This window comes from Lysinibacillus sp. FSL M8-0337 (genome assembly GCF_038593855.1).
Classification (GTDB): Bacteria; Bacillota; Bacilli; order Bacillales_A; family Planococcaceae; genus Lysinibacillus; species Lysinibacillus sphaericus_D.
Window position 1 is genome coordinate 3343709 of record NZ_CP151996.1, and the last position, 115343, is coordinate 3459051.

Genomic DNA, 115343 nt, shown 5'->3' on the forward strand with positions numbered 1-115343 from the left:
AATTAACGTTGCGCTTTTTGACTAAAGTACGCCCCAATGCGTCAGAATTTTCTTTAACTGCTCTTCTGTTTGTTGTAAATTTTCATTGTTGTAAATCACCGCATGTGCACTTTTTTCTTTCACAGACATGGGTAACTGTGAATGCATACGAGCTAGCGCATCTTCCTTTGATAATTGATTGCGCTCCATTAATCGTCGAAGCTGCACCTCTTCACTAACTGAAACAACAAGTATTCGCTCTACAAAATGCTCCAATTTACTTTCAAACAGTAATGGAATATCCATCACAACATGCTTTTGTCCAGCATCTATATATGCATCGCGTTGGCGTAACATTTCCTGACGAATAGCAGGGTGCATAATATCATTTAAAATTTTGCGTTTCGCTGGCTCGTGAAAAATAATATCACCAAGCTTTGGACGATTTAAATTGCCATCTTCAAGTAAAATGTCTGCACCGAAATTTTGGACAATAAGTGCCAACGTCTCCGTTCCTGGTTCCACAACATCACGCGCTACAACATCTGCATCGACAATCGGTAAACCAAGCGCTGTCATCATTTTGGCGACTGTACTTTTACCACTTGCAATACTTCCTGTTAGTCCGATAATCATAGTAAATTCCCCTTTAATGTTGACAATTAGGACAATACACGGATGTACGTCCACCAATTGTCATTTGACTCGTCCCTGTTCCACACACTGGGCATAGCTTCTTACCGTACATTTGTAATCGGTTTTGCATGCTCCCTGCCTCGCCATTAATATTACGATAATCCGAAATCGTTGAACCTCCCGCATCAATGCTCTGGCGCAGGACGTCAACAATTGCCTCAAAAAGTGCACGTTTTCGTTTTTCACTTATGCGGTTCATTTTGCGGGCAGGATGAATTTTTTGTGCAAATAATGCTTCTGTCGCATATATATTGCCACAGCCCGAAATCACTTGTCCGTCCATAATCACTTCTTTAACAGCTTTTTTCTCGTATTTCGGTAACATGGATTTGGCTATAAAATAATCACATGCTGTCTCATCAAACGGTTCAGGTGCCATTTTTGTCAGTGGCGCATGATCTTCAATTTTCGTTAAAAATCGCAACTCACCAAAACGGCGAATATCTGAATAAATTAAATAGCCACCATCTGCCATTTGAAACGTTGCATGAATATGTTTTTTAAATTTTTCCTCATTGATTTCATCGGGCGTGTTAACGATAAACCATGCACCTGTCATGCCTAAATGACTGACCAATACATAGGACACGTCTTCTTTCATCAAATGAAAAAATATATATTTTGCACGGCGCTCAATCTTCGTAATCGTCATCTGAGATAATGCCATCTCAAATGCATCAGGCTCAGCTTGCTTGACAATACATTGCTTTCCTTCATCATAAGAAAAACGGATAATTTCTGACAGTTGAACCTGTTTAATTGTGCGACCTTCAACTTCCGGCTTTAATGCCTGCACGACACCTTCTACCTCTGGTAATTCAGGCATTTTACCCCTCCTTACTTTGCTTCGTACCAAGTTGCCCCATAGTTGAAGTCCACTTTCAATGGAACAATCAACTCAATGGCATTTTCCATAACCTCTGGTACAATTTTTTCGAGCATGGCAATTTCTTCTCTAGGAGCTTCAAAAATTAATTCATCGTGCACCTGTAAAAGAAGTTTTGCTTGCATGTTTTCCTTTTTCAAGCGAGCATCCATATCAATCATTGCTTTTTTAATAATATCTGCCGCACTTCCTTGAATCGGCGTATTCATCGCTGTGCGCTCTGCAAAGCTTCGTAGATTGAAATTCGAACTCGTGATATCTGGTAAATAGCGACGACGATTCAATAACGTTGTGACAAAACCATTAAATTTTGCGTCTTGGACAATCTCCTCCATATAGTTTTTTACACCAGGGAAGCTGGCAAAATATTTCTCAATAAAAATGGCTGCTTCCTTACGTGTGATATCTAAATTTTGTGATAAACCATAATCACTAATGCCATAAACGATACCAAAGTTAACTGCCTTGGCAGCTCTACGCATGTTGCTATCAACTTCTTCTGCGGTTACATGGAAAACATCCATCGCGGTACGTGTATGAACATCCATGCCTTCACGGAAAGCTTCCACTAAGTTTTTATCCTCTGACATATGAGCAAGTACACGCAACTCAATTTGAGAGTAATCTGCAGAGAAAAGAATCCAATCTTCTTGTGATGGCACAAATGCCTGACGAATTTTTCGCCCTTCCTCTAAACGAATTGGAATATTCTGTAGGTTAGGATCCGTTGAGCTTAGGCGACCTGTTGACGTTAATGCCTGTTGGAAGCGTGTGTGTACTTTTCCGTCCTCTTTATGAATTTCTTTTAGCAAGCCTTCAATATACGTTGATTGTAACTTGCCAAGCTGACGGTACAGTAAAATATGCTCGATAATGGCATGCTCTGGCTTTAATTTTTCCAACACATCTGCTGCTGTGGAATAACCTGTTTTCGTTTTTTTAATCACTGGTAAACCAAGCTTGTCAAAAAGGATAACACCTAATTGCTTCGGTGAATTTATATTGAATGCTTCGCCCGCTTCCGCATAAATTTCCTGCTCAATCACTACTAATTTATTACTTAGCTCCTGCCCCATCGTTTCAAGTGTGGCACGATTTACTGTAATCCCTTCACTTTCCATTTCACTTAAAATCGACGCAAGTGGTAGTTCTAAGTTTTTATACAGTTCAAACTGTTCATTTTCCTTTAACAATGCCTCTAGTTTAGGTTGTAATGTCCACACAGCAAACGCTTTACGACTAACATGTTCAGCTAGTACATCACTTGCCGGTATAGCACGTTTTGCTCCTTTTCCATAGACCGCCTCATTTGCTTGCACTTCTCGATAGCCTAAATCTTTTGCAAGTGTTGCCACATCATCACCGCTAAGTGCAGGGTTATTAATATAGGATGCAAGCAATAGGTCAAACTCCACCCCTGCTAAACGAATACCCACACGCTTTAAAGCCGCCTGTGCTGCCTTCGTATCTGTTATATATTTAATCTTCGTAGCGTCTTCTAACCACCGACGTAGCAAATCTGATGTAGAAGCCACTTCAAATGGCACATAAATCGTCGCTGTGCCATCCGTTAAAGCAATACCTAGTTGCTGACAAGTATGATAATGCTCATCTTCTAACTCTACATGTATCGCCATAACGTCCTTTAAGTGCTCTGGCTTCACTTCTTGTACAATGTCAAAAGCAAATGGTGCCTGTTGGTGTTCTTCCACAGTAAAATTACTTTTATCTAATAGTGATTTGAAGCCGAGCTCCTGCCACACACTTATTAGTTCTTCTTCATTTGGTCCACCATAAGCAAGGTCATTTAACGTTAAATCAATCGGTGCTTCAGTAAAAATTGTAGCAAGCTTTTTACTCATTAATGCCTGCTCTTCATTGGCAACAAGCTTTTCTTTCATCTTGGAAGCCTTTAACGTATCCATCGCTCCATACAGTGCCTCAACTGAGCCATGCTCTTTTAACAATTTAACAGCCGTTTTTTCGCCAACACCGGGTACTCCAGGAATATTATCAGAGGCATCCCCCATTAGACCTTTCATATCTATAATTTGAAGAGGTGTTAAGCCATACTTTTCTTCGATAAATGCAGGTGTGTTTTTTTCGATTTCTGTAATGCCTTTTTTCGTAATGTACACTGTTACCTTGTCCGTTGCGAGCTGGGTAAGGTCACGGTCTCCTGACACGATAATTACTTCCATATCTTGTCCTGCTGCTTCTTTTGCCAATGTGCCAATAATATCGTCCGCTTCGTACATATCAAGTTCATAGCGTTTAATTCCATAAGCATCAATCAGTTTGCGAATATAAGGAAACTGCTCTGAAAGTTCTGGTGGCGTTTTTTGACGGCCACCTTTATATTCCGTAAATGTATCGTGACGAAATGTCGTTTTACCTGCATCGAAAGCAACGAGCATCTTCGTCGGTTGTTCTTCCTCCAAAATTCGTTGCAACATCGTTGTAAAGCCGTACACTGCGTTGGTATGAATACCGCTATCATTTGTTAGCAGTGGCAATGCAAAAAAAGCGCGGTAAGCTAAACTATTACCGTCTAGTAATAGCAATTTTTCCTTAGTCATCTTATTTCCTCCTGAAGTTGTCGTTCTTTTCATTGTAAAACGAAAACGTATGTTTGAAAATGCCTCTTTCCTCTACTTTATCGGGAAAACAGACTTTTTACCAATCATAGGGACGCAGATCAGTTGAAAAATTAAAATCACGGAACATTCCATGATATTTTCAGTTAAATCCATAAAAAAAGTCAATTGCACATGCAATCGACTCTACTCCTATTGACTAACATTTTTAGCTCTTTCTTTACGGAAGAAAATTTCTTCATAAATAACTGTCATCATGAAAGCATTCATAAAAGCAATAACAAAAAATAGCGGCATACCGCCTAGCTTTAACTGTGTTAGTCCTGCACTAAACACCATGACCACGCCGATTTGCGCGAGGAAGAAAATAAAACCAATGCCCACCTGCCAAATTGGGCGTTTCTCTTGCCGTTTCTCGTACCAAAATATTTTTTTAAAAGCTTTGCGTACATCCTCTGCAATGACTAATCCTAATAAAAATAAAATAACAAAAAATACCGGTATATGATAAACACTGTTCGTCATCCAAGCAAAATCAGATATACGAAAGAAAAGTGTAAAAAACGATGCGATGCTACAAGCAATCCCTAGGTTTTGGAGCCACGTGCTAATGGTTAGTTTCACAGCTATTACCCCCATCTATCATTTCTAAACAACATCATTTTATCAGAAAATAGCAGTCTATAACACAACCAATTATTTGTTAGAATTATTTTCATAGATTGGACACTAGCATTACTACAAGGTCAAAAGTGAAAAAGTGTTAGATTGATTGTCGTCAATCTAACACTTTTTTGCTGTGCCGTTGTTGTCCACTTCGGCGGTGCTTTCTGCACAGCACACGTAAGCCACAACCCTCGCTAACGCGCGGAATGCTCGCGTCTTACGCTGTGTGCGTTCAGAGCAGAAGTCACCGCTTAGCTCCTAACAACTAGTACTATCTATTATATTTAGTATATTCTTTATTAACCCCTGCAAGGATTCCAGTATTACTCTATATAGCCTGATAACACTTTTGCATACGGTGAAGTAGACGGCAAGATAATCACCGTATCCTCACCAACGGTTTTCTTGTACGATTCTAACGTACGGTAGAGCGAATAAAATTCGGGGTCTTTAGAGAAGGAGCTATTGTAAATTTTCGCTGCCTCCGCTTCTCCTTCTGCTTGTATCAATGCTGCTTCTTTATTGGCTGTTGCTAGCATTTCTTGCACTTCTCTATCTGTTTGTGCTTCGATACGGCGTTTATCCGCATCACCTTCTGATAAATATAGTTGTGCAGTTGATTGTCGTTCTGAAACCATACGCGTAAATACAGATTGCTCATTTTCTGCTGGCAAATCCGTTCGACGGATACGTACATCTACTACTTCAATTCCGTATTTATCGTTTAGCAATAATTCATTCACACGTGCTGTTACACGATCATTTAAACTACCTCGTGAGGAATTTTCATCATTAATGATTTCATCGTATTTAAGTTGACCAAGCTCTGTTCGAATGACAGAATAAATAAACTCCTCCATTCTAGATTCCGCCTTTGTCAGCGTACCCGCATTGGAGATTAATGCTTTTGGGTCTGTAATGCGCCATACTGCATAATTATCAATAATGATACGTTTTTTGTCCTTTGTATTAATCTCTTCCTCTGAAATATTATAGGTCATTTGATTTTTCGGTAGCGTTGTTACACTTTGAATAAATGGTACTTTCATTTTAAGCCCTGGATTCCGTTCAAATTTTACTACTTCCCCAAATTGTCGAACAACAGCATATTCAGATTCTTTTACGATATATACATTAGCAAAAAGAATAATGGCAATAGCAAATACAACAGTTAATGTGACAACAAGAGAAATGTATTTTTTAGGATTCAACGGGCCCTTTTTTGACATCTTGATAACATTGTCTCCATCACTTGGAGCAGTATTTTTTGATTTCCCTGATAAAAAATTTAGAAATTTTTCAAGATCTTTATTTTTCTGGTCCATTAATTACCGCTCCCTTCTTTTTTGTCTGTTGGTGTCTGTTGCTCTTTTGGCTCCTGTTGTGCTGTTGGTTGTAATGCTTGTAATGGCAAATACTTCATCGTACTACCATCATCATTCATAATATAAATTTGTGCCTTTGGAAGAACATTTTCGAGCGTTTCTAAAATTAAACGTTCTCGTGTTATTTGTTGATTGCCCTTATATTGTTCATACATTTTATTGAACACTGCTACATCACCATAAGCTTGTTCAATACGTGCTGTTTTTGCACCATTTGCTTTTGAAATGATGGCATCTTTTTCACCATTCGCTTCACTAATGCGTTGGTTTTTATATTTTTGCGCTTCATTGGTTTTTGTATTTTTTGTCTCACGTGCATCTGTTACCGCTGTAAATGCTGCACGTACCTCTGCATTTGGTAGTTCAACATCCTGCAATTTGACACCTAGAACACCGATACCAATATCATATTTTTCTATCAGTGAAACAAGCAATTCTCTCGTTTTTGCTTCAATATCCGCTTTTCCATCTGTTAACGCAGCATCAATTGTTGAACTACCAATAATTGACCGAATGGCGCTTGATGTAGCGCTATGTAATATTTCTTCTGGATTTTGTGCATTAAATAAGTACTTGCTAGGATCTGTAATTTTCCATTGCACTACAAGATCTGTTAGAACAATATATTCATCACCTGTAATCATTTTCGTTTCAACATCATATGCTTCCAATTCGCCTTCTTTATTTTGCTTATAGCCAAACTGTAAACTAAATGTTTCTCTCGACAAAATCTCAACGGATTGTACAGGCCAAGGCAATTTAAAATGTAAACCTGGATTTGTTACCGTTTCATCAGCACGGCCAAACGTGATGACAACTGCTTGCTCCGATTCATCGACTGTGTACCATGAAGTAAATACAGCAATTAGTGCTACAATGCCGAAAATCCCAAGCCCTACCATCATTAGTGTCCTTTTCACACTCATGTCTGTTCCTCCCTTATGCTTAGTACTATTGTATACGGGATATTTCTTAAAAAGATTCAAAATAATTTCATAAAGTAAAATTAGATAAATTGTTTGAGTGACTGGCACACATACAATTACAAAAAAATATCCCGTCACCATGAAGGTAACAGGATATTCATAACGAAATGTTCTAACACTGGGAAAAATGTAGCTGACAACACAATGCTTATTAGGGCAGCTACAATCATCGCTAAACTAGCAAAAGTACCTTCTAGTTCCCCTAATTCAAATGCTTTTGACGTACCCGTTCCATGCGCGCCCATGCCAAGCATCAACCCTCTTGCAGATGGCTTTTGGAAACGACATATCCGCATCACGATTGGTGCAAGCAGACTAGCTAAAATACCCGTTGTCATAACAAAAACAGCAGTAAGCGTAGGTGAACCACCTATCATATTGGAAATATCCATCGCAATAGGCGTTGTGACAGAACGTGGCACTAAACTATGAACAAGCTCATCATTTAGCCCAACTACTAACGCTATAATAAAGGAAGAAGCGATTGCAACGGCTGACCCGATTGCAATGCTAAGGACAATTTCAAATGCATGTTTTTTTAATAGATCAAAATTTTTATAAATCGGTACAGCAAATGCAACGGTTGCAGGCCCTAATAAATTCGATAAAATATCAGCCCCTGCATTATAAGATTCATAGGATGTACCAGTTACTAGCAACAATAAAATAATAACTAACGGGCTAATCAAAATTGGCGTAAGCCATTCTTTACTATACTTTTGATAGAGCGCTTTGCAAGCATAAAAAATCGCTATGGTCCCTAATAAACTGATGACAGCAATCACTATGTTCATGCAGGATCACCTTTCTTTCTCTCTAACCACTGCGCAGTATAACCCGTCACTAACATTACTACAAATGCACTGACTGAAATAACAAGTATTACTTTCACACCTTGTATACCAAATAATGCATCATAATCAATGATACCTATCGCGGAAGGTATGAAAAACAATAACAATTCACTAAGTAATAACCCTGCGCCTAACTCAATCCATTCTAACTTAATAAGACGAAACTGTAACATTAAAAATAATAAAACAAGTCCAATTATACTACCGGGAATCGGCAAGTGAAGTAAACGAGCAATGCTATTTCCAATAAATAATATTATATAAAGATAGCCAATTTGCACGAAACTTTTGACGATTTTCATGGTCAACCTTCTCTCAATTTTTTATGCTACTATACTTTACACCTAAATCTACTACGTGTAAAACAGAAAAAATCCATTCCCAAAATAAATTTGGAAATAGATTCTTCTGTGGCGAAAGCTAAAGTAGCAACCATAAAAATCTTCATACAAGTTATCAAGATTTTTTTAAAATTATTTTCGTCTTCACAAAATAGGGGGTTTCTATAAAACAGTATAGCCCTCTATTTTGAACCTTACATATAATTATTGTAAAGAATTTGTTAATTTTTTAGGAATCATTACAATCATTTTTGTGCCAACCCCTACTTTACTTTCTACCTGAATTCGCCCATGATGTGCCTCCACTAAATGCTTAACAATGGCTAGCCCTAAACCAGTTCCACCCGAATTTCTACTACGTGCACGATCGACACGATAAAAACGTTCAAAGACACGTGCAATTTCATGCTTTTCAATCCCTATACCTTCATCTTCAATTTCAATAATTCCATACATATCATTTTCCTTCAAGCGGATTGTGACGGTTGTATCTTCAGGTGAATAGGTGATTGCGTTTGTAATTAAATTCGTTACAATTTGAATAACGCGATTCGCATCCCCCATTACTTCCACATCACGAGCAATATCCACATGAAAACTCATATTTTTTTCATCGAGTCGTGGTCCTGTTAGTTCTGCACCACGTATCAGTACATCCTGCAAGCCCATAGGCATAATATTTACCGTGAAACCATGTTGCTCGATTTTAGATAACTCCAATAAATCTTGGATGAGCATTTGAAGACGATTGCTCTCTTTATGCATAATTTCTAAAAAAGACAGCAGCATCTTTTCATCCTTGTATGCACCATCAAGCAGTGTTTCAGAAAAGCCTTTAATGGATGTAATCGGCGTACGCAGTTCGTGTGATACATTGGCTACAAAGTCTTTCCGTATTTGCTCTAAGCGAACAAGCTCTGTTATATCATGCATAACAATGACAACGCCTAGCCAACGTCCGTGGTCGCCAATAACAGGTGCACCGTACACTTCTTTATTATATAATTCCTGCTGTACTTCCATTTTTATTTGTTGGCGATAGGGCATTTCTGTTAAAAATACGTGGTCTATAAATTGCTCAAGCGTTTTCGGTAAACCAATCGTACGAAAAACTTTTCCTTGTACATCCTCTAGTTGCATGCCAAAGCGCTCTAAAAACACGCGGTTGACGATTGAAATATTTCCTTCACGTCCAATCATCATAAGTGAGCTTCCCATGTTTTCAATTAACGTTTTTAGTCTTTCTTCTTCTACTTCACGAATCGTTGTAATATCCTGTAAATTACGCGCTAAAATATTGATGGAATGACTGAGAGGCATCATGCGTTCCTGCTCATTTTCGTGTGCACGAGCACGGTAATTTCCCTTTGCTAATTCCAGTGCCGTTTCGGTTACATTATCAATCGGCGCGGTGAAATTGACAATCATATAACGACTTACAACGGCTATTAATAACAGCGTAATCGTAAATAATATCGCCAAAACACCATACAGACGAGCACGCACGTATGACAAGAGCGAGTCCTGTATTTCGATTGTTTGAGATGCAACTAATGCTTTTTTATCTTCCTCAGATAAAGTAATATGGCGTTCCTCTAGTACTTTTTCGATTGCTTCTTGACTTGATGAGCTCGCCTGCTCTTTGTATTGTTCTACATAAACAGGAAAAAGCTGACCTATAACAATCATTAGGACAGCTAGAATCGTTCCGAGTGAGAGCATGAATGTCAAGAATAAGCGGTTACTCATTGATTTCATGAAGTTTTCGGCTCCTCAAATTTATAGCCAAGACCACGAATTGTTTTAATAAACATCGGTTTACGACTATTTTCTTCAATTTTATCGCGGAGGTGACTAATGTGCACATCTACAATACGAGTATCGCCTGCAAAATCATACTTCCAAACAGCGCTTAAAAGCTGATCGCGCGTTAAGACACGGTTTTTGTTTTCGAGTAAATAAATAAGCAACTCAAATTCTTTCGGTGTAAATTCCAATGCTTCCTCTTGTAAAAATACTTCAAAACGCTCAGGAAATACTCGTAATTGTCCAAATTCGTACATTTTTTCTTGAGATGCATCCTTATCCTCAATCACAACATTTTGTGTAAAGCGTCTTAAAACCGCTTTAACACGTGCTAATACTTCACGTGGACTAAAAGGCTTTGTCATATAATCGTCAGCGCCTAATTCCAAACCAAGTACTTTATCGAATTCATCATCTTTTGCTGTTAACATAATAATCGGTGTATTCATTCGTTGTTGACGAATTTGCTTACAAACTTCCATACCATCTAACTTTGGAAGCATTAAGTCCAAAAGGATTAAATCGGGCTGGATTTCCATGGCTCTATTTAGCCCTTCTAGACCATCGGCTGCCGTCTCAACTAAATAGCCCGCCTGTTCTAAATTATATTTTAATAAGGTCGCAATAGAAAACTCATCTTCTACAACTAAAATTGTCTTTGTCATGTATATTGCCTCCGTTAGTGATTTGAAACCCCCATTTCAAATCTTAAGACGCTCGCTATAATGCCAGTGGTGGTGTCACCAGCAATGTACCTTCAATTACAAGCTGCTTTTGTTCATTATAGGAGAGCACAGATACAGTAATAGTATTCTGTACTTTATTGACTGCTGTTACCTCTAAAAACGTATCAAATAATTCATAATGATAGAGTGGTCCTAAATACGTTAAATGTTGTTCGATAATACGCGCTCCTGGTCCAGGTATATACTTTGAGACAGCTGACGTAATTATGCCATTTAACATAATAGTTGGTACAATTGGCTTTTTAAAAGGCGTCATCGCTGCATATTCATGTTGAATATATAATGGATTACTATCATTTGTAAGTCCTAAATAAAGCAATAAATCCTTATCTTCTATTTTTTCAGTAATATGAATTTTCTCGCCAACTGTAATTTCATCAATAGTGAGACCAAGCTTACTGTTCTTTTGAAGCAAAGATACGCCAACCCCTTTTCTATCATACTACCTTCATAGTATCAATTTTATTCTAAAAGTACAACGAAAAGCAGAATAACCATTTTATAACTAGGCATAGTATAAAGTACAAAAGTGGTTTTTTTTAATATTTTTCTGCATAAAAAAATCGAGTAAGAATGAATCTTACTCGATTTCATAAACTTTGATTAAGCTAAAACTTTCATAACTGCTTTGACAGCGTCAGCAGAATTATCTAATGCAGCTTTTTCTTCATCCGTTAATGCCAGTTCAAAGATTTTTTCAATACCGTTTGCACCAAGTAATGTTGGTACTCCTAAATAAATATCATTGTAACCATATTCACCTTCTAGGTAGGCGATAGATGGAAGTATACGCTTTTGATCTTTAATGATTGCTTCAGCCATTTCAACAAGTGCTGCTGCTGGAGCATAGTATGCGGAACCGTTACCAAGTAAGTTGACGATTTCTGCACCACCATTGCGCGTGCGATCTACAATTGCTGCTAAACGCTCTGGAGCGATTAAAGTTTCTAAAGGAATACCACCCGCAAAAGAATAACGAGTAAGTGGTACCATTGTATCACCATGACCACCTAATACAAAACCAGTAATGTCTTTTACAGAGATGTTTAGCTCTTCAGCTACAAAAGCACAGAATCGAGCGGTATCAAGTACACCTGATTGTCCGATTACGCGGTTTTTTGGAAAGCCAGTTTCTTTAAATACTGTGTAAGTCATCGCATCAACGGGATTTGTCAATACGAGAATGGTTGCGTTTGGTGAATGAGCAGCGATTTCTTTTGAAACAGTTTTCATAACGCCTTGGTTGATTTGAACTAAGTCGTCACGGCTCATGCCAGGTTTACGTGCGACACCTGCAGTAATGATGACTACATCAGAATCAGCAGTATCTGCATAGTTAGAAGTACCTTTTACAAAAGAATCAAAACCTTGTATTGGCGCAGCTTCCCACATATCTAAAGCTTTACCCTTTGTTGGATTTTCAGCTTGTGGGATATCAACTAATACAACATCGCCAAGTTCTTTTTGTGCTGCTAAAAAAGCTGCCGTTGCGCCGGTGAATCCGCCACCGATTACTGAGATTTTTTTACGTTTCAAAGTCATTTGAATACGCTCCTTTTAATTTAGGATATATGCTAAAAAAGGGAGGAGAATAAATTCTCTCTCCCTCGATTAAACCAGGTACTAATATTACTGTAGCAAACCAATTTTACATGAAACAAACGTCTGTTGACACATTCCGGATTGTTACAGTGATCATTTTTACGCTATTTCGTAAAAATTATAGGTTTTTAATTAGTTCGTTAGCGAATTCTGAACATTTCACTTCTGTAGCGCCGTCCATTAAACGAGCGAAGTCATAAGTTACAACTTTTGAAGAGATTGTTTGTTCTACAGATTTAGTGATCATGTCAGCCGCTTCTTGCCATCCTAAGTGTTCAAGCATTAATACACCTGAAAGTAATACTGAAGATGGGTTAACTTTATCTAAGCCAGCATATTTTGGAGCTGTACCGTGAGTAGCTTCGAAGATCGCGTGACCAGTTACGTAGTTAATGTTCGCGCCTGGAGCGATACCGATACCACCAACTTGAGCAGCTAATGCATCAGAAATATAGTCACCATTTAAGTTCATTGTAGCTACTACATCAAACTCAGTTGGACGAGTTAAAATTTGTTGTAAGAAGATATCAGCGATTGAATCTTTTACTAAGATTTTACCAGCTGCTAAAGCTTCTGCTTGTGCTTTGTTTGCTGCTTCTTCACCTTGGTCAGCTTTGATTGCATCATATTGGTTCCAAGTGAATGTTTGATCAGCAAATTCAGTTTCAGCTAATTCATAACCCCATTTTTTGAATCCACCTTCAGTGAATTTCATGATGTTTCCTTTGTGAACTAAAGTCACAGAAGGACGGTTATGTTTAATTGCATATTCGATAGCAGAACGTACTAAACGCTCAGTACCTTCTTTAGATACAGGTTTTACACCGATACCTGAAGTTTCTGGGAAACGGATTTGGTTAACACCAAATTCAGTTTGTAGGAAGTTGATGATTTTTTGAGCTTGTTCAGAGCCTGATTCGAATTCGATACCTGCGTAGATGTCTTCTGTGTTTTCGCGGAAGATAACCATATCAACGTCTTCTGGACGTTTAACTGGAGAAGGTACTCCGTCAAAGTGACGTACTGGACGTAAGCAAACATATAAATCAAGTTGTTGACGTAATGCTACGTTTAGAGAGCGGATACCACCACCGATTGGTGTAGTAAGAGGACCTTTGATTGCAATTAGGTATTCGTTAATTTTGTCTAAAGTATCTTGTGGTAACCATTCACCCGTTTGGTTGAATGCTTTTTCACCAGCTAAAACTTCTAACCATTCGATTTTCTTTTCGCCGTTATAAGCTTTTTCTACAGCTGCGTCAATTACGCGAGATGCTGCTGCCCAAATATCTGGACCGATTCCATCACCTTCGATGAATGGGATTACTGGGTTGTTTGGTACATTAAGTACGCCGTTTTCAACTACAATTTTGTTTGACATGGATGTTGCCTCCTAAATTCATAATCATAGGACTGTGTTATAGGTAACACAGTCCCAAATATTCTAGCATAAATTCCAAATTAGCGCTCGCTGATTGGAACATATTTTTGCATGCCTGGTCCAACATACTCTGCACGTGGACGGATTAGGCGGTTGTTAGCATATTGTTCAAGAATATGTGCTACCCAACCAGAAGTACGTGAAACTGCAAAAATTGGTGTGAATAAGTCATGATCGATACCTAAAGAATCGTACACTGATGCAGAGAAGAAGTCTACGTTAGCAGGTAATTTCTTTTGTTCAACGATCATGTCATGGATTTTAACTGACATTTGATAAAGTTCTGGTTTACCAGTTAGTTCAGTTAACTTTTGTGACATTACACGTAAGTGTGGTGCACGTGGGTCGCCTTTGCGGTATACGCGGTGACCGAAGCCCATGATTTTTTCTTTGTTGTCTAATTTATTTTGAATGTAAGATTCAACGTTTTCAAGAGAACCAATTTCAGTTAACATCTTCATAACTTGCTCATTTGCACCGCCATGAAGTGGTCCTTTTAATGCACCGATAGCTGCAGTTACGCCAGAATAAACATCTGATAATGTAGCTACACATACACGTGCTGTAAATGTAGAGGCATTTAATTCGTGGTCAGCATGTAATACTAATGCTTTATCGAACGCTTCTACTTCGATTGCTGCTGGCTCTTCGCCTTTTAACATATATAGGAAGTTTGCTGCATAGCTAAGCTCTGCTTTTGGTTGGATTGGCTCTAAGCCTTTGCGTACACGTGCAAATGCAGTCACAACTGTTGCAATTTTAGCTTGTAGACGGATAGCTTTACGGTAGTTAGCTTCTGGATCCATCACATCCGCTTCTTCATCGAATACACCAAGTAAAGATACTGCCGTACGAAGTGCAGCCATTGGATGTACAGTTGAAAGTGGGTACGTTTTGAATTGGTCTACAATTGCTTGTGGAATAGACATGTTGTCTGCTAATTGTTGTTTTAACTCAGCAAGCTCGTCCGCTTTAGGTAAACGAGTGTGCCATAGTAGGTAAATTACCTCTTCAAATGATGCGTTGTCTGCTAAATCATCAATGTTGTAACCAACATATGTAAGTGTGTCATCGATAATTGAACTGATTTTAGATTCCGCTGCTACGATACCTTCTAAACCTTTTGTTGCTGACATAAATTATCGCTCCCTCATACTAATAATTTTTATTGTAAACGCTTTTTCAAACATAGCATTTACGTTTTTTGCTCACATGAACCATTAAGTAAATCGCTTACATTGCTATTATAATCATTTTTGACAGCTTTGTGAATGAAAATCCTTTAAATAAAGAAAAAGTCGGACGAGCGACTATATATACGTACTAAAGAGGGTGTTTTGTATATTTTGACAATATTTTTTCATTTGAATCGGGGTGATTTTGTAAAAATGAGGAATATTAAATATTTTTCATACGAAAGAACTATTAATGTTTTCTGGTTTATTTTCTATTTAGTAATTCTTTGGTTCGTATTACCTGTATCTCTTGCTATATTTTTATCATTTACCACATATCCTATAATAAATTTTCTTCATAAGTACTGTAAAATCGCTTATTGGATTGCCGCTATTATCGTTGAAATATTGATACTTTCTTGCATTGTTCTCCTCATTATTATATCAATAAACAGCATAATACTCATCTTTCCAGAAATACGAGACACACTCCAAAACTTCCCATTATTTACTGAATATGAATCCATTTTCATGCAGTTTTTACAGGAGAAATCATTGTCTATTTTTGATTCAATCGTCGTTTATACAGCAAATTTATTTCAAATATTTATGAAGCACGTCATTGAAGTTTTTATATTTCTTGTTGCATATTATTTTGCCTTATTAGAAACAAGGAAATCTCGTTATTGGTTTTTCCAATATGCCCCTAAAAAATATCGAAATGAATGGCAATCTCATTTTTCTAAAGTTATGCAACTGTTTCATTACTTTGTATTTGTGGAATTTCAGTTATTTACGATTACACTGCTCATTCTTTGCGCTGGCTTTATGATATTCCAATTTGAACAAGCTATTACGAAAGCATTTATTGTTGCTTTTGCGGACGTACTACCCTTTTTCGGCATTGGCGTTTTTCTTGTTCCAATGAGCATTTACTTTTATTTTAATGGTAATACCTTTTTATGTGTCGCCATTTTACTATTGTATTTGTTTGTCCAACTTACAAGGCAGCTCGCTGAATCTATGCTTTGGTCGAACACACTGCAATTGCGAACATTTCACACGTTTTTCATCAGCGCTGCCTCCATTTTATTATTCGGCTTTTATGGTATTTTACTTAGCCCACTATTTTTATTTTTAGCTGTTAAGTTGAAAGAAAAATCTATTTTTGAACAATGATAAATTGTCCTTTTTTCATTTTTTTACGCATCCAGTAAAATACGAGCGGTTGGAATAATTTCCGTGTTATTGGTAACAGCAATAACAACCCGATAACATCTGTTATAAAACCTGGTAGTGCTAAAAGTACACCGCCACTAAAATTCAACATTGCATCGACTAATGCAGGTCCCGGAGCTTCTCCTCGTGCTACCATATGTTTTACGTTTTTCACGGAATTAATACCTTTATTTTTCGCTATATAAATACCAATAATTGTCGTTGCGACAACAAGTAATAATGTATTGAAAACGCCAATATTTTGACCAATAACTATTAATAACGCCAGTTCGGCTAATGCATATACAACAAAACTAAGAAAAAATTTTTTCATATTTTTCTCCTTTCTATTGAAAAAGCTATACCTTCTATACGTTATTATAGCCCAATAAGTTTCATCTAAAAAACAAATACATGTAAATACTATTTTTCACTTGTTATGTAAAAGGCTCTAGTACGGTTCCCCCTACTAGAGCCTTGTCATTATTTATTAAAGTACACTTGCATGTCCTTTATAAATAACACCTGTTTCAGCATCCATTGTTATTTCCTGACCGTGGCGAATTAATGTTGTCGCTTCTTTTACGCCGACAATTACAGGGATACCAAGGCTTAGCCCTACAACAGCAGCATGACTAGTCAGTCCGCCTTCCTCTGTAATAAGGCCGATGCAATTTTCAATCGCTGGCATCATATCGCGATCTGAACCTAACGTTACTAAAATGCAGCCATCTGTGTCATATGCTAATGCTTCTGCCGCATTTTTTGCTACGACTGTCTTACCGATTACAGACGCTTTGCCGATTCCTTGACCGCGCGCCAGTAGATCACCAATAATGTGAACTTTCATTAAGTTTGTAGTACCTGCTTCACCAACAGGAACACCAGCCGTAATCACAACTGCATCACCATGTGTGACATAGCCATGTTTTAAGCTTTCGTCTACTGCCAGTTCTAAAATTTCGTCTGTCGTTGTAACACGTTGACATACTACAGGATAGACACCCCACACAAGCGTTAGTGTATTGGCTGTATTAGCAGAGCCCGTAACAGCAACAATTGGTACACCAGGACGATATTTTGCAATCATTCTCGCTGTATTTCCGCTTTCTGTCGGTGCCAATACCGCTTTTACGCCTAAGTTTATCGAAGTGTAAGCTACTGCCTGAGAAATAGCCTCTGTCATATTCGCTTCTTTTTCACGACTACGTGTTGAAACGATTGCTTTATAATCCAATGAATTTTCAGTACGCTGTGCAATTTTATTCATCGTTTGTACAGATTCCACTGGGTAAATTCCTGCTGCTGTTTCACCAGATAGCATGATCGCATCCGTTCCATCAATAATGGCGTTCGCAACGTCACTTGCTTCTGCTCGTGTTGGACGAGGATTACGTTGCATTGAGTCTAACATTTGAGTAGCTGTAATAACTGGTTTACCAACTTGATTACATTTTAGAATTAATTTCTTTTGAACTAAAGGTACCTCTTCGGCTGGAATTTCTACGCCAAGGTCACCACGTGCAACCATTAATCCATCTGATACTAAAATGATTTCGTCAATATTATCGACACCTTCTTGGTTCTCGATTTTTGGGATAATTTGAATATGACTACCACCATTTTGCTCAAGTAATTCACGAATTTCTAATACATCTTTCGCTCGACGAACGAATGAAGCGGCAATAAAATCGACACCTTGCTTAATACCAAATAATATATCTTGTGCATCTTTTTCAGTAATACCTGGTAATTGCACTGAAACGCCAGGGACGTTAACACCTTTTTTATTTTTTAAGACCCCAGCATTTTCTACGATTGTGTGGATAAGCCCTTTTTCCGTATCTGTTGCTAGCACACGTAATTGAATTAAACCATCATCCAATAAAATAATGGAGTTTTGTTCTACGTCTTCGATTAGTCGATCATACGTAACAGAGAAGCTAGCCTCTGTTCCTTCTACTTCTGTCATCGAAATATCGATTACCTGACCTGCTGTTAAATGCAGTTCTCCATTTTGCATATTATGCGTACGGATTTCAGGTCCTTTTGTGTCGAGCAAAATACCTACTGGTTTTCCTAACTTATCTGCAACTTCACGTATTAAATTAATGCGCACTTCATGTTCTTCATGTGAACCATGTGAAAAATTTAAGCGGGCTACATTCATACCTGCCTCAATTAGTTTTTCTAAAACTTCCGGTGACTCACTTGCTGGACCAATTGTACATACGATTTTTGTTTTTCTCATTTTCTGCCCACTCCGTTTTACGCCAAATTATATTGATAGTTCTTTCATTAAAGTATACAAGCTTACATCTGACTCATGATGCTTTTCAAAAGCTTCTGGCATATCATAGTCAATCACTGTATGGTTGCGTATGCCTACAGCTCGACCAGATTTACCTTCCATTAATAATTCTACAGCATGTGCACCAAATTGACTTGCGAGGACACGATCACGTGCTGTTGGAGAACCACCGCGTTGAATATGACCAAGAACTGAAACACGCGTCTCTTTTCCCGTCTTTTCCTTTAGTAGTTTTGCCAAATCGCTTCCTGACATTACACCCTCTGCTACAATAATGATACTATGCTTTTTCCCTCGTGCTTCACCACGCTCTAGACGCGATACGATGTCGTCTAAATCATAATCTTCCTCGGGAATTAAGACGGTTTCAGCACCTGCTGCAAGGCCTGCCCATAATGCGATATCACCAGCATCGCGCCCCATAACTTCAACAATAAAAGAGTTTTCATGGGAAGTCGCCGTATCACGAATTTTATCGATTGAATCAACGACTGTATTCAGCGCAGTATCAAAGCCAATTGTGTATTCTGTTCCAGGAACATCGTTATCAATCGTTCCAGGCACACCAACAACTGGGAAACCTTTTTTTACAAGGTCCATTGCACCTCGATAGGAACCATCACCCCCGATAACAACTAGACCTTCAATACCTGCTTCTCGCATTTTAGCAATACCTTGTTGTTGGACAGCATCCTCTTTAAATTCAGGGCAACGAGCTGAAAATAAATTCGTACCCCCTCTTTGAATGATGCCACCTACAGAGCCTAAATCAAGTAGCTCAAAAGATCCTTTAATTAAACCTTCATAGCCATGCTTAATTCCAACAACATCTAGTCCATGATAAGCTGCCTTACGAACGACTGCTCGAATGGCTGCGTTCATGCCAGGTGCATCTCCACCACTTGTTAATACGGCAATTTTCTTCATTGTCGAACAACCTCCTGCAGTGTTATCTAATATTATTCACATTAACATGAAAAAACAAACTATGTAAGGGTTCTGACGTTAGAAAAACATAACTTTTACATAAAAAATGAAAAGAATGCGCTTTCACACATTCTTCCCATCACAAAGCATCTAAAATTTAACATTTCTTAAAAATTCTTCGTTATAAATTAACGTTTAGACAGTCAGCGCTTTGTTATGTGTTTGGTCTACACTTCTGTATATTGTCCGATTTTTTTAAATTTTTCATAGCGGTCTTCAATTAGTTGCTCACCATTTAAAGAATTCAACGCTTTTAGTGTGTCACTAATACATTCCTTTATATACATAGCTTGTTTTGCTACATTGCGATGAGCACCGCCAGTGATTTCAGGAATAATCCCATCAATGACACCAAGCTCTTTTAAATCAGGTGCAGTAATGCGCATTGCCTCAGCCGCCTGCTTTGCAAGACTACCATCACGCCATAGAATTGAAGCCGCACCTTCTGGAGAAATAACTGAATAAGTAGAGTTCTCTAACATGAACACACGGTTTGCTACACCTAAAGCTAAAGCACCGCCACTACCACCTTCTCCTATAACAATGCTAATAACCGGTACGGATAACCCTGCCATTTCTACTAGATTACGAGCAATCGCTTCACTTTGACCACGTTCTTCTGCTGCCTTCCCTGGGTAAGCACCTTTTGTATCAATAAAACAAATGATTGGACGATTAAACTTTTCAGCTTGTTTCATTAAGCGTAACGCCTTACGATAGCCTTCTGGATGTGGCATACCGAAATTACGACGAATATTTTCTTTTGTAGACTTGCCACGTTGATGACCGATGATAGTGACAGGTTGTCCTTCAAAAAGAGCAATCCCACCAAGTATCGCCGCATCATCTCCAAACGTACGATCACCATGTAGTTCAATAAAGTTTTCGCACATCGCTTCAATATATTGTAACGTTGTTGGTCGTTCTGGATGACGTGCCACTTGCACTCGATCCCACGGCTTCATATTGGCATAGATTGATTGCTCCAATTGCGTTAAACGTGTTTCCAGCTTTTCAATCTCACCGGTCATATCTACATCCGCATCAGCAGCAATCGTTTTTAATTCATCAATTTTTTCACGTAATTGTACTACTGGTTCTTCAAAGGCTAAATTTTTAGACATGTTGTACGCCACCCTTCGTATGCATTTTTACAAGCACAGCTACTTGTTTACGTAAATCTTTGCGATGGAAGATGGCATCTAGTTGACCATGTTCTAATAAAAATTCTGCTGTTTGGAAATCATTCGGTAGTTTTTCTCTTACCGTCTCTTCAATTACACGTCTACCTGCAAAGCCGATAAGTGCTTGAGGTTCCGCAATATTAATATCCCCCACTGAGGCAAAACTTGCAGAAACACCGCCTGTCGTTGGGTGCGTTAAAATAGAAATAAATAATAGCCCTTGATCGCTATGACGTTTTAACGCCACACTCGTTTTTGCCATTTGCATTAACGATAAAACACCTTCTTGCATTCGTGCGCCACCACTTGCAGTGAAAATAATAAATGGTACACGTAATGCTGTTGCTTTTTCAACAGCGCGTGTTATCTTTTCTCCAACAACAGAGCCCATTGACCCCATACGGAAATGAGAATCCATAATGGCAACGACAATCTCTTCCCCATCCAGTGTGCCTAACCCTGTCAATACCGCTTCATTTAAACCTGTTTTTTGTTGATCCGCATTAATTTTCTCTACATAGGCAGGGAAATTTAGTGGATTGCTTGTTTGTAAATGATCGTCCATAGAAACGAACGAACCTTCATCTAAGAAGTCTGCTACACGCTCCTGTGCCGTCATTTTAAAATGGTGACCACATTTCGTGCATACTTTGTGATGCTTCTCTAATTCTTTTGTTAACTGGATATGGCGGCATTCTGGACATTTTGTCATGAGTCCTTCTGGAAATGCCTTTTCTTGACCATCCTGTTTCTTTTTTCGATTTGCGCTAAATATGTCGCGTATTGCCATGTTTGACTCCCCCTTTGTTGTTTAAAAAGTTTGACCAGTACCCATCCACTGCTCGTAAGCTCGTAAAGCTTCTTTTTCATAACCAAGCTGCATCGACTTCAACATTGTTTGAAGGATAAGTTTTTCATCTTCCGTTGAGTTTCGATTTAAACGGTCACCGTCATAAGCTGCAAGTTGAAACCAGATTTTCAGCGAAAGCCGATTGCCTGATGTAATAATTATTTCTCGTAACACATCGCGACAATTGACTGTTCCTTCAATCTCCAGCTTCACAAAAAAACTGTCCCACACAGGTAGTGTACGAAGAATCTCTGTACAACTTATTACGCGAATTGCTTCCTTTTCATGAATTTGTCGCGTTAATTCGACATCTTTTTTTGATTTTTCATCTTCTAATATAAACATCGACAGTACTTCAACAAGCTGATGCTTATGTGTTGAGGCAAGGAATGTACCCCCACCGTGGCGTGTTTCTATGAGTCCAAGTAACTCTAAACTGCGCAGTGCCTCCCTTACAGAGGATCGCCCAACACCTAACCTTTCTGATAATACACGTTCAGAAGGAAGCTTTTCTCCCGCTTGAATTTTTTCCATTCGAATCAGTTGACGCAATTGCTGAACGATTTCTAAAAACACTTTTTTTTGTTCGGTTTGTTTATCCATATGATTAACTCCCGTTGTCAAAAGTGGTCTGACCACTTTTTAGCATTGACTATATCTTACAAAATAACTGATGAAAAGTAAAGAAAAAACTGCATAGAATTCTATGCAGTTTCTAAATTCTTGTTTAATTTCATAATTTTTCAGTCGATTGTGCATGTTTTACTTTCACTTGTGGTTTCCCAAAACGTTTTTCCAGCGTGCCCTCAATATATAGGAACCCATCTTCCAACAATATTTCCTGTACGAGTTGAAATACTTGCGGGAATAATGTCACAGATACTGTACCAAACTCATCTTGGAGTTGGACAAAAGCCATCTGCTCTCCTTTTTTCGTTCTGATTTTTTTTACTTCGTCAATCAGACCAATCATTTTGACATACATTCCCTCACGTGCATGCTTCAGTTCTGCACATGTAATATTCACATCTGCCCAGTAATTTCTTACTTCTGAAACAGGATGAGCTGATATATAAAAGCCTAGACTTTCTTTTTCATGCTGGAGTTTTTCCTTCTGGGACATCGCTTCTGCTTGCATATACTTCGGTTTCCCAAAAGTAAAGGCAGTTGCCGTTTCAATATCTACATCTTCTGTTGGGCGCAACAGTTCTGCATGCATTAGCGCTGCCTCTAAAGTAGCTATGAGCACCGCACGATCTTTTCCTAGATAATCAAGCACACCTGCATAAACTAAAATTTCCATTACTTTTGGTTTGAAATGTTGTGCACTTAAAGCGACTGCCAAATCAAATAAATTATGAAAAGCTTCTGGATTTGTTTTGCGCACTGCCACTATCTTCTCTATAAACGTATGTGGCACACCTTTAACGCCGGATAAACTAAAGCGAATTCCATCCTTTTCAACTAAAAAGAATTTTGTACTGTGCAACAGCGAAGGTGGATAAAATGGAATTCCTTTATCTTTCGCTTCCGCTACTAGTTGCTGAATTTTTTCCGCATTTCCCGTTGCATTCGTTAATAATGCAGCATAAAAACTTTGCGGATAATGCGCCTTTAAATACGCCATTTGATATGAGATGACACTATAGGCAACAGCATGACTTTTTGGGAAGCCGTAGTCTGCAAAGCGGACAATTAGCGCATAGACATCTTCTGCAATATGTCGATCAAACCCTTGGTTCAATGCCCCATTGACAAAGGCAGCTCGTTGCTCGTCTAAAATATCACGATTTTTCTTACTCACCGCCCGACGCAATAAATCCGCCTGCCCCATTGTAAAACCTGCCATCGTTGCTGCAATGTGCATAATTTGCTCCTGATAAACAATAACACCAAATGTTTCGCGTAAAATAGGTTCCAGTAACGGATGGGGCATCGACACTTGCTCCTTGCCTGCTTTTCTTCTAGCGTACACAGGGATAAAGTCCATTGGTCCCGGACGGTAAAGTGCATTGACAGCTACAATATCTGAAAAATGGCTTGGATGAATATCACGTAATGCTTGTTTCATCCCTTCTGATTCTAGCTGAAAAATACCAACTGTATCACCCTTTTGAAGCAATTGGAACGTCAGCTCGTCATGCATTGGAATAAGGTCAAATTCTATCCATGGTCCCCCAGCTTTATAAATAGACCAACGTACTTGCTCTAAAATTGTTAAATTGCGCAAACCTAAAAAGTCCATCTTTACAAGCCCACGCGCCTCCACATCACCCATTGGCCACTGCGTAATATACACACCATCATGTCCATCTTCAATTGGAATTGTATTCACTAAAGGTGTCGGTGCTAACACAACACCCGCCGCATGGGTAGAGGAATTTCGCGGCAAGCCTTCTAGTTTTAATGCCACTTCATACCAACGTTGATGATATTCATTTTCCGCTAACCAAGTTTGAAAATTTGGTGATTCTGCAACTGCTCTTTGTAAAGTCATCCCTGGTTTATTGGGTATCATTTTCGATATTTTTTCCATCACTTCAGCCTCAAACCCAAACACACGCGCCACATCTCTCGCCACTGCTTTTGCAGACAAAGTACCAAAAGTAATAATTTGTGCGACATTAGCCTTGCCATATTTTTGTACGACGTATTGAATGACTTGATGTCGTTTACTGTCCACAAAGTCAATATCAATATCAGGCAATGTAACACGCTCAGGATTTAAAAAGCGTTCAAATAATAAACCATAGGCGAGTGGGTCGACCTGTGTTATAGCGAGACTAAAAGCAACGAGAGAACTTGCGGAAGATCCACGACCTGGTCCAGTTAAAATACGCTGTTCTTTGGCAAAATGCATAAAATCTGCAACAATTAAAAAATAATCAGCATAGCCCATTGAACAGATGATTTCAAGCTCATATTGTAGTCGCTCTCGATAAACTATAGGTAGCTCAGACACTTTCAAACGTGCAGCTAACCCTAAAAATGCCTCTTTGACAAGCAAGTTTTCGGCTGTTTCCCCCTCTTGTACAGGAAATGTAGGCATTTGAACATGTGTTTCTGGAATTTTTGCTACACAGCTAGCCAGCATGCTGGCACTTGCTTCAAGCCATTCTGAACGATCGTTAAACCAACCTTTCCACTGTTCCTCTGTTGGTACAAAATAGTTTTCTAAATGCGCTGTAAGCATCGTGTTTTGAAGCTTTTCCCCTGTATCGATTGCTCTGGCCACTTCATAAGCAAAATGGTCTTCTGGTCGTAAAAAATAGCAGCGCTGCGTAGCTACAATGGCAATATTTTCGGCTTCACACCACTGCGAAATCATCGCTTCATTGTCTGTTATTATTCCTCCTGGTCTTGCAATCCCTGCATATAGACGTTTTCCAAACACTTGCTGTAGCGCACTTGTCATTGCTTGCCACTCTGCACTATCGGCTATATCAATCGTTGACAGTAATGCTATACATCCTGCCGCATAGCCTTCAAGCCATTTCCAAGGCAATACCTCGTCTTGTCGAATAGAAACAGCACTACTAATCTTTAGTAGATGCTGATAACCTTCCTGTGTTTGCGCATACAGCACAAGCGGGATTGTTTTTTCATCCCACTGCACCTTTATTGTAAGCCCTATTACCGCATGGATATTTGCTTGCTGCATCGCTTGACAAAAAGGCAAAAGCCCGTACAATTTCGAATTGACAATTGCACAGGCCTGCGTATTTTGCTCTTGTAAAAAAGGGATCAATTGTTCAAGCCGAATCGTGCTTTGCAATAAATCCGCGCTCGTATGCATTTGTGTATATACATGTGTCAAAAGAATCCCCGCCTTTCAATTACGAATGATATGATTGACAAATTTCTTGTAAACGTGCCGCGACAAGCTCTGCTTCTTGCCATGAATAGGCAGTTGCCCCTGAAGCAAGAGGATGTCCCCCACCATTAAATTCCTTTGCCAATGTGTTAATAATCGGACCTTTAGAACGGAGACGAACTCGAATTTGGTCTTCCTCTTCTATGAATATAACCCAAGCACAAATTCCCTTTACACTGCCTAAACAACCGACTAATAGAGATGCCTCTGACGGCACAACGTTAAAGTCAGCAAGTAATTCCTTTGTCAGTTTAACATACGCCGCTCCATGTTCATCCATTATGAAGTTTTGATAAATATAACCTTGTAAAGTTAATAATTTTTGTTCCATTTCATACATCCCATCGAAAATTTGATTTCGATCAAAATGATATGTAATGAGTTCTGCTGCCACTTTAAATGTTTTTACGGTCGTACTTGGGAACTGGAAACGCCCAGTATCTCCTACAATTCCAGCAAATAATAATCTAGCAGAGGCATCCGATAGTCGCCAATCTAATGTTTCTTTACCTGTTTCAAAAAGCTCATAAATCATTTCACTGCACGAACTTGCTGTTGTATCTACCCACAATAAATCGCCGTATTGGTCGTCATTCGGATGATGATCAATTTTTACAACCATCTTACCTTTTGTATAGCGTTGATCGTCAATACGCTCCGTATTCGCTGTATCTGTCACAATAACTAAAGCATTTTCGTAAACAGCATCCGCAATTTGATCGGGCTCTGCTAAAAACGATAAAGACGTATCATGCTGGCCTACAGCGTACACTTTTTTATCGGGATAATTGGCTAAAATCAACTCTTTTAACCCTAATTGTGATCCGTACGCATCCGGATCAGGACGCACATGGCGATGTATAACGATTGTCTCATATGCAGCAATTGTGTCGATGATTTGTCTTTTCAAAATGATTTCCCCCAAAATGATAGTAATAACCGTTAGCATTTTTCTTCAATAATCGTTACAATAATGTCTAGTTATGCTAGGAGGTTTACTATGCTCAATTTAATTTTTGTCTTCGCAATTATCATATCATTTGTCTTTTATTTTTATTTTAAAACAAAACAGTTCCGTTCTCCATTACCTATTGCTAAAAATTGGTACAAAAGTAAGGCGAATATAGGCTTTGGTTCCTTTATACTTGCATTTTCTTTGAACCAAGCTTACTTATTCCCTGGAATGTTTACATTTATCATTGTAGCAATTCTTGTGATATTAGGCATCTTTGTTATTGTAGAAAATATTAAAAAAGCTCGCCACTATGGTCAATTTGTGGATGAAGAATATCGTATCAACCGTTAATTCCTAAATGTCTGGCACATATTATTGAACATAACGATTAAAGGGATGACCTAGTATTTGCACTAGGCCATCCCTTTTTGTGTAATCAGCGCTCCAATAGCTGGAACATCATCATCGCCTTACCGACAAGCATCTGCTCATTAAATACTTCGAAGTCCATCTTAACAAACTTCCGACTCATATCTAATATGCGAGGTTTAACAGTAAGTGTGCTCTCCATTTGAACAGGCTTAATGAAATAAATCGTCATGTTTTCTGCCACTGCATCGCCACGTTTTCGACGCTTTAATGCAAATGATCCAACTTCGGCTAGTAAAGTTGTAAATGCTCCGTAAGAAATAGCCCCATATTGGTTTGTCATTTGCGGTGTCACTTTAAACTCAACGATTAAATCTTCATCACCTAGTACTTTCATCTCATTTTTTACTAAATCATCAATTGTTTCACCATGTTGAGGCTGTCTTTGTGCCAGTTGCAATGCCTTAAGCACATCTTGACGACTAATAACCCCTTGTAGAACATTATCGTCATTGACAATCGGCAGTAAATCGATTCCTTCCCAAATCATGCGGTGTCCTGCAGACGCGACGCTCATTTTCATTGAACCAGCAATTGGATTTTTCGTCATAACCTTTTCAATCAGCTCGTCCTCTTCCCTACCAATAACGTCTTTAACAGTAATCATTCCGACCAATTTATTGTTTGCAGTTACTACTGGGAATGCACCATGTGTTGTACGCTCATTCAACTTGTGGAAATGATGGATCGTTTCATCATTGCGTAACACCGATGTCTCAACCATTGGTACATAGATATCCTCAATAAATAAAATATCTTTTTTAATTAACTGGTCATAAATAGCACGGTTAATCATCGTGGCAACGGTAAAAGTATCATAGCTAGTAGAAATAATCGGTAAATCCAATGCATCGGCAAGTTGCTTATTGTCATCTGTTGTGTCAAAGCCGCCGGTAATTAATACAGCAGCACCTGCACGTAGCGCATTTTCGTGCGCTTTTATACGGTTTCCGACGATAAGTAAGCTACCAGCATCTGTATAACGCATCATATCTTCTAATTGCATCGCACCGATTACAAATTTTGTTAATGTTTTATGTAGACCTGTTTTACCACCTAACACTTGGCCATCTACAATATTAACAATTTCTGCAAATGTTAACCGTTCGATGTTTTCTTTCTTTTTCTTCTCAATACGAATTGTTCCGACACGCTCAATAGAACTTACTAACCGACGATTTTCCGCTTCTTTGATGGCGCGGTAAGCCGTTCCCTCACTAACTTGCATCTCTTTTGCAATTTGTCGTACTGAAATTTTATCGCCCACGGGTAGTGACTCGATGTATTGTAAAATCTTCTCATGTTTTGTTGACAAAATATCACCTATTTCTCAAGCAATGAATTCTGTTCTTAGTGTACCATATTTTTTGAGAAAATATTGAGTATAAAGGTGTAAAATGTTTAACGTTTCCTATTATTTCAACTACGCACGTGGTGTCAATTATTATAGTACAGCACCGTAAATGATTAGGAACAGTTTACTTTTTCACCAGCTTTTAAAATTTGAACCTCTGCATTTTGCACTAAATTTGCAAAAATTTGCGGATCCTGCTCAATTGGAGGGAATGTATTATAATGTATCGGTACAACAATTTTTGGTTTTAAAAATTCTACAGCACATGCAGCATCTTCAGGGCCCATCGTAAAGTTATCTCCAATTGGAATAAAGGCTATATCAATCGGATGACGTTCACCAATTAATTTCATATCACTAAATAGCGCTGTATCCCCCGCATGATAAATCGTTAATCCCTCGATAAATAATAGCACGCCGGCAGGCATTCCCATGTAAATGATTTCATTGTCTTCTGTTATATAAGAGGAGCCGTGGAAAGCCTGTGTAAACTTCACCTTCCCAAAATCGAACTGTTTTGCTCCACCAATATGCATTGGATGCGCTTTCACACCTTGCCATGAAATCCAGTTTGCTAATTCATTTGGTGCAATAACAAGCGCATCCTTTTTCTTAGCAAGTTCCACCGTATCACCTACATGATCATTATGCCCATGTGTAAGTAAAATAATATCTGGTGCCTCATCTGTAACCTTCAAATCGGTTTGGCTATTTCCATTAATGAAAGGGTCAATTAAAATTGTTTGATCATTTGTCTGAATTTTAACGACAGAATGACCATGATAACTAATTTGCATAAAAACGTTCCTCCCAACACGCATAATATTTGCTCCATCTTTTAATTCGCTATCCATGCGCTTTTTCCCTTTTTTTGATATGCTTGTACAGGATATGAAAAGTGCTATAGTGCTAGCTTTTCCTTTGACATGTACATGCCGAGAAAAGAAACGTCGTGCTAAATCATTTTTTGTTATAACCGCGCTGCGGGTGCTCCAAATAAACGTAAGCATTGCATTGCTACCTAATGAAGCCACTTGAAAAATGATGTTTTAAACTAACATCAGCAAAAAACTAGATGCAATTATGAGGAGGAAATGGATGATGTCAAAAGTACAAGAAATCCAAAACTATTTACAAAAAAATCAAATTGATGCCGCATTCGTAACGACTCCCGATAATGTCTATTACGTATCAGGTTTTAAAAGTAATCCCCACGAACGATTACTAGGTGTGATGATTTTTAAAGAAGCACAACCTTTTTTAATTTGTCCACAAATGGAAATCCCAGATGCACAAGCTGCCGGCTGGTCATATGAAATAATCGGTCATCAAGATACAGATAATGCTATGGATGTTCTTGCACAAGCGATTAAGAAGCGCAACGTAAATCCATCAACATTCGCGATTGAAAAAGCACAGCTTATCGTAGAACGTTTAGAAGCTTTACAACAATCATTTCCACAAGCTCAATTCGTACGCCTTGATGAAAAAATTAATGCCATGCGTGTGATTAAAGATGAAAATGAGTTAAATAAGCTACGCAAAGCGGCTCAACTTGCCGATTATGCGATTGAAGTAGGTTGTAAAGAAATTGCCGAAGGTAAAACTGAAATGGAGATTTTAACTGCTATTGAAAGTGCTATTCAAGAAAAAGGCTGTAAAATGTCCTTTGAAACAATGGTATTAAGTGGACCAAAATCGGCTTCACCACATGGTAAACCTGGTTCACGTAAAATCGAAAAAGGCGATATGGTGTTATTTGATCTAGGGGTAATTTACGATGGTTATTGCTCTGATATTACACGTACAGTAGCTTTTGGTGAACCATCTGCTCCACAAAAGGCAATCTATCATGCTGTATTAGCGGCTAATACCAATGCCATTGCAGCTGTAAAGCCTGGAGTACGTGCAATGGATTTAGATAAAATTGCGCGCGATACTATTACAGACGCAGGATTTGGTGAATATTTCACACATCGACTTGGTCATGGGCTTGGCATTTCCGTTCATGAATTCCCATCTATTACAGGAACAAATGACATGATGATGGAAGAAGGCATGGTATTTACAATCGAACCTGGTGTTTACAAATCTGATGTGACAGGTGTTCGTATTGAAGATGATGTCGTGGTTACAAAAGATGGTGTGGAAGTATTAACAAAATTCCCTAAAGACTTAATCGTACTGTAAGACAAGGTATTTTACGATGTAGAGGATAACTCAGTTTCTATGGATTCTTTTCCACAGTGACAAAAGAGAAAAAGTGTTAGATTGACTAAAGTCAATCTAACACTTTTTCTCTATCGTTGTTGTCCGCTATGGCGGGACATTCCGCGGGGACACTGTAAGCCACATCGCGGAATGCCCACGTCTGATATAGCAGAGCAGGAGTCACCGCCTACACTACCAACAACTAGTGCTATCTTCTAATTTTTTATTTATTGTAAAAGGAAAATGCTAATCCACTTATTTAAAATGGACACTGCTATCCTTCTTTTGACATTTTACGGTTCAGATGTATCCATACGTAACGAATAGCTACCGCAAGATATATTTATTTTAGTCATGCATTATTATTGTATTAATTCATCCACATTCACATATGGCAAGCCTTGTGCTTCTGCTACCGCTTTATAAGTAATATGCCCCTCTAATGCATTCACACCTTTTTTCAATGCAGGATTATCAATACATGCTTGCTTATAGCCTTTATTGGCAATTTGCAATGCATACGGGATTGTATTATTTGTTAAAGCAATCGTTGAAGTACGTGGCACTGCACCTGGCATATTGGCAACAGCATAGTGGACGACCCCATGCTTAACATACGTTGGATCATCATGTGTTGTAACACGATCAGATGTCGCAAAAATTCCACCTTGGTCAATGGCAATATCCACAACAACAGAACCTGGTTGCATTGATTGAATCATTTCTTCCGAAACTAACTTTGGTGCCTTTGCTCCAGGAATTAGAACAGCACCGACAACTAAATCAGAGTGTTTCACAGATTCTGCAATATTATATGGGTTAGACATTAATGTTTGAACATCGCGGCCAAACATATCTTCTAATTGACGTAGACGTTCTGGACTTAAATCAATAACTGTTACATCTGCTCCCATACCAACTGCAATTTTCGCAGCGTTTGTTCCGGCGATTCCGCCACCAATTACTGTTACTTTACCGCGTTGTACACCTGATACCCCACCTAGTAAAATCCCTTTACCACCGTGATTTTTCTCTAAATATTGCGCACCAATTTGAGTTGCCATTTTACCAGCTACTTCACTCATTGGTGTTAATAAAGGTAATGAACCATTGCCAAGTTGAACCGTTTCATAGGCAATACCTACAACTTTTTTCTCTATTAATGCCTGCGTTAATTCACGCTCTGGCGCTAAGTGCAAGTAGGTAAATAAGATTTGTCCCTCATAAAAGTAATCGTATTCCGATGCTACGGGTTCTTTTACTTTTAAGATCATTTCTTGAGCCCATGCTTCTTTTGCCGACGCAACGATATGTGCACCTGCTGCTACGTAATCTGCATCTGTAAAACTTGAACCGATACCAGCTCCTGTTTCAATATACACTTCGTGCCCAACATGCGTTAAGGAGACAACCCCTGCTGGTGTCATTGCTACGCGATTTTCGTTGTTTTTAATTTCCTTTGGAATACCAATCTTCATATTTCCAATCCCCTTTCATAACCTATGAACTAAGCAATATTCATCAAAATACGATTCATCGTAAATGATGCACCCCTTGCATTTCCATCTTACCAAACATGTGCAAAAAATGCTTTAATTAAAGCAAATACTAATTAAATTTACAATATTTATAAAATATCAAATAGTTAGATTATTAAAGAGATAAGAGGCATTGTACAGTAAATGCCTTCACTTTTTCACAAATTTTCTTCGGAAAGTATTTCCTTTAGAAAATCATTTGATATAATATCATTATACAAATAGGGAGGTAATACAAATGGCTAATCATTATAAAAGCATTGTAGTTGCAGTAGACGGTTCTAAAGAGGCAGAGTACGCTTTTCGTAAATCAATCGACGTTGCTAAACGTAACGAAGGTGCGGTTTTAAACCTAGTAAATGTTATTGATACGCGTTCATTCGCTGCTATTGAAGCATATGACCGTTCAATTGCAGAGCGTGCACAAGCTTTCTCTGAAGAATTATTAAATGGTTACAAAAAACAAGCTGAAGAAGAAGGCTTAACAAACGTAAACCTTGTAATCGAGTATGGATCTCCTAAAAATATTATTACAAAAGAGCTTTCTAAAATCGTTGATGCAGATTTAATTATCTGTGGCGCTACTGGTTTAAATGCAGTAGAACGCTTCCTAATCGGTTCAGTATCTGAAGCAATCGTACGTTCTGCAAATTGCGACGTACTTGTTATCCGTACACCAGAAGCTTAATCGCAATACATAAAAAGGTATCCAAAATTGGATACCTTTTTTATTATTTTATTTTCCTTCTTGCCACATCTTCACTTTCTCAAAAAACATTGCAAGCGCTTGTTTATTTTGCATATTTGGTACTTTCGCCAATAATACTTCTTTCGGGGCTTTAAAAGCTTCCCCTTGCTTTTGTAAAATCACAATACTTTTTTCAAGTGCTTTATTGGCAAACATTGTTTCTGGCAATTGAATAATCGCTTGAATCCAAGCATGCTTTTGGATGTACTTATGCAGTTGCTTCGACTGTTCCGATTCAAAAAGATGTGTTGGCGCTAAGAAAAATAAATAGCCTCCGTCTTTCGTATAATTGATAGATTGCTCAATAAATAAATGATGAGCATAGCTCATGCCTTCAGAAGCACAAAGCTCATAATCTAGTGCTACTTCCTCATTCGGATAGTATCCGACTGGTAAATCACAAACAATCGCATCTACAGGATCCACCAATAAGTCTTGCAACGCATCTTGGCGATATAAAGAAACTGGTTGCTCTGTTAAATCTGCTGTTGCTGCAGCTAATTGGATAAGTAACTCATCTACCTCCACACCTGATGCTTCTAATTTTCCATCAAGTAAATTCATAACTGTTAACAATAAATTACCTGTTCCCACTGCTGGATCCATGATTGTCAGCTTTTCTTTCTCTAATCGATCCGCAAAAATTTGTTCAACAAAATAACCAACTAATAGACCAAGCGTATCTGGTGTCATTTGATGATTTGGCTGGGAACCTTTACGCATCCCTTTTAAAATCGCAATTTGAATAGATTTACGCACATCTTCTTTCGTTGCTCCTTGTTGGGAGAAATCTACTTCTCCATCAAGCCATGCCTCTAGTCCATCAAGCACACCTTCAAGCAATGTCGCATCTTGCTCTTTTTCTATTTTTTCTGCATGCTCATTCAGCATCCCAAATAGTTTTTCAATTTTTTCCATACATAACTTCCTTTCACGCAGAAAAGAGCCGTGACAAAACCTGTCACAGCCCTTTTGTCTAGTATTATCTTAGCCTAAAAGAAGCAAATTATGCTAGTGCTTTCACTGCTGCAATTGCTGCTTCATAGTTTGGATGATCTGTAGCCTCAGGTACATACTCGACATAAGTCACTTTGCCAGTTGCATCTACCACAAAAACGGCGCGTGCTAGAAGGCGTAATTCTTTAATATATACGCCATATGCTTCACCAAATGACAGGTCACGATGATCTGAAACTGTTTGAACAGCATCAATTCCTGCAGCTCCGCACCAACGTTTTTGAGCAAATGGCAGGTCAACTGATACTGTATAAATTACTACATCATCGCCTAAATTTGCAGCTTCCTCATTAAAACGGCGCGTTTGTGCATCACATACACCTGTATCTAATGATGGGACTACGCTAAACAAGCGAATTTTACCTTCTGAATCTTTTAAAGAAACAGGTGATAAATCATTTGCTAATACTGTGAAATCCGGTGCTTGGTCTCCAACCTTTACTTCGTTACCTATTAGTGTTACTGGACCCTTTTTAAATGTAATTTGTGCCATGTTAACGCCTCCTAATCATCATATGTACATAATCTTACTAAATGTAGGGAAATAATTGCAACTAGGACAGCTTATCTTCATGCAATTAATGTGATGGCTTGTCAGCTACCACTCCTATTTACACTGTTCACACACATTTTTGAAGATAATTACTAAAAAATGTTAGATGACTGTAATCATCTAACACTTTACAAATTAAAAATTTAAAAGTCACTTAAAGTTGTGTTTTACCTGCTGATCATTCCTCAGGTTTTTCCTCCAACTTTTCAGGTTCTTTAGCGGCTTCCTGAATAGTTGCTGGCGTTTGTACCGTTGCTTGCACAGTCTCTTTTGCTATATACACTTTTTCATGAACAACCGTAGTCTCAGCAAAGTAATCATGTATACCTTGATTGTCCGGTAAAATAGCAACTAAAATATACAGCGGCGTAAAGATATTACTGATTAAGCGACCAATCCATTCTCTGAACAGCACATCTGACCATTGTAGTTTATCCTGTTTCAGCGATACAACGCGTAACCCCAATGCCATTTTCCCTAAAGTTTGCCCGAAAAATTTCGTCATCAAGACAAAGTAACAATAATAAAGAACAGCTGAAATAATTGAGATAGGTGCATACCATACCGATTCTGATAATGACCAGTCCATTAAGTAAAATATTGGATTAACAGCAATTCCTATAATAGCAGAAATAACTAATCCATCTAGGACAAATGCCCAAAAACGTACCCAAAATCCTGCGGTCTTCAATTGATAGTTTGTCATCACTGTAGGCGTCACTGTTTTATCTAGTAATTCTTGGCTTATCGAGGGTGCCCCTTGCAAAACGAAATCATTGTTTGTCATGGTATGCCCTCCTTAGTATTCACCATATAAATACATCATTTTTGGTGCCTTATATTCCGTCATAATTTTCATCAACATTTTTTCTTCAGCCGAAGGACCAAATAGTGAACCAACTTTCATGCCAATTAATGACGGTAAGCCTCCTTGATTATACGAGTATTCGAAAAGAACAGCATCCTCTAATCCAAAATCTTGTCGTAAAGCTGCAATTGCCGCTTGCTCATCGCCTATTTCGTCAATTAAGCCTGCTTCAAGTGCCTTTGTACCACCAAGAATTCGACCATCAGCTACCTTTTTGACATCCGCTTCAGACATATTGCGCCCTTTTTCAACTATATCAACGAACTCTTCATATGATTCATTAATCATATCTTGCATCATAGCACGTTCTTCTGCAGTAATTTCACGTGTAGGGCTTAGCATATCTTTATGTTGCCCTGATTTAAACGTTTCAAATTTCACGCCCACTTTTTCGGCTAATTCCTGATAATTAATAGATTGCATAATGACACCAATAGAACCTGTTATTGTATCACGATGTGCATAAATTTTATCTGCTGGTGCTGAAATGTAGTAACCACCCGACGCTGCCATAGAATCCATTGACACATAGATAGGAATTTGACGCTCTTCTTTAATTTCTAACAATTTCTTATAAATTTCTGCCGATTCCTTTACTCCACCACCTGGAGTATTCACACTTAGTACAATTCCCTGTACTGTATCATCAGCTAAAATATTATCCAATTGATTTAAGAAAAACTGGTGATCGTAAGCAACGGATTGCCATAATGTATTCGACCCAACATCTTGAATCGTCCCATCCACTTTCAAATATGCGATACGTTTTGTATAATCTTCACCTTCAATAACCGTTTCGTATACATCTAAATTTTTGCCAGCCATTACGCTATCAAAATTACTAAAGAAATCTGATTTAAAAATCGCCATAATCGTGTTAAGTCCTAATGAAAACACTAATAATACAGCTGCAACTGCTAAGGCTATCCACCTTTTTGTATTCATATAATCGCCTCCTCTTCACGTTATACGTCTAAATGTCCAAAACGTTTCACTTTTAAGTAATTTTTATGTAAAAGTTTTTCTCATGTTTATGAATTTGCCATAAACAAAATAGGGAGAGTACAAAAAAATCAAAAGTTCATCATAAAGCATGAACTTTGATTTTTCGACATTATTTCCTAGGAAATAATTATTGGTGTGTGTAATGGGCTTTTTCTTGTTGTCGTAATTCGACACGTCGGATTTTTCCAGATGCAGTCTTTGGTAATGCTTCAACAAATTCAATTGCCCGTGGATATTTATAGGGTGCTGTCATCAGCTTCACATGGTTTTGTAGCTTTTGAATAAGCGTATCATCACCTGTCACTCCTTCACGCAAGACGATAAAGGCTTTCACTATATTTCCTCTTACTTCATCAGGGCTTGCCACAACAGCAGCTTCTTTGACAGTAGGGTGCTTCATTAAGGCATCTTCCACTTCAAATGGCCCAATTGTATAGCCTGACGAAATAATGACATCATCACCACGTCCCTCAAACCAAAAATAGCCATCTGCATCTTTATATGCTCGGTCACCGGTAATATACCAATCTCCACGGAATTGCATGCTAGTGCGTTCTGGGTCTTTGAAATACTTTTTAAACAGTGCAGGTGTTTGACGATGGACAGCAATATCTCCAACAACGCCATCCGCAACAGGATTTCCAAAATCATCAATAATTTCGACTGTATTGCCTGGTGTCGGTTTACCCATAGAGCCAACGCGAGCATCCATGCCAACCAGTGTCCCAACAAGCAATGTATTTTCTGTTTGGCCATAGCCATCACGCACTTGAATATTAAAAGTTTTTGAAAACACTTTAACGACTTCACTATTTAACGGTTCACCCGCTGATACAGCTTGACGGATGGCACTTAAATTATAGTCCTGTAAATTGTTAAGTGTGGCCATAAAGCGATATTCTGTTGGGGTACAACATAACACATTCACTTTAAATTTTTCTAGCAATGACAAGTAAGTAGAAGCATCAAATTTTCCTTTATAGACAAATGCTGTTGCTCCGCTACCTAACGTTGCTAGGAACGGACTCCAAATCCACTTTTGCCAACCAGGTGCAGCAGTAGCCCAAACTATATCATTTTCTTGTACGCCTAACCAATTCGGTGCTGTCGTACGTAAATGCGCATAACCCCAGCTATGTGTATGAACAGCTGCCTTAGGATTCCCTGTTGTTCCACTTGTATAAGCTAAAAAGGCATTATCTGTACTTTTTGTCGGTGTAGGGTTTAGATAATTTGTAGGATGCTCCTTCATTTTTTCAAGCAATGGTTGCCATGGTGCATGTGCGTGACCAATAACGAATTGCATAATCCCTTTTAAATTTGTTACGTCGTCAAATTGCTCAATATATGGCTCATAGGCGATAATACCTTTGGCATTGGCATGTGTAATACGATATTCAATATCCTTTGTACGTAACATTTCAGAGCTAGGGATAATAGTTAAACCCGCTTTCAGTGCCGCAATGTAAACAATATAAGCTTCGACAGATCTTGGAACCATCACTAATAGCACATCGCCCTTCGTTAATCCCTGCGAAGTAAATACATGGGCAGCCTGATTCGCCTTTTCCAGTAAATTTGCGTATGTAATATATTGAATTTCTTCGTTGTCATTATAAACAATTAATGCATTTTTAGATGGATCTTGAGCGTACTTTTCAATTTCCTCCACAATGTTATACCATTCTGGTGCAATTAAATCCTGTCTTTTCATCATAACTTCCTCCTTAATACTAGGTTCATTATAAAACTCATTTTTTACGATTTTCAATGGAAGGACCCTATTTTAAAAAAGTCATGACAATTATCATGGTTTAGTATATGGCATCAGTCACTGCTTTCCAAATAATGATAAAATGCTATTGAATACTACGAAAAGGTATGTTACATTTTGGTCAACTAAAATTTTCATGATTGCAGGGGGACTCTAGTGAGTTGAGAAGGTAAAACCTGACCCTTTGAACCTGTTAGTTAATACTGACGTAGGGAGCAATACACATCTTATTATTGATGAAAAGCTCTTTTTACGTGTGCCTTGTGCCCGAACGAAAAGAGCTTTTTTTGCATGCTTACGTCCACCAAAAGAGGAGGACTACAATGATTTTTCAAACGATTCGTAAAAAACAACCGTTGATTCACTGCATAACCAATTATGTAGTGGCAAATTTTCAAGCAAATGGCTTACTAGCCATTGGTGCATCACCGGTAATGGCGGATGATCCGCAGGAAGTCGAAGAAATGGTATCCATCGCATCAGCGTTATTGGTAAATATAGGAACGCTTACTACACGCACAAAAGAGTCGATGTTACTTGCAGGAAAAAAAGCGAATGCCCTTGGTGTACCAGTAATTTTGGACCCAGTAGCCGCTGGCGCTACAGCATACCGCAAACAAACGGTACTACAGTTATTAGACACAATTCATTTTGCTGTTATCCGCTGTAATGTTGGCGAACTTGCCGCGATTGCTAATGTACAATGGCAACAAAAAGGCGTTGATAGTGGTACTGGTTCCATTTCTGTTGAGGATAAAGCAAAAGAAATAGCAAAAAAATATAATTGCATCGTGATTGTAACGGGTGAAAAAGATTTCATAACCGATGGGAACCTTGCGCAATGGATTGTTGGTGGTCATACTCGAATGACAGAAGTGACAGGTACTGGCTGTTTATTAAGTGCCATTTGTTGTGCTGCTTATATTGCGGGTAATGAGCCTTTTTCCCAATTATGTGATACATTAACGAGCTATAAAAAAATTGCTGAAAATGCTCATTCAGCTGCTCCTTATAATGGAGATTTCGCAGTAGCTGTCTTAAATGAATTGCATCGTTTATCTCAGGATGGTGATAGTTAATGCACATTGTTACAACAATAGCGGGCTCTGATAGCGGTGGCGGTGCAGGTATCCAAGCGGATTTAAAAACATTTCAAGAATTAGATGTATTCGGAACGTCCGTAATTACAGCTTTAACTGCCCAAAACACACAAGGTGTCATGGATGTGCTACCAATTGAACAAGCCTTTATAAATAAACAATTTCATGCTCTCTTAGAGGATTTTCCAATTAGTGCCATTAAGACTGGCATGCTTTTTTCCTCTGATATTATTCGTACAATTGCGCTAGCTATGACGAATTTAACCATCCCTCTTATTGTTGATCCTGTCATGATTGCAAAGGGCGGTGAAACTTTATTACAACAAGAGGCTGTTGAGGCATTAAGAAACAATTTATTACCACTTGCCACGATTGTAACGCCGAATATACCAGAAGCTGAAACATTAACTGCAAGAAAAATCGAAACCGTGTCTGACATTCGACTTGCGGCGCAATCGTTATTACAGCTAGGTGTTCAATGCGTGATTATCAAAGGTGGTCATCTAGCGAACGAAGATTTTGCTGTAGATTATGTGTTTTTTAAAGATGGCAAATCATTCTCAATGCAGACTAGTCGAATTGCGACGAAAAATACACACGGGACAGGGTGTACATTTTCTGCCGCATTAACAGCTTTTATCGGCCGTCAAATGCCGATAGAGCAAGCCATTATTGAGGCTAAGAAATTCATTCAATTAGCCATTACTCATAACTTATCAATTGGTCATGGCAATGGACCAACCAATCATTTTGCTTACCAAAAATTCAAAGAAAGTTGCGAGGTGATCATAGGTGAAACGCAGTGATTTGCAGCTTTATTTTATAATGGGCACAGCGAATGCCAAAATCAAACAACCATTAGCAATACTAGAGGAAGCATTGCAAGCTGGCATTACGATGTTCCAATTCCGAGAAAAAGGAATAGATGCACTGACAAATGAAGATTATGAACATTTTGCCCGTCAATGCCAAAAACGATGTCGTCACTACAATGTTCCATTTATCGTAAATGATGATATTGAGCTTGCTTTAAAACTCAAGGCAGACGGTATTCATATTGGACAAGATGATTTTCCCATCTCATTAGTACGAGAAAAAATTGGTGCGGAAATAATACTTGGTGTTTCGGTTCATACAGCGGATGAATTACACATCGCTATAGAAAATGGAGCAGATTATGTAGGTATTGGTCCCATTTTTGCTACCACTTCTAAAAATGATGCCAAAGCGCCAAGTGGTACTGAATTTTTACAACAAGCACGTCGTCATTATCCCGAGTTGCCGATTGTAGCAATTGGTGGCATTAACTGTCAGAATGCAGAAACAGTATTCAAAGCTGGTGCAGACGGTGTAGCAGTTATTTCCGCTATTTGTGATAGTCATAATATTCACCAAACCGTAGAGACCTTTAAATCGTATTGATTGAATTATTCGAGTTACGCAGTCATAAAAAAAGTAAAAATAAACAAACTAAAACCAGTGCCTTTTACGGTCACTGGTTTTAAGTTCAATAAATGCGTTTTCTGCAATTATTGTTTTGGCATACCTTTTAATTGAGATTCTGCCATTTGTACAAGACGTTTAGTGATTTCACCACCAACGGAACCGTTAGCACGAGCTGATGCGTCAGCTCCTAATTGAACACCAAATTCTTGTGCAATTTCGTATTTCATTTGATCAAGTGCTTGTTGTACACCAGGTACTGCAAGCTTGTTTGAACTGTTGTTGTTTGTCATGTCTCTCACCTCCTTGTGAATATAGAATGTGCGATATTCGATTTTTAATACGAAAATTTTATAGGTAAAATGTAACTCTAAAGGAAAAAGACTAGAAAACATAAAAAAACCGTCCCAAATTACAAATTTGAGACGGTTTCCTTCTTATTATAATGTCGTTATTGGTCTTTATAAGAAAAGAACATTTTTTTAGTTTAAATCCATAAATTTTTTATAAAAGATCTGCAAATTTATCTGTAGGCTGTTCTTTTTTCGGGAAAATGTACACTTCACGGTTTTTCACAGCACGTTCGATTAGTTCATCAAAATCAGAAAAGCTTTCATAATGCTCTACTTTTTCAAGCTTTGGCTTTGTTTTCGGACTAGCTGGGGTAAAAATTGTACAGCAATCCTCAAATGGCTGAATTGACGTTTCATATGTGCCGATTTTTTCAGCAATATCAATAATTTCTAATTTATCATTAGAAATAAGCGGACGTAAAATTGGTGTATTCGTTACAGCATTAATCGCAGTTAAACTTTCTAGCGTCTGGCTTGCTACTTGTCCAAGACTTTCACCTGTAACAATGGCAAGTGCATTAATTTCCTCACGCACTTTATCTGCAACCTTTAACATCATGCGACGTGTCGTTGTCATTGACACATTGGACGGCACTTTGTCTTTAATAAGGACTTGGATTTCTGTAAACGGAATAACATGCAGGCGAATACTTGCACCAAATTTTGTTAGTTCATTTGCAAGCACTTTTACTTTTTCCAATGAATTTTGACTTGTATATGGTGGGCTAAAGAAATGAATTGCTTCTAAACGTACACCACGTTTCATCATTAAATACCCAGCAACAGGACTATCAATACCGCCTGACAGCATTAATAATGATTTGCCGTTTGAGCCAACTGGCATACCACCTGCGCCTGGAATCACTTGCGCCATCATATAGGTAGAATCGTGGCGCACCTCTACTCGTAATTCTACATCTGGATGTTTCACTTTTACTGATAAGTTTTGATATTGCGGTAAAACATACCCACCAATTTCACGCTGAATGCTGTGAGAATCTAATGGGAATGTTTTATCTGTACGTTTCACTTCAACTTTAAATGTTAGCTGTTGATCTTTAAATGTATCCATAATCGTAATCGCAAGTTGTTTCATGGCATCCATATCTTTTTCACAGGCAGCAACTGGGCTAAATGATTGAATCCCAAAAATTTTCGGTAAGCCTGCTAATAAAACATTCATTTGTGCCTCATCTTCAATGGCAATAAACATTCGGTCGCGTTCTGTGCGAATGTGTAAATGGCCTAAATCTGCAAATGCATAGCGAATATTTTCACGTAAACGACGGATAAAATCCATTTTATTACGTCCTTTTGTCGATAGTTCGCCATAACGAATTAAAATTTCTTTCCAAATCATCATAATCGTTCTCCTTTAAGTTCCTTCAATACTGTATTGATAACTTGTATTAATTGTGCTATATCGTCTGATGTTACATGTGCACCAAAACTAATACGAATAACACCTTTTTTAAAATGTTCATCAATATTTAAGGCTTCGACAACATGGCTTGTCTTTGTTTGTTTGGAAGAACAAGCACTGGAAGTCGAAACAATCACGCCATGTTTTTGCAAAGCATTGATAAGTACCTCACCTTTTATATCACGTACACTAAACGATAAAATATGAGCTGCACACGCTGGAGTAGAGATGATATGCACCATATCACCAAAATGTGCTAACGCTGTACGTAGTTGCTGTTGCCAATTACGGTAGTTGTTAGAACGGTCTTTCATTGTTTCGACTGCCATACGAGCCGCTTTTGCCAATGCTACCGCTTGAGGTACAGCTACTGTGCCACTACGTAAGCCGAATTCCTGTCCACCACCTAAAGCATAAGGTTGCCATTGCATTTGCTTACGAAAAGCTAAAACACCCGAACCTTTAAATCCGTGTATTTTATGTCCAGAAATCGTAATACAATCTGGCCCATCTTCCCCTTTAAACGTTAATGGCAGTTTTCCAAAGCTTTGAACTGCATCCACATGAAATGCCGCTCTACTTTCTGAATGGACGATAGCAGCCGCTTCAAAAATAGGTTGAATTGCGCCCATTTCATTATTGACATGCATCATGCTAACCAATATCGTATCTTTACGTATTTTAGCTCTTAACTCATCTAATGAAATAACGCCTTGTTTATTGACACGTAAATAGTCTATTTCAAAGCCTTCCTTTTCAAGCTGTTTGACTGACTCTAACACAGAAAGATGCTCAATTTCCGTTGTTAAAACATGTTTCCCTTTATGCGTATTAGCGCGTGCTAAACCTAAAATAGCTGTATTATTCGATTCGGTTCCACCTGAAGTAAATAGCACATTTTTTGCTTCAGTCTTCAAAATATCTGCTACTTGCTCCCGTGCACGCATTAATAATGCATTTGATTCTACACCCATGGCATGGATTGATGCAGGATTTGCATAATATTGCTCATTTACTGCCATAAATGTTTGCATCACTTCTTGATAAGGCTTTGTTGTAGCACTATTATCAAGATAAATTGTATTAACTTTCATTATTTTTCACACACTTTCAAAACGTTGATTTAACGGTATTTATCATAACGCAATCTGTCGCGATTGACTACTAATTATTCTAATTTCATCATTTTAAGTCCGCTTAGCATAGCTTATATGCTGTGAATTTTAGATGCTTTCACACTACAAAAATAGATTTTGGTAAACATTTATTCAGCATGAAATCCCCAAAATTGAAGAAAAATTTATTAAATAAAAATACGGTCATAAAAAATAGCTGCCTAAAAAGGTCATTTCACTTTTTAGGCAGCTATTTCACTTGTTATTGTATATTTGTTACTGTTGCAAAGCGTTTATGACTTTGTAAACGCTTCTTCGGCAACAATGGCCTCAATGCGTTTCAAAGCACCTGGCTCCATTTCCTCTACTGCAGTCCCTGCTTCTTCTAAAGCCTTTGCATAACGGAATTGATGAAATGCCTCTTCTGCTTCTTTTAAACGAGCATTTAACTTTGGATTTGTTGCACGGTGGCGATTGCCATATTGAATAATACGTTCGATAAGCATGACGTTTTCAATCAATTCATGTGCTTTCGCGTGAACATCTTCAACACAAAGTGTCGCTGCATTTAAGTTATTATGGACAGTTCCCATATTGAGCGGTACTTCTTGTAGACTTTGCATCACAACGTAAATATGCTCCGCTGCCTCATCTAATCGCGCATCCATCTCTTCAGGAATACCTGGAATATTCGCCTTATTTAACAGACGATCTGTTTCTTGTAGCGTTTTTTTCAAGTTGTCCACTTGTGTCCGAGCCTTATTTTCATCAATGCGAAGTTTTTTCATTGTATTCGATAAATGCCCTTGCTCTTCGTGTATGCGCTCCAATTCTTCACTAATTTCAATTAATTCCTCTTGTAAGCTTGAATAGGCCGATTTTTCCTCCGACACACGCATCGCCAATAAATCATAGCGACGTTGTAATGCTTCTAATTGTTTTAGCGCCGCTTTTGGAATTTCTGCATCTTTTTCATTCAAGTGGTAGCTTTGCTGGACAAATGTTGCTTCATCACTTACTAATCGAGTGGAGCTAATAACATTCGTAATTGATCCTAATAAGCGCTCACAATTTTGGTCGACATAGTTTTTAGCAATCACTTCTTTTTCAAGTAAGTCATAAAAATGGTCTATTTCTTCATTTATTTCAGCAACACGGGGTTTTACAGATGTTAACTTCAGCTCTGCTAGTTCCTCTTTTAACGAAGCAAACTCCACTTCCAGTTTGTCCAACGCCTCTGTAAGTTCTAAATGATGCAAGTAGTAAGATTGTTCTTCCATTTCACGCTGACCATTGCGTAATTCTTGAATCGCACCTGGTAATTTTACTTGTAGTTCCGTTAAAATAGTTGGCACATCATTAATATATTCAAACGTTTGTTGGGATTCATTATTTAAACTAATTACTATTTCACGGGCTTGTAAATAATTGCCCTCGCTTGTCAGTACATCAAATTCTTCAAATTTTTGTACAAACACTTCTAACTTTTGTTCAAGTGCTGGTAAAGCTACGCCAAATGAGTGCTGATGTGCAAGCAGTGTTTTGCGTGCTGATCGATAATATTCTTTTAATTGTTCAATTTCAATACGGTTTTTTTCTTCGCTGCCAATTAATTCATTAAGTTCTTCTAAGATTTTATCTTTATCTTTTTCACACTTACGAATATAATCCTCTATTTCACGCTCAATCAACGTTGCTTTTTTAAAACGAAGACGATTGATTTGGTCTTCAGCATCGAATAAAAGCGAATCAATTTTTGTCATATGTACGTCGATGACTTCATCCCAACTATTACGCCACCGTTCAAACATTTCCTCTGTTTCGCCATTCATATTTAAAGATTTAACTTTAGAAATTTCTTCATTTATGGGATTGTTTTGTATTTGTAATTTTTCATTTTCAAGTTGTGCAATAATTGTTGTATGTTTTCTTCGCATCATTAATCCTACTATGGCTAAAATTAATAGTAGGATAATCGGAATGATGATATACTCCATCGTAAGCCTCCTATTCTACAATAAACGAATTGGCTAGTTGTATTTATTATATACTATGTTTTCGCCTTTTGTACTAAAATTTAAGTGATTTTCAGAAAAGTGTATTCACGACCTACATATTGACAGCTTCCCCTATGTCATTGAACATAGAGCGTAAATATGTATTTATCATTTTAATAGTTAAAGGAGTGTAAAATGTATGAAAAGAGACGGGCACATCCATAGCCCCTATTGCCCACATGGGACATCTGATTCATTTACACAATATATTGAAAAAGCAATTGCTGAAAACTTTACGGATATTACATTTACAGAACATGCACCATTACCCTCTAATTTCCAAGACCCTACACCTGAAAAGGATAGTGGTATGCGCCCAGATTTTTTAATGCCTTATTTGGAAGACTTACAACGACTTCAAAAACAATATGCACAGGATATTCGCATTCGCATCGGTTTAGAAATCGACTATATTGTCGGCTTCGAGCAAGAAACACGTCATTTTCTTGATACATATGGACATTTTTTAGACGATGCCATTTTATCTGTTCATTTTTTACAATGGCAGAATACGTATGAATGCATTGATTTTTCTGCTGAAAGTTTTATAAATTTTGCCCAAAAAGTAGGTTCTGTTGAACGACTCTATCATTTATATTATGATACTGTCCTACAATCTATTGAAGCTGACTTAGGACAATACAAACCGAAGCGCATCGGGCATCCAACACTTATTCATAAATTTCAACTAGCCCATCATCAGCAAGTTGATGACGCTGGCCGCATCCAAGAAGTATTAACTACTATGCAGCAAAAAGGATATGAATTAGATTTAAATAGTGCTGGCTTAAGTAAAACATATTGTCAGGAACCCTATCCACCAATTGCCTTTATTGATTATAGTAAAACGATTGGTTTACCTATTGTTTTCGGTTCAGATGCTCATGCTGCTGTCGATTTACATCAGCATTATAAAACTATATTTCCAGACAAATAACGTTTAAACGAGGTGCTCATATGTTTACACAAATTAATTACGAAGGATCTATTGCCGATCAATACAAGACATTAGCAAAACAATTAGATGCATTACTCACTGGCGAAACCGATCGTATTGCCAATTTAGGCAACGCATCTGCTTTGCTTAATCAATTTCTTACAGACATTAACTGGGTTGGCTTTTACCTTTTACAAGAGGATGAACTAGTTTTAGGACCATTTCAAGGCTTACCTGCTTGCGTAAGAATTCCAATTGGTCGCGGTGTATGTGGAACAGCTGTAACAACAAAAGAGACACTTGTCGTAAAAGATGTTCACGCATTTCCAGGGCATATTGCGTGCGATGCTGCCTCTCAATCTGAAATTGTCATTCCACTTATTCGACAAGAGAAGGTAATTGGCGTTCTTGATATTGATAGCCCTATTAAAAATCGCTTTTCACAGGAAGATCAAGCTGGCTTAGAACATTTTGTCGAAACACTATTGCTTCATATTTAATATTTCGCAATATTATCTCATAACCACTAAAAAATGCCCTGAAATGGATTATAAATATATCATTTCGGGGCATTTTTTATAGTGAACCATCTATTATGCATTTGTTTGTAACGTCCGATCATGGATACAAAATCTATTTTTGCCATTGTTTTTCGCTTCATATAAAGCTGTATCGGCGTGTAGAAAAACCGCTTGAAAAGCTGGTCGATAGTATTGATCCCATGTTATAAGACCCGCTGAAATCGTTACTTTAGGGTCAGTGGCATTCGGAATGACTTCAACTATTGTTGAAGCTAGTTCAATTGCCTCTTGCTCACCAACATTTGGTACATACACCGACATTTCTTCTCCACCCCAGCGAGCACAAATACCGCTTGCACCTATTGTTTCTTCTAGTTTCACGGCAATTTGCACAAGAATCTTATCGCCTGTTTGATGGCCGTAGGTATCATTAATGCGTTTAAAATTGTCAATGTCAATAAGCAAGAACATACCTGATTGATCTTTTTTCAAAGATTTTTCTACATATTGATCTAAATAACTGCGTGCATATAATTTTGTTAAATGATCACGGTCAACCATTTCTTGTAGCTGATTTCGTAAAATCGAGTTGGCAATTGCTAACGAAGAATGATGGATTAAAGATTGCATTAGTTTAAAGCTATCAAATGAAAAGAAATAAGGTTCTTTGTGCAGTACGATACTAAAGCCATTTATTTTTTCCTCCATTAAGATAGGAATCGCCATAATTGAACGATATTCTATTTGATTTGGGGTTAATCGGCTAAAATCTGCTATAAAGAGTGGATCATTTGTATGCTCAAAATGTTGTTCAACATGTCTAATATAAGTATTGCCTTCTTCTGATTTAAATAACGATGTACTAGCATCTGTCACTTCATAGGTAGCATGATCTTTAAAAGCGAAACAAACTTCCATTGGTTGGAAAGACTTCATTAATTGTTTTTGTAGGAAAAGTAACATTTCATTAATATCAATGCGCATATTTAATCGATGCGATGTTTCATTGATGAGTTGTAAGTCACTTACGAGGCGATGCGATTGATGATATAATTTTGCATTTTCTAGCGCATTTCCAGATGCTTGTGCTAACATGCGCACAAAGTCTTTTTCCGTTGCTGAAAAAAGATATGTGGTTGGTGCACTCACTTGCAAAATGCCATAAATAGCTTGTCTCCCTTTTATAGGGGCATTTAATAAACGACAATTCAAGTCTCCAGCTAGTTCAGTAGTCAACTCTCCTGATACAAAAGCTTCGATTGTAGCCGGTCTTTCAGACAAATAATCAAAAAGTTTAATATCAATAGTCGTATGGCGATCTTGATCGTTAGATAATATAAGTTCCACATTAAATTCTGGAAAATTATCACGAATATTTTTTAAAACGTTTTCTAAAATCAAATCAATATCCATTGTTGAGTGAAATAAATCGGTCATGTTATAAAGTTTTCTATATTGGTCTTCATTCAACTTTACTTCGAGATTTTCAATCAGCATTTGTAAAACTTTTGTAAGCGTTTCTACACACTCTTCACCGTAATCCGAAGTCATAAAGTCCGTCCAAGTATCGGTGGCTTCAACAAGTAACACACCCATAGGCTCTTTGCCCTCCGTCTGGAAAAGCACCATATCTGTCATCATATTATAGGCTGTTTTTTCTTTTAGTATATAAGGAAGCTTTACAACTTTCTGTTGGTAAAAGCTAGCTTCTATCATTAGCCATGACACAGCATTTAGTTTTGTTTCGATTGTCAACGAGGCCAATTCTTCTACAGGTATTAAACTATTCCCCTCAAAACTAAGAAAGGCCGCATTTTCAATTTTCAAGTGCTTCTTTAGACACTGTTTAAATGAATAAAAATACTCATTAAAACTGACTAGTCCTCCATTCGAACTCACCCAAATGCTCAAAACATCAGATTTTATATATTTCAGCGTTTGTAAATGGTCTGTCATGAAATCACCTTTTCTATATAACGTACAAATCAATTACTATTAACTTATAATGTATTATACATAATTTGTGTCATTTTGACTATGTAATTCTACCTTACTTTTACATTTTACATTTACTACCGCATCAATAACCATTTCGTATTAGTGTTAAATTCCTCTCAAGGAAATTCCTACTATAGTTCTTTTTAAAAATTGCAATACTAATAATTGACGTCTACGCTCTAAGCAGTTACAATGAAGTTTGTGTAAAATAAACGCAGCAGTGGTATAAGCTTATTACTGTATTTTATTCCTCAATTTTACTGAGTATTACTACACAAAAACTCTCAGTGGCAAAATAGATGGTGTATTGTGTAACCTAACGGCTGCATAGGCGAAAATACATGAAAATAAAATGCGTATAAGAATGGGTACTACTGGTTTTTGTTTTACAACAAAAAAACCAAATTTAAAGGAGGAGACAACAATATGTCTCGTTATACAGGTCCATCTTGGAAATTATCACGTCGTCTTGGTATCTCACTAAGCGGTACTGGTAAAGAAATCGAAAAACGCCCTTACGCACCAGGTCAACACGGCCCGAACCAACGTAAAAAATTATCAGAATACGGTTTACAACTTCAAGAAAAACAAAAACTTCGTCACATGTACGGCATGAACGAACGTCAATTCCGTACGCTATTCGACCGCGCTGGTAAAATGAAAGGTGTTCACGGTGAAAACTTCATGATCCTTCTTGAAACTCGCCTTGACAACTTAGTTTACCGTTTAGGTTTAGCTCGCACTCGTCGTGGAGCTCGTCAATTAGTAAACCACGGTCATATCTTAGTAGACGGCAAACGCGTTGATATCCCATCATTCAGCGTTAAACCAGGTCAAACGATTTCTCTTCGTGAAAAATCTCAAAACCTTGCTGTAGTTACAGAAGCTATCGAAGTAAACAACTTCGTACCTGACTACTTAACTTTTGATGCAGATAAAAAAGAAGGTACATTCACTCGCCTTCCAGAGCGTTCTGAACTATCTGCTGAAATCAACGAAGCATTCATCGTAGAGTTCTACTCTCGTTAATAAACGCTCGTTGCATTTAGCAACACAAAAAGCCCTAGAAACCTTGTTGCAAAGGTTTCTAGGGCTTTTCTTATTTTATCTATTCATGCAATCCGGGTCATGCAATTCGTGCACAAAATAATATTAATTTGGGGCGTTGGAACTAACTGGCGAAACATGTACATAGAAATAGGTGCGTAATAGCATAAGTGTTGCTGCATCAGCGTTTCTATAAAACTAATACTTTGATTGTTCGTGTACCTAGCACTGGATACAACGGTAGATCTCGTTGTATCTGATAATCGCCGAATCTACGTTTAGCAGTAAAAATACAAAGAAGCCGCAAGTCCGATTTCTCTCACTTACGACTTTCTTCCCCACAACCCATTCAATGTTTTTTCATAAATTGAAGTGAATTATCAGAGTTGTTTGCGTGCCTGGCACCGGGATTTCATTTCTTAAAACTTAATTATTGTACTTATTACTTCCTTTTTTACTTCTATTTCTTTAGTACTTACGTATACATTACCCTTCTTCTCAAAAACAATACCATTGCATTCTACAGGTTTTTGACATCTATCAAGTATGTCATAGAACTCTTTTGAAGAACATTCATCACCGTTCACTTTAAAAGTACTACCTTCCCATACCATGAAATAGGCGTCTGCCGTTTTTACAACTATGTCATCCTTTTCTTTTTCATATTGTAAATAATAAATATAATCTATTAACTCATATTCATGTTTCAAAATTTGATATTGTCTTTCCCTAGTCATAAGCCACACCTCCTACCACGATTTACCACATGCTTAATTTAGACTAACATTAATATCTAGCATTTGGTAGTAGCTTTTTTCAATTTCATTATACAAAGGTTGGTGTTTTTCTATTTTATTATAAATAATACGGACATGACTTACTGTTCCATCCTAAATAAAATAAAAAGCACTTATTTTCCCGTACATTAAAATAATAATTATCCCCACACCAAACAACGTAAACACTATTAATATATTAACAATCAAATATCAGTTATTTACTATTCAAGTAAGGTGCAAAATAGAACAGAATACCAAAAAATATATTTTACTTTTATACGATAGCATTTCTTAAAATGTATTTAAATCAACCTTCCTACTCCTTATTATCTTTTACTACCTCAATTCCAAACTTACTTTTTTGTGAAATAATAACAGTGGTAAAATTAACAATTTTAATAAAAATACGTATTGAACTTTCAAAAAAAATAGAATAATATGGATTTCGGAAGGTGGTTCGCCATCATTCAAGCAATAACAATTATTTCAAAGGGGTTGGAAATATGTCAGACGTTCTAAAGCAATTTGTAATGCCAAAAACAAACTTATTTGGACCTGGAGCAATTCAAGAAGTTGGTAAGCGCTTAAATGATTTAGAAGTGAAGAAGACATTAATCGTAACAGATGAGGGCTTACACAAGTTAGGTCTCTCAGAACAAATTGCTAACATCATCACAGCAGCTGGAATTGATGTTGCAATTTTCCCTAAAGCAGAACCAAATCCAACAGATCAAAACATCGAAGATGGAATTGCTGTTTATCATGCAGAAAATTGTGATTCTATCGTATCGCTTGGAGGCGGTAGTGCACATGATGCAGCAAAAGGTATTGGACTTATTGCTTCGAATGGTGGACGCATTCATGATTATGAAGGCGTTGACAAATCAGAAAACCCACTGGTGCCATTAATCGCGATTAATACAACTGCTGGTACAGCAAGCGAAATGACACGTTTTACAATCATCACAGATACTGCTCGGAAAGTAAAAATGGCGATTGTTGACAAACATGTGACACCACTTGTATCGATTAATGACCCTGAGTTAATGATTGGCTTACCTCCAGCTCTAACAGCTGCAACGGGTGTAGATGCATTAACACATGCAATCGAATCGTTTGTATCGACTAATGCAACACCAATTACTGATGCCTGTGCTGAAAAAGTACTTCAGCTAGTGCCTGAATTTTTACCTCGTGCCTACGCAAACGGTGCTGATTTAGAAGCACGTGAGCAAATGGTGTATGCGCAATTTTTAGCGGGTATGGCATTCAATAATGCTTCACTTGGCTATGTACATGCGATTGCTCATCAATTAGGTGGCTTCTACAACTTACCACACGGTGTATGTAATGCGATTTTATTGCCACATGTGTGCCGCTTCAACTTAACAGCACGTACTGAGCGGTTTGCACGCATCGCTGAGTTATTAGGTGAAAATGTTGAAGGGATTAGCAAACGTGATGCTGCTGAAAAAGCAATTACTGCCATTGAAAAATTATCAAAAGATTTAAATATCCCAAGCGGCTTCCGTGAGTTAGGTGCGAAGGATGAAGATATTGAAATTTTAGCTAAAAATGCAATGCTAGACATTTGTGCAGCAACGAATCCTCGTAAAGCTACATTGGAGGACATTAAACAAATTATTACTGCTGCAATGGGGCCTGTAGGAAAACCTACAGAGTCACTTGAAGCGGTTGTACTGTCTTAAAATATTAATAACAATGACGTGTCTCCTGGAGGCACGTCATTTTCTGTGGAACAAAAAACCTTCGCTTATTGTATGTGTGCCTAGTGACAGCTATACTTTTCTTAAAAAGATATGGGGGAAACATATGCGTTTAATTTCCATTTGTCCAAGCAACACAGAGCTTGTTGCTTACTTAGGATTGACCCATCAACTTGTAGGTGTTGATGATTTTTCAGATTGGCCTGCATCTGTGCATGCATTACCAAAGCTTGGTCCCGATTTATCAATTGATATGGATGCATTAGAAGCATTGCAGCCCGATTTAGTACTTGCCTCGTTAAGTGTACCAGGCATGGAGAAAAATATAGAAGCATTACAGGAAAGGAACATTCCCCACATTGTTTTTAATGCCAACTCATTAAACGAAATAGCGCAAGATCTTCTAACACTAGGTGCTGCTTGTGGCGTAACGGAGCACGCCCAAAAAGTTGCAACGGAATATTTACAATTTATTGCCCAGCTTCAAGCGGTGGCACAAACGGTTTCCACTCACCCTACTTTATATTGGGAGTGGTGGCCAAATCCTATTTTCACGCCTGGTCAAGTCAATTGGTTAACCGAAATTAGCAAACTTGCAGGAGGCCAAAATTTATTTCACGATTTTGAGTTAGCGAATGTCCAAACAGAGTGGGAAGAAATTGTTCGACGTAATCCAAATTATATACTGATGGCGTGGGTAGGTGTTGCCTATGAGCGAATTAAACCAGCCCATTTATTAAAACGACCAGGTGCCAGCGAGCTACAAGCGGTTCAAATGCAACAGGTATACGTAATGGAAGAGTGGTTATATTGCCGTCCATCCCCTCGATTAGTGGAAGGTGCACTTAAACTTGCTCAACTGCTACACCCTGAAAGCTATCAGCAAATCACTCTACCTAATTTCTTACACTGCTAAAATAAAAACCTCCCCTCGAACTAAAACATTCGAAGGGAGGTTGAATTGTGTGAAAATTGTTTGAGTGCCTGACACCCTAAACAAATTTGACCATATGGTATTTTTTCTTGCCGCGACGTACAATGCTAAAGGCATCTTCTAAACGATCTTTTGCATCGACGTTGTATTCTAAATCTGTGATTTTTTCACCGTTTACGCTAATGGCACCGTTTGTCACATCTTCACGAGCTTGACGTTTTGAAGATGAAATCCCTGCTTCCACAAGTAAATCTACGATATTTTTTGCCTCTTTAGCCATTTCAATAGAAGGAACATCTTTAAATGCATCCTTCATTTCCTGTGCTGAAAGTGCTTTTAAATCGCCAGAGAATAATGCAGCCGTAATGCGAATAGCTTGGTCTAGCGCTTCCTGACCATGGATTAAGCGTGTCATTTCCTCTGCTAAAGCTTTTTGTGCCTTACGTAAATGAGGTTCCTCTTCCACAGATACAGCTAATGCTTCAATCTCTTCACGTGTTAAGAACGTAAAGATTTTTAAGTATTTAATAACATCCGCATCCGCAGCATTAATCCAGAATTGGTAGAATTCGTACGGAGATGTTTTTTTGCTATCTAACCATACAGCACCACCAGCTGTTTTACCGAATTTTGTACCATCTGCTTTTGTTACTAACGGAATTGTAATACCAAATGCTTTTGTTTCTTCTTCATGTGTTTTACGAATAACTTCTAAACCAGTTGTAATATTGCCCCACTGATCAGAGCCACCCACTTGAATGCGACAATTGTAATTGTTGTACAAGTGATTGTAATCAATACCTTGAATTAATGTATAAGCAAATTCCGTAAATGAGATACCTGAATCAAGACGTGAAGCAATTGTATCTTTTGCTAACATGTAATTAACATTGATTAATTTCCCGTAATCACGTAAAAATTCAATTGTACTAATATTCCCAATCCAATCACGGTTATTAACAAGTTGCGCGCCATTTCCATCTTGTGCAAAATCAAAAATACGCTCTAATTGTCCACGAATGGCTTGCACGTTTTTGTCAATTTGCTCCACTGTTTGAAGCTGACGTTCTTCAGAGCGTCCAGAAGGGTCCCCAATCATTCCTGTTGCTCCACCAACAAGTAAAATTGGACGGTGGCCAGCTTTTTGGAAGCGACGAAGCGTTAATAAAGGGACGATGTGACCGATGTGCATTGAGTCAGCTGTTGGATCTACCCCACAGTATAGAGAAACAGACTGTTCTGCTAGAAGTTTTGCCATGCCCTCAGCATCCGTTTGTTGGTACAACAATCCACGCCATTCTAAATCTTGTAATAATTCGTTTGTCATTGTTTCTTCCTCCTAAATTGTCATCTTTTAGCGTGTAGAAACAAAAAAGTCCCTACACGCAACAAATTGCATGCAGGGACGTTAATAACTAACGCGGTACCACCCAGCTTGAAGATGTCATCCATCTTCCTCTTCATTCAGCCGCCTTTATCGCAGGCGCGCACGTCTAAGCTCCAAGTACGTAATTCGTCTCTACATTATGACCAGCTTTCACCAACCGCTGGCTCTCTAAACAGGGAATATAGACACTACTGCAAACTCTTCATCACTAGAAAACTATAAGCATTATTCTATACGATTCTCTTTCAATGTCAATAACTATGTTCGAGACAATTCATTATATGCTATAATAAACAAGATTTTAGGAGGTCGATACCTTGAAGGATTGGATTGAGAAAATCAATGTAAAGATCGATGCATTTCTCGAACAAAAATGGATGAAGACATTACGTATTTCAGGCAGCGTCGTCTGGAACTTATTTTTACTATTTTTAGTCTTTGCATTGGTAGGCACTGTATTTGTTGGTTCTGTTGGCGCCGGCTATTTTGCCTCACTTGTACAAGAAGAGCCTTTACGTTCGAAAGAAGAGTTACGAAACCTTATCTTCAACTATGAGGAAACAAGTGAAATTTATTTTGCCAACGATATTTATATGGGAAAATTACGTACAGATTTAGAACGTCGTGAAACGTCTCTTAGCGCAGTAGCCCCTGACTTAATTAATGCAGTACTCGCAACGGAAGATGAATATTTCCGTGAACATAATGGGATTGTTCCAAAAGCTGTTATTCGAGGATTGCTGCAAGACGTTACAAACTCTGCCACACAGACAGGTGGCTCTACATTAACACAGCAACTTATTAAAAACCAAGTGTTAACAAATGAAGTTTCCTATGAGCGAAAAGCGAAGGAACTGCTACTTGCCATGCGCTTAGAGCACTTTATGACAAAGGAAGAAATATTAGAGGCGTACTTAAATATTATTCCTTATGGTCGAAATGCAACAGGGCGTAATATCGCAGGTATTGAAACAGCAGCTGAAGGTATTTTTAATGTGAAAGCAAAGGATTTAACGCTTCCTCAAGCCGCTTACATAGCTGGTATTCCTCAGGCACCTTATACTTACACACCATTTACAAATACAGGTGTGCTAAAAAGTGAAGAAGCATTAAAATTAGGCATCGATCGTATGAAAACGGTGCTCTACCGCATGAATGAAGCTGGCTACATTAATGAAAAACAGTATGAAGATGCGCTCGCATATGATATTACAGCAGACTTCCGTACACCAGAAGCACGTCCTGAGGATCGTTATCCATGGTTAACGTTTGAGCTAGAGGAACGAGCAAAAGAAATTATTGCTGAAAAACTAGCCAATGAAGATGGTATTGATTCAGAACGTTTAAAAACGGAAGAAAAATTACAAGAAAAATATTCGATTTTGGCAGACCGAGACATTCGTTCAAAAGGTTATCGTATTTATTCCACTATCAACAAGGATATGTTTGATGCTATGCAAAAAGCAGCCGATAATTTTAAATACTACGGTCAGACATATACGGGTAAAGACAAAGATCCTGTAACAGGTGAGGAAATCGATGTGCAAATGCCTGTTCAAGTTGGTAGTATTTTAATCGAAAATAGCACAGGGCGAATTTTAAGCTTCCTAGGTGGTCGTGATTTTAAAACAAATCAATTAAACCACGCTACTAAAGCTTACCGCTCGAACGGTTCAACTATGAAACCATTACTTGTCTATGCCCCAGCCATTGAATATGGCGTAATTGGTGCAGGAAGTCCATTAGTTGACGTCAAGTTCTCTATTGGCTCTTGGAGTCCTAACAACTATTTGACAAATGATGAGCGTGGCCTTATTCCAGCACGTGAAGCATTAGCTGACTCACAAAACATTTCAGCCCTACGCTTATACTATGATATTTTAAATAGACGTCCTGCTGAATTTTTAGCAAAAATGGACTTCTCACAATTAAAACCTGAAGACTATACAAACCTTGCAACAGGGATTGGCGCTTTACAAAAAGGTACAACTGTTGAAGAAAATACAAATGCGTTTGCAACTTTTGCAAACGGTGGTCAATTTATCGATGCTTATATGATTGAAAAAATCGAAGACCAAGATGGAAATCTTATTTACCAACATAAAGTTGAACCTGTACAAGTGTTTAGCCCTGAGACATCTTATATCGTAACGGATATGTTACGAGATGTTTTAACAAAAGGAACAGGTACAGTTGCAAGAAATACATTAAAATTCTCTTCTGATTTTGCAGCTAAAACAGGTACTTCCCAAAACTATAATGATGTCTGGTTAGTAGGCTATAATCCAAATGTTTCACTTGGTGTATGGATGGGCTACGATAAACAACGCTCACTTTATGCCTTTAATAATACGTATTTACAACCAAGTGTACGTATTAACAAGCTATGGGGTACTTTAATGAATTCTATGTATGATGTAGATCCTAAATTAATTGATGCTCCTTCAAACTTTAAGGCACCAAAAAATGTTGTGACTGCTTCATTCTGTGGTATTTCTGGTCTAGCACCTTCTGCTGCTTGTGCAAATGCAGGATTGGTACGCTCAGATTTATTTAACGCAAAAGTATTTTTACCGTCACGACCTGATGATAGCCTCGCTTCCTCAAGCGTCGTAACGATTAAAGGTAAAACGTATAATGCACATCCAAACACACCAGCAGAATTTGTAAAATCTAGTGGCGCTGGTATTAACCAAGCCTTTATTAAACGGATGTTAGGTAGACTAGGTGGGAACCCTGCAAGCCTACTTCCTAAAAATTCATCACTATCAAATTCATCTGTATCAGCTGTCGACTTCCCAGCAGATGGTAGTCCACCAGCGGCTGTAACAGCATCCATTTCAGGCAATACACTGTCTTGGAGTGGCTCATCTAATGATGTGGTAGGCTATCGAATTTATAATGTAACAAATGGTGGTCACACACTAGTTACTTCAGTGCTAGAAGCAACGCAAAGTATAACCGTCGCAAGCGGACAAGCTTATGTAGTTGTAGCAGTTGACATTACTGGTTTAACTTCACCACAGTCAAATGTTGCGTCAACAGGTGGTAGTGAGACAAAACCAGAAGAAGAGGACAAAGGCGAACAACCAACGACGCCAGAGGTTCCTATTCCACCAGTGAATGGGAATAACGGCAATGGCTCTGGCAATAATGGCTCTAGTTCTGGTGGCAATGGCTCTGGCTCTAACGGCAACGGCTCTAGTGGCAATGGCTCCGGTTCAAGCGGCAACGGCTCTAGTGGCAATGGCTCTGGCTCTAGCGGCAACGGATCTAATGGTAACAATGGTTCCGGCTCTAGTGGCAACGGGTCTAATGGTAACAATGGTTCCGGCTCTACTGGAGGAAATAACGGAGAGACGACACCACCTACAGAACCGCCAACTGAATAATCATTTAGGCTTACTACATTGAAATTTCAATTGTAGTAAGCCTATTTTTTTGTCATTATTAAGAGGACTACTAAACAAAGGGGTAGATAACATGAAAATTCTAGTTTTAGGGGGCACACGCTTTTTCGGTAAAAAATTGGTGGAGCTTTGCCTCGAGAATAACCATGACGTTACGATTTTAACTCGCGGTCAAAGCGGCAATCCTTTCGGAGCACAAGTTCAACAGCTTTCGGTTGATCGCAATGATGTTGAAGCATTGACAAAAGCACTCGCTACTACAACGTGGGATATCGTCTACGATAATATTTGTTACTCTCCAAATGAGGCCCAGAAAATTGCGCAGATCTTACAAAATAAAACTAAAAAGCTCGTCTTTACCTCTACGCTCTCGACGTATGAAGCGGATGGAAAGATGAAATCTGAAACTGATTTTAATCCGTATGACTACGAGATTCGTATGGGCGATAGAGATGATTTCACATACGGTGAAGGCAAACGTCAAGCAGAAGCTGTCCTTTTTAAAGAAGTATCATTTCCAGTTGTCGCTGTACGTTTCCCAATTGTCCTTGGTGAGCATGACTATACTCGTCGCCTACATTTTCATGTTGAGCGCATTTTAAATGGGCAACCAATATCCATTCCAAATATTGAAGCAAAAATGAGTTATATTACCGATGATGAAGCAGCAGCATTTTTATATTTTGCTGGAACTGCACCGATTGAAGGTCCGTATAACGCCACAGCAACAGGTACTATTTCATTACAAGCATTACTTGCACTTATTGAGCAGGAAACTGGAAAAAGAGCCAAAATATCACTAATTGGCGGTGATGAAACATCACAATCACCGTATGGCATTCCAACACATTGGTATATGTCGAATTCAAAAGCAGAAGCAGCTGGCTTCAAATTTAGCCATTTAAACGATTGGCTTCCGAATCTTGTTACAACATTAGTCAAACAACTCCAATAAAATATCTAGTGAATCGTTAGGAAAGCTTCCACAAAACAACTGTCGTAGCGCACAGCAAAGCAAAAAAAGTGTTTGATTGACTGCAGTCAACCTAACACTTTTTTCGGCTTATCTATAGTAGTTTACAAGCCAACTATAGATTATAGTAAAATTGTTTTTAAAATTTGTACAGCTTCGTCAATCTCTGCTTTAGTCACTGTAAGCGGTGGTAAAAGTCGAATGACATTTGGGCCTGCGCCTACCAGTAGTAAACCCTTTTCCTCCGCTGCTGTAATATAAGGTGCTACTTCTGCATCACCGCAACCGATTCCAAGTAATAATCCTTGCCCTTGTACCGTATAACTTGTTGGTAAATTGGCTTGCAATTGCTTCACAAAATATGAAGATAAGTCTTGCACATTTTCTAAAAAACTTGGCTCAAATACATAATCAAGAACCGTTTCCGCAACATGCATTGCTAATGGATTACCACCAAATGTAGTACCATGCGTCCCAGGACCGAATGTGTCATAGAACTCTGCTGTTCCTAACATTCCTCCTACTGGGAATCCTCCGCCTAAGCCTTTTGCTAATGTCACAATATTGGGTTGTAATACGGTTTGCTCATATGCATAGCGCGTTCCTGTTCTTCCGATACCAGTTTGCACCTCATCGACAATTAATAAAATACCTTTGTCTTCGCAAATTTTTGCGATAGCAGCTGCAAATTCAGGCGTGACACTATTCACACCACCTTCACCTTGAATCATCTCCAGCATAATGGCTGCCACAGAATCGTCAACGGTTGCTTCAAGTGCCGCTACATCATTGAATGGAAGTGTTGTAAATTTATCGACAAGTGGTCCAAATCCATTATGTACCTTGCCTTGACCAGTTGCTGACATTGCGCCAAACGTGCGACCATGGAATGATTTTTCAAAAGTAATGATATGATGTTTCCCAGTATGCTTACGTGCTAGTTTGATGGCCGCTTCATTAGCTTCAGCACCACTATTACAGAAAAACGCATACTTCAAATGTGTATCTGCCACTAATTTTTGAGCAACTTTTTCTTGCCCAGGTATATCAAATAAATTCGATATATGCCAAAGTTTTTCACTTTGTTCTTGAATCGCTTTGACAATAGCAGGGTGTGCATGCCCAAGACTAACAACGGCAATGCCGCTTGTGAAATCTAAATATTTTTTGCCACTTGCATCTTCCACAACGGTTCCTTGCCCTTTTACGATTTGTGCACGACGTTTGCCATAGTTTCCAAATAAAGCACTCATTCTATCAGCTCCTCAAGTTATTTTTTTGGACGCCATCTCCACAACATGACGTCCATACCTTCCCCTTACGGCAAAATCGTTGTACCTACTAATGTATCTCCAACAATCTGCACTGATGGAATTCCTGCATTTAGACATTCGATTGCCCCTTGCACTTTAGGAATCATTCCACCGTAAATATGACCTTCCTCAATCCACTGTGTTATTAAAGAAGGCGTTACTTCTGTTTGATAGTCACCTTGAATACGAATACCGGAGACATCCGTAACAAGAAGTAAGCTCTCCGCGCCCACAGCGAGGGCTACTTCACTCGCCACAGTGTCTCCGTTAATATTAAGCGCTTGACCCTTTAGATTCGCTCCAACACACGCGATGACTGGCACAATTCCAGCAGCAATTAATGCTTCTAACAGCGATGTGTTCACGGATTGTATCTCACCTACAAAGCCGTATATGTCCTTGTCTAAAAAGTCTGCTACAAGTAATTGCCCATCAAAGCCATTTAAACCGACTGCCGCAATCCCCGCTGTTGTTAACTCGTGTACCAGTGCAGGATTAACATTCCCGATTAATGTAGACTGGACAACATCCATTGCTGCTTCACTCGTTACGCGAATACCATTTAATGTATGAGATTCAATATCTCGTGCAGCTAGCTCACGATTAATAGCAGGGCCGCCCCCATGTGTAATAATCAGTTCAACGCCACTTTCTTGTAGCTTTTTAAAATTGTCAAAAAAATCGTCATTTAAGCCTTCAAGCGTACTACCGCCTAGCTTAATCACCATGCGTTTACGAGCGGTATGATGCATTGATTTGAACATAGTCATACGTTAAGTCACATCCCCAAGCATGCCCTTTGCCTTCACCTATACCAAGTGACACGTGTATTTTAACTTCATGCATTTTTAAAATTTGGATTAATTCATCTTCTGAAAAGGCAATAGGCTCTCCGTTTTCAACCATTGTTGCGCCACCAATTTGAATGGTAATTTTGTCAGGGTCAACTGTCGCGCCACTATAGCCAACCGCTGCAATAATACGTCCCCAGTTCGCATCGCACCCAAATACAGCTGTTTTAACAAGTGGCGAACCAACTACTGTTTTCGCGATTTTACGTGCCTCATCATCTGAAATAGCACCTTCAACTTCCACCTCAATTAGTTTCGTTGCACCTTCTCCATCTTTTGCGATCATTTTGGCTAAGTCTTGTGCCACGGTTTTTAAGGTATAGTAGAAGTTATGCCAATCAGGGTGTGCTGATGTTAAAGAATCATTGCCAGCTACACCATTTGCCATCACGACGACCGTATCATTTGTCGATGTATCCCCATCCACTGTAATGGCATTAAATGTTAGGTTCGTAATATCTGATAAAGCTGCTTGTAATACATGCGATTCAATATTCGCATCTGTTGTGATAAAACCTAGCATTGTTGCCATATTAGGTTCAATCATTCCCGAACCTTTCGCTACACCTGCAATAATAATCTCTTTGCCATCAATGATTGTGCTATAGCTTGTATTTTTCATAACAGTATCAGTTGTCATAATGGCCTGTGCAAAATCAATTGCACTCTCTAAGCAATCTTTTGGTTGTAGTTGCGATATCCCACTAGCTACTGGCTCCATATTCATAATTTCACCAATTACACCCGTTGAGCACACACCAACTAAATTTGCTGCAATCCCTAACTTTTCAGCAGTTAAAGCTTGCATTGTTTGCGCATCCTTTACACCTTGCTTACCCGTACAAGCATTAGCATTACCAGAGTTGACAATTATTGCCTGCATTTTTTTCGTTGTGTAGACAACTTCTTTCGTAACTTTTAATGGTGCTGCTTGAACCGCATTTGTAGTAAATACGCCAGCTACACTTGCTGGTACGTCACTAACTAAAATAGCTAAATCTTTTTTCTTATGCTTTAATCCACAGTGTAACCCCGCTGCTTTAAATCCTTGAGGCGATACGATGTTTTTACTTGATAATTTTTTCATAACGTTTGTTGACGCTGTTAATGTCATTAACTAATTCCTCCTCAGTTTCAAGAGTGACTGGCACCAAAATAATTCTAAATATTCAAAATCATTTGGGTGACTGGCACTTAAATGAACAATGGCACGACATCTAGGCCTGTTGTTTGTGGTAAATCCAATTGCACATTCATATTTTGAATCGCTTGCCCAGCAGCACCTTTAACTAAATTATCAATAACAGCAACAATGGTTGCTCGATTTGTACGGCTATCAACTTTTACGAAAATATCACAATAGTTAGAGCCCTTCACACGATTTGTAGTAAGGCTATTAATATCTGTTATCACCCGTACAAATGGATGTTTTTCATATGTTGTTTGTAAGCAAGCCACTAATTGTTCCTCTGTGATGCCTGGCATTACAGGTGCGTATGCTGTCGATAAAATACCACGTGTCATTGGAACTAAATGTGTATTAAAAGTAATGGTCGTCTCCACATTAGCAAACATTGAAATGGCTTGCTCAATTTCTGGAATATGTTGATGTGTATTTGTTTTATAAATGGAGAAGCTTTCGTTCACTTCACTAAAGTGCGTTGTTTGCGATGGTTTATTGCCAGCACCAGAAATACCACTTTTCGCATCTATAACGAGATAATTCGGGTCGATCAATTGCGCTTTTAATAAAGGTAATAACGACAGCAGAACAGCTGTTGGATAGCATCCTGGGTTCGCAATAAGAGAGGCATTTTTTACATTATGCGCATTCCACTCTGTTAAGCCATAAACACTTTGCTCAATAATTTCTAGTGGTGCTGCCTTTTTCCCGTACCATTGTTCATAGCTTGCTGGATTCTTTAAACGAAAATCACCTGATAAATCAATTAACTTCGGACCTTTTCCAACTAAAGGTGGTAATAACTCACTTGTCACACCAGAAGGCGTACTTGCAAATACTACATCCAATTTCGATAACGCTTCATAATCTATTTTTTGCAATGGCGAATCTATAATCGTTACTAAATGTCCGAACCTCGAAGAAAAAACGACACCTTCTTCAGAAGATGTAAATAAATCTATCTGTTCAACCGCTGGATGATTATGTAAAAAACGAATTAATTCTAATCCTCCATAACCTGTTGCACCAACAATTCCTACTTTCATTCCACTCACCTCTAAAATAAGTTAAAAATAGTATACGTCTGCATAAATATTAAGTCAACTGAATTTTTATTTAATCCTAGTATTTTCTTAATCTTCTGTTATAAATTACAGTAATACAGAATGGCTACGATAAATTTAGAAAAAAGAAGGTAGGAACTCTTTCATAGTCGAATGAATTCCTACCTTCTATATGTTTTCTGATTGAATAAAAATAAATTACCTATTGCCCCTTCTTAATCTTCCATCGTCGAAAGATCACCAGTTGGTAAATTTAACTCCCATGCCTTCAACACACGTCGCATAATTTTACCACTTCTTGTTTTAGGTAGTTTTTCCTTAAACTCAATTTCACGCGGGGCCGCATGAGCTGATAATCCCCTTTTGACAAACTCGCGAATATTCTCAATTAAAGCATCTGATGGTTCAACACCTTCACGCAAAGATACAAATGCTTTAATAATTTCTCCACGAACAGGGTCTGGTTTTCCAATTACACCTGCTTCAATGACATCTGGATGTTCTAGTAGCTTGCTTTCTACTTCGAATGGTCCTACACGTTCTCCAGCTGTCATAATGACATCATCTACTCGACCTTGGAACCAAAAATATCCTTCATCATCCATATAAGCTGAATCACCCGACACATACCACTCACCTTTTAGGAAGTATGATTCGTATCGCTCAGGATTACCCCAAATTTGACGCATCATCGCAGGCCAACCTCGACGTACCGCTAAATTCCCCATAGTAAATGGTGGTACTTCATTCCCCGCATCATCTACAATTGTCGCATAGACGCCAGGCAATGGTTTCCCCATGGAACCCGGTTTAATATCCATACTTGGATAGTTACAAATCATATGCGCGCCGGTTTCGGTCATCCACCACGTATCATGAATACGATGCCCTAATTCGTCACATCCCCAACGTATCACTTCAGGGTTAAGAGGTTCTCCAACAGACAATACATGGCGTAATGATGACAAATCATAATTTTCTAACATTCCACTACCAGCCCCCATTAACATACGGAAAGCTGTTGGCGCACTATACCAAACTGTAACACTGTAATCCTCGATTGCTTGATACCATGCTTGTGGTGAGAAGCGACCACCCACAATCAGCATTGTCACACCATTTAACCATGGACCAAAAATGCCATAGGATGTCCCCGTTACCCAACCTGGATCTGCTGTACACCAATAAATATCACGGTCGCCTAAATCTAGTACCCATTGTGTAGATTGATAGTGCTGAATCATTGCATTGTGCACGTGTAACACGCCTTTTGGAGCACCTGTCGAGCCAGAAGTATAATGCAAAATCATACCGTCTTCTCGGTCCATCCACTCAATGTCAAATGTAGAAGCAGCCTCTTTCATCCGTTTATTAAAATCTAAAATTTGCGGTGTTTCTTCTATATCAGACCCTATTAAAAATACATGTTGCAAGTTAGGAAGTTTATCTAACGGTACTCGACCCAGTAATTCAGGCGTTGTAACTAACACTTTTGCATCGCTATCTGAAAGACGGTCATATACCGCTCCTTCCATGAATGCTTCGAATAGAGGCCCTACAATAACCCCCATTTTTAATGCGCCTAATAAAGAAAAGTAAAGCTCTGGTGAACGCGGCATAAAAATAAATAAACGATCGCCTTTTTCTAAGTTTGTCGCAGATTTAAAAACATTGGCAGCTTTGTTTGTCAGCCTTTTCATTTCATTAAAAGAATAGGCTTCTTTGCGTTTTCCATCCGTGTAATACAGTGCGGCTTTATTTTTTCTAGACGTTTCTGTATGGCGATCAATAGCCTCATAAGCCATGTTTACTAATCCTGTTTTATGCCAACTAAATGCCTTTTCAGTTTCAGCCCAATCATGATTCGCTGCTGCCTCCTCATAATTTGGCAAATTATAGTGCCCTGGTATTGCTTTCAATTTCTCCATTGTTTTCATCCCCATGAAATTACCCCTTTCTTTTTTTGCTTTAGTCCATTCGTAAGCAAATTTCAAATCGCACTCACGATACCCTTGGCAATTACGCCTTGACGTAAGCGTAGCTGCCTGTCACATCGTTCGCACTTTGCTTGCGTGCAATATAATTTCCCTTGAAGTCTCTTATAAAGGATAAAAAGAGAGCCTCCATCCCCATATGGAAAATTAAATTTAAATAATGGCAATTGAAACAATTTCGCCATATAAAACAGCTACTGAATGCTATTAAAATTCGCCACTTTCTCCAAAGACAAATACGTTATGTAGCAATTGTTATAGAACAGTTTATGCGCTATAAATATGAACAATGCTTACAATACAACATTCATCTGTTAAATAACAGTTGCAATATACATCTATTTTACACGAATTTTTCAATAATGTCTCAATATTTTTATTTTTCCAAAAATGTAGTTATATTTCGTAAATTTAAGCGTTTTCCGGCTTTAAATCAGCTATAATGGAATTATTAAACTCAGGTGGTGTAATTATGGAACATAAAAAGACTTTTTTTTCTGTTACAAAGGAGACAAAGCATGGTACTGTTTATGTGGAAGGGCCTGTTCCTCCAGAAAAATTAGCTACGTATACATTCCACGAGGGATTAGTTGCCTTTAGACCTCCTAAACAACAACAGCAAGCCATTATAGAAATCGCAGGGCTTCCTGAAGGTCGCATTATTATCATTCGGAAAGACAACATTATTGTAGGCTACGTCACCTATTTATATCCCGATCCGCTTGAACGTTGGGCAGAGGACCGCATTGATAATATGATTGAGTTAGGAGCCATTGAGGTAATTCCTGACTATCGTGGGACTGGGGCTGGTAAAGCCTTGCTTTCGGTGTCCTTTATGGGGGATGAGATGGAGGATTACCTTGTTATTACAACTGAATATTATTGGCATTGGGACTTAAAAGGGACTGGGTTAAATGTATGGGATTATCGCAAAATGATGGAACGGATGATGAGCTCGGCTGGTTTCGAATATTTTGCTACAGATGATCCTGAAATTACATCACATCCAGCTAACTGCCTAATGGCTCGGGAAGGCAAAAGAGTGCCTCCTGAAACAATGGAAAGATTCGATAGGCTCCGTTTTAGAAATCGCTTCATGTATTAAAACCAACACAAGGGGATGAGTATATGATTGTAGAAGAAATTATGAATGACGAGCCTTATACACTGGCTCCTACAAATACTGTGTTAGAAGCGCTGAAATTAATGCGTGAGAAGAAGGTGCGTCATTTACCTGTTATAGACAATGAACGCCATGTTCTAGGTGTTATTACAGAGCGAGATATTAAAGAAGCACTGCCTTCGCCATTGAAGGATGAACCCAATTCTCCTGTCTTTAGTGCCAAGGTAGAAGATATTATGATAAAAAATCCACTAGTTGGTCATCCTCTTGATTTTGTAGAGGAAGTTGCACTCACTTTTTATGAAACGAAGATCGGTTGTTTACCAATTGTCTCTGGGGGAAAACTTGTCGGTATCGTCACTACAACCGACTTACTCTACACTTATATTGAGTTAACTGGTGCAACTGAACCCGGCTCTAAAATTGAAATACGCGTGTGTGATACACCGGGAGTGTTATTTGAAATTACAAAAATTTTTAATCTACATCATGCAAATGTCCAAAGCGTCTTAGTATATCCTGATTCTGAAAATACACAAAATAAAATTTTAAGCGTCCGAGTAAAAACACTAAACCCACTTGCTATCATTGAGAATCTTCGTAAAGAAGGTTTCGACGTGTTATGGCCTAATCTACCAGGTGTTTCTTTATAATGAAAAAGGCTGTCTTTGTTTATTCGCCAGAGCAACTCGGATATAAATTTTCAGATACACATCCTTTCAATCACAAACGCTTGACGCTAACGATGGATTTACTAAAAAATATAGGGGCGCTCGATGATGTCGATATCGTTCCTGCACGTATTGCAACAGAAGAAGAACTCTTGCTCGCACATGATCCAAAATACATTGAAATTGTAAAAAGTGCAGGGCATGGTAAACTCAGTGAGGCACAATGTGCAAGCTATGGGATAGGCACGGAGGATACACCTATCTTTAAAAATATGCATGAAGCAAGTGCCCAACTTGTAGGTGGCACATTAACTGCTGTCGATTATGTGATGGAAGGAAAAGCCGAACATGCGCTAAATCTGGGCGGTGGGCTACATCATGGTTTCCGTGGGCGCGCATCAGGTTTTTGTATTTATAATGATAGTACTGTAGCTATACGTTATTTACAGGACAAATACAAAGCGCGGGTGCTATATGTTGATACGGATGCCCATCATGGGGATGGCGTACAATGGAGTTTCTATGATGACCCCGATGTTTGTACATTATCAATTCATGAAACAGGTCGCTACTTATTCCCTGGAACAGGTAATATAACTGAACGAGGCAATGGGCAAGGCTATGGAACTTCATTTAACTTTCCAATCGATGCATTTACCGAGGATGATAGTTTCTTAGACATCTATGAACAGGCAATGCGCGAAGTCTTTGAATTTTTCAAACCCGATGTTGTATTAACGCAAAATGGTGCAGATGCACATTATTTTGACCCATTAACACATTTATACGGTACAATGAATATTTATAAGGAGATTCCTAAGTTAGCGCACAAGCTAGCGCACGAATATTGTGATGGCAAATGGATTGCGGTTGGTGGTGGAGGCTACGATATTTGGCGTGTTGTGCCACGCGCATGGTCTATGCTATGGTTAGAAATGACCAATCAAGAAATACCAACAGGTCCCTTACCACAAGCATGGTTAGAGCGCTGGCAACCGGAGGCACCCGTTCCGTTTATTCCTACATGGGAGGACCCAAATCCTCTTTATGAGCCTATTCCACGAAAGGCAGAAATTGAAGAAAAGAACGCGCAAATGTTAGAAAAAGCGCTACATATTATTCGCACTGAAAAGCGCAGTTAAGCCGGTGCCAGTCACCCAAACAATTCACTACAATAAAAAAACACGCAAATCTTACCATTAGATTTACGTGTTTTTTGTTATTTGCTTTTAACAGATTGTCGATGTTCAATGCGATGTGGTAAAATAACCGCTTCATCTTCAACAGGCTCTTTATTCATAAGTTTAGTCAATAATCGCATCGCAACAGCTCCGATATCATATAACGGTAGTGCTACACTTGTAAGCTGTGGGCGTACCATACGAGCTAACTTAGAATTTTCAAAACTGATGACCTCGATATCCTCTGGCACATTTTTCCCAGCATCCTGCGCACCATGAATCAATCCGATAGCGAGTTCATCGCTGCCTGCAAAATAAGCAGTTGGAGGATTTTCTAGAGCAGATAACGTTTCCCATGCCTCTAAGCCCATATCATAGCTAGATTCCTCTGCAGCAATTAGTGATTCATCTATACTTAAGCCTGCATCTTGCAATGCTTTTTTATAAGCTTCAAGCTTGAATTTTCCATTAATTGTATAAGTAAGTGGGCCTGTTACAAAGCCGATTCGTGTATGACCGTTTTGAATCAGTAACGAAATCGCTTCATACGCTGCTTGGAAATAATCAATATTCACAGTGGCAATTGTTTGTGATTCATCTACAGAACCTGCAAGAACTATCGGAACTGGCGAATGATCCATCGATTGTTGCATTTTCTCTGTTACTTCATCACTCATCATGACAATACCGTCCACCTGTTTGCCTAACATTGTATCTAGCAGCTGTAGCTCTTTATCTTCATGTTGGTCCGAGTTGGCAAGAATAATGTTGTAGCGATACATTGTCGCAATATCCTCCACACCACGTGCCAGCTCCGCATAAACGTTATTTGCAATATCTGGGATAATCACGCCAACTGTTGTTGTTTTCTTACTCGCTAACCCTCGCGCTACTGCGTTCGGACGATATTCTAATCGTTCAATTACTTCTAATACTTTTTTTCGTGTTGCTGGTTTTACATTTTGGTTACCATTAACTACACGAGAAACGGTTGCCATCGAAACATTTGCTTCTCGTGCAACATCATAAATTGTAACAGTCATCGTACGTGCCTCCCTTTTTCCTTTTATAGCCTTATCATACGATAATTTTCGCATCATTTTCAAGAAGAAGTACGTACGTGAACGGAAATACCAAGTACAAATAGTACTGTTCTAGACATTAAATTGTCACGATATAGTAAACACCGCCTGCTTAATGCGCAAGCGGTGTGAAATCATTAGGCATGAATTTCATGATTCTTCATGAATTTTTGTAGCGTTTCGTAGAATGTATCGAATGTTGGAATATCCATTTGTTGTTGTGAATCAGAAAGTGCTACAGATGGATCTGGATGCACCTCTGCCATTACACCATCTGCTCCAATGGCAATTGCTGCTTTCGCACATGGTAATAATAAGTCACGTCGACCAGTTGAATGTGTTACATCGACAAATACTGGTAAATGTGTTTCTTGTTTTAAAATTGGGACTGCTGAAATATCTAATGTGTTACGTGTTGCTTTTTCGTACGTACGAATACCACGTTCACAAAGGATGATGTTCTCATTTCCTTTAGACATAATGTATTCTGCTGCATGAATGAACTCGTCAATCGTTGCTGCTAAACCACGTTTTAATAGTACCGGTTTGTTTGTAGCACCAGCTGCTTTTAATAATTCGAAGTTTTGCATATTACGAGCACCAATTTGAATCACATCAATGTAATCCAGCGCTTCTTCTAAATGACCTGGTGTCACAATTTCTGTAATAACACCTAAACCATATTCTTCCGATACACGTTTTAAAATTTTAAGCCCTTCTAATCCAAGACCTTGGAAGTCATATGGAGAAGTACGAGGTTTGTATGCTCCACCACGGATTAACTTTTCACCTTTAGCTTTAATAGATGCTGCAACAGCTGCTACTTGCTCATATGATTCAACAGCACATGGACCAAATACGAAAGATGGTTTTCCTTGGCCGATTAGTTCACCATTAACATTAATGACAGTATCTTCTGATTTTTTCTTGCGTGATACAAGTAATTCTTTCTTTTTATCCGCTTCAAGTTGTTTTAAAGCTGTTTTAAAGATTTGTTTAAAAATATAATCTACCGTCATTTGGTTTAATGGACCGTGATTGTGCTCTTTAATTAGATCAAGCATATGTCGTTCGCGCAATGGATCATAGCGATTAACACCTTGTTTTTCTTTAATTTTACCGATTTCATCTACTACAGCTGCACGTTCGTTAATTAGACGAAGAATTTCTAAGTTTAATCCATCAATCTGACTACGTAAGCTTTCTAAATCCTTTTGGCTCATACTTCTTGCTCCTCTCCCCATGACAGACACTTTCAGAACTCTGAAATGTATGTTACATTTTTAGATATTAGCATCATTATAATCAAAGTTGTTCAGAATGTCACGCATTTTTAATTTAGCGCTTCAACTCGCTAAATTATTTTGAGATATTTCGAGGAAGGAAGCGATTACATTGAGTTCAAAATTATTTGCGCTTGATATCGGTACACGTTCTGTTGTTGGCATTATTTTACAGGAAGATAATGATCATTTTCATGTACAAGATATTTTAGTAAAAGAGCATAAAGAACGGGCCATGGTAGATGGTCAAATACATAATGTCATGTACGTGGCAGAGTTAATTAATGAGATAAAACAAGAGCTCGAAGAAAAGCATGGACCTTTGTCCAAAGTTAGTGTTGCTGCTGCAGGTCGTTCATTAAAAACGGAGCAGGCAAGTGTGACCATTAATATTCGTAACCGTCCTATTTTTACTGAAGAAGATATTAGTCGCTTAGAATTACAGGCGGTTCAACAAGCCCAGCAACAGCTCCTACAACATAAAGAGGATACGAAAACAAGTCACTATTATTGCGTTGGTTATTCGGTCCTTTATTATCGTCTAGATGGTGAAGAAATCGGTAGCCTTCTTGATCAGCAAGGTGATGAGGCACAAATCGAAGTGATTGCCACTTTCCTTCCTCGTGTTGTAGTGGAATCACTGATTGCCGCATTAAAACGGGCAAATTTAGAGATGGATGCACTAACATTAGAGCCCATTGCTGCCATTAATGTGCTCATTCCACCTACGATGCGCCGTTTAAATGTTGCACTTGTCGATATTGGTGCTGGTACATCAGATATTGCCATTACCGATAAAAGTACAGTTGTTGCCTATGGTATGGTGCCGACAGCAGGAGATGAAATCACCGAAGCACTTAGTGACCATTATTTGCTCGATTTCCCTGTTGCGGAAGAGGCAAAGCGCCAACTGCATTGTTCAGAGGAGATTTTAATTCAAGATATTTTAGGATTCGATCAATATTATCCTAAAGAAGAAGTGCTTACTGCAATTGAACCAGCTGTTAAACAACTTGCAAAGGCGATTGGAGAAGAAATATTACGTCTTAATAATCGAACTGCTCCTAAAGCCGTAATGCTCGTTGGTGGAGGTAGTTTAACACCTAACCTTACAACTGAAATCGGTCTAGTCCTTGATTTACCAGCAAATCGTATTGCCGTTCGCGGTGTCGATGCCATTCAAAATTTAACAAAGGAAGCGCACATTAAAGCATCCCCTGAATTAGTAACACCTATTGGCATAGCTATTGCTGCAAAGAAAATGCCGATTCAATATATGAGCTTAACGGTAAATGAACAAATTGTACGCCTTTTTGAATTAAAAGAAATGACTGTTGGCGATGCCTTTTTAGCTGCCAATATTCGTGCTAAACAATTATATGGCAAGCCAGGTCATGGTTTATCCATTAGTGTGAACGGACAAGATATTTTTATACCTGGTGGCCACGGCCAACCAGCACAAATTTTAGTAAATGGACAACAATCCTCTACAAAAACAATTATTAAAACGGGTGATGCCATTCAGCTAATAGAAGGACAAGATGGTCTTCCGGCTACTGCTACAATAAGAGATATAGTGGATCAAGCCGTCATTAAAACAATCACAATTCAAGAAACAAAATATGTCATTGAACCTAAAATTACAGTTAACGGTTCATCCGTTTCAATGGATGCTCTCGTAAACGATCGTGATATTATTTCATATGAAATAGCTGAAACAGTAGAAGACGTGTTTACATCGACGAACAATACCCATATACTAAAACAATTTGAATCGTATGTTATATATGTCGATGGCAAGCCATTATATTTACCAGCGTTTTCCGCGAATTTACTAATTAACGGAAAACCAGGAAAGCTGTCTTATGCTGTTCAACATAACGATACTATTACTTTTTCGCAACCATCGTTACCAACAGTACAGCGAATCGCTGATCATCTGAATGTGTTGCTGGAGGACAAAATCATTGTCCATTTTCAACAGGAACTGTTAGAGCTTAGAAAAACGACGAATGAAGTACTTGTGAATCAAGCTGTTGTTTCACCGCTTTCTACGGTTCCTAATGGAGCGACAGTTAGCATTCAAGAGAAAGATCGAAGTCCTTGGATTTATCAGGATGTATTCCGCTTCTCGAATTGGCAGCTCCCAACAACATTTAAAGGCAACTTTACGATTTTGCGTAACGGACAACCCGCAACCTTTGATACAGAAATTTTCGGTGGCGATCAATTAGAAATTGTACTCGAAGAAGCACCTTTATCATTGTAAAAGTAGGTGCCAAAAGAAAAAGTGTTAGATTGACTGTAATCAATCTAACACTTTTTTGCTATGTTGTTAATGTCAAGCTATGGCGGATGCTTCCTGCGCGGTTTGTAACATCTTATCTGCGTGCTTTACGATACATTCCACATGCTCACAGGAGTCCCGCCACCGCTATCATCAACTAGTACTAGTGTAGTGTTCTATAGGAAATCCTAAATTCCCCTTTAGTTTACGCACGAACCTCTTGTGCGTCCTCTTGCTTTTCAACAGTTTGTTCCGTTGCTTCTGCTACGTCCTCTTGTTTTACTTCAACACCATCAATGAATTCATCAAGTGGCTCTTCCCCTTCAAAAGAAACCGTACCGTCATCAAAAACAGTTGGTGCTTTTGCGGACTTAAGCGTTTTAACTTTCTCTACCAATTGTGAAGATTGCTCTTGAATTTGTTTTGATAGTTGTACAGTTTTATCCTTCGCTGTTGACGAGAAGTCTGCACTTTTATCTTTTAAATTAACGGCTTGCACTGCCACATCACTACGTAAATCTTTCCCTGATTTTGGAGCTAATAATAACCCTGCTGCTGCCCCCACTATACCTCCAACTAAAGCGCCAATGACGAAATCTTTCATGTTTACACGCTCCTCTTCATAGATCGATTCCTGCGAATTATAAAGCTGTGGTAATGTACTTTCAAGTTGTTGTTCTTTCACTTCGTTAAAGTTTGGCTTTTGTGTAGTCATGGACAATTCCTCCCATTTTATAATCTAATGCGCCTAGACGTCTGTATTACTACTTGCGAGCAACACATAAAAATCGCCTAAGGCTTTATTTATATTCAGCAGGTGTCAATAAAGCACCTGCTAAATAATAATTATTTTTTGCGACCCCATTTTCTTTTCGGCTTGTCCGCTTGAACTTGTTCAAAATTATATACATCCTCAGGCATTATTTCTGGTGCCTGCTCAATTATTTTACGCTTCTTCCATTTATCTGCAATGCCCATTGCGACATTACTCCACTGTACAACTTGCGCAATTTTTTCTTCGTTCTGTTCAACGCTTTTAGAAATAGAAGACGTAATTTGCTGTACGGATGCATTTAAACCGTTTACAGACTCACCCATTCCTTTCACTGCATGAACAACAGAATTTAACTGCTCAGATTTTTCTTGAATATCTTCGGCTAAGCTATTTGTTTTAATTAACAAAGAAGTCGTTTCACGTGTAATGCCTTCCATTTGTTTCTCAATGCCCGATAATGTACCCGATAAACTACTAAGAATTGATTTGAGCGAAAATAACGTCATACCGACGCTGACACACAAAAATAAAAAACCGATTGCTGCAATAATTGCTGCGATATACAAAATGACTTCCATAAAATAGACCTCCTGCTAGTAAGAATTCTCTCTATACTATTACTTACCTTATCTTCGACAAATAAAACTTAAATCCTTCTCAAATTTTAGAAAAACAGCTTATTCCTTACGGATTAAGCTGTTTCGTTGTTTTTTAGTACATCTTCAAAGGCATCTTGGAATTTGTGCACATCGCCTGCGCCCATAAATAAGAACACTGCGCCTTTATGCTTTGTTAAAACATCAATACCTTCTGTAGTAATTACAGCACTGCCTTCAATAAGAGAGGCTAAATCTTGAATTGACAGTGCACCTTGCGTTTCCCTTGCAGAACCAAAAATATCGCAAAGGTATGCGGCATCTGCCAAACTAAGGCTATCAGCAAAGTCCTGTAAAAATGCTTGCGTACGTGTGAATGTGTGTGGCTGGAATATAGCTACTAATTCACGTTCTGGATATTTTTGTCTAGCCGATTGAATCGTTGCACGTATTTCTGTTGGGTGATGTGCGTAATCATCAATTAACACATGATCCCCGATTTTCGATTCCGTAAAACGTCTTTTTACACCTTTATAGGTGTTTAAACGTTCTTGAATGATTTCTGATGAAATACCCTCGTATTGGCAAAGTGTAATAACAGCTAATGTATTCAACACTGCATGGTCGCCAAATAACGGAATAAAGAAAGTACTATAAAATTCATTGCGAACAAATACATCAAATGTTGTGCCTTCCGTTGTTTTTTCAACATTACGTGCTTCGAAGTCATTTTCAGCTCCGAATCCATAATAAACAACAGGTACTTTCGCTTGAATACGTTGCAAATGCTCATCATCACCACATGCGATAATTGCTTTTTTCACTTGTAAGGCAAGTGATTGAAAGGCTGCATACACATCTTCAATGTTCGCGAAGTAATCTGGATGGTCAAAGTCAATATTCGTCATGACTGCATAATCAGGATTATAGGCTAAAAAGTGTCGACGATACTCACATGCTTCCATCACAAAGAAGTTTGCATTTTCATGTCCTGCACCTGTACCATCTCCGATTAAATACGATGTTGGTTTATATCCACCAACAACATGCGCCATTAAGCCCGTTGTAGAGGTTTTGCCATGTGCACCTGTAATGGCAATGGATGTGTAATTGCCAATATACTCACCAAGAAATTTGTGATAACGAATAATTTCTACACCGATTTCACGTGCTCGGACTAATTCAGGATGGTCATCAGGAAAAGCATTCCCTGCAATTATTGTCATACCTTCTTTAATATTATCCGCATTAAAAGTAAGAATTGGAATATTTCGTTCACGTAACGGTTGTTCCGTAAAGAAATACTTATCAATATCTGAGCCCTGTACTTGTTCACCAGCATCAAATAAGATTTGTGCAAGCGAACTCATGCCAGAACCTTTAATGCCTGTGAAATGAAAAACTGTCATTAATTAAACCCCCCGGGAAATACAATATCCCATCTATCATCTATTAGGTGTATCGTATTTTGTACTAGGTATTAATACCTTTACACGTACAGAAAAATACGTACTATGTTAAAACATCTTGTCTATTATAGCACTATTTATGCACAAGGATAAATGTGCAACTTTTCTAAAAAAACTAATTTTGACGAAAGTCAGATAATCTTGACGAAAACACCGCAATTCTTATTCAAACATAGCAATTAAATCTTGCTCAGTAATATAACTTTCTCGCGGTTTACTACCTCGTGCTTCTGACACAAAACCATGTGATTCCAACATATCAATTAAACGTGCAGCACGATTATAACCGATATGATATTTACGTTGAATAAGAGAAGTAGAGGCCCCACCGGCTTCATAAACAAAGCGACAGACATCCTCAAACAAATCATCTTGCTCTGCAGTAACTTCTGATTTCTTTAAAAGTTCCTCTTGATCGAATATATAATCAGGTTCACCTTGCTCACGAACATGATCGATAATCGCTTCTATTTCATCATCTGTTACAAACGTCCCTTGCAAACGTACAGGAGCCGACATGCCATTACCTAGATATAACATATCGCCTCGTCCCAGTAAGCGCTCTGCCCCTTGCCCATCTAATATTGTACGTGAATCGATTTGTGAAGAAACCGCAAAGGCAATACGGGTTGGGATATTGGATTTAATTAGACCTGTAATAACATCGACAGAAGGTCTTTGCGTGGCAACAATTAAATGAATACCACAAGCACGTGCCTTCTGGGCAATACGACAAATCGCTTCCTCAACATCTGCTGGCGACATCATCATTAAGTCTGCTAACTCATCAATAACAATTAAAATATACGGTAATTTTAAACTATGCTCATTGTTTTTATCTGCTAAAGCGTTATAACGTGTAATATCACGCGCACCCGCATGTGCAAATAGCTGATAACGACGCTCCATCTCCTCTACTGCCCATTTTAACGCTGCTGTTGCAGCCTTTACATCCGTAATAACCGGACTGACTAAATGGGGAATATGATTGAATGGCGCAAGCTCTACCATTTTTGGGTCAATCAGCATAAGTTTTAATTCATGCGGTGCAGCTTTATATAATAAACTAACCAAAATGGAATTGATACAAACAGACTTTCCTGAACCAGTCGCCCCAGCAATTAAGCCATGTGGCATTTTACGTAAATCAATTGTGACTGGCTTCCCTGTTAAATCGAGACCTAGTGCCGCTTCAAGTGGTGAATCAGAATCCAGGAATGAGGCACTATTTGTCACTTCCGATAAACGAACAGCACGAGATACACGGTTAGGAATTTCTATTCCGATTGAACTCTTTCCAGGAATCGGTGCCTGTATTCGAATGTCTTTTGCAGCTAAAGCCAGTTTTAAGTCATCTGCTAAATTACGAATTTTACTTACCTTTGTACCATGACTAACTGTAATTTCAAATTGAGTAACGGCAGGACCTTGCATAATCGATTCTATTTGTGCTGACACTTGGAAATAAGATAGTGCTTCAACTAGTGTATCCCCTTGTTGCTCCATCCACTCTGTATCCTGTGTTTTCTCCTCAGGTGGCTCCAAAAATTCATCTGTGGGCTTTTGGTACACATGAATAGGCTTTTGAGGTTTTATTTCTTTTTCAGGCTCTATATTTAAAATTTCCAATGTATCATTAAGTTTCTCTTCAATGATGTTTTGATTATCATTTGATTTTTGGATAGTTTTTTCATGTAATAAATCCGTTCCAACCAAAAGCGTTGCAGAAATTTCTTCATTTGCATCCACTGTAATTGCCGTTTGTTCTGCTTGGTGTAAATCATTTGCAACAAACGATGGTGTAAGATTTTCTTCAAGAGTATCCACTTCAATTACTGTCTGCTCTGCTTGCTGTATTTCATTTGTGATAATCGGTGATACAAGATTTCCTTCTAAGTTATCTGCTTCACTTGCTGACTGTTCTGCTTGACGTATTTCATTTGTGACAATCGGTGATACTGGTTTTACTTCAAGTGTATCCGCTTCACTTGACTGTTTTTCAGTTGGCATCCGCGTCATTGTTGCAACAGGAGACATTGTAATAACAGGATTATTATTTGATTGTGTCATTTTGGCAAATGGTTCTTGGGATGATGTCTCGATTGAAGATGTAGTAACATGTTCTGACAATGCTCCATCGTCGATTTTGTCATCATCGGAAGTAACCGCTATCTCGTTTTGAATTTTTTCTGTAGTCGCCGGCACTTTCGATTTTAATTGTTGTGAAATTCGCCATTTTTCTTTATCTGTTTTTAACATTAAGACATTAAATGGAATGCGACTTTTTTCTTGCTTTACATATGACTCCTCAACTACCTGCTGTTCATTTTCTTCATTTGACGGCTGAACAACCGTCACTTCCCCAATATGAATTGTGGAATTCTCTATTTGTAATTGTTCCACAACGACTTCTTTTACATGAATTTCGGATTGATCTGCTGATAGCTGTTCAACTGCTAGTTCTTGTTGCACAGCATCTTTAATTTGAGCTTCAAAATTTACAGCAAAAGATGTAGTTTGTGGTATAGGTAGCTCTTTTTCTGCTTTATCTGTCAGTTCGCTTTGCTCTGTAATTGCAACTTCTTCAAATGTAATCGGCTGCTTTGGTATAGCGTCCGTATTTGCTTCAAAAGCTACTTTGCTTGACTCTGTCACTTCAACTTCTTCAAAAATAATTGGTTGCTTCGAAGTAGCTTTGCCATTTGCATCAATGATTGCTTGACTATGCTCTGTCACTTCAACATCCTCAAATCCACTTGAATGCTTTGGAACTTCCTTTAGGCTTGATATTTCAAGCTGTTCATGTAAATCATTTGGCGTAATGGTAGGCTCTTTTTCTTCTAGTATATTTTCAATAGGCTTATTTGTTGTCGCTTCTTTTGCAATCATAGCAATGGAGGGCTTTTCCGCTTCATGTTCTTCCTTGCGTTTATTTAATAATTGCTCGATTGGACTTGGTTTTGCAAAACCATAAACTGGTGAAGGGACATCCGTTGGCACAAAACGTTTTCGATTTTGTGGCGTGCTTTCGACAGTATTTTCCTGTTTCGCTTGCGGTTCTTTTAAAACAGGTGCTGCTTCAATTTGTGCATCACGAAAAACCATACTCGCTTTTGTCGGATATTCTTGCTTAGGTTGAACGCGTGAAATTGTCGTTCTGCCAGTTCGTTTCGAACGATTTTCTAAAAGATCGCGAATTCCAGAAACTTCTATGTCATATACACGGGAATCCACGACTTGATGATTTAAATGTTTTGGTAAGGATAAATCTTCAATTTGGCCATATACATCGTCCATTTGATTAAACATTTCTTTTGATTGTGAAGAAGGTTGCGCTATCTCTGGTTCATCATCAATTAAAGGGAAACGAAAAGCCTTTTGAGTAGGTGCTTGCGTCTCCTTTATCGGCTGTTGGTGCTCTGGTTGCTCCTCATACTCTTCATAATATTCTTCATATTCATAGTCATCTCTATTTAAAATTTTATCTAATTTTCTTTTAAACCAATTCACGTTGTTTCACTCATTTCTCTTACACTTCTTTTATAACATTGTCTAAGACTATTAAAATCAAGTACTAAAACTATATTCAATGTCCACATCAAAAAGCATACCATAAAAATGATATAGAAACTCGTATTTATAGGCTCAATCTAGACAAAAAATCGTTATACCACCAGCTATTGGTAGCATAACGATTTTTGCTTAAAATTTATTCGTTTAACGGCTTGGTGTTTCAAATGCACTACCTACTACAGCATCCTCAGATAAAACTAAAATACCTTTTTCAGATGGTGCATTAGGAATGGCTAATTCACGCGCTGAGCATAACATACCAAAAGAGTCAACACCACGTAAATTACCTTCTTTAATCAGCATACCTGATGGCATAACAGCTCCAATTTTAGCAACGACTACTTTTTGACCAGCATCAACGTTCGGTGCACCACATACAATTTGTAGCGTTTCTTCTCCTACATTGACAGTACAAATACTTAATTTATCAGCATTTGGATGCTTTTCTTTTGTCTCTACATAGCCCACAACAAATTTAGGTGAAAAATCTACATCCAGGCTAATTGTAGCTCCATTGTTCTTAATAGCAGCTTCCAACTGTGCAACAAATTCTGGTGTAATCTCTACATTTCCCTGCGCTTCAACTTGAATATACTTGCTTGCATTAAATAAGTTAAATGCTTTTATTTCCCCTGTTTGTGCTTCTATTAAAATGGCAATATCTCCAGCACGTTCTACCTCTGTTTTCACAATTGCCTCTGTTGCTAATTGTACTAATAGGACATCTCCCACATGTTCTTTGTTGTAAAATACATTCATTGTTTTTCTTGCTCCTTCTTTACTCTGTTTTTTGCTAGTATAAAGATCGGTTCTAGCTCTCCATCTTCATAAATAAATGATAATGACGTAATCGGTACTGTTCCTACCGTAAAGAAATGCATCGTCATCTGTGCTAATACATCATACCCTGTTTCATTGCGAATATCACCTAGTATTAATACATCTTGATGAGGTACAGATACAGTCATATCTCCTTCAATTTTTGAGCGCATATCTTTTAAAAAGCTTTCATTTAAAATACGACTGGCATCATAGCCATCATTGGCATTAACAAAATAAAAGACATTGCCAGCTACTTCGTCTTTCTTATAATTGGTTGGCAATTGTTTAACAGAAAAACGCGCCATTTCTCGGATTTGCTCTACAGTTAATTTTAACGTTTCTAACATGGATTCATCAATAAAGCGATACGTTTTTCCTAAATCGAGCGCATAGAAAATACGTGTTTCGGCAGTATGCTCCGTTGTGATAAAAGCATGCCCTTCTTTCGAAGCTTTCGGATAAGATGTGGCGCGAATAACTGGATAGATGTGCCCAGATTGTTCAAAGCCTTGCTCCTGCTCCTGTTCCATTGCTAAAAAAGTTTGCTCAATCGTATAGACCACTTCTGCAATCGCTGCTTCTTGCTTTTCATTATATTTTGCTAAAATCCCTGGTAAAGAGAGCTCCATCCCTTTGTCTAGTTTTTTATGATTTAAGCGTAATTTATCTTGCTTTTTATCAAATTGAAAATCAAACTTTTGCTCATTTAACTGTTTTTTTAATAGGGACACAAGTTGCTCTGATTTTATTTGTTTCAATTCGCTCACGTCCTTTCTTCATAATGAAACGGCTCACATGGATTTGTGAACCGCTCTTCAAAACGATGCAATTATTTAATCTTAACCGAATGAACGATTTTCGTCATCTCATGAAGATTATTTTCAATATTATTTGCTGTTGAAATAGTCGTCATTTTTACACCACCACTGCTAACAATTAACTCAAATTCATCTTTATTATCTGTTTTAGACACCGCAGAGAAGCCGAAAATACCATCCTTGTCATATGTAGTTTCATTAATGACTTTCTTTGAACGATCTTCTTTTAGCAGATTATAATAAAGCTTACTATCATCTTGTTCACGATCATTGATAAAAAGAATAAAGGAATTCGTTCCTTTTGATATTAAAATATTATAGTCATCTGAACTATCCTCAATTTTGAACTTTGACGGTAAAAAAAGTTGAATTTGACCAATTTTGTCGGTATACGCTTCCGGCTCTTCAGCAAATACCTTTTCCGTCATTTGAAGTCCACTAGCAATTTGTTCATCAACCGATTGATTACAACCCGAAAGCCCCAATAGTAATAGCAGTAAACCTAATGCTTGAAGCCTTGCATAAGACATTTCAATCTTCCTTTCATTGCTAACTTTTTTCTATTTTAAAAAAATTCTAGATAAGTTGCAACTTCACTGCTCCGTTCTCACTAGTTATAGAACACTATCATTGTGCTAATGTGAACAAATATTGTCCAACAAGCAGCGCGACAATATGCTCAAACATCGTCTGTCTACTCACTATCCCTTGCGTAAGAATACCTACAGCTCCTGTGCCTTGACGAATATCTAAACGTTGCGTATATTGTTCCATTACAGGACCAAGCTCCCTGCCATCCCTTATTTCCTGGGCAATTTCTTCTGGCAAAATAATTTGTGCCCCTGCTGCCGTAAACGTTGTGCCATCAGCTAATGTTAGTGCTCCCCAATTGCAAACATACATCATACCATCTATTTCCGTGACACCACCTTCAAGTCCAAAGGATAGTGCTGCATCGGTCGCAAGGGCTGTATTTTTCGCCCGATTGATGGCCCCTAATCTTGTTTCTTCCGTAGTTAAAGGTTGGTCTGATACTTGTGAGGCGGCTTTAACATATGTAAAATTTACTTTTTCAAAATATTGATTAACAATCGCTTGCACTGCCTGGATTTTCGCTTTGTTCGTCGTCCCAATCGCTATTTCCATTCTTATCCCTCTTTCTTTACATAGAAAAAGATGCCCTAAAGGCATCTTTTTCTGTTACTTATACATTAGCGCGAATCGTCTCTAATGTCGAACGATCTGCTGTTTTCACTAATTCTACGATTAATGCTTTAGCTGCTGCATAGTCATCAATATGAATGATTGATGCTGACGTATGGATATAACGCGAGCACACACCAATCACAGCACTTGGTACACCGTCATTTGATGTATGTACACGACCAGCATCGGTGCCGCCTTGCGATACAAAATACTGATATGGGATATGATTAGATTCTGCCGTATCTAAAATAAATTCACGCATACCACGGTGTGTGACCATCGTACGGTCAAGTATTCGTAATAATGTTCCTTTTCCAAGCTGACCAAATTGGTTTTTATCTCCGGACATGTCGTTCGCAGGTGATGCATCTAGTGCGAAAAATAAATCAGGTTGTATCATATTCGCTGATACTTGTGCGCCGCGCAATCCAACCTCTTCCATAACATTGGCACCTGAATATAAATGTGAAGCTAATTTTTCATCTTTTACTTCTTTCATTAATTCAATCGCCAGTCCACAGCCATAGCGATTATCCCACGCTTTTGCCATAATTTTTTTCGGATTGGCCATTGGCGTGAATGGACATACTGGGATGATCGACTGTCCTGGGCGAACGCCAAGAGCAATCGCATCTTCTTTATTGTCCGCGCCGACATCAATCAGCATATTTTTGATTTCCATTGGTTTTGCACGTTCTGCATCTGTAAGTAAATGCGGTGGAATTGATGAAATTACACCTGGAATCGCACCGTTTTTAGTATATACTTCTACACGTTGTGCAAGCATCACTTGGTTCCACCAGCCTCCAAGTGTTTGAAAACGAATTAATCCATTATCAGTAATAGATGTAACCATAAATGCTACTTCGTCCATATGACCTGCTACAAGTATTTTAGGGGCATCTGCTACTTCACTATGCTTGACACCAAAAATACCACCTAAATGATCTTGGATAACCTCATCTGAGTACTTCTGTAGCTCTGAACGCATAAATGCACGTACTGCATGTTCATTGCCTGGTGCACCCGGTAATTCCGTTAAAGTTTTAAATAATTGTAATGTTTCCTCATTCATGATGACTCTCTCCCCACGAAGTAGAATTTTCTTCCTTGCTTATTGTATCATAATTATTTCAGAAGTCGAAATATTGATATATTTCATAAAAGTCCTTTGCAATGAACGTGCATTCACTCTTTGTGCTATGCTAAAATAGAGCTATAGGAAAAGGAGGAAAAAACCCATGAAATTACGTGATTTTTTAATTGGTGTTGCAACAGGCCTCGCCGCGGCAGTCATTATTAAAGAAGCCAGTGAAAAAGTTTCTCCGTATGTGCCAGCAGGACAAGTACTTGAAAACATAAAAAAGGAATTTAAAAAAGATGCGCCAATAGACGGTTCTTGGATCTTTATGAAAACAGATAATTTCACAAATGGTTTTATGACAATTCCCGTTTATCGTGGTGGTATTTCACGCATGCACGAGGGTGAAATGCAAACATTCGAGTTCGCTGCCGACGCACGCTCTGGCGTTGTCGTAGAATTAATCGAAGTCTAAACATAATCCGTTACTATAGCATGTGGACATTGTGATACGTCCATATGCTATTTTCTTTATAACTACATATATGTAGGGAAAGAATGAACGATGTTGCTCAAGTTATTTTTCATTGTTTCGCGGGTAAATGACTTCACTCCGCGGGTATTCCTCTCTCTTTCGCGGGTAAATCACTTCGCTCCGCGGGTATTTCTCTCTCTTTCGCGGGTAAATCACTTCACTCCGAGAGAAATCAAATAAAAGGAGGTATAAGTGTTATACCTCCTTTTAAGTAATCTTATTCTTCTAAACCTTTATTATTAAAATACTTTTTATATTTTCGGTAATAGTTTAGATTATTTAGCGTAAGCTTTACCCATCGCTTTGGATTCATATCTTTATCGAAGTAAAGTGAATTGGTGTACTTCCCTTCACGAATCAATTTTTGCGCTTCTAGTTTAAGCTTTTCGTTTGATGCGTATTTAAATAGCACACCCTTCGGAATAATCATCCATAAATGTTTATCCTCAACATATGTTAACTGTTGCTCAATATTTAACATATGGTCATCCGCTACATATTTCATTAAATTATGACCACTTGCGGTTACATAATAGCTTGAGCGACCGTTACGTAAATTAATTTCAAATAACTTATACTGTTTATCGCGAATATCATACTTCATATCGAAGTTAGCAAAGCCCGTATAGCCGATATCCTCTAAAAAGTGGCGCACTTGATCCATTAGCGCTTTATCATATGTCGTTACGATTGCTGCATAACTACCAATTCCTTCAGGCGAATGCTCTTCCAAAATTGGATTACCTAGGCACATTAGCTTCACTTTCCCGTCTTTCCCTACATATGCATTTAACACACGCATATACGAATCATCACCAGGGATGAATTCTTGAATAATCATTGTATCTTGGTAAGTAGAGCTATAAATCGCTTTTAAGATAGCCGTCTTTTCCGCTTCATCATGTGCAACGAAGACCTTTTTCTTTCCTGGGAATTTACAAGCCCAATATTCCACTGAATTGGACGCTTTTAAAATAATTGGATAGTCAAATGGTGGTGTAAAGTCTTGATAGTTTTTGGCTGTGACTGTTGTTGTCCCAGGGTACTTAAAGTCGTACTTCTCACACATTTTATAAAAATTTTCTTTCAATAATATTTCATCCATTAATGACTCATCAATATAAGGTACTGTAAAGTGCTCCTGTAGGACCGGTTTGTTTTTAATAATTAGTTTTGCATAATCATCGCCACAAGCAAGTAGCAGTAATTTTTTATCAGCGTATTGTTTTGCAACTTGTGCAAGGGCTGGTGCAAATACGTCCTGTTCATTTAAACGATCGATTTCTTGGAACTCCAATATATGGCTATCCTGTGTTGCTGTTAAATGTGAACGTCCTAATACAAGTGGCTTAATGCCATATGCTTCATAAAATGCTCGGGCCATGCCGTATGCATTCATATCTGATCCTAATAATACTGGTAAAAATGGTTGCTCCGTTGCCATCGTTATTTCAACTCTCTTTTGTGTTTTAGTATAGCTTTTAGTGTATCACATTTTCCAAAATGTTCACGAAAAAAAAGCCCCCATACGGAGACTTTTCCATTATTCATAATGTACTTTGTAATCATTGGATGTAATCCATTTTAATTTCATCGAGAAGATTCGTAGTAAGATGACATTTAATATAATTGGTAAGGCGATAAATAGTGTAATAGCTACAGTGATTGTATAAGGTGTCCATCCGACTAAACTTAAATATTTTAACGGTCCAACAAAACCACCTAAACCGAAACCTGCACTATATGGAGTACCTACGATTTCAAACAGCCCTGCTAATGCCCCTAATATTCCCGCCGTGATAATCATCGGAAAAGCTATTTTTGGTTTCATGAAAAAATTACGCATTTGAATTTTTGCTGAAGCAACATGGGCAATCGCTGTCCCAATATTATTTGCTTTATAACTTGCAATACACATCCCAACGCCAGATGCACAAACACCGAGATTCGCTGCCCCTGCACCGATGCCTGATAACATAATAACTGTCGCAACACCGATTGTAGAGATTGGTGAAATGATTAAGATAGAGAAGATCATGGCAATTAGCGAGCCCATTACAACAGGTTGTAATGTCGTTAAATGCTCAATCATCAGACCAACATAGCCTGAGCCTGTACGCACATACGGTAAAATGGCATTTCCGATTAAACCAGGTACGAACATAGCAAGTGCAGGCATTAAAAGAAGTGTAAAATCTTTCAGCTTATTTCCTAAAAATTGCACAAAAAGTACAGCCAAAGCTGTCGTAATCCCGATATTAATTACCACACCTATACCGGCGATGGTAATGCCTGTATCAGGATCAATTGTGTAGACACCGCTACCGACAAATGCAGCTAGTCCAACACTACATGTTTGAACAGGCGTTAATTTAAAGCAAATACCTGTCATTACACCTATAACAACTGGCAATAGACTCATAGCTAAAACCGATGTATTTAAAATAATTTCTAACTGAGGTACGTAGGGAATAATTAATTTTAATATTTCTCCAACTAATGCGTTTGGAATTAAACAAACGACAATCCCCATACTCATACCGGTTAGTACATTATTAATAAAATTTTTCATTGTATTTCATTTCCCTTCTGACAATATAACTCTCGTTGATGTTATCTCAGTATATTAATATTAGACTAATCGGTCAATATGAAATATTCAGAATATTGTATACTAATATTGGTAAACAGCATATTCCATCCATAGTCAGAAAGTAGTCGTTTACAACTAGCTGAAAACTGCACAAAAAATATCGGTGCCAGGCACATAAACAATTACACCAAGACAACTAAAAAAGACTACAGGCAAGCGTCAAATCTTTCGCTTGCCTGTAGTCTAGTGTCTGAACTTTAGACGTTCACGTATAAAATTACTATGTCTATGATTAAAATGTTATAACCGCTTGTCTGCTGCGTTCTAACTTAGCAACCATTTCCTTACCTGTTTCATTCCATTTAACCATTCGATAATACGCATCATGGTAGAAAATAAAACTGTAGCCGTTTGCTAAAGCTTCTTTCATCATTCGTTCCTTGGCAAATACACTCGTCATCGGATAATCATCATATGCTAACACCCATAATGGATTTTGATGCGCATGAGTTGGCATAATATCGGCCATATGTATCATGACCTCACCATTTTGTGACAACTTAATGATGGCATGTCCATCACTATGACCACCTGTGTGGATCATTTCAATGCCAGGAGCTACCTCTAAAGAGCTTTCGTACGTTTCAACTAAATGCTGTACAGGCTCCCAGTTTTCTTTCCAATACGTGTTTTTCGAGCGAATATTTGGCTCACGCATTTCATCCCACTCAATTTGTGTTACATAGATTTTGGCATTCGGGAATGTAGGAACTAAAACTTCACCTTCCCATTGTGTCAGACCACCCGCATGATCAAAATGTAAATGTGTCATTAAGACTGCATCAATATCAGCAGTTGTTAGACCAAGTTCTTGTAAACTATCAGCTAGCGTCGATTCCTCTGTTACGCCATAGTTTCGCAGTTGCTTTTCATTTAATTTGTTAAAACCGACACCCGTATCAATAAGGTAATTTTTTTCACCATATTGAATTAAAATAGGCTCTGTTGGTAATTCAATTTGATTGTTTTCGTTTACTGGATATTTACGTGACCAAAGTGGTTTTGGTACTACGCCAAACATTGCACCGCCATCAAGGCAAGTGACACCCCCGTTTAGCCATGATAATGTCATATTGTGAAACTTTAACTGATCCATCCTTACTCCCCCTGCTATCTATTATTTTGTAATAAATTGCGATTCTAAGCGATAAATCGGCTGACCTTTAGCAGAAAATTTCTGCTCGTATTCTGTCATAATATTATCTTCTGGCATATTTGCATGTAGGTCGAGTGATACATACTTCAGTAACATACCATATTCAGACATACTAACTAACGAATACTCGAACAGTCCACGGTTGTCCGTTTTAAAATGAACTTCCCCGTTATCCACTAGAATCGACTCATATAATTTCAAAAAACCCTCATGCGTTAAACGACGCTTTGCATGGCGTAATTTTGGCCAAGGATCTGAGAAATTCAAATACACGCGGTCTACATCATTTTTTTCAAAGAATTTATTTAAATCTGCGCCATTTACTTTTAACAAACGTAAATTCGCTGGAGATTTAGCTTCAAGAATGTTTTCTAATGCGCAAACGATGACGCTATCATAAAGCTCAATACCGATATAATTAATATCTGGATTTTGCAGAGCCATTCCGGTTACAAATTGACCCTTCCCAGTACCTACTTCAATGTGTAATGGGTGATTGTTGCCAAAAACCGCTTGCCAATTTCCTTTAAAGTCTTCAGGATTTGGAATAATCACCTCTGGATGATTTGTAATCATTTCCTCTGCCCAAGGCTTATTTCGTAATCTCAATTTTCTTCCTCATTTCTTAATAGTGAAATTATTGATTTTTTATAGTATAACGTAAAAACGTCATATTCGCATGATATTATTGCGAAATGACGTTTTTTGTTTTTTCTAATTTTATACATTTCCATGCTTGTTGTTGGATTGTACAGCGCACAATTGTATCCTGTTTAATTGCACCAATGTAGTTACCATCTGTATGACAATCAACGCTCTTTGCATGTACAACAATCTCAAATTGATTGCTTTGTAAAAAAGTTATTTCTCGGAATTTTGTATGCTTCTCAAAAAAAACAGTAGCGAAAACTAGTAGTAGCTTCCATCTTGCAATATTATGAACAATGGTTAATTCAATTTGGCCGTCCAATGCATTAGACATAGGTGAAATTTTCATTCCTCCACCAAAGTACGGTTGATTGCTCGTTGCTACAAACCATACATTTTGAAATTGCTGTGTTTGATTGTTTGTATAAACCGTTACATCGAAACAAGTAAAACGAAACAGTCCCCTAACTACTGCCGCAGCATAAGATAGTTTTCCTAACCCAATTTTATTAAAATAGTATTTTAGACGTGACTTATTAATATGCTTTGTGACATAGGCATCAAAGCCAAGCCCTGCATTATTGACGAATATTTCATCGTGCATAGTTCCTAGTTGAATCTTTCCTATATCTATCGAACGCTCAAGCATTTCCGTTCTGACGTAAGCTTCAATTTGTGTTGCATTTTGAAATGTTGGAAAATAACGTGCAAAGTCGTTACCAGAGCCTGCACTTATCACACCAATCACAACAAAATCATTATGTACAATGCCACTAACCACCTCATGAACGGTGCCATCTCCACCAACAACAATGATTAACTTTTTTATTTGCCCGTTTTGAGCCCATTCGCTCGCAATTTCTTGCCCATGTCCTTCATATTGTGTCAGAGCCACTTGATAATCAATCGTTAAATGTCGTTGTAGTCTATTCCAAACAATTTTCCCTTTGCCATTCCCTGCACGCTCATTCACAATAAATAATACATGCATCTGTTAGTCCTCAGCTTTTGAAGATGTCTGTTGCCAAATATCACGATTAAACGAAGTCGTTTGGACGTTATTTAAAATTGTTTGTGCAGCGCGGATTTGCATATGCTTCATAGGAGATGATACGTTTCTTAAAGCATGCAACCATTCATTATAATTACGACGATCCACTAATCGAATGTTAAAAGATGAGCCTGGATAATCGAAATAGCCATTGCGTGTTAAAATAACTTTGCGAATCGGCATGTCGACTTGATCTTGCTTAAATAATTGAGTTAACACAGATTCCATTCTACTTAAATTAATCATTGGATTCAGTACTTTAGAATCTTTTGTGCCCACTTTTTTCTCCCAAAAACGTTCACTTCCACCTACATACACTGCTTGATTCTCTGCCTCAAGTACAGTAATACAAATACATTCCGTAGGAGACATTAACACAACATCTAGCTCAATTGGTGCCTTTCTCACTTGCAAAATAGGATAGTAAAAAACTAAATAATTATCTGGTAGTTTTTGTAGCAATGTTCGTAACAAAGAATCACGTAAAAATCGAGGATCGACATAAGATTTTTCTCGCAAAGTGGAACTCGCCCACTTCATTTGGAAATGAAAAAACTGATCTATAAACATTCGCTTCAACTCATGAATAGACTGAGGTGCGTACACTATATTCGGTTCAAATGATAAAGTTGTTTCTTCTTCAGGAATAATATCTTCGTCATTTGTTAATTCGTTTGTAACGTCGATTTGCTCAATATCTTCTTGCACGTCTTCTTTGTGTCGCCCTGCAAAAATCTTTTTAAAGAGTGAGAAGCGCTCTTTTTCTTCCAATGCATCATTGTCTTTTTCATTCGCCGTATGCTGCCACTCGGTAATATCTTCGCCCAATTCCCATTGACGTTTAATTCGATCCCATTGACTTTTCTTTAAACGTACAAATTGAGTTGGATATCTAGCTAAATCAATTTGATAACGTGAAATATAATCTTGTATTTTCACTAATTGTGCCATGTTTTGGTCACTCCAATCTTACTGCCCCATATCAAATTCGCCTCGTTATTAGTCGGTATCACCGTGATATCGACTAAAGGCTATCTTTTTTATTTTACATGACGTTTCAGGAGAATACATGCATATTTTGTTCTATAAAAAAGAGCTACCCTCATCACTCAGCTAATAACCAAGTTTTAGGTAGCTCTTTTTTATCATTTATACATATTAAGCATTAATTGAAATTGGTAATTTTGCCTCAAATGCTTTTTGTAATTTACGAGTCCATTCACCAGGAACACCTGCGCCAATTTGCTGACCATCCACATCAATAACCGGTGTCACTTCAGATGAAACAGAAGACACAATAATTTCATCCATTGCTAATAAATCGCCTTTCGTCATCGGCTCTTCAATCACTGGTAAATTTATTTCAGCTGCACATTTTAATATCACTTGGCGTGTAATACCATTTAAGATGTAGTTATTTGCTGGGTGCGTATAAAGTTTACCATCTTTAATACCATAGACATTAGCAGAAGAACATTCTGTGATAATATCACCACGGTGTAAAATGGCTTCGTAGCAACCTTTTTCAGATGCTTCTTGTTTCGCAAGTACCGCTCCAAGTAAATTTAAAGATTTAATATCGCAACGTAACCAACGAACATCTTCCACCAATGTTGCTTTTACGCCTTTTTCGAAATTTTCAATTGAACGTTCACCAGTTTTAACATTCCCTGTTAGAATTGCTGGTACGCTTGCATCAGGGAAAATGTGGTTACGAGAAGTTGCTCCACGTGTAATTTGGAAGTAAACATGACCTGTTTCTAAATTATTTTTTTCGATTAAATCATGCAATAATTTGTGTAACACATCTTTTGTATAAGGGATAACAAGACGAATTTTTTCGGCACTAGCATAGAAACGATCAATGTGCTCTTGTGCTGTGAACATATGTCCATTATATACTTTGATTACTTCGTAAATACCATCACCAAATTGATAACCACGGTCTTCTGGTGAAACTGTAATAGATCCTTCTTCAACGATTTGATCATTCCATAATGAGTATGCCATGTTTAAAAACATCCTTTTCATTTTTAAGTTATTTTCACATTTTCAAGTACAATGATTCCCACTACACAATGAAGTAAGACCAGATGCAGTAAATCAAAGTAGATTTTTCAGTGAAGTGCTTTGCGTGTGATGCTTTGTATCTCTTTGGCAAGAACATCAAGCTCTTACTTACACTTACTTCCCAGCTAGTTCTGCAATGGCTTCCGCATAAATAGCAGCAGCTTGTACTAATTTATCAACAATTACATATTCATCCGCACGATGCATGACATCTGGATCCCCAGGGAAAAGCATGCCGAATGCCACACCTTTTTTCAAGACGCGTGCATACGTGCCACCGCCAGTTGAAAGCAAAGGTGTTTCGTTATCTCCCGTTTGTCGGCGATAAACACCAGCTAACGTTTGGATTAACGGATCGTCCTCACTAACATAATGAGGTTTTGAGTTTTCTTGAATATCGAGTGAAAATCCTTTGTCTGCAGCTAATCGTTGCGCTTCTGTTATTTTGTCATCAAATGGATACGTTACAGAGTAGCGGAAACTAATAACCATATTGCCACCTTGCGTTGCATCATACGTTACAATACCAGGATTTAATGTTGTTTGTCCGGACATGTCATCTTCATATTGTAATGCTAGTGCGTGACCATAATGATCCTGATGGAATACATCAACGATAAAATCGACAAATTGCTTACTTCCTTCAGTCGTTAACTCTTGTTGTAAAAACGCTGCAAGGTAAACAGCTGCATTGACACCTTTTTCAGGTTCCATTGCATGGGCTGCTTTTCCTTTGATAGTTATTATATAGTGAGAACCCTCCATTAATAAAGAGCCTTCTAGCTGATTTTTACTTAAAAATGTTTGAAAATTCTGTTCGAATGGTGAAGATACGAATTGAACTGTCGCTTTTGCAAAATCAGGTACCATATTTGAACGCTTTCCAGCATTAAATAGTAGTAGCTGTTCTTTCGTTGCATCCCCAATCTGCTTTTGAGACAATACAAGCGCAGCAATGCCTTTTTCGGCATTAATCAGTGGGAAATCCGCATCAGGAGCGAAACCGATTGTTGGCATTTCCTCGTTTTTAAAATAGTGGTCGACACAGCGGAAGCCTGTTTCTTCATCTGTCCCGATAATCATACGCACACGTTTGTTTAATTGAATACCTGCATCTTTTACAAGCTTCATTGCCATCCATGCAGCAACTGTTGGGCCCTTATCGTCAATAGCACCGCGCGCAAATAATTTGCCATCTGCAATCGTGCCGCTAAAAGGTGGATACGTCCAGTTTGATTCATCACCTACAGGGACAACATCTACGTGACATAAAATACCCAGTAACTCTTCACCTTGGCCCATTTCGATATGTCCAGCATAATTATCAACATTTTTTGTTTGTAACCCTTGTGCTTTCCCTTTTGCTAACAACCATTCCAATGCCTTTAACGGTCCTTCACCAAAAGGCACATCCGCAGTTATTGTTTTTTCATCCAGTACACTATTAATTTGCACAAGCTCTTGCAACTCTTGAATTAATTCATCTTGTCTTTCTTTTGCAGCCTGTAACCAATCCATTCTATGTACCTCCTCCATTTTATAATAAGATTATTCTACTCTTTACTAAAAAAAATTCAATCATCTTTCTAACTATCATTTCTTATCTTTCCTTTACACTACCACATATAGCATCTTTTTCACTAATCTCCACAAAATACAGCGCAAACTTTATGAATTAATTGTAAATTTCCACGGCATTCACTAGAAAATCACATCGTTATTCTATATAATAGATTTATCAGAATTATTTGTTCTGAACATAAAATTAGAAAAGGGGATGTCTAAGGCAGCTACTTAATAGCCTCAGTGCACTCCGCACATATTGTCGTCCGCTAGTCTTTGCCAAGTGAATTAAGATGAAGGAGTGGTTCATTTATGAAACCAACTACTGATCGAATGCTTAATCGTATTAAAGATGTGTACATGTTTATTTTAGACAAAGGAACCGTGTCTACACAGGATTTAGTCGAAGAGTTTAGCATCACTCCTCGCACCGTTCAAAGAGATTTGAACGTGTTAGCCTTTAACGATTTGGTGATGAGTCCAAGTCGAGGCAAATGGACAACGACGAGTAAAAAAGTAAAATTGACGTCTTAGTTTTTGCGCACTTTGCGTAAAGCATTTTTGTATGAAAAAGAATGACCTTTCGTCGGGGTCATTCTTTTTTTCTATTTACAAAGCACTTTATTATCCGTTACACTCGAAACATTCTACATGTTGAGAGGAGGATAATTCTATGAAACTATCCAAAATGTTTCATCCACTTGTTTGGATTATTTTAGGTGGAACTATCTTCACACGCGTTGCAAGCTTTATGGCAATGCCTTTTCTAGCTATCTATTTACATAACGAAATTGATGCCTCCCCTTTACAAATAGGGTTGACCATTGGTATCGCGCCACTTATTTCTACAGTAGGTGGGTTTTTCGGTGGCTACTTAACAGATCGTTTTGGTCGAAAAAGTGTTATTTTACTTACGATACTCGTATGGAGTATTGTGTTCTTTGGCTTTGCAACAGCGCATACGATTTGGTTTTTCGTCATTTTAAATGCGTTGAACGGGTTATGTCGCTCCTTCTTTGAACCTTCTACACAAGCTTTAATGATTGACTTTACTCCCGCTGATAAACGAAAGCGTTTGTTTTCATTGCGCTACACAGCCATTAATATCGCCGCAGTCATAGGACCTCTTATTGGTGTATATATCGCGACATTATCCAGTCCTAGCGTGCCGTTTATGTTAACAGGCGCTATGTATATTGTTTATGCAATGTTTTTATTTTTCGTTTTGAATCGTTACAAAATGCAACAGCAAAAGCCGATGATACACACAAAAGTGCTACAAACCTTTACAATTCTTTTAACAAATCGTGTACTGTTAAGCTTTATTTTCGGGGCAATCTTAATAAATATTGGCTACTCCCAATTCGACTCAACACTCCCTCAACTTATTGAGCTCAAAATTGAAGATGGAGCCAAGCTCTATTCCCTACTGATTTCATTAAATGCTGCGGTTGTGCTTTTACTGCAATTACCGATTAGTATTTTTTCAGAGCGCTTCTCATCACCAACAATACTTCTAATCGGTATTTTGTTCTTTGTCATTGGTTTAACATTATTTGGCCTATCTACTAACTACCCGTTGTTTATTTGTGCAATGGTTCTTTTTACAATTGGTGAAATATTTACTTTCCCAACAATGAATGTCATGATTGATGAAATTGCCCCAGAGACACAGAAAGCTACATATTTAGGTGCGGCCCAATTTAAAAATTTAGGCGGTTTTATTGGTCCTATTATAGGTGGCTGGCTGTTAACACACTATATTGATACAATGTTTATCGTCATTGCTGCCCTTGTTTTATGTAGTTCCCTATTTTATCGACCCAAAACACAATAAAGAAGCACGAGTCCAGTAGGCAACCTACTTGTCTCGTGCTTTTACTTATAACCGTTGTAAAACTACGTTTATGAATTGTATTTTTCTTCTGTTGAAGCTACTTCATGATAACTAGAATATTGGTCCTTCCCTGCTTTCTTAGACTGATATAAAGCCTTATCTGCTCGTTCAAATAAACTTAACTCGGTTTCATTTGGTTTTTCACAAATTACACCGCCCATACTCACAGAAATAACCGACCATTTATGATTCTCTACATTTTTTAATCTACGGATTTTCTCCAAAATCGCATTTGCTACTTGTACCATATGTTCATTGTTCGTATCATATAGGACAATTGCAAATTCATCTCCACCAAATCTCACAACGAAACCTTCTGTTCTAACGACGTCTTTTAAAATTTTAGCCGTTTCAATAAGAATCCTATCTCCTTCAGCATGTCCAAATCGATCATTTACTTGCTTAAAATTATCCAAATCTATTAATAATAAACCAGGCGTATTGACTTTTCTTTTTTTCAATAATTTATCCATTTTACTAATGTATGTTGCACGATTATATACATTTGTTAGTGGATCATAGGTTGCAAGATGTATCGTTTTAGAAAATAGCCTATTAATAACGACCAATATAATTAACGCTGTTACTAATGCAATCATTAAAACATACCAAAACTGTTTTGTATTATTGGCAAGTGCATTTAACTCTGTACGATTGCCATATTTGACATAGACTACCCGTTTTGTTGAGGCACCACGCACCGTCTCTGCTTCATACGGTAAAAAACGATAGGTTTCGATATAGCCATCGTCTAATATTTGCTGATATTCAGCTGGCTTCATCGTTTGTAGTGCAGCCTTAAAATGATCCTGAAATTTTTTTGTTTGATTTTTTACAGTTATCCGAGCGGATTCTGTGTCCGAGAAAAAAACACCACCTGCACTAATCGTTCGAACATCTAGCAAATCATTATACTTTTCAACTAAATACGCAGCGGTTTTTCCAAAGTTAAATGTTTGAAAGACAGGGACTTCATCTAATTTCAAACCAAGCTCTAATAAATACTTTTTATCAGGCGTTGCTAAATAACTAAATTTGCGGTACTCACCAGTTGTGGTCGAAATATCTATACCATCTGTATATAATTGCCCACTCTCTCTTCGTTCATCCAATAATGCCGAAAAGCTTTTACAGCAAAGCGAAAAATTTAGACCTAAATCTTTTTGAAATGTAGTATAAATTACCGTATTTGTTTGATCCAATATGTATATATCCATACCATGTTGATTTTTCATTTGTTGTAAGTTCCAAGTGTCTATTTTTGGATTTTGCTTATAATAAGTAGCTAATGCTTTTAACTCTTTTTCCATCTGATCCGAAATGTTTTTATCAAAATAAAAGTGCGCATTATCTACAGTTTGCATATCTGCAAGAATATGATTTTCAATTAATGTTCGATTACTAGCTTCTTGTGTTTCAATATTTGTCACAAGAATTTGTCTATTTACATAAGAAATTACAGCAACAAGTATTAATGCAAAGGCAATTAAAGATATTAATAATTTAATCCGTAGTTTTTTCATTAACATGTCCTCTACTCATCTTCACTATCATTTTTTGAACAAAAAATATTTTCGGTACGTCAAGCCTCTCCCACGTTATTTTATTGATATATCATATTATACAGTTAATGGGACAAACTTGTATAAAAAAAATCCTCGATACTAAAAGTATAGCATCGAGGATTTTCTTTACTCTCTATTTTGTAAGCCTGCTAATTCTTCTGGCGTTAACTCGCGATATTCACCTAATGCTAAGCTTTCATCAAGTTGTAAGCTCCCCATAGAAAGGCGTTTTAAGTAGATAACACGTTTACCTACTGCTTCAAACATCCGTTTTACCTGATGGAATTTACCTTCTTGAATCGTTAATTCAATTTCTGATTGTGGGGCAGATTTCAGAATAACGAGCTTGCCTGGCTTTGTTACGTAGCCATCATCTAGTTCAACACCACGAGCAAATCGTTCTCCATCCTCTTGCGTAACAATGCCCTCTATTATAGCATAGTACACCTTAGGCACATGCTTTTTTGGAGATAGTAAGTTATGGGCTAAAACACCATCATTCGTTAACAGTAACAAGCCCTCTGTATCTTTATCTAAACGACCAACTGGAAATGGTTGAAAATGTTGATGTAGTGGGTCTAGTAAGTCAATTACCGTTTCATCTCGTAAATCTTCTGTTGCAGAAATAACACCTGGCGGCTTATTCATCATGTAATACACGAACTCTGTATATACAACACGTTCACCGAACACTACAACATTTTGTTGTTCTGGATCAACATGCAAGGCCGCATCTTTTACATACGTACCATCAACAGAAACGGCCTTTTGTTTTAGGAGTTGCTTAACTTCCTTTCGTGAGCCATAGCCCATATTGGCTAGTAATTTATCTAAACGCATAGTTCCTCCTATTTAAATCCCAATTTACTTGTAATTCTTGTTATGCGCTCACCAAGTAGTTTTTGTGCTAAACCTAAGCGTAATGACAAATAGCCATAAACAGCAGCACCTACTGCTGCACAAATAACAGAATAGACAAGTGCAGAGAATTTACCATCCACTGGTCCCATCACAAGTTCTAATAGCTTATGAACGATTAAAACACTGACAGCCATTGCAGCTGTTAAAAGTGAGATAAGCATGACACGACGTATAACCATTTCTGATTTATAATTAAGCGTTTTTCGAAGCACTAGCAAATTAATAATAATTGAAACACTATAACCAATCGCTGTTGCCAAAATGGCTCCGTCCGCTTCTAGCCAACGAATAAACGAAATATTAAGGGTTAGCTTTACTAAAATACCTGATAGTAGACTGAAGACAATCCACTTTTGGAAGTCAATACCTTGTAGCAACGCGGCTGTAACTTGGAACAACGCAAATAAAATTGCTACTGGTGCATAATGAGCTAAAATCGTTGCGCCCATCTCGCTTTCAGAGTAAAGCATAAAGTAAATTTCATTTGCTAATAATGAAATACCCACTACTGCTGGTAATGTAATGAAAATTAAAATTTGATACGTTTTATCCATCGCATGGCGTAACGATAAATACTCACCTTGTGTAAAATATTTTGTTATCGTCGGTACTAACGCCATTGAAAAACTTGTTGCTAACATAACAGGAATAATGACAACTTTATGTGTTGTAAAGTTAATCATTGATAAATACTCATCCGTTACTTTGGCTAAACCAATGGAACTCATAGCACCATTAAACGTTACCATATCCACTAATTGAAATAATGGATTAGCCACCCCTACAAACACCATCGGAATGGAATACGTTATCACTTCTTTATAAATATCCGACATTGGTAGCTGGGTCGACGTAACACTTTGACTACGCAATAAATTAAATTCAGGTTGGTATTTTTTCCAGTAGTAATAGAGCACCATTAAGCCGCCAATTGCCCCGATAAAAGCTGCGAATACCGCAAAGGAAACTGCTGTTTGCGCTTTGCCATTAAAAACTACTACTACTAAGAAAGAGCCGCCTAATAACACAACAATTCGGACAATTTGTTCCACTAACTGTGAAACTGCTGTCGGTTCCATTTTGTCATAGCCTTGGAAAAAGCCACGCCACAAACTCATAAATGGAACAACAATAAGCGCAAAGCTTACCCAGCGAATAACAGACGCAATTTGCTCGACTGTAAATTTCTGTTCATCACTTTTAATAACAAGTTCACCAATCGGTGTTGCCAAGATAAAGAGGGCAGCAAAGGACACCATACCCGTTATCAACATTATCACGATACCTGACTTCATCAGCTTGCGTCCTGATTGATAGTCTCCTAAGGCATTGTATTTAGAAACAAATTTCGATACAGCAATTGGTGCACCTGAAATGGCTATTGCGAGCATGATTGAGTAAGGAATATATGCATATTGATACAGCGCGATATTTTCCTGCCCAACAATCGCATAAAAGGGAAAAATATAAATTAATCCAAGCACCTTAGATAAAAACATCCCTAACGTTAATATCGCAGTACCTTTCATTAAATTGGACATCGTATCCATCCATTCATTAGTAAAATCAAGCTTTTATAAGTGATGGAACATCATCACTTTTCAAACATTAAAACGAGTAAACCAACTGTTATCTTAACATATTTACAAGAAAACAGATGCAAAAAACACAGAAAAGTTTTTGAAATCCACAATTCTCCGTTCATTAGAACAAATCGATATGAATTGTCTTGTATATTTCCAAAAAAATAGCGGTTCAAAAAATCTACTAGATTCTTTGAACTGCTACTTCTGTGTTACATATCAACAAAGAATTGTTTATACCATACTAAGAACACATAAGCTGTCCAAATATAGCGACCACGATTAGCTTTGCCTTCATAATGTTCATCTAAATAACCCACTAGTTGCTTCGTATCGAAAAATTCATTGGCAAAGTCCGTTGTAAACATGTCCTTGACCATATTGTAATACTTTTCTTCACGCAGCCAGTGACGAATTGGTACAGGGAAGCCAAGCTTCGGACGCTTTGCCCACTCTTCTGGTAATTCCTGATGTGCCGCTTGACGAAGAACATATTTCGTATCAATATCATTGACACGATATCTTGATGGAATATTTTTTGCTAGCTCCATTACTTCTTTGTCTAAAAATGGTACACGTAATTCGATAGAGTGCGCCATACTCATTTTATCTGCCTTTAATAAAATATCTCCAGGCATCCATAAATTCAAATCTAAATACTGCATTTTTGTAACATCATCATCACCAGGTACTTCATCATAAATACGTTTCGTAATTGTTTGTACAGAAGGACCGTTTTTGTATGCTGGTTTTAAGACGTTTAATGCGTCATCCTCATCCCATACAACCGCTTCACCGATAAAGCGCTCCTCTACGGTTTGACCACCTTTTACAAGGAAATGTGTATATTGGTTTTTCGGAAGCGCCTCTGCAATGCCACGCAATGCTTTACGTAGACCAAATGGCACCTTTTCGTATTTTTGCATTCTGCCAGAGTTTTGGTACCACGAATAGCCTCCAAAAATCTCATCCGCACCTTCACCAGAAAGTACAACTGTTACATCCTTCGCCGCTAGCTCCGATAGGAAGTAAAGCGGTACAGAAGATGGGTTTGACTGTGGCTCATCCATATGCCATTGAATTTTCGGTAAAGCTTCAAAACACTCATCTGCTGTAATATATTTACGCTCGTTTTGAATATTTAATGTATCCGATAAATCCTTTGCTAAGTTTGTCTCATTGAACATATCTTCATAGTCCGAAAAACCAACAGAGAATGATTTATCAGGACGTAGCAATGATGTAATATAACTAGAATCAATACCGCCAGACAGGAAAGAACCAACCTTTACATCACTAATTTGGTGGGCGTCTACTGACTCTTTTACTGTTGAACGAATATCTTCCACATATTTTTCAATCGGCGCTTCTTTCGCATGGAATTTTTTATCCCAATATTGCACAATTTGTTTTTGTCCATTTTTAATGACCATATAGTGCGCTGGTGGTAATTTAAATACACCTTTAAAGAATGTTTCGTCCATTGAAGAATATTGGAACGTTAAATAAGGACGTAATGCATTTTTGTTTAATTCTTTAATGAATGCTGGATGAGGCAAGAAAGATTTAATTTCTGAACCAAAAATAAATGTTCCATCCGTCGTGTTTTCAGTGTAGTACAGTGGCTTAATACCAAAGCCATCACGCGCGATAAATTGTAAATCATTCTTTTTATCCCAAATACAGAATGCGAACATACCGCGAAGCTGTTTGACAAATTCTACACCATACTGCAGATAACCGAAGATTAACACTTCACTATCCGATTTCGTTTTAAATGTATGACCCTTTTCTTGTAGGTCCTTACGCAACTCTTGGAAATTATATATCTCCCCATTGAAAACAAGCACAATGTTGCCATCTGGGCTATAAAGAGGTTGATTTGCCACATCTGATAAGTCAATAATGCTTAAACGACGGAAACCTAACGTTACTTTATCGTCACTATGAATACCACCACTATCTGGTCCACGGTGAATAATTGTATTCATCATATTTTCAATTGTTTGGTGATGATCAATCACATTTGTTCCATTAATATAGCCAATAAATCCGCACATCTATTTTTCACCTCATAATTTAGTGCATAACCTCTATCATCATAGCACGAAAAGCCATTCATTTCATGCTGTCATTATAGATAAAAAATTATAAAGCACTTTATTATAATTTTCAATGTAAAGTAGCCGCCCTCTATATAGACTTCATGTATAATAGGAAAAGTTCCTAATAATGAAAAGAAAGTGAGTTCACATATATGTATGATGTAATCGTTATCGGTGGTGGCCCCTCTGGATTAATGGCCGCCATCGCAGCTGGAGAACGAAAAAAGAAAGTTTTACTTCTCGAAAAAGGGACAAAGCTTGGGAAAAAGCTCGCGATTTCTGGCGGTGGTCGCTGTAACGTAACAAACAGACTACCTGTTGAAGAAATTGTTAAACATATTCCTGGCAACGGTCGTTTTTTATATAGCCCCTTTACTGTTTATAACAATGAGGACATTATTGCCTTTTTCGAAGGGCTAGGTGTCGCATTAAAAGAAGAAGACCATGGTCGTATGTTCCCAATGTCCAACCGTGCGCAAGATGTAGTCGATGCATTGATTCGTCAATTGCAACGACTACATGTTGAAGTACGGTTACATACACCCGTTAACAAGTTATTGATGGATGATGAAAAGATTCTTGGTGTGCGCTTAGAAGATGGGACAGAAGTACGCTGTAAGGCTATTATTGTAGCAGTTGGAGGCAAGGCAGTGCCACAAACAGGTTCAACAGGCGATGGCTACCCTTGGGCCGAACGTGCTGGACATAATGTGACAACACTCTTTCCAACAGAAGTGCCCGTTTTATCAAAAGAGGAGTTTATTCAAACGAGAGAGCTACAAGGATTAGCATTACGAGATGTCGAGGTATCCGTTCTCAATAAAAAAGGTAAGCCACTAATAACACATCAAATGGACATGCTCTTTACGCATTTCGGATTAAGCGGCCCTGCTGTATTACGCTGTAGTCAGTTTGTCGTCAAGGAGTTAATGAAAACGGGTTATGAACCTGTCACAATGCGTATCCAAACGCTTGTAGATTTCAATGAGGAAACATGTCTGCAATATTTAAATAAGCTTATAAAAGAAGAACCGAAAAAAGCAGTGAAAAATGTTTGGAAAGGCGTCGCACCAGAACGCTGGCTGCTATTTTTATGTGACCGTGCAAATATTGATGTTCAAATGACTGGTATTGAATTATCTCAAGAAAAAATTCGCGCGCTAGCACATTTACTAGTGAATTTCACAATGACGGTTAGCGGTACACAATCGCTCGACAAAGCATTCGTTACAGGTGGAGGCGTTTCTGTGAAAGAAATCGAACCAAAAACGATGGCGTCTAAGAAAAAGGCAGGTTTATTTTTCTGCGGAGAAATATTAGATATTCATGGCTACACAGGCGGCTATAATATTACGTCTGCACTTGTGACAGGACGAATTGCAGGAATGAACGCTGACTTGTAATCACTCGATTCCATTTAGCAAGGACTAAGAGACGAAATATAAGCTAAAAAACAGTAGTAAAAAGCACCGCCGTAGCAAACATAACCGTATAACAAAAAAATGTTCGATTGATGGGATTTTTCCTTTATGAAGAGGAATGAAACCTTAGCAGTTCATTCTTTTGCAGTAAATAAAAATGAGAAGTTTACACTAGTTGATGGTAGCGAAGGCGGTGACTCCTGCGGGACAGCACAGAACGTAAGACGCAACAACCTGCACGTTAGCGAGGGTTGCGGCTTACTGTGCTGAGCGGAAAGCACCGCCAAAGCGGACAACAACGAAAAAGTGTTCGATTGATAGCAGTCAATCGAACACTTTTTGCATTTTTGTCCCTACTTTTTTAACTTTCGCTAGACAAATAAACCTCTTCATACGGTTGGATAATGACAAACCCTTCGCCAGAGAAAGCCATTTGAATCGATTCACCACTGCCACGTCCAATAAACGTACGGAAGCTAATATCTGTTTTAAATTCAGGTGTTAAATTGCCTGACCATGCAACTGTAGCATGAGGATCCGTATAAACTGTTTCACCAGGCTTTACCAACAACGTCAACGGCTCGAAATGCGTTGTAATGGCTACTTTACCGCTTCCTTGTAGCGTTACATTAAACAGCCCTCCAGACATAATACCAGCCATTTTACGCATTAATTGAATGTCCCAATTAATACTTGGTTCAAATGCCAGCAAGTCATTACCGTTGACACAAATACTTTCATCCTTCAAATCAAAAATAGTCACCTTTTTCCCTTGATCCGCTAAATAGAGACGCCCTTTTCCTTTTGCTTTCATAAGTTGCGTTCCTTCGCCTGTTAATGCTTTTTTAAACATTTTTGAAAGGCCATGTTCTAAAACACGTTCCCGCTCAAACTTAATGTCGCCTATGTATGAAATCATAGCCCCCATTTTTGACCAGACTTCACCATCTAAATTAACCTCTAATACACGCTCTGTTTCTAACTCGAAATATTCGTTCTCATAATCATCTTGTTGCGTTGTCTTAATGAATTCATTTAATGAATACTTTCCCATAGCGTCCGCCTCCTTTATACCCTTATATACGTTAATTGCCATGAAAAGATTCACCATTCTTTGTCACAGTCAATCACTACAGACATATAGCCCTTCATATACTATTATTTTGATTATTTTTATAGTAAATTGCTGTCACCTATAAATAGAATAACGTTGCAAAATTTCTCTTTTAGTAGCAAAATCACTTTATTTACCATAATCTTATTGACATCAAACATGAGCTGTTATATGTTAGACGAAGATTAATCAAGTGTTGTATAACAATCGCTACAAATAAAAAACCGCATTAGCGTCATATGCGAAATGACACTAATACGGCTATACTTTTCAAGTGCGAATTGAAAGTAAAAATTATCGTGTAGCGGAGACGTCTCCAACCTTTTGCTCTGCTGTTTTTAATGCTGTTTGTTTACGCACATCTGCACGTAGCGTTAATGAAATAATTAATGAAATAGCAATTAAACCTGCAAATACATAGAATACAGGAATGTAACTATCATAAGCATTTTTAATAGCGCTCACTAGAAGTGGACCAAAAACGCCACCTAAAGACCATGTTGTTAGTAAATAACCGTGGATAACACCAAGTTGCTTCGTACCAAATAGGTCACTTGCGAATGCAGGTAGGTTTGAGAAACCGCCACCATAACAACTAACTACTAAGAAAATAAGTGCTTGGAAAATAATAACGTTTGTCGTATGCGGCAATACGATAAATGTAATAAGTTGTGCTGTAAAGAATATTACAAAGACGTTTGAACGACCAATATAATCCGACACAGCAGCCCAAATTAAGCGACCGCCACCATTGAATAACCCCATAACGCCTACCATTGCTGCAGCTCCTGCAACTGATAAACCTACAATTTCCTGTGCCATCGGTGATGCGACAGAAATCATCATAATACCCGCAGTTACATTGACTAAATGCATTGACCATAACATCCAGAAATGTTTTGTTTTCACAGCTTCACGAGCTGACATTACTGCTAAATCTTTTTTCACTACATCCTTGCCTTTTTCTGCTGCCGCTTTCATATTCGCAGGCATAAAACCTGGTTTTGGCGGCGCTATATAAGAAGCCCCTAAAATCATTAACGTGAAGTAACTTGCCCCTAAAATAAAGTAAGTTGTAGAAATTCCAACTGCTTCCATTAAGTTTGCTGCTACCGGTGCAGTAATTAATGCTCCCGATCCAAATCCTAGTACAGCCATACCTGTAGCTAAACCACGACGGTCTGGGAACCATTTTACTAATGTAGAGACAGGTGCGATATAACCAATCCCCATACCTAAACCACTAAGTAAGCCGTAAGTTAACCAGTATAATGTGACAGAATCCATAGAGATTGCAACACCTGCACCAGCTTGTCCTGCTCCAAACAGTACTGCTGCTACCATGGCCGATTTACGTGGACCCATTTTTTCTACTAAACTACCAAATAACGCTGCTGAAAAACCAGCAAGCCCCATCATAATTGTAAAGGCTATCGTAACCTTTGTTTCACTCCATCCCATTTCTGTGACAATCGGCAGCTTGTATACACTGTATGCATAGGCTCCACCAATGGAAAGGTGAATAGCGATTGCAGATAATGCAATTAACCATCTATTTTTATTCATAAATTCTCATTTCTCCCCTCTTTTGCTACCTGTGAAGATTCTATGAACGTCCATGTAAAACAATTTACCACTTATAATTATTCGAATGCAAGATGTTTTTCTAAAAAATATTATTTCTCCAAAAAGTTTTCGACTAGTCAATACATATCAACAACATCAAAATCCTTACAGCCTCTAAGCAAAAAGGCGTTTATCAAACGATATCACCAACATATTTTAGCTATTATTATTTTTCTACCGTACTTATTCACACTAAATAAATTATTTTGAAATAGTTAAATTTGTGCATATTTTCACATATTAAGCCATGTATTCTCCTAGGCTGCCACTAGATACAAAACCTATCGATATAAAGGGTAAGAAAATACAAATAATTGATAGGCAGAAATATTAAGAACAAAAGAGAATTTTAAAAACTTATCGAAGCAAATTTTCTTTGCGCAAAAGAAATCAAGTTATCACAACATATGTAAATCCAACCAGTAAGCATTTAAAATGTAAATTAATTTACACAAACGATATGTATAACGTACTTTACAAGTTTAAATGCCTATTATTTTTTATTATTCAAATATAAATTTTTTGATTTACCGAAAACACTCAACGAATATTAGAACAACAAAACCTTCATAGCACTTCCCACTTTTTATATTTTTTTCTTTAAAAAACGTATAAGTTCATTGTTATAGTACACAATTGAAATGAATACGTTAAAGCGGTAATTGTATTACAACAAGCTATTCTTTTATGTTACTTTATTATAGAATGATAGTCCTAGTTCATTGTTAGAAAAATAGGGTTTGCTAATCTACATAATCCATGCGCTTGCTGATCGAAATCTTATACCACAGAGGTGATGAAATGATAAAGGGCTGCCATTTCAGCATTCCTTTTACATACTTATGAAGAACATATCGTTGCGACTAAAAATGTTTATCTTTTCGTTCATAATTGTTATTTTTTCTATCACGACGAGTGGTGCAATTATGATTCATAATCTTGCTGGTGCTTTGGAAAAAGAATTCGGTGCACGTGCAATAGCTATTGCACGAACCGTTTCACAGCTGACAGAAGTCCAAAAACATGTAGGCACAAAAGAAGGTTTTGAAGTGATTCAACCCATTGCTGAACGCATCCGATTAACAACGGATGTTGATTACATTGTTATCATTGATATGAAACGTATTCGTTACTCCCATCCATCTGAAAGTAAACTTGGTACAGTTTTTGAAGGTGGCGATGAAATAGAAGCTTTTTCACAGCATGAGTACATATCAAAGGCACACGGTGTGCTTGGCTATTCCATACGAGCATTTGTACCAATTATGAATGAGGAAGGTACCAAACAGGTTGGCGTTATTACCGTTGGGCTGCTGGCACCAAAATGGTATAACCTTTTAGACCAATATCAATTTGATATTTTAGTCTCTCTTTTTTGGGGACTCGTTATTGGTTTAGGTGGATCTGTATGGGTAGCTAACCATTTAAAACGCCAAACATTTAATTTAGAACCTTATGAAATTGCTCGGCTAGTAGAAGAACGCTCAGGTATTATTCAAGCGATGGATATTGGTATTTTGGCGACTGATGAAAGCGGGAATGTAACATTTATTAACCGATTAGCGAGGCAATATACGCATTTCTTTGGGCATAAAGTTTCCAGAAAATCATTATTTAAAAACACTTGGCTGGCAGAGGATACCATTCAACAGCACGAAGTCTATCGACCACTGTTAATGTTCGATCAAATGTATTTAGTTCGAACATTTCCGATTCGGATTATGGAGCAAAATGCGGGATATCTCATCATGTTAACCGACCGTAAAGAAGCAAATATGCTTGCCGAAGAATTAACGGGTATTAAAATGCTTGTCGATTCCTTGCGAGCACAGCAACACGAATATATGAACCGTCTCCATAGTATTGCAGGGCTTATTCAATTAGAACGAAATGACGATGCATTAAGCCTCATTATCGATGAAATTACAGATGAAGAGGAAATCATTCAAAGTTTGCATGATAAATTTCAAGATTATTCAATTCAAGGCTTATTGCTTGGCAAATACTCACGTGCTAAGGAACTAGGAGTGGAACTAACAATTGATGAAGATTCGAACCTTGTGGATTTTATGAGTGGTTTATCGTGTGGTGACATTATCACCATTATCGGCAACTTACTGGACAATGCAATGGAAGCTTGCTTCGAATGTCCGCATAAAGATGTTCACTTAACGATCATTGGGGATAAGCACTTTTTAATTATCGAAGTGCAGGACAGTGGTAAAGGAATTGAAGGCGTACCACAGCGTATTTTTGATTACGGATTTAGTACGAAACAAAAAGATGGACACGGTATTGGTCTTGCACTAGTCAAACAAATTGTCGAATCCAATAAGGGAACAATTCAAGTAGAATCCACTGTTCATATTGGTACAACAATTACAATTAATATAGGGGTGATGGACGAACAATGAGCAAACTCACAGTTTTTATCGTAGAAGACGATCCAATGGTGCTTGAGGTTAACAAAGGGTTTTTAAATAAAATGACTGGTTTTCAGCTTATCGGAGAGGCTGTCAACGGACGTGATGCCTACGACAAAATCATTATTCAAAAACCTAATCTCATTTTACTTGATATGTTCTTACCAGATATGACCGGAATGGAATTATTTTTAAAAATTCGAGCGCAGCGTATTCCATCCGATATTATTATGATTACAGCCGCTCGTGATGCACCTACTGTACAAGAGTCCCTTCGACTCGGTGCAATCGATTATCTTATAAAGCCATTTCGTTTTGATCGCTTCGAAAAAGCTTTACAGCAATATCGAAACGCTACAAAAAGTTTACTAAGCACCACTACAATTAACCAAGAGAATATTGATCAGTGGTTAGGCATCCAGCACGAAATGCTTGAACTTCCTAAAGGCTTGAACAACATTACGATGGAGCAAATTTTAGGTTACTTGACAACACTTCAAGCACCTATTACTTCTGAACAGCTTGCACAAAATGTTGGCATGGCGCGAGTAACTGTCCGCAAGTACCTAGACTTTTTAGCAACAAAAGGTACAGTGCAAATCGAATTAAAATACGGAACTGTTGGACGACCTACAAAATACTATTCCATTAAATAATGACATCCTGCGCCGTCTATCCACTTTTCTGATTACTAATAGCAATATATAAGAATCTGCTCGCTTTTGTGGGTAAGCAACAAGCCATAGCAATCTCCACGTTATCTTCAGGATTTTGCTTTGCTATCGTTTTCCCATGCAAGGCGTGCAGATTCTTTTCTTTTGAGAAGCTTCTATAACATTAAAGCAGTTAAAATCACTTACCTATTCATAAAAAAATAAGTACGCGCTCTGTTTTGTAACAGTTTATTAAAATAATAAATTGTTATATACCATAAATACCAAAATGTTCATTAATACCATAATATTGAGTATTTCAAAATATACAATACAATAAAAAGCGTTCACATCTTCAATAGATTAGAGGTGAATTTATATGTGGCGCAATCGTATTCACAAACAATTTGTGAGCGTTCTCATTTTACTGACAGTGCTGTTAATTTCTTGTCAACAACAAGATTACCCTACAGACAATGAGCAATTAAGTCATGAAGAACAAATTGTTATTCGCTTTTCACATGTAGTTGGTGAAAACACACCAAAGGGAATGGCAGCAGTAAAGTTTGCCGAGCTGATTAAACAACGAAGTAATGGTCATGTAGAAATTCAAGTCTTTCCAAATGGTGTTCTTTATAAAGATGGTGAAGAAATGAATGCGCTTTTACGTGGAGATATTCAAATGATCGCACCAGCCATTTCAAAAATTACAACACTCGTTCCAGAATGGTCAGTGATGGACTTACCCTATGCATTTAAAAATGCGGAAGAAGTACATGCATACATTGATAGTGAAGTGGGTCAATCATTAATGAAGAAATTAAATGATCATAATCTGTTTTCAATGGGTGTTTGGGATAGTGGATTCAAACAATTGAGTAATAGTATCCGCCCTATCCAAGATGTCTCTGACTTAAAGGACTTACGAATGCGCATCATGCCAAGCGATATTTTAGCAGAGCAATTTTTAAGTGTTGGTGCCTATCCAAAACGCATAGATTTCAACACAGTCTTCCATCAACTACAAAAAGGCAATGTAGATGGACAGGAAAATACATTAACAAATATTACAAGTAAAAATCTTCATTCCTTACAAGACTACTTAAGCATTAGTAATCATGGTTATTTAGGTTATTTGCTACTGATGAACAATGAGTTCTGGCAATCCTTACCGAAGGATGTTCAAACATTGCTTATTGAAACACTTGCTGAGGTACAAGAATGGGAATGGCAACTGGCAGAAAATCTCACAACAGAACGTTTGCAAGAAATGGAAGCTTGTAGTTGTATCAATATTCATTACTTTACAGATGAAGATGTTCAGCAATGGGAATCTGCATTTGAACCAGTGTATAAGTATTACGCAAATAACTATAGCAAGAAATATATACTTGCACTGCCAAAAAACCAATCACGTCATTAACTTGGGTTTAAAGGGGATCCTTTCAACTATAATCAAAACTTTTAGGGGGATTTGACATGAAAAAATGGCTTCTTATGTCACTGATGGCTGTGCTTGTACTAGCATTAGCCGCGTGTGGAGGCGACAAAAAAGAAACAGCTTCTGCTCCAGCAGCTGAAGGTGATGGTGGTTATACAAAAGACAAACCGCTCGTTATTAAATTTTCTCACGTTACATCAATTGACAGTGTTAAAGGAAAAGCTGCCGATGCTTTTGCAAAATTAGTTGAGGAAAAAACTGACGGTAAAGTGAAAGTTGAAGTTTATCCTTCTTCTCAATTATATGGCGATAATGATGAACTGGATGCATTAGTATCTGGAAACGTACATATGATTGCTCCTTCTGTTACAAAAATGGTGAAAATTGACCCTCGTTGGCAATACGTGGACATGCCTTACCTTTTTGAAAATGAAGAGCATGTTCGTAAATTCTTTGATTCTGACGTAGCAAAAACAATTCTTGAATCCGATCAATTAGCGGCAAATGATATTAAAGGTTTAGTATTTTGGGAAAATGGCTTTAAACATTTTTCAAATAACAAACACCCACTTGTAAATGTAGAAGATTTTAAAGGATTAAAATTCCGTGCACAAGCTGGTAAAGTTCTTGAAGCACAATTTAAAGCATTAAAAGCTGGCTCTGCTACGATTTCATTCGGTGAAACATACGCTGCTCTGCAACAAGGAACTGTCGATGGACAAGAAAATACGTTCAACAACTTCGATACACAAAAATACCAAGAAGTTCAAAAGTACTTCTCTGTCTCTGAACACGGTCGTCTTGATTACGCTATCTTTGTAAACAAACCTTTCTGGGATAAGATTCCAAGCGATTTATTAAAAGCGATTGAAGATTCTTTAGATGAGGCCACAACGTTAGCTTGGGATTTAGCTGCTGAAGAAAACGCAAAATCGTATGAAAACATTAAGAACTCTGGCATTGAAGTAATTGAATTAACAGCCGCTCAAAAAGAGGCTATCAAAGCTGAACTTGAGCCCGTTTACGAAGAGTTTGGCAAAGCGATTACTGAAGATTTAATTAATGGTATTCGTGATTTAAAATAAGTGCTTCAAATTGAGTGTCGATGACTTATCGACACTCACTCTTTTTCTTCAAGTAAATCGCTTACAATATTTTGAAAATTGATAGAAAGAATGAATCCTTGTTCTACTTTATAAATCGGAAAATACTATCATCATATTTTAAGGAGGTATCCGCATGAAATTTTTACATAAACTATGGGGTTATTTAGAGGAAATCCTTGCTGGATTCTTTTTCGTAATCGGAATTGCACTGATCTTCTACGGTGTAATGATGCGTTATATTTTTAACGAACCTCAAGCTTGGGTAGAAGAATTAGCGCGCTACGCAATTATTTGGGGAACATTTCTTGGTTTTGGTTTAGCACTTCGTCACAATCAACACATCCAAGTAGATATTTTATACGATAAATTAAAACCATCCAATAAACGAATTTTAGATTTAGTGGCAACATGCTTAAGCATCGTCTTTTGTTTGATTTATACGTACTATGGATTTATTTTAGTTGAAAACCGTTATACATCCGGTATGGTATCACTAGACATTGGCATTCCTATGTGGGTAGTCTACTTAGTACTGCCGATTTCAGGTGTATTATTTTTACTACGATTTGTAGAAAGATTAGTCAATATTTTAAGAGGAAAGGACGAAGAATATGCTAATCCTCTTACTTAGTTTCTTTATTTTATTATTTTTACGTGTACCTGTCGCAGTGAGCTTAGCGCTTTCAACGATTTTAGTGTTCTTCCAAATTGATTTTAATATGAATATGATTCCACAGCGTATTTTCACAGCTCTCGATTCATTCCCGATGATGGCTATTCCGGGATTCGTTCTTGCTGGCGTACTGATGGCACGTGGGGGCATTTCTAAGTATTTAATAGAAGCATTACGCGCTTGGATTGGACATCTCCCTGGCGGTCTCGCAGTCGTAACCATTGTTGCCTGTGCGATATTCGCAGCGATTTCAGGTTCTTCCCCTGCTACTGCTGCTGCTATCGGTTCCATTATGATTCCTGCCATGATTTCAGCTGGCTATAAAAAGCGTTACTCTATGGGTCTTGTAGCAGCCGGTGGTACGCTAGGCATCTTAATTCCTCCAAGTGTTCCTTTAATCATTTATGGTATAACTTCCGAGCAATCTATCGGTGAATTATTTATGGCTGGGGTTATTCCAGGTCTTGCTTTAACGGGTATTTTAATCGTTGCTGCTATCTTCTATGCAAAACGCAATGGGTTTAAAGGCGATGAACCGGCATCTTGGGAAGAACGCTGGCGTAAATCATTGAAAGCCATTTGGGGTGGCTTCTTACCATTTTTAATTTTAGGAACGATTTATTCTGGTGTTGTCACACCTACTGAATCGGCTGTGATTGCAGTATTTTACGGATTGGTCGTGTCACTATTTATCTACCGTGAAATGAAGTTAAAAGACTTCCGTGAAGTATTAGTTGAGTCTATTAATATTACAGCGATGATTTTCTTAATTATCGGTGCTGCATCTTTATTCGGTTTATATTTAACGAACGCACAAGTTCCTCAACAAGTTGGTGCTTGGATTGCGGAAAGTGACTTGAACAAATGGATTTTCATGATTATCGTCAATATTTTATTCTTTATCATGGGGATGTTCTTAGAAGCAGTATCCATTATTCTCATAACGCTACCAATCTTGCTACCAATCCTTGTTCATTTTGATATCAACCTTATTCACTTTGCGATTATTATGACAATCAATATGGAGCTTGGTATGATTACACCTCCTGTCGGTCTAAATCTCTTTGTAGTAAGTGGTATTGCAAAGGAAAAACTCGGAGAAGTAGTTAAAGGCGTTATTCCTTTTATTATTTTAATGATTGTGTTCTTAGCACTCGTTATCATTCTTCCACAAATATCACTTTGGCTACCAGAACAAATGAAATAACGTGCCAGGCACCCAAACGATTCTGAATTTTCGAATTTGTTTCGGTGCCTGACACTTAAAAAATCCAAATAAGGAAAGCGATAAATATAATAGAGGTATAAGTTGTAGTTGTTAATGCTACGTAATGTCTTTTTTCATGTCTTCCAAAATAATATTCGATTGCTAAATTAGGTAACAATATAACTAAAATAAGCACAAAGTCAGCAGCAATAAATATAATCCATGATTTTAAGTTAAATATACATAGAACAATAACATTGATGAACTTATTAAGATATACGACTTTCTTATGATTGTCACTTACATACTTCGGCTCTTTTGAAATATGGAATTTCCAGCGAACGGCTCTCTCCGCTACCCAAGCCCCTAGCCAAATGAAACCAATCCATACGAGAAAGACCAAAAAGTTAAAGTCCAATTTCTTAAAATTAAAGTCTGTAAATGCAGATACAGCCTCCCCATCATTGACCTCATAAAACTTATTGGTTTTTATATCGAGAAAGGCAAATTGTTCATTACTTTTAAACATCTGGAGCTTTACCACTTGCCCATTACTAAATTCTATCCATAAATTATTAATCAAGTAATACTCCTCTGATTTTTGGCTTACCACTGCCTTTTGAAGCATGTTCTCAATCAGCTTTGTCTCAGTCCCTTTTGCGTACTCTTGTTGCCCTATTACCCAACCTGTTCTTCCCGCTTTAAATGAATCTTCATACCAATTTTGTGCAATGGACAGCTGCTGTATTTCTTCATTTTGCGCTAGTTCAACAATTGAGGCATGCTGTACATATTCCGTTTGCTGCCATGGCCCACTCGCAATCAAAAAAAGCAGCGTCACCATTATCCCTACAATTATTGTAGGATATTGCCATTTGCTATTTTGTTTGTACTGTTGTTGTGTGGCTTGGTGCACAATGCGCTCCTGTAATCCTTTCGTAAAACGTGGTGTTTCACCTATTTCCTCATTCAGCTTCTTTTTAAAAGATGTCATCGTCTAGCACCTCCCAATCACTTCGTTCGAGCTTGCTTTGTAACAGTTGTCTTGCTCTACGCAACCTAGTTTTCACTGTATTTTCTGTATTACCTAGTACATCTGCAATTTCACGTACTTTTAATTCCTGATAATAATAAAGAATCAATACTTCCCGATAAGTAATAGGTAACTCAAATAATGCCGCTTGCAATGTAACTCGTTCCGCCGCTTTAATGACATCGCTTTCTGGCGTTCTTTTACTAATACCAAAATGAAATTTACTAAGTAATTGATGGCGTTTATTTTTCCAGCTTCTTAAATAATCATGACTTTTATGTACTGTAATTTTTACTAAATAAGTTTTAAGCGAAGCTCTTTGTTCAAAGCGATGCTGTTGCAAATAGTAGGCCAGAAATACATCCTGTACGATTTCTTCTGCAATCGACCAGTCTCGTACATATAAATAGGCCACACGAAGGCAATACTCGCCGTGCTCTTCCATAATGGCTGTTAAATGCTCACTCACTAGAGCCCCTCCTTTATTCATTCATCCTATAGTCGTAAAATTTTTAAAGTTGGTTTCACTTTAACAAAAAAAGTGCCCTTGTTTTGGACACTTTTTTCGTTAGCATCGTTTTAAAACTTTAGAATCGTCCCTATTTCTTACATTTTAATTTGCTTAGAGCTGTTTTCTATTTCGTCCATAACTGACGTTAACTTATAAACATTGCCATTTTGGGTTGCATGCTTGTGCCATATTTTCCGCTCTATATGATTTATCTGTTGGCGCTGATGCTAGTACTTCATAATTGGGCTACATTCGATGTAGCATCTATCATAGGTTGAACCCCTGCCATCTTTTCTTCCCATTACATTGTTAGCAGGTTGCTGTTCGCTTCCTTTCCGCTCAATCCCTCTATCCATCCATCGTTCATCCAATGCATGTAATGTTCCTATTCCCAACGGCATTTATAAAAAAAGCCGTGAAGTACGCTTATTACAACGTATTTCACGGCTCTTTGTTTAATTATTTAACAACAATATTAACAAGCTTTCCTGGGATGACAATAATTTTCACCAAGTCTTTGCCCGCCATATATTCTTGTACTTTTTCATCGGCTAATGCTACTTTTTCAATTTCTTCTTTTGAAGCATCTTTTGCTACGATAATTTTTGCACGTACTTTACCTGCCACTTGAACAGCAACTTCCACTTCATCGTCCACTAGCTTAGACTCATCATACGTTGGCCATTCTTCATAAGATAATGTATTTTCATGACCTAATAGTTGCCATAGCTCTTCAGCAATATGCGGAGCGATTGGTGCTAGCATTTTCACAAATC

Annotated in this window: 98 protein-coding genes, 1 riboswitch and 1 other annotated feature (1 of these 100 cut by a window edge); of the genes, 28 read left to right on the forward strand and 70 right to left on the reverse strand. The window is 37.9% G+C overall.

The genetic code is table 11. From position 1 onward, the window contains the following. Positions 1-21: 21 nt before the first annotated feature. From coaE to citZ, 14 genes are all read right to left on the reverse strand, one after another. The gene (gene coaE / locus MKY08_RS16195) at positions 22-615 is read right to left on the reverse strand and encodes a dephospho-CoA kinase (protein WP_069513731.1); all 594 of its coding nucleotides are present in this window, start codon (positions 613-615) and stop codon (positions 22-24) included. 13 nt (positions 616-628) lie between these two features. Further along, the gene (gene mutM, locus MKY08_RS16200; protein ID WP_069513732.1) at positions 629-1501 is read right to left on the reverse strand and encodes a bifunctional DNA-formamidopyrimidine glycosylase/DNA-(apurinic or apyrimidinic site) lyase; all 873 of its coding nucleotides are present in this window, start codon (positions 1499-1501) and stop codon (positions 629-631) included. A gap of 11 nt (positions 1502-1512) precedes the next feature. Beyond that, the gene (polA, locus tag MKY08_RS16205) at positions 1513-4140 is read right to left on the reverse strand and encodes a DNA polymerase I (RefSeq protein ID WP_069513734.1); all 2628 of its coding nucleotides are present in this window, start codon (positions 4138-4140) and stop codon (positions 1513-1515) included. A gap of 210 nt (positions 4141-4350) precedes the next feature. Next, positions 4351-4782, reverse strand: coding sequence for a hypothetical protein (locus MKY08_RS16210; protein WP_024363816.1), 432 nt, complete (start codon positions 4780-4782; stop codon positions 4351-4353). A 365-nt stretch (positions 4783-5147) separates the two neighbouring features. Beyond that, positions 5148-6149, reverse strand: coding sequence for a protease modulator HflC (locus MKY08_RS16215; protein WP_069513736.1), 1002 nt, complete (start codon positions 6147-6149; stop codon positions 5148-5150). Further along, a complete protein-coding gene (hflK, locus tag MKY08_RS16220) occupies positions 6149-7135 on the reverse strand; it encodes an FtsH protease activity modulator HflK (RefSeq protein ID WP_069513738.1) in 987 nt (328 codons plus the stop codon). The genes MKY08_RS16215 and hflK overlap by 1 nt, the downstream gene beginning before the upstream one ends. A gap of 134 nt (positions 7136-7269) precedes the next feature. Continuing rightward, positions 7270-7989, reverse strand: a complete 720-nt coding sequence (locus MKY08_RS16225; RefSeq protein WP_069513739.1) for an LrgB family protein — start codon at positions 7987-7989, stop codon at positions 7270-7272. Then, a complete protein-coding gene (locus MKY08_RS16230) occupies positions 7986-8351 on the reverse strand; it encodes a CidA/LrgA family holin-like protein (RefSeq protein WP_069513741.1) in 366 nt (121 codons plus the stop codon). Before MKY08_RS16230 ends, MKY08_RS16225 begins: the two co-directional genes overlap by 4 nt. A gap of 243 nt (positions 8352-8594) precedes the next feature. Beyond that, positions 8595-10148: an ATP-binding protein gene (locus MKY08_RS16235; RefSeq protein ID WP_069513743.1), complete on the reverse strand. Its 1554-nt coding sequence runs from the start codon at positions 10146-10148 to the stop codon at positions 8595-8597. Next, positions 10145-10861, reverse strand: a complete 717-nt coding sequence (locus MKY08_RS16240) for a response regulator transcription factor (protein ID WP_024363810.1) — start codon at positions 10859-10861, stop codon at positions 10145-10147. Before MKY08_RS16240 ends, MKY08_RS16235 begins: the two co-directional genes overlap by 4 nt. Positions 10862-10916: 55 nt before the next feature. Next, a complete protein-coding gene (locus MKY08_RS16245) occupies positions 10917-11357 on the reverse strand; it encodes a MaoC/PaaZ C-terminal domain-containing protein (RefSeq protein ID WP_024363809.1) in 441 nt (146 codons plus the stop codon). 188 nt (positions 11358-11545) lie between these two features. Next, the gene (gene mdh, locus MKY08_RS16250; protein ID WP_024363808.1) at positions 11546-12484 is read right to left on the reverse strand and encodes a malate dehydrogenase; all 939 of its coding nucleotides are present in this window, start codon (positions 12482-12484) and stop codon (positions 11546-11548) included. Between the two features lie 178 nt (positions 12485-12662). Next, positions 12663-13925: an NADP-dependent isocitrate dehydrogenase gene (icd, locus tag MKY08_RS16255; RefSeq protein ID WP_069513745.1), complete on the reverse strand. Its 1263-nt coding sequence runs from the start codon at positions 13923-13925 to the stop codon at positions 12663-12665. An 80-nt stretch (positions 13926-14005) separates the two neighbouring features. Continuing rightward, the gene (gene citZ / locus MKY08_RS16260) at positions 14006-15121 is read right to left on the reverse strand and encodes a citrate synthase (protein WP_024363806.1); all 1116 of its coding nucleotides are present in this window, start codon (positions 15119-15121) and stop codon (positions 14006-14008) included. A gap of 252 nt (positions 15122-15373) precedes the next feature. Between citZ and MKY08_RS16265 the strand changes: the two genes are divergently transcribed. Continuing rightward, on the forward strand, positions 15374-16339 hold the full coding sequence (locus MKY08_RS16265) for an AI-2E family transporter (RefSeq protein WP_069513974.1): 966 nt from the start codon (positions 15374-15376) through the stop codon (positions 16337-16339). On the opposite strand, the gene MKY08_RS16270 is transcribed toward MKY08_RS16265, so the two are convergent. The 8 genes from MKY08_RS16270 to MKY08_RS16305 form a co-directional block, all read right to left on the reverse strand. Then, positions 16323-16712, reverse strand: coding sequence for an FxsA family protein (locus MKY08_RS16270; RefSeq protein ID WP_024363804.1), 390 nt, complete (start codon positions 16710-16712; stop codon positions 16323-16325). The two genes, MKY08_RS16265 and MKY08_RS16270, sit on opposite strands and share 17 nt — an antisense overlap. Positions 16713-16868: 156 nt before the next feature. Next, positions 16869-18629, reverse strand: a complete 1761-nt coding sequence (gene pyk, locus MKY08_RS16275) for a pyruvate kinase (RefSeq protein ID WP_069513748.1) — start codon at positions 18627-18629, stop codon at positions 16869-16871. Between the two features lie 27 nt (positions 18630-18656). Further along, on the reverse strand, positions 18657-19616 hold the full coding sequence (gene pfkA / locus MKY08_RS16280; RefSeq protein WP_069513750.1) for a 6-phosphofructokinase: 960 nt from the start codon (positions 19614-19616) through the stop codon (positions 18657-18659). A 227-nt stretch (positions 19617-19843) separates the two neighbouring features. Next, a complete protein-coding gene (locus MKY08_RS16285; RefSeq protein ID WP_024363801.1) occupies positions 19844-20800 on the reverse strand; it encodes an acetyl-CoA carboxylase carboxyltransferase subunit alpha in 957 nt (318 codons plus the stop codon). Beyond that, complete coding sequence (gene accD / locus MKY08_RS16290; protein ID WP_024363800.1) at positions 20793-21650, reverse strand: acetyl-CoA carboxylase, carboxyltransferase subunit beta; 858 nt, start codon at positions 21648-21650, stop codon at positions 20793-20795. The genes MKY08_RS16285 and accD overlap by 8 nt, the downstream gene beginning before the upstream one ends. A gap of 21 nt (positions 21651-21671) precedes the next feature. Beyond that, complete coding sequence (locus MKY08_RS16295; RefSeq protein ID WP_025220305.1) at positions 21672-22313, reverse strand: GntR family transcriptional regulator; 642 nt, start codon at positions 22311-22313, stop codon at positions 21672-21674. A gap of 130 nt (positions 22314-22443) precedes the next feature. Beyond that, entirely contained in the window at positions 22444-25527 is a 3084-nt protein-coding gene (gene dnaE / locus MKY08_RS16300) for a DNA polymerase III subunit alpha (RefSeq protein WP_069513752.1), read from the reverse strand. Between the two features lie 19 nt (positions 25528-25546). After that, entirely contained in the window at positions 25547-26494 is a 948-nt protein-coding gene (locus MKY08_RS16305) for a bifunctional oligoribonuclease/PAP phosphatase NrnA (protein ID WP_081328055.1), read from the reverse strand. 90 nt (positions 26495-26584) lie between these two features. Here MKY08_RS16305 and MKY08_RS16310 point away from each other — a divergent pair, with 90 nt between their 5' ends. Next, a complete protein-coding gene (locus MKY08_RS16310) occupies positions 26585-26890 on the forward strand; it encodes a YtpI family protein (RefSeq protein WP_024363796.1) in 306 nt (101 codons plus the stop codon). An 85-nt stretch (positions 26891-26975) separates the two neighbouring features. Here MKY08_RS16310 and MKY08_RS16315 read toward each other — a convergent pair whose 3' ends face one another. Both MKY08_RS16315 and MKY08_RS16320 read right to left on the reverse strand, forming a co-directional pair. Beyond that, positions 26976-28283: a DRTGG domain-containing protein gene (locus tag MKY08_RS16315; protein ID WP_024363795.1), complete on the reverse strand. Its 1308-nt coding sequence runs from the start codon at positions 28281-28283 to the stop codon at positions 26976-26978. Positions 28284-28435: 152 nt separating this feature from the next. After that, a complete protein-coding gene (locus MKY08_RS16320; protein ID WP_069513977.1) occupies positions 28436-29119 on the reverse strand; it encodes a metal-dependent hydrolase in 684 nt (227 codons plus the stop codon). A 304-nt stretch (positions 29120-29423) separates the two neighbouring features. Between MKY08_RS16320 and MKY08_RS16325 the strand changes: the two genes are divergently transcribed. Continuing rightward, positions 29424-30512: a Xaa-Pro peptidase family protein gene (locus tag MKY08_RS16325; RefSeq protein WP_069513980.1), complete on the forward strand. Its 1089-nt coding sequence runs from the start codon at positions 29424-29426 to the stop codon at positions 30510-30512. A gap of 383 nt (positions 30513-30895) precedes the next feature. On the opposite strand, the gene ald is transcribed toward MKY08_RS16325, so the two are convergent. After that, positions 30896-32011: an alanine dehydrogenase gene (ald, locus tag MKY08_RS16330; protein WP_069513756.1), complete on the reverse strand. Its 1116-nt coding sequence runs from the start codon at positions 32009-32011 to the stop codon at positions 30896-30898. Positions 32012-32309: 298 nt separating this feature from the next. Here ald and MKY08_RS16335 point away from each other — a divergent pair, with 298 nt between their 5' ends. After that, on the forward strand, positions 32310-32759 hold the full coding sequence (locus tag MKY08_RS16335; protein WP_024363791.1) for a universal stress protein: 450 nt from the start codon (positions 32310-32312) through the stop codon (positions 32757-32759). 48 nt (positions 32760-32807) lie between these two features. Here MKY08_RS16335 and MKY08_RS16340 read toward each other — a convergent pair whose 3' ends face one another. From MKY08_RS16340 to MKY08_RS16360, 5 genes are all read right to left on the reverse strand, one after another. Next, positions 32808-33737, reverse strand: a complete 930-nt coding sequence (locus tag MKY08_RS16340; protein ID WP_069513758.1) for a class I SAM-dependent methyltransferase — start codon at positions 33735-33737, stop codon at positions 32808-32810. A gap of 88 nt (positions 33738-33825) precedes the next feature. Then, on the reverse strand, positions 33826-34329 hold the full coding sequence (tpx, locus tag MKY08_RS16345) for a thiol peroxidase (RefSeq protein WP_024363789.1): 504 nt from the start codon (positions 34327-34329) through the stop codon (positions 33826-33828). Positions 34330-34567: 238 nt separating this feature from the next. Next, a complete protein-coding gene (locus MKY08_RS16350; RefSeq protein ID WP_069513761.1) occupies positions 34568-35176 on the reverse strand; it encodes an RDD family protein in 609 nt (202 codons plus the stop codon). Between the two features lie 12 nt (positions 35177-35188). Then, complete coding sequence (gene sppA, locus MKY08_RS16355; RefSeq protein WP_069513764.1) at positions 35189-36202, reverse strand: signal peptide peptidase SppA; 1014 nt, start codon at positions 36200-36202, stop codon at positions 35189-35191. A 187-nt stretch (positions 36203-36389) separates the two neighbouring features. Next, positions 36390-37976: an acyl--CoA ligase gene (locus MKY08_RS16360; RefSeq protein ID WP_069513765.1), complete on the reverse strand. Its 1587-nt coding sequence runs from the start codon at positions 37974-37976 to the stop codon at positions 36390-36392. Positions 37977-38170: 194 nt separating this feature from the next. Continuing rightward, a riboswitch (TPP riboswitch) is annotated at positions 38171-38268 on the forward strand. Positions 38269-38359: 91 nt separating this feature from the next. Here MKY08_RS16360 and thiM point away from each other — a divergent pair. The 3 genes from thiM to thiE are packed head-to-tail and all read left to right on the forward strand — an operon-like array spanning position 38360 to position 40558. Beyond that, positions 38360-39115 (forward strand): hydroxyethylthiazole kinase, encoded by a 756-nt coding sequence (gene thiM / locus MKY08_RS16365; protein WP_069513767.1) that lies wholly within the window; start codon positions 38360-38362, stop codon positions 39113-39115. Next, the gene (thiD, locus tag MKY08_RS16370) at positions 39115-39942 is read left to right on the forward strand and encodes a bifunctional hydroxymethylpyrimidine kinase/phosphomethylpyrimidine kinase (RefSeq protein WP_069513769.1); all 828 of its coding nucleotides are present in this window, start codon (positions 39115-39117) and stop codon (positions 39940-39942) included. The genes thiM and thiD overlap by 1 nt, the downstream gene beginning before the upstream one ends. Continuing rightward, the gene (gene thiE, locus MKY08_RS16375; RefSeq protein ID WP_081328056.1) at positions 39929-40558 is read left to right on the forward strand and encodes a thiamine phosphate synthase; all 630 of its coding nucleotides are present in this window, start codon (positions 39929-39931) and stop codon (positions 40556-40558) included. The genes thiD and thiE overlap by 14 nt, the downstream gene beginning before the upstream one ends. 107 nt (positions 40559-40665) lie before the next feature. Here the strand turns inward: thiE and MKY08_RS16380 are convergent, their stop codons facing one another. From MKY08_RS16380 to ezrA, 4 genes are all read right to left on the reverse strand, one after another. Continuing rightward, positions 40666-40872, reverse strand: coding sequence for an alpha/beta-type small acid-soluble spore protein (locus MKY08_RS16380; protein WP_024363781.1), 207 nt, complete (start codon positions 40870-40872; stop codon positions 40666-40668). A 211-nt stretch (positions 40873-41083) separates the two neighbouring features. After that, on the reverse strand, positions 41084-42292 hold the full coding sequence (gene thiI / locus MKY08_RS16385) for a tRNA uracil 4-sulfurtransferase ThiI (protein ID WP_069513986.1): 1209 nt from the start codon (positions 42290-42292) through the stop codon (positions 41084-41086). Beyond that, a complete protein-coding gene (locus MKY08_RS16390) occupies positions 42292-43449 on the reverse strand; it encodes a cysteine desulfurase family protein (protein WP_069513771.1) in 1158 nt (385 codons plus the stop codon). The genes thiI and MKY08_RS16390 overlap by 1 nt, the downstream gene beginning before the upstream one ends. A 314-nt stretch (positions 43450-43763) precedes the next feature. Beyond that, a complete protein-coding gene (gene ezrA, locus MKY08_RS16395) occupies positions 43764-45467 on the reverse strand; it encodes a septation ring formation regulator EzrA (protein WP_069513773.1) in 1704 nt (567 codons plus the stop codon). A 199-nt stretch (positions 45468-45666) separates the two neighbouring features. On the opposite strand from ezrA, the gene hisJ reads away from it, so the two are divergent. Then, the gene (hisJ, locus tag MKY08_RS16400; protein WP_069513776.1) at positions 45667-46464 is read left to right on the forward strand and encodes a histidinol-phosphatase HisJ; all 798 of its coding nucleotides are present in this window, start codon (positions 45667-45669) and stop codon (positions 46462-46464) included. A gap of 20 nt (positions 46465-46484) precedes the next feature. Next, positions 46485-46964: a GAF domain-containing protein gene (locus MKY08_RS16405; RefSeq protein ID WP_069513778.1), complete on the forward strand. Its 480-nt coding sequence runs from the start codon at positions 46485-46487 to the stop codon at positions 46962-46964. A gap of 93 nt (positions 46965-47057) precedes the next feature. Here MKY08_RS16405 and MKY08_RS16410 read toward each other — a convergent pair whose 3' ends face one another. Continuing rightward, positions 47058-48740, reverse strand: coding sequence for a GGDEF domain-containing protein (locus tag MKY08_RS16410; RefSeq protein ID WP_256093265.1), 1683 nt, complete (start codon positions 48738-48740; stop codon positions 47058-47060). A gap of 669 nt (positions 48741-49409) precedes the next feature. Between MKY08_RS16410 and rpsD the strand changes: the two genes are divergently transcribed. Next, positions 49410-50012: a 30S ribosomal protein S4 gene (gene rpsD / locus MKY08_RS16415; RefSeq protein WP_024363774.1), complete on the forward strand. Its 603-nt coding sequence runs from the start codon at positions 49410-49412 to the stop codon at positions 50010-50012. Between the two features lie 437 nt (positions 50013-50449). Here the strand turns inward: rpsD and MKY08_RS16420 are convergent, their stop codons facing one another. Further along, complete coding sequence (locus MKY08_RS16420) at positions 50450-50767, reverse strand: hypothetical protein (protein ID WP_069513782.1); 318 nt, start codon at positions 50765-50767, stop codon at positions 50450-50452. A gap of 545 nt (positions 50768-51312) precedes the next feature. Between MKY08_RS16420 and MKY08_RS16425 the strand changes: the two genes are divergently transcribed. Then, entirely contained in the window at positions 51313-52518 is a 1206-nt protein-coding gene (locus MKY08_RS16425; RefSeq protein ID WP_069513784.1) for an iron-containing alcohol dehydrogenase, read from the forward strand. Positions 52519-52642: 124 nt separating this feature from the next. Next, positions 52643-53452 carry a cobalamin-binding protein gene (locus MKY08_RS16430; protein WP_069513786.1) on the forward strand — a complete coding sequence of 270 codons (810 nt, stop codon included), beginning with the start codon at positions 52643-52645 and terminating at the stop codon, positions 53450-53452. A gap of 76 nt (positions 53453-53528) precedes the next feature. Here MKY08_RS16430 and tyrS read toward each other — a convergent pair whose 3' ends face one another. Beyond that, complete coding sequence (gene tyrS / locus MKY08_RS16435) at positions 53529-54797, reverse strand: tyrosine--tRNA ligase (RefSeq protein WP_069513788.1); 1269 nt, start codon at positions 54795-54797, stop codon at positions 53529-53531. 71 nt (positions 54798-54868) lie between these two features. Beyond that, positions 54869-55072, reverse strand: a binding site (T-box leader). A gap of 102 nt (positions 55073-55174) precedes the next feature. On the opposite strand from tyrS, the gene MKY08_RS16440 reads away from it, so the two are divergent. Next, on the forward strand, positions 55175-58249 hold the full coding sequence (locus tag MKY08_RS16440; RefSeq protein WP_069513790.1) for a transglycosylase domain-containing protein: 3075 nt from the start codon (positions 55175-55177) through the stop codon (positions 58247-58249). 91 nt (positions 58250-58340) lie between these two features. Then, the gene (locus MKY08_RS16445; protein ID WP_069513792.1) at positions 58341-59222 is read left to right on the forward strand and encodes an NAD-dependent epimerase/dehydratase family protein; all 882 of its coding nucleotides are present in this window, start codon (positions 58341-58343) and stop codon (positions 59220-59222) included. Positions 59223-59362: 140 nt separating this feature from the next. On the opposite strand, the gene MKY08_RS16450 is transcribed toward MKY08_RS16445, so the two are convergent. From MKY08_RS16450 to acsA, 5 genes are all read right to left on the reverse strand, one after another. Beyond that, positions 59363-60493 carry an acetylornithine transaminase gene (locus tag MKY08_RS16450; RefSeq protein ID WP_069513794.1) on the reverse strand — a complete coding sequence of 377 codons (1131 nt, stop codon included), beginning with the start codon at positions 60491-60493 and terminating at the stop codon, positions 59363-59365. A 65-nt stretch (positions 60494-60558) separates the two neighbouring features. Then, a complete protein-coding gene (gene argB / locus MKY08_RS16455; protein ID WP_069513796.1) occupies positions 60559-61323 on the reverse strand; it encodes an acetylglutamate kinase in 765 nt (254 codons plus the stop codon). Beyond that, complete coding sequence (gene argJ, locus MKY08_RS16460; RefSeq protein ID WP_069513798.1) at positions 61286-62518, reverse strand: bifunctional glutamate N-acetyltransferase/amino-acid acetyltransferase ArgJ; 1233 nt, start codon at positions 62516-62518, stop codon at positions 61286-61288. Before argJ ends, argB begins: the two co-directional genes overlap by 38 nt. An 80-nt stretch (positions 62519-62598) precedes the next feature. Next, complete coding sequence (gene argC, locus MKY08_RS16465; protein ID WP_069513800.1) at positions 62599-63633, reverse strand: N-acetyl-gamma-glutamyl-phosphate reductase; 1035 nt, start codon at positions 63631-63633, stop codon at positions 62599-62601. Between the two features lie 233 nt (positions 63634-63866). Then, positions 63867-65588, reverse strand: coding sequence for an acetate--CoA ligase (acsA, locus tag MKY08_RS16470; protein WP_069513989.1), 1722 nt, complete (start codon positions 65586-65588; stop codon positions 63867-63869). Between the two features lie 529 nt (positions 65589-66117). On the opposite strand from acsA, the gene MKY08_RS16475 reads away from it, so the two are divergent. The 3 genes from MKY08_RS16475 to MKY08_RS16485 are packed head-to-tail and all read left to right on the forward strand — an operon-like array spanning position 66118 to position 68581. After that, the gene (locus MKY08_RS16475) at positions 66118-66750 is read left to right on the forward strand and encodes a GNAT family N-acetyltransferase (protein WP_025220327.1); all 633 of its coding nucleotides are present in this window, start codon (positions 66118-66120) and stop codon (positions 66748-66750) included. Positions 66751-66773: 23 nt separating this feature from the next. Next, complete coding sequence (locus MKY08_RS16480; RefSeq protein ID WP_069513802.1) at positions 66774-67421, forward strand: acetoin utilization AcuB family protein; 648 nt, start codon at positions 66774-66776, stop codon at positions 67419-67421. Next, on the forward strand, positions 67421-68581 hold the full coding sequence (locus MKY08_RS16485; protein WP_069513809.1) for an acetoin utilization protein AcuC: 1161 nt from the start codon (positions 67421-67423) through the stop codon (positions 68579-68581). The genes MKY08_RS16480 and MKY08_RS16485 overlap by 1 nt, the downstream gene beginning before the upstream one ends. Positions 68582-68658: 77 nt before the next feature. Here MKY08_RS16485 and ccpA read toward each other — a convergent pair whose 3' ends face one another. Together ccpA and MKY08_RS16495 are read right to left on the reverse strand one after the other, a co-directional pair. Continuing rightward, the gene (gene ccpA, locus MKY08_RS16490) at positions 68659-69663 is read right to left on the reverse strand and encodes a catabolite control protein A (protein ID WP_069513811.1); all 1005 of its coding nucleotides are present in this window, start codon (positions 69661-69663) and stop codon (positions 68659-68661) included. A 176-nt stretch (positions 69664-69839) separates the two neighbouring features. After that, positions 69840-70925 (reverse strand): bifunctional 3-deoxy-7-phosphoheptulonate synthase/chorismate mutase, encoded by a 1086-nt coding sequence (locus tag MKY08_RS16495; RefSeq protein WP_069513813.1) that lies wholly within the window; start codon positions 70923-70925, stop codon positions 69840-69842. Between the two features lie 172 nt (positions 70926-71097). Here MKY08_RS16495 and MKY08_RS16500 point away from each other — a divergent pair, with 172 nt between their 5' ends. Then, the gene (locus MKY08_RS16500) at positions 71098-73254 is read left to right on the forward strand and encodes a cell division FtsA domain-containing protein (protein WP_069513815.1); all 2157 of its coding nucleotides are present in this window, start codon (positions 71098-71100) and stop codon (positions 73252-73254) included. Between the two features lie 223 nt (positions 73255-73477). Here MKY08_RS16500 and MKY08_RS16505 read toward each other — a convergent pair whose 3' ends face one another. The 9 genes from MKY08_RS16505 to MKY08_RS16545 all read right to left on the reverse strand — a co-directional run bounded on the left by MKY08_RS16505 (position 73478) and on the right by MKY08_RS16545 (position 83606). Beyond that, positions 73478-73987: a YtxH domain-containing protein gene (locus tag MKY08_RS16505; RefSeq protein WP_069513817.1), complete on the reverse strand. Its 510-nt coding sequence runs from the start codon at positions 73985-73987 to the stop codon at positions 73478-73480. A gap of 131 nt (positions 73988-74118) precedes the next feature. Beyond that, positions 74119-74625, reverse strand: a complete 507-nt coding sequence (locus MKY08_RS16510) for a DUF948 domain-containing protein (protein WP_069513819.1) — start codon at positions 74623-74625, stop codon at positions 74119-74121. A 113-nt stretch (positions 74626-74738) separates the two neighbouring features. After that, positions 74739-76052 (reverse strand): UDP-N-acetylmuramate--L-alanine ligase, encoded by a 1314-nt coding sequence (gene murC, locus MKY08_RS16515; protein ID WP_069513821.1) that lies wholly within the window; start codon positions 76050-76052, stop codon positions 74739-74741. 222 nt (positions 76053-76274) lie between these two features. Continuing rightward, positions 76275-79622: a DNA translocase FtsK gene (locus MKY08_RS16520; protein ID WP_069513823.1), complete on the reverse strand. Its 3348-nt coding sequence runs from the start codon at positions 79620-79622 to the stop codon at positions 76275-76277. 207 nt (positions 79623-79829) lie between these two features. Continuing rightward, entirely contained in the window at positions 79830-80444 is a 615-nt protein-coding gene (gene ytpR / locus MKY08_RS16525) for a YtpR family tRNA-binding protein (protein WP_069513824.1), read from the reverse strand. Beyond that, complete coding sequence (locus MKY08_RS16530; protein ID WP_081328058.1) at positions 80441-81265, reverse strand: DUF1444 domain-containing protein; 825 nt, start codon at positions 81263-81265, stop codon at positions 80441-80443. The genes ytpR and MKY08_RS16530 overlap by 4 nt, the downstream gene beginning before the upstream one ends. Before the next feature lie 71 nt (positions 81266-81336). Continuing rightward, positions 81337-81855, reverse strand: a complete 519-nt coding sequence (locus tag MKY08_RS16535; protein WP_069513826.1) for a hypothetical protein — start codon at positions 81853-81855, stop codon at positions 81337-81339. A gap of 97 nt (positions 81856-81952) precedes the next feature. After that, positions 81953-82471, reverse strand: coding sequence for a DUF84 family protein (locus tag MKY08_RS16540; RefSeq protein WP_069513828.1), 519 nt, complete (start codon positions 82469-82471; stop codon positions 81953-81955). A gap of 58 nt (positions 82472-82529) precedes the next feature. Beyond that, positions 82530-83606 carry a M42 family metallopeptidase gene (locus MKY08_RS16545; RefSeq protein ID WP_069513830.1) on the reverse strand — a complete coding sequence of 359 codons (1077 nt, stop codon included), beginning with the start codon at positions 83604-83606 and terminating at the stop codon, positions 82530-82532. A 166-nt stretch (positions 83607-83772) separates the two neighbouring features. Between MKY08_RS16545 and MKY08_RS16550 the strand changes: the two genes are divergently transcribed. After that, complete coding sequence (locus tag MKY08_RS16550; RefSeq protein WP_024363748.1) at positions 83773-84087, forward strand: peptidase M4; 315 nt, start codon at positions 83773-83775, stop codon at positions 84085-84087. Between the two features lie 277 nt (positions 84088-84364). Here the strand turns inward: MKY08_RS16550 and MKY08_RS16555 are convergent, their stop codons facing one another. The 8 genes from MKY08_RS16555 to pepV all read right to left on the reverse strand — a co-directional run bounded on the left by MKY08_RS16555 (position 84365) and on the right by pepV (position 93243). Next, positions 84365-85591: an ATP-grasp domain-containing protein gene (locus MKY08_RS16555; RefSeq protein ID WP_069513831.1), complete on the reverse strand. Its 1227-nt coding sequence runs from the start codon at positions 85589-85591 to the stop codon at positions 84365-84367. A 99-nt stretch (positions 85592-85690) separates the two neighbouring features. Then, a complete protein-coding gene (locus tag MKY08_RS16560; protein WP_069513833.1) occupies positions 85691-86719 on the reverse strand; it encodes a PTS sugar transporter subunit IIC in 1029 nt (342 codons plus the stop codon). Between the two features lie 313 nt (positions 86720-87032). After that, the gene (locus MKY08_RS16565) at positions 87033-87896 is read right to left on the reverse strand and encodes an MBL fold metallo-hydrolase (RefSeq protein WP_069513835.1); all 864 of its coding nucleotides are present in this window, start codon (positions 87894-87896) and stop codon (positions 87033-87035) included. A 21-nt stretch (positions 87897-87917) separates the two neighbouring features. Next, positions 87918-88565, reverse strand: coding sequence for a tRNA (guanosine(46)-N7)-methyltransferase TrmB (gene trmB, locus MKY08_RS16570; protein WP_024363744.1), 648 nt, complete (start codon positions 88563-88565; stop codon positions 87918-87920). Positions 88566-88641: 76 nt separating this feature from the next. Then, positions 88642-89595, reverse strand: coding sequence for a diacylglycerol kinase family protein (locus tag MKY08_RS16575; RefSeq protein ID WP_069513837.1), 954 nt, complete (start codon positions 89593-89595; stop codon positions 88642-88644). 3 nt (positions 89596-89598) lie between these two features. Next, the gene (locus MKY08_RS16580; protein ID WP_069513839.1) at positions 89599-90606 is read right to left on the reverse strand and encodes a nuclease-related domain-containing protein; all 1008 of its coding nucleotides are present in this window, start codon (positions 90604-90606) and stop codon (positions 89599-89601) included. Positions 90607-90813: 207 nt separating this feature from the next. Further along, a complete protein-coding gene (gene dat, locus MKY08_RS16585) occupies positions 90814-91665 on the reverse strand; it encodes a D-amino-acid transaminase (protein ID WP_069513841.1) in 852 nt (283 codons plus the stop codon). Between the two features lie 174 nt (positions 91666-91839). Then, positions 91840-93243, reverse strand: a complete 1404-nt coding sequence (pepV, locus tag MKY08_RS16590; protein WP_069513843.1) for a dipeptidase PepV — start codon at positions 93241-93243, stop codon at positions 91840-91842. A 357-nt stretch (positions 93244-93600) separates the two neighbouring features. Here pepV and MKY08_RS16595 point away from each other — a divergent pair, with 357 nt between their 5' ends. After that, on the forward strand, positions 93601-93822 hold the full coding sequence (locus MKY08_RS16595) for a DeoR family transcriptional regulator (RefSeq protein WP_025220342.1): 222 nt from the start codon (positions 93601-93603) through the stop codon (positions 93820-93822). Positions 93823-93961: 139 nt separating this feature from the next. Next, on the forward strand, positions 93962-95125 hold the full coding sequence (locus MKY08_RS16600; RefSeq protein WP_069513845.1) for an MFS transporter: 1164 nt from the start codon (positions 93962-93964) through the stop codon (positions 95123-95125). A 68-nt stretch (positions 95126-95193) separates the two neighbouring features. Here MKY08_RS16600 and MKY08_RS16605 read toward each other — a convergent pair whose 3' ends face one another. The 4 genes from MKY08_RS16605 to asnB form a co-directional block, all read right to left on the reverse strand. After that, positions 95194-96708: a GGDEF domain-containing protein gene (locus MKY08_RS16605; protein WP_069513847.1), complete on the reverse strand. Its 1515-nt coding sequence runs from the start codon at positions 96706-96708 to the stop codon at positions 95194-95196. A gap of 168 nt (positions 96709-96876) precedes the next feature. Next, the gene (locus MKY08_RS16610) at positions 96877-97590 is read right to left on the reverse strand and encodes a pseudouridine synthase (protein WP_069513849.1); all 714 of its coding nucleotides are present in this window, start codon (positions 97588-97590) and stop codon (positions 96877-96879) included. Positions 97591-97598: 8 nt separating this feature from the next. Continuing rightward, positions 97599-99212 (reverse strand): polysaccharide biosynthesis protein, encoded by a 1614-nt coding sequence (locus tag MKY08_RS16615; protein WP_069513851.1) that lies wholly within the window; start codon positions 99210-99212, stop codon positions 97599-97601. Positions 99213-99466: 254 nt separating this feature from the next. After that, positions 99467-101314 carry an asparagine synthase (glutamine-hydrolyzing) gene (asnB, locus tag MKY08_RS16620; protein WP_069513853.1) on the reverse strand — a complete coding sequence of 616 codons (1848 nt, stop codon included), beginning with the start codon at positions 101312-101314 and terminating at the stop codon, positions 99467-99469. Between the two features lie 197 nt (positions 101315-101511). On the opposite strand from asnB, the gene MKY08_RS16625 reads away from it, so the two are divergent. Then, positions 101512-102762, forward strand: coding sequence for an NAD(P)/FAD-dependent oxidoreductase (locus MKY08_RS16625; RefSeq protein WP_069513856.1), 1251 nt, complete (start codon positions 101512-101514; stop codon positions 102760-102762). A 379-nt stretch (positions 102763-103141) separates the two neighbouring features. On the opposite strand, the gene MKY08_RS16630 is transcribed toward MKY08_RS16625, so the two are convergent. Both MKY08_RS16630 and MKY08_RS16635 read right to left on the reverse strand, forming a co-directional pair. Continuing rightward, positions 103142-103834: an AIM24 family protein gene (locus MKY08_RS16630; RefSeq protein WP_069513859.1), complete on the reverse strand. Its 693-nt coding sequence runs from the start codon at positions 103832-103834 to the stop codon at positions 103142-103144. 354 nt (positions 103835-104188) lie between these two features. After that, positions 104189-105460, reverse strand: a complete 1272-nt coding sequence (locus MKY08_RS16635; RefSeq protein ID WP_024363732.1) for an OFA family MFS transporter — start codon at positions 105458-105460, stop codon at positions 104189-104191. A gap of 986 nt (positions 105461-106446) precedes the next feature. Between MKY08_RS16635 and MKY08_RS16640 the strand changes: the two genes are divergently transcribed. From MKY08_RS16640 to MKY08_RS16665, 6 genes are all read left to right on the forward strand, one after another. Next, the gene (locus MKY08_RS16640) at positions 106447-107934 is read left to right on the forward strand and encodes a sensor histidine kinase (protein WP_081328059.1); all 1488 of its coding nucleotides are present in this window, start codon (positions 106447-106449) and stop codon (positions 107932-107934) included. Further along, positions 107931-108599, forward strand: coding sequence for a response regulator (locus tag MKY08_RS16645; protein ID WP_069513864.1), 669 nt, complete (start codon positions 107931-107933; stop codon positions 108597-108599). The genes MKY08_RS16640 and MKY08_RS16645 overlap by 4 nt, the downstream gene beginning before the upstream one ends. 376 nt (positions 108600-108975) lie before the next feature. Continuing rightward, positions 108976-110019: a DctP family TRAP transporter solute-binding subunit gene (locus MKY08_RS16650; protein WP_069513867.1), complete on the forward strand. Its 1044-nt coding sequence runs from the start codon at positions 108976-108978 to the stop codon at positions 110017-110019. A 56-nt stretch (positions 110020-110075) separates the two neighbouring features. Next, positions 110076-111122 (forward strand): DctP family TRAP transporter solute-binding subunit, encoded by a 1047-nt coding sequence (locus MKY08_RS16655; protein WP_069513870.1) that lies wholly within the window; start codon positions 110076-110078, stop codon positions 111120-111122. A 154-nt stretch (positions 111123-111276) separates the two neighbouring features. After that, a complete protein-coding gene (locus MKY08_RS16660) occupies positions 111277-111774 on the forward strand; it encodes a TRAP transporter small permease (protein ID WP_069513995.1) in 498 nt (165 codons plus the stop codon). Further along, positions 111755-113023 carry a TRAP transporter large permease subunit gene (locus MKY08_RS16665; RefSeq protein WP_069513873.1) on the forward strand — a complete coding sequence of 423 codons (1269 nt, stop codon included), beginning with the start codon at positions 111755-111757 and terminating at the stop codon, positions 113021-113023. The genes MKY08_RS16660 and MKY08_RS16665 overlap by 20 nt, the downstream gene beginning before the upstream one ends. 55 nt (positions 113024-113078) lie before the next feature. Here the strand turns inward: MKY08_RS16665 and MKY08_RS16670 are convergent, their stop codons facing one another. From MKY08_RS16670 to leuS, 3 genes are all read right to left on the reverse strand, one after another. After that, positions 113079-114017 carry a hypothetical protein gene (locus MKY08_RS16670; protein ID WP_069513876.1) on the reverse strand — a complete coding sequence of 313 codons (939 nt, stop codon included), beginning with the start codon at positions 114015-114017 and terminating at the stop codon, positions 113079-113081. Beyond that, complete coding sequence (locus MKY08_RS16675) at positions 114004-114525, reverse strand: sigma-70 family RNA polymerase sigma factor (RefSeq protein ID WP_081328060.1); 522 nt, start codon at positions 114523-114525, stop codon at positions 114004-114006. Before MKY08_RS16675 ends, MKY08_RS16670 begins: the two co-directional genes overlap by 14 nt. Before the next feature lie 501 nt (positions 114526-115026). Further along, positions 115027-115343, reverse strand: partial view of a leucine--tRNA ligase gene (gene leuS / locus MKY08_RS16680; protein WP_069513881.1) — the 3' end only. 2101 nt of this gene lie beyond the right edge of the window; only the last 317 of its 2418 coding nucleotides appear in the window; the start codon falls outside the window, past its right edge; it ends in the stop codon at positions 115027-115029.

Excerpts from the sequence above, each read along its gene's own strand:
- MKY08_RS16235 (WP_069513743.1), bottom strand. The coding sequence starts at position 10,148 with ATGAAATCAATGAGTAACCGCTTATTCTTGACATTCATGCTCTCACTC.
- thiM (WP_069513767.1), top strand. The coding sequence starts at position 38,360 with ATGATTTTTCAAACGATTCGTAAAAAACAACCGTTGATTCACTGCATA.
- MKY08_RS16575 (WP_069513837.1), bottom strand. The coding sequence starts at position 89,595 with ATGCATGTATTATTTATTGTGAATGAGCGTGCAGGGAATGGCAAAGGG.
- MKY08_RS16265 (WP_069513974.1), top strand. The coding sequence starts at position 15,374 with ATGAGGAATATTAAATATTTTTCATACGAAAGAACTATTAATGTTTTC.
- MKY08_RS16320 (WP_069513977.1), bottom strand. The coding sequence starts at position 29,119 with ATGCAAATTAGTTATCATGGTCATTCTGTCGTTAAAATTCAGACAAAT.
- MKY08_RS16595 (WP_025220342.1), top strand. The coding sequence starts at position 93,601 with ATGAAACCAACTACTGATCGAATGCTTAATCGTATTAAAGATGTGTAC.
- pfkA (WP_069513750.1), bottom strand. The coding sequence starts at position 19,616 with ATGAAGAAAATTGCCGTATTAACAAGTGGTGGAGATGCACCTGGCATG.
- MKY08_RS16670 (WP_069513876.1), bottom strand. The coding sequence starts at position 114,017 with ATGACATCTTTTAAAAAGAAGCTGAATGAGGAAATAGGTGAAACACCA.
- MKY08_RS16640 (WP_081328059.1), top strand. The coding sequence starts at position 106,447 with ATGATTCATAATCTTGCTGGTGCTTTGGAAAAAGAATTCGGTGCACGT.
- MKY08_RS16510 (WP_069513819.1), bottom strand. The coding sequence starts at position 74,625 with ATGGAAGTCATTTTGTATATCGCAGCAATTATTGCAGCAATCGGTTTT.
- MKY08_RS16480 (WP_069513802.1), top strand. The coding sequence starts at position 66,774 with ATGATTGTAGAAGAAATTATGAATGACGAGCCTTATACACTGGCTCCT.
- sppA (WP_069513764.1), bottom strand. The coding sequence starts at position 36,202 with ATGAATACAAAAAGGTGGATAGCCTTAGCAGTTGCAGCTGTATTATTA.
- MKY08_RS16430 (WP_069513786.1), top strand. The coding sequence starts at position 52,643 with ATGCGTTTAATTTCCATTTGTCCAAGCAACACAGAGCTTGTTGCTTAC.
- MKY08_RS16665 (WP_069513873.1), top strand. The coding sequence starts at position 111,755 with ATGCTAATCCTCTTACTTAGTTTCTTTATTTTATTATTTTTACGTGTA.
- pyk (WP_069513748.1), bottom strand. The coding sequence starts at position 18,629 with ATGAGAAAAACAAAAATCGTATGTACAATTGGTCCAGCAAGTGAGTCA.
- MKY08_RS16380 (WP_024363781.1), bottom strand. The coding sequence starts at position 40,872 with ATGACAAACAACAACAGTTCAAACAAGCTTGCAGTACCTGGTGTACAA.
- argB (WP_069513796.1), bottom strand. The coding sequence starts at position 61,323 with ATGACTATGTTCAAATCAATGCATCATACCGCTCGTAAACGCATGGTG.
- pepV (WP_069513843.1), bottom strand. The coding sequence starts at position 93,243 with ATGGATTGGTTACAGGCTGCAAAAGAAAGACAAGATGAATTAATTCAA.
- MKY08_RS16565 (WP_069513835.1), bottom strand. The coding sequence starts at position 87,896 with ATGGATCAGTTAAAGTTTCACAATATGACATTATCATGGCTAAACGGG.
- icd (WP_069513745.1), bottom strand. The coding sequence starts at position 13,925 with ATGTCAAACAAAATTGTAGTTGAAAACGGCGTACTTAATGTACCAAAC.
- accD (WP_024363800.1), bottom strand. The coding sequence starts at position 21,650 with ATGGCAATACGCGACATATTTAGCGCAAATCGAAAAAAGAAACAGGAT.
- murC (WP_069513821.1), bottom strand. The coding sequence starts at position 76,052 with ATGACAGTTTTTCATTTCACAGGCATTAAAGGTTCTGGCATGAGTTCG.
- MKY08_RS16350 (WP_069513761.1), bottom strand. The coding sequence starts at position 35,176 with ATGACAAACAATGATTTCGTTTTGCAAGGGGCACCCTCGATAAGCCAA.
- MKY08_RS16650 (WP_069513867.1), top strand. The coding sequence starts at position 108,976 with ATGTGGCGCAATCGTATTCACAAACAATTTGTGAGCGTTCTCATTTTA.
- MKY08_RS16230 (WP_069513741.1), bottom strand. The coding sequence starts at position 8,351 with ATGAAAATCGTCAAAAGTTTCGTGCAAATTGGCTATCTTTATATAATA.
- MKY08_RS16310 (WP_024363796.1), top strand. The coding sequence starts at position 26,585 with ATGCTCAATTTAATTTTTGTCTTCGCAATTATCATATCATTTGTCTTT.
- MKY08_RS16325 (WP_069513980.1), top strand. The coding sequence starts at position 29,424 with ATGTCAAAAGTACAAGAAATCCAAAACTATTTACAAAAAAATCAAATT.
- hisJ (WP_069513776.1), top strand. The coding sequence starts at position 45,667 with ATGAAAAGAGACGGGCACATCCATAGCCCCTATTGCCCACATGGGACA.
- MKY08_RS16485 (WP_069513809.1), top strand. The coding sequence starts at position 67,421 with ATGAAAAAGGCTGTCTTTGTTTATTCGCCAGAGCAACTCGGATATAAA.
- MKY08_RS16335 (WP_024363791.1), top strand. The coding sequence starts at position 32,310 with ATGGCTAATCATTATAAAAGCATTGTAGTTGCAGTAGACGGTTCTAAA.
- MKY08_RS16545 (WP_069513830.1), bottom strand. The coding sequence starts at position 83,606 with ATGAATGAGGAAACATTACAATTATTTAAAACTTTAACGGAATTACCG.
- MKY08_RS16475 (WP_025220327.1), top strand. The coding sequence starts at position 66,118 with ATGGAACATAAAAAGACTTTTTTTTCTGTTACAAAGGAGACAAAGCAT.
- MKY08_RS16635 (WP_024363732.1), bottom strand. The coding sequence starts at position 105,460 with ATGAATAAAAATAGATGGTTAATTGCATTATCTGCAATCGCTATTCAC.
- MKY08_RS16425 (WP_069513784.1), top strand. The coding sequence starts at position 51,313 with ATGTCAGACGTTCTAAAGCAATTTGTAATGCCAAAAACAAACTTATTT.
- MKY08_RS16240 (WP_024363810.1), bottom strand. The coding sequence starts at position 10,861 with ATGACAAAGACAATTTTAGTTGTAGAAGATGAGTTTTCTATTGCGACC.
- thiD (WP_069513769.1), top strand. The coding sequence starts at position 39,115 with ATGCACATTGTTACAACAATAGCGGGCTCTGATAGCGGTGGCGGTGCA.
- MKY08_RS16215 (WP_069513736.1), bottom strand. The coding sequence starts at position 6,149 with ATGGACCAGAAAAATAAAGATCTTGAAAAATTTCTAAATTTTTTATCA.
- thiI (WP_069513986.1), bottom strand. The coding sequence starts at position 42,292 with ATGATTTGGAAAGAAATTTTAATTCGTTATGGCGAACTATCGACAAAA.
- MKY08_RS16580 (WP_069513839.1), bottom strand. The coding sequence starts at position 90,606 with ATGGCACAATTAGTGAAAATACAAGATTATATTTCACGTTATCAAATT.
- citZ (WP_024363806.1), bottom strand. The coding sequence starts at position 15,121 with ATGTCAGCAACAAAAGGTTTAGAAGGTATCGTAGCAGCGGAATCTAAA.
- tyrS (WP_069513788.1), bottom strand. The coding sequence starts at position 54,797 with ATGACAAACGAATTATTACAAGATTTAGAATGGCGTGGATTGTTGTAC.
- MKY08_RS16555 (WP_069513831.1), bottom strand. The coding sequence starts at position 85,591 with ATGGCAACGGAGCAACCATTTTTACCAGTATTATTAGGATCAGATATG.
- MKY08_RS16605 (WP_069513847.1), bottom strand. The coding sequence starts at position 96,708 with ATGAAAAAACTACGGATTAAATTATTAATATCTTTAATTGCCTTTGCA.
- MKY08_RS16535 (WP_069513826.1), bottom strand. The coding sequence starts at position 81,855 with ATGTCTTATGCAAGGCTTCAAGCATTAGGTTTACTGCTATTACTATTG.
- MKY08_RS16405 (WP_069513778.1), top strand. The coding sequence starts at position 46,485 with ATGTTTACACAAATTAATTACGAAGGATCTATTGCCGATCAATACAAG.
- rpsD (WP_024363774.1), top strand. The coding sequence starts at position 49,410 with ATGTCTCGTTATACAGGTCCATCTTGGAAATTATCACGTCGTCTTGGT.
- MKY08_RS16645 (WP_069513864.1), top strand. The coding sequence starts at position 107,931 with ATGAGCAAACTCACAGTTTTTATCGTAGAAGACGATCCAATGGTGCTT.
- mutM (WP_069513732.1), bottom strand. The coding sequence starts at position 1,501 with ATGCCTGAATTACCAGAGGTAGAAGGTGTCGTGCAGGCATTAAAGCCG.
- MKY08_RS16610 (WP_069513849.1), bottom strand. The coding sequence starts at position 97,590 with ATGCGTTTAGATAAATTACTAGCCAATATGGGCTATGGCTCACGAAAG.
- MKY08_RS16360 (WP_069513765.1), bottom strand. The coding sequence starts at position 37,976 with ATGAAAAGACAGGATTTAATTGCACCAGAATGGTATAACATTGTGGAG.
- MKY08_RS16600 (WP_069513845.1), top strand. The coding sequence starts at position 93,962 with ATGAAACTATCCAAAATGTTTCATCCACTTGTTTGGATTATTTTAGGT.
- MKY08_RS16445 (WP_069513792.1), top strand. The coding sequence starts at position 58,341 with ATGAAAATTCTAGTTTTAGGGGGCACACGCTTTTTCGGTAAAAAATTG.
- ald (WP_069513756.1), bottom strand. The coding sequence starts at position 32,011 with ATGAAGATTGGTATTCCAAAGGAAATTAAAAACAACGAAAATCGCGTA.
- hflK (WP_069513738.1), bottom strand. The coding sequence starts at position 7,135 with ATGAGTGTGAAAAGGACACTAATGATGGTAGGGCTTGGGATTTTCGGC.
- MKY08_RS16630 (WP_069513859.1), bottom strand. The coding sequence starts at position 103,834 with ATGGGAAAGTATTCATTAAATGAATTCATTAAGACAACGCAACAAGAT.
- MKY08_RS16625 (WP_069513856.1), top strand. The coding sequence starts at position 101,512 with ATGTATGATGTAATCGTTATCGGTGGTGGCCCCTCTGGATTAATGGCC.
- dat (WP_069513841.1), bottom strand. The coding sequence starts at position 91,665 with ATGGCATACTCATTATGGAATGATCAAATCGTTGAAGAAGGATCTATT.
- MKY08_RS16660 (WP_069513995.1), top strand. The coding sequence starts at position 111,277 with ATGAAATTTTTACATAAACTATGGGGTTATTTAGAGGAAATCCTTGCT.
- MKY08_RS16615 (WP_069513851.1), bottom strand. The coding sequence starts at position 99,212 with ATGTCCAATTTAATGAAAGGTACTGCGATATTAACGTTAGGGATGTTT.
- MKY08_RS16550 (WP_024363748.1), top strand. The coding sequence starts at position 83,773 with ATGAAATTACGTGATTTTTTAATTGGTGTTGCAACAGGCCTCGCCGCG.
- polA (WP_069513734.1), bottom strand. The coding sequence starts at position 4,140 with ATGACTAAGGAAAAATTGCTATTACTAGACGGTAATAGTTTAGCTTAC.
- MKY08_RS16390 (WP_069513771.1), bottom strand. The coding sequence starts at position 43,449 with ATGAAAGTTAATACAATTTATCTTGATAATAGTGCTACAACAAAGCCT.
- acsA (WP_069513989.1), bottom strand. The coding sequence starts at position 65,588 with ATGAAAACAATGGAGAAATTGAAAGCAATACCAGGGCACTATAATTTG.
- MKY08_RS16340 (WP_069513758.1), bottom strand. The coding sequence starts at position 33,737 with ATGGAAAAAATTGAAAAACTATTTGGGATGCTGAATGAGCATGCAGAA.
- ezrA (WP_069513773.1), bottom strand. The coding sequence starts at position 45,467 with ATGGAGTATATCATCATTCCGATTATCCTACTATTAATTTTAGCCATA.
- coaE (WP_069513731.1), bottom strand. The coding sequence starts at position 615 with ATGATTATCGGACTAACAGGAAGTATTGCAAGTGGTAAAAGTACAGTC.
- mdh (WP_024363808.1), bottom strand. The coding sequence starts at position 12,484 with ATGACTTTGAAACGTAAAAAAATCTCAGTAATCGGTGGCGGATTCACC.
- MKY08_RS16285 (WP_024363801.1), bottom strand. The coding sequence starts at position 20,800 with ATGTCTAAAAATTTAGCCTTTGAAGAACCAGTAGTACAATTACGTGAA.
- MKY08_RS16505 (WP_069513817.1), bottom strand. The coding sequence starts at position 73,987 with ATGACTACACAAAAGCCAAACTTTAACGAAGTGAAAGAACAACAACTT.
- tpx (WP_024363789.1), bottom strand. The coding sequence starts at position 34,329 with ATGGCACAAATTACATTTAAAAAGGGTCCAGTAACACTAATAGGTAAC.
- ccpA (WP_069513811.1), bottom strand. The coding sequence starts at position 69,663 with ATGACTGTTACAATTTATGATGTTGCACGAGAAGCAAATGTTTCGATG.
- MKY08_RS16495 (WP_069513813.1), bottom strand. The coding sequence starts at position 70,925 with ATGAGCCAAAAGGATTTAGAAAGCTTACGTAGTCAGATTGATGGATTA.
- MKY08_RS16225 (WP_069513739.1), bottom strand. The coding sequence starts at position 7,989 with ATGAACATAGTGATTGCTGTCATCAGTTTATTAGGGACCATAGCGATT.
- argJ (WP_069513798.1), bottom strand. The coding sequence starts at position 62,518 with ATGACATTAACAGCGTCAACAAACGTTATGAAAAAATTATCAAGTAAA.
- MKY08_RS16270 (WP_024363804.1), bottom strand. The coding sequence starts at position 16,712 with ATGAAAAAATTTTTTCTTAGTTTTGTTGTATATGCATTAGCCGAACTG.
- MKY08_RS16295 (WP_025220305.1), bottom strand. The coding sequence starts at position 22,313 with ATGGATAAACAAACCGAACAAAAAAAAGTGTTTTTAGAAATCGTTCAG.
- MKY08_RS16420 (WP_069513782.1), bottom strand. The coding sequence starts at position 50,767 with ATGACTAGGGAAAGACAATATCAAATTTTGAAACATGAATATGAGTTA.
- ytpR (WP_069513824.1), bottom strand. The coding sequence starts at position 80,444 with ATGAATGTATTTTACAACAAAGAACATGTGGGAGATGTCCTATTAGTA.
- MKY08_RS16655 (WP_069513870.1), top strand. The coding sequence starts at position 110,076 with ATGAAAAAATGGCTTCTTATGTCACTGATGGCTGTGCTTGTACTAGCA.
- MKY08_RS16450 (WP_069513794.1), bottom strand. The coding sequence starts at position 60,493 with ATGAGTGCTTTATTTGGAAACTATGGCAAACGTCGTGCACAAATCGTA.
- MKY08_RS16540 (WP_069513828.1), bottom strand. The coding sequence starts at position 82,471 with ATGGAAATAGCGATTGGGACGACGAACAAAGCGAAAATCCAGGCAGTG.
- asnB (WP_069513853.1), bottom strand. The coding sequence starts at position 101,314 with ATGTGCGGATTTATTGGCTATATTAATGGAACAAATGTGATTGATCAT.
- MKY08_RS16560 (WP_069513833.1), bottom strand. The coding sequence starts at position 86,719 with ATGAAAAATTTTATTAATAATGTACTAACCGGTATGAGTATGGGGATT.
- argC (WP_069513800.1), bottom strand. The coding sequence starts at position 63,633 with ATGAAAGTAGGAATTGTTGGTGCAACAGGTTATGGAGGATTAGAATTA.